Raw genomic sequence first — 115,343 nt, 5'->3', positions numbered from 1 at the left:
CGCCATTGGTCTTGTTTTTAAAATCACTCAACGAAGATTACAGTTAAACCAGGATTTCGCCACAACAATCAGGAGTCAGATTCATGACGAGACAAGACAACATAAGACGCACTCCACGATCCTCATGGAGCCAGACATGCTTTATTGCTTTTTCATCTGTGATTTGCAGTCTAATGGTTCTATCAATTGCTCACGCCACGGCTTTAAGCGAAGCTGACGTTCAGGCTCAATTGACATTGGCGATACCGTCTACCGGAATTGAATTTGGAATCATTGACTCATTCGGAATCACCGACACCATCGAAAATGGTCACGCATCGGCCACCGCCTTCGCTCCCACCCCACAGGACATCAATCATGGAATTCAAGCGGGTGCCAAGGCAACCGCGAATGCATCGCCCTCAGGATCGGCCATGGGAATCGGTGCAGCATTCGGGGTGATCGAGTTGACGAATACGACCACAAATCCCGTCGATATTGACCTCACGGTAATCTACGAATGGTCACTACAAGGCTCTGTCGATCATCCGAATGCTGAAGAGGCCTATGCTGAAATCGCGTTGGAAATTTTCATCAATGATGTTACACAGGCCTCAATATTCGAAGACAACAGTACCTCGCCAAATTTCAGTATGGGCTCAGGAAACACTGTGCCAGGATTTCCCATCACACAGACGTATTCTGGTGTGCCTCTCCCTACCGGAACAACATTTGTCGAAATGGCCGTGGCGGCTCAGGCAGACGCAAGCTCGGCGACAGTCCCCGAACCCTCAACATTGCTTCTGCTTGGCTCGGGACTCATCGGATTAACCCTGTACTATCGAAAAAAGTGACAGGAAAGTCAGCATGACGATTGACCCATAATTTAGTGCAACCCATATGGCCAGAGGACCTGATCCCAGAGCCCAAAGTGTTTCAACACTTTGGGCTCTTTTTTTTCACCCTGAAGAACAACCAAACGATCTGATGACTGAAAAATTTCTATACAGACAACAAAGACAGACAGCTCAGGCTGATCGTGAATTAACGTACGGGAGGATTACCATGACCGTATCTCAGTTAACTGCACCCCAGATAGAGTCGCATAGAAGAGGTGAAAGAGACTTAATCCAAGAACTTCGTGAGTTTACAGAAAACTGGGTTAATCGAATGAAACTCCTGAAACCCGTCAACGAGCCACAAGCCATTGCCCGGGAAGTGATGGATGAACTCTTGATTTACGGGATCAATCCGTCACACACGATGAACCCCCTGCCAAGACAAATTCATGATTTTATCATGTCAAACCTTCGTCATGGCGTCTCACTGAAAGATCTCTCAAAATTTCTGGGGTATTCTGAGAAATATTGCTCCGAACTGTTTCAATCACAAATGGGGGAGTCTTTTTCTGCTTATCTCAGACGTGTGAGAATTGAAAGAGCTCAGCGACTCTTGGAAGATGAAAGTATCGGGCTCACGCATATTGCCGACGAATTGGGGTTCGGGGATCAATTTGCATTCAGTCACTTCTTTAAGAAGACAACAGGACAGTCTCCCAGGCAATTTCGTCACAATGTACAGAGAAATCTCAAAGTCCATGCATGAACAATCAAACCGAACCTCGTACCACATCTGCGGCATAGACCGTGACGAGGATAGAAGCACAGACCAGATGGTCGTGGATCATACTCAACATGTCCGCTTCACATCTTTATGTAAAAAGAACCTCAAAAGAAATCGTCGTTCAGGATGACTAGTTTTCCGAAACACTTAAAGTTCGAATGTACGCAAGCACATCACGAATTTGGTCAGCCGAGAGCGAAGACTTCCAAGCGGGCATACCTTTATCCGTGATTCCATTACTGATAATGGTCAACAGTTCGGAGTCCGGATCAGTGCGGACATCCTCACTGGTCAGATCTGCAGGCGGTGGACTGAGATACGCCCCGGTGGGACCATCCCCTTTTCCGCTTTCCCCGTGGCAGGTCACACAATTCGCTTCAAAAATGGTTCGCCCATTCTTAGGATCTGACTTCGTGTCTTCAGCCGTCACGACCTGCCCCGCGACAGACAAACTCCAGACCAACACCCCAGCGAACATCAGAACATCAATACGTCGCATAGATCTCTTCCCTTTCAAACAATAGAAATAAGTGGATGAATATCGTTACTGGTTACACTATATGTTCTAAAAACACTCATGACAACTATCTTTGCCGACCCATCATCATCCAAGAATCCTGTGATGAATGTTGCCTTTTCCACATAACCCATCATCTCGTCAAACAGGAATTTGAACATGTTTTTCTGGAGTTTGGACATGTAGAACTTACCATGGTTGATGTTAAAGTTGTTATGATTTTGAATTTCGATATCAACAAAAAGCACTACAGAATGCCATTGCAGTAGCTTGTTAATTTCATGAATTCCAACGTCACGTTACACCAGAAAACATCTCGATTCACTGTCGCCTCTTGGATAGGTTCGTTCATATTCCATGGACTCATTATCTTTCTAGCCTTGGAACTTATGGTACATGTCACCCCCCCACCGTCATCAAAGCCTCACCAGTGGAATGTCTCTCTCGTCAAACCCATGCCCTCGCCACAACCGCCACAGCCAAGTCAGACGGTCAAACGAGTCAAGCCAACACAACAAGCTCCGGCCATTCGTCCTCAGCCAAAGAAACAGATCGCTCAACGCCAACTTCGGACACAACAATCGATCACTCACCAAGTCGTCCACCGACCCCTGCGTCGGCCTGTTACCACACCATCAGCGATACCTCAACAATCATTACCAAAACCCATGGAACAAACCGCGGTGCGACAATCACCTTCACGCAAGGTCACGACACCTCATCAAAGCATCACCACTCGGGCTCAACCCGTAAACACTCAACGCCAAGTACGACATGCAACGACAGTGAAGACGACAAATACAAAACATTCAAAGGCCGTGGCCAAAACCGTCACCACTGTCCAAACACAGAGCAGTGCACAGCAGACAACACCAGTCAGAACATCTCCCAAACAAGTGAGTGCAACGTCTCAGGTGACAGTCGCCAAAGCCATCTCTCAACCATCCAGAATCCAAGAGGAAAAAGTACACTCAATGGTCCAGCCCCATTCGGCCGTTGAACGCCCACTGAGTCGTCAACAAGGCGTGGTCGCAAAATCAAATACACAACAACAACGCCTGAAACCAGCCATTTTTTCTGGAAGTCCAGATCGTCAAGTAACGAGACGTCTGTCCTCCAAGGCGAAACCTGTCTCAGCAGCTAAGCCCAAGATTGCTTCGCGACCAAAACCTTCTAAAAATACACGCGTCACATCAAACACCCTCTCACCTGAAGTTCTGGACTTCCTGAAATTACTTCGGAAAAAAATTCAGAGGCATCGTGAGTACCCACGTATTGCCAAACGACTTGGCTATCATGGCGTCACCACCGTCGCGTTTTCCTTATCGCAAGGCGGAGACCTCACATTGCTCAAAGTGTCCGAACCCTCAGGGCATTCAATTTTAGATGAAGCCGCCCTGGACGCCATTAAAAAAGTGATTCCCATGAAGCCACCCTCGATGATGGGAAATGCCGCCATTGAAATCCCCGTGTCGTTTGAATTGCGACGATGACGACAACGCAACCTCTAACAACAACCGAGTCAATTCAATGTTTCCGATACACAAATCACCGAGAACAGATCATCAATCTTTTATGGACGTAATAAAAGGAGAACCGACCATGCTCATACGACTGCTCATGACCCTACTCATCCTCGGATGCCCCATGTTCACTACCATAGCTCTGGCCAATTCATCCGCCTTCACGGCCAAAACCACCGATGCCAGCGGCGTCGAGATGACGCTGGACAATGCACGGCTCTACTGGGAAGACCAAATTGATGACACCACGTTTGTCCCGCATGAAATTACCCATGTCCCTGTCAAACGAGGCACCGCCACCATGAATGTCAAGTTCGAAAATATTAAACATATCGACGTGAAGCCTGGGCAAGCGGATAAAGGCACGGCCTCTCTGAACATTTCGCTTCAAAATGGAAAAAGTGGTGAATTCCCTTTAGCCAAGAGTGTGAGTCTGATTGGAGACTCTGACTTTGGGCAAATTAAAGTTCCGGTGGAGGACTTGCGAACTATTGTTTTCACAAAAAATACCCCAATAGAAAGTGTTCAGTCTCAATCAAAGACCAAATAGCATCATTGGAGAAAGAACGTAAAAAGGAGCCTCTCTCATGAACTCATTACAAGCGCTCGTCGATTACGGAATCATCGGGCTGTTGATTGCCTTAAGCATTTGGGCCCTGGCTGTGGGAACGGAACGATGGATGTTCTATCGACGACTCAACCTTGCTCAGTTTCCAGACCGACAACGTCTCGAAATTTCTTTAACCAAACGGCTCGTCATTATTGGAACCGTCGCGGCCAATGCGCCATACATCGGGCTTCTGGGTACAGTCCTGGGGATTATGATGACCTTTCAAAGCATGGGAACGGCAAAAACCATTACCGTCAGCACCATCATGGTCGGATTAAGCTTAGCCTTAAAAGCGACAGCCGTTGGTCTCCTCGTCGCCATTCCTTGTGTCGTCATGAATAATGCCTTGCGTCGACGAGTCACAGAACTCCTCACAGAACATCAGGTGGTCCATGGATCCTGAAATGAATCAAATCAATGTCATTCCACTCGTCGATGTGATGCTCGTCTTGTTGGTGATTGTTCTCACCACGGCCACCTTCATCACCACGGGTCATATTCCAGTCGATTTAGCCAAGGCATCAGAAGCAGCCGCCCAACCTGATGAACCTATTCGCATCACCTTGACGTCAAAGGGAACGCTGTTTCTCAACGACCAAGAAATGTCCAGAGAAGGCCTTATCGCCCAGCTACAAGAGTTTCCTCGAAAAACTCTCGTCGTCGTACGGGCAGACCGGATTATTAAGCTTGAACAATTTGTCGACGTTGTCGATGAAGTGAAAGGCGAGGGCTTTCAACAAGTCAGTCTGGCTGTCGAGCGAAAATAGCTTCAACTAGAATCGGCAAGCAATGAGGCGAATTCATACATGTTAACTTCTCTTTGAAAGACCTAGCCGAGATGGGCATAAAAAACTATGGCCGTCTCGACTATTCTCCGAATAGTTAGAGTGAACTGGACACCCTTCAGATCTTTCTAGTAATCTTCTCTACCTCTCGCTTGAATTTTTCTCTCCATCATCAAGGAATAATTTCCCCACAAAGATAGACTAAATAACGAATGCCTATAGCCGCTTCGAATAACTTCCTCATGTTTGAAGCAAGTAATCGCGCGGGCTTGGCGATCTCAAGTCGACACCTCAGGAGCAGACCCGCGTTGAACGTCAGTGACCTATTGAGGTTACGCAGGATCACACAACAATCGTCGCCAAGGTTGCAGCTGGAACTTATTTGGATTCGCTATAGCTTCGGGAATACTCGACCTCGCCAAGAGACGCTCTCCTCTTTTCATAACAATGCTTATTTGCCACGCCTCACTCAACCATTCCCTTTAGAGGGTAAACGATAGTTTCTCATCTCAGGCAATCGCCAGCTCTTCTTTGCATTTCATGCTGATTTTCCAGAAATCAATATCTTTTTCTGGAAAATGAACATTCTCCGCATGCTCAAACTTCTCCTATACTGACCAGCCTTTTTGAGTCACGACTTAAAAGACATAACAGACGCACCGACATCTGTGTTTCGTTTATTTCCATTCGGCAACCGGCATCACGATTCATTGACAAAATCTTTTACGGGAGAATTCATGCGTATTCATGATGGTCGATTGGTACTACTCATTGTCAGTTGGCTTGGGTTGACGGGGCTGCCATTACCTAGCGCAGCAGAAGTTTCAATAGTAGAAGAGCACAAGCCAAACACCGAACCTCCCCTTACAGAAACCCTCGATACACAAGATGCAGCCAATGAAGTAAAACCCCAAGCATCGATCAATCAGACAGTATCTCCTCAAAGGATTAAGCTGAAGCCCGTGACCGTAACGGCAACTCGGTTCGAATCACCCTTGTCGTCTATCCCAGGCTCCGTCACAGTCATTCCACCCGAAACCATCAAAGAACAAAGCTTGCTCACACGAAACCCGAGCGATCTTCTGGGAAAACTCGTTCCTGGCCTGGCCCCGGGCAATCAATCACCGACAAACAATCCTATAGGCAGTAATGGCGGACAAACACTTCGAGGTCGAACCGCATTAGTCTTGATCGATGGCGTCCCGCAAACGTCAATCCGGAATGCCGGCCGGGACCTGCGAACTATTGACCCCTCTGCAATTGATCGAATAGAAGTCGTTCGTGGTGCCACATCGATCTATGGCGATGGCGCCACTGGCGGCATCATCAATATCATCACTAAACGACCAAATTCAGAAATTCCGACATGGACAACTGATGTCATGATCAACTCTGCTCCAACGAATCCGTCAGCCAGTTTCGGAGGACGGTTTGCGCAATCACTTTCAGGAAAGAAATCCGGCGTCGATTACCTTGTAAGTGGTTCGTACGAATATGTCGGGGGGATGTTTGATGCCGATGCCAGTCGGGTTCCCCCAGATTTGTTAAGCGCTCAAGGAGGACTATCCGATCTCAGCGTCTACAACATCATGGGAAAATTTGGCTATGATTTCTCTCAACAACGCATCCAACTTACCGTCAATCATTTCCAGTCACAACAAGATACAGATTACGCGTCAGACCCAACGGTGAACACGCTTCCTCTAAAATCCGTGCGTGCTCGATCACGTAAAGGTCTCAAATTAGACGATCAACCGGAATCCCGGAACACCATGGTCAATCTGGACTATACCCATCAGAATATCTTTGGAAGTCGAGTGCATTCCCTGGCCTATTATCGCAATGCGTTAACACGGTTTCAGCCCTTTGACGGTCAGGCCATTGCCAGTCTTGGGAACAACATCACGCAATCACGAGTGGAATCAGAGGAAATCGGATTTCGACTGGAGATCAATACCCCCATTCCGCTTCCACGCGTCACATCACCACGCCTTTTGTGGGGACTCGACTTCTCTCGGGAAGAAGCTTCTCAGCGTGTTGCAATCATGGATCCTACCGCATTCAATAATTCGAACGGGCTTGTATTTCAAAAGGTTGATGATCGTGTGTGGGTTCCCCCGTTGGAACAACGCAATCTTGGATTATTCGGACAACTGGAATGGAGCCTATTGGAGAATTGGATTCTTCAAGGAGGCATTCGCTATGAACGCATTGATCTCAACCTTGAATCGTTTACAACACTGGCTGGAAATACCATTGCAGGAGGAGATCTTGATTTTGACGCAACCGTTTTCAATGCCGGAACAGTCGTTTTTCTCACGGATGCTGTCAATGTCTTTTTTAATTATTCACAAGGCTTTTCTATTCCCGATACTGGATTAATTCTTCGAAGCGCTCCCGCCAGCTTTTCTTTTGCGTCCTCTCAACTTGAACCCATTGAAGTAGATACCTATGAGCTGGGAATTCGCGGAGAATGGCACACCTTCCAAACTTCACTCTCCGGATTCTATAGCGAATCGGATTTTGGCGTCTCTTCCAACGGATTCGCCGCAAATGTCATACGCGCTCCGGAACGCGTATGGGGAATCGAAGGCACATTTGACGTTCAACCGGACGAAGCCTGGGCTTTGGGAGGCACACTCACCTGGCTCGAAGGTGAAAACGATGTAGACCGCGATGACAACTACGATGCGCTAAATGGATTTCGGATACCACCGGTCAAGTTAACCGGATATATTGAACACAATACGGTCCCTGAGTGGAAATGGAAAAACCGCATTCAGATTCTCTATGTTGGAAATCGTAACCCCGGGCTAAACCCTATGTCCTTTGGAGGAAGGCCAGTTGAAAGTTATACCGTGCTGGATCTCATTAGCACAATTCAGGCTGGACCAGGACTCCTTCGCTTTGGCATAGAAAATCTTCTTAACCAAGATTATTTCAATACTACGGCTCAACTTCTGAGGACCGGAAGGAACGACAGTTATACCGCCTCACGAGGGATGGTCGTCACGCTGGGCTACCGCGTACAATATTAATAAACTGCATGTTGTCGAAATCAGCCTTTTCATAGAAAACGGCAAGAGGTCGCTTTCGGTGTCAAGACCAAGGCCAAAGCCCACACATCAGCATCGCCCTTCGTTCAATAGAAGAAGGGGGAAGAATATTTCCCTAAGCTTTCATTTTCCAGTCATCCAACACATTTTTCTGGAAAATGAACATTCTCTTAATGAACAGACCTTGTTTATACTCCTCCCCGCTCCTATCAAAATTTCCTATGAAGTCTTTAAGCACCAACATGTCTAACCTTGACCTGAAGACCCAATCAGGGACTTCAGGAAAACCTGTCAGGACAAGAACCCCATCACATCCGATTTTTGAGAGCCTGGACCTCTTCCAAGGCCATCAGAAAATTACCATCATTCATCAAGGACAAGAATATACGTTACAAGTCACACGTCAGGAAAAATTGCTCCTGACCAAATAGTTCAACGCCAGCGTCCCAGGGTAGCTTCTACCGTCAGTTGGGTTGCCAGCCAACATCGCACATTTCCCCAACTAGTTAGTAGGAGAATCTATGGGCATCCTCACCAATCGTTCGTTGGCATTCATTATCGTCTGCATGAGCTGCCTGCACATGGCCACTCCAAGTATGGCAGAAACAGGGAGAGAGCAGACAGAAGCTTCTCAACAAAAGACACATTCAGATGGGCCGCAGAGCTCTGGTGATGTGTCCACAGAATCCAACACATCCGTTGACGCATCAAGTGAACAGACAGCGGTTCAGAAGATCAAACTCAAACCAGTCACGGTCTCCGCGACACGGGTGGAAAAACCCATTTCCGCCATTCCCAATACCGTCACGATTTTGGAGCGAGAAGCCATTACCCAGCAAACGACGATCCGAGATGATGTGCAAAGTATTCTCGAAAATACCGTCCCCGGATTTGGACCAAGTCTGAGACGATTAAACGGACAAGCCGAGAGTTTCCGTGGAAGAAATCCACTGTACTTAATCGACGGCGTCCCGCAATTCAATGCGCTCCGAAACGCCTCACGCGACGGGAAAACGATTGACCCGTTTTTTCTTGAGCGCATCGAAGTGATACATGGGTCCAACTCAATCCAAGGTGTGGGGGCGACCGGCGGTGTTGTCAGCATGGTCACCCGCTCGCCTCGGACCGATGGGACTTGGACGAATTTGCTTCGAGCCGGCGTGACCTCGCATGACAGCTTCAATCAAGACGGATTCACCTACAAAGTCGCTGGGTTGACCGGGAAAAAATTTGAACGTTTTTTTGACGTCATTGGAGGGGCCACCTTTCATCACCGAGGGCTCTTCTTTGACGGCAATGGTGACCGAGTGGGTCTGTATCAATCGCAAGGCGACGCAATGGATTCAAAATCGTGGGATGTCTTTTTCAAGGCTGGATTTGAACCAGATAACCATCAACGCCTTCAAGTGATGGTCAATCATTTCAATCTTGAATCTGATGGAGACTTTGGACCAGTCATCGGCGACCGTTCAACAGGACGCCTCACGACGACGGAAAAAGGCGGACTTTTTACCAGGGAACTGGATCCTCCTGAAAACGACGTCACGACGTTGTCTGTGGATTACACTCACAGTTCACTGTTTAACGGAAAACTCACCTCTCAGTTTTTCTATCAAGACTTTGCGGCCGTCTTCGCAGGCGGGTTTAATACGTTTTACACGTTGACTCCTGGCGGCGCAGCCGAATTTGATCAATCCACATTAAAATCCAAAAAATACGGGGCAAAGTTTATCTATTCCTGGAACGGTCTGGAGGATTGGGATATGACGCCAAGTCTTGGGTTTGATTTCACCCGAGACAACACATCACAAGTGCTCGTGCAGACAGGTCGCAGCTTTATGCCGGAAACGATCTTCGACAGCTACGCCCCGTTTGCTCAATTTGACTACACGATACTCGATCGGGTTCACCTGACTGCCGGCGTACGCTATATCTTTGCCGAACTCACCGTCGACGATTTCACGACACTTCCGGTAACAAATAATACGTTTGTCTCCGGCGGCAATCCGACATTTGAGGAAGTGCTGCCAAACGGAGGGATTACATTCGATGTCACTCCATGGATGTCTGTCTATGGCTCATACGCAGAAGGCTTCACCATGCCGGATGTCGGCCGAGTGTTACGCGGCATTGATACTCCAGGACAGGATGTGGACTCCTTTCTCAATCTCGACCCCGTGGTCACGGAAAACATTGAGTTCGGCGTCAACATGAACTTCAGTCGAGGGCAACTACATGTCGCCTATTATCGCTCAGATTCAGATCTCGCAGCCAGGCTACAGGCGAATCCCGATGACAGCTTTACCGTCGAACGCGAGAAAACTCGCATCTACGGACTTGATGTCACCGGATCAGTCGATGTCACAGATGAGATTGTCGTCGGGTTGAATTATTCCTGGATTCAAGGAGAAATCGATTCAGATGATAATGGGTCATTCGACACGGAACTCGATGGCGTTAACATCTCACCGAATCGGCTGAACCTCTTTAGCACTATCTCGCTCGACAACGGACTCAGCGGTCGAGTGCAATTGTCACATTTGTTTAAACGAAGTTTCGGGGGAGCATCAAACAATCCAAATGCCAACTTCAACGGCATCACGCTCGTCGATTTGTTGATCGCTCAACAGACCGAGTACGGACAGTTTAGTCTGGGCATTGAAAATCTCCTTGACAATCAGTATGTGACCTACTTTTCCCAGGTCAATCCATCTCAAAACAACCAATCGTTTTTTGCCGGGAGCGGACGCTCTCTTTCATTGTTCTGGCAACATGAATTTTAATTCTACCACCCATATGAGTGAATCGTGACCGTTCTTCGTTTCTTCCATCGATGGCTGGGGCTGCTCCTCAGCTTCATCGTCGTTGCCATTGCCCTCTCCGGCGGCATCCTGATTTTTCATGATGCCGCCCTTCGTTTCTCCTTACCGGAACTCAGCAATCCAATCACGTCTGAACAAGATCATGCCTACTCGACCGTCTTGACAGAACTCGAACATCGCCTCCCCGATGCCTCAATCCGGCAGATTCGATTTCCCATGCAAGGGAAAAATGCCTTTCAAGTTTGGTTAAGCGATGGCTCTGAAGCCTTTGTGCATCCCATCTCCGGTGAGGTGATCACTCGCTGGACCTGGGATGAATCGCTGATGGATATCCTCTTTGAGTTTCATGTTCATTTGTTCGCCGGTGAAGTGGGTGAGCAGATGAATGGCATCGTGGGCATACTTGTTTTAGGCTTTGTCATCTCGGGACTCGTTCTCTGGTGGCCTCGACGCAAAAAATGGCGTATACGCTCTCTCATCCCGCAACATTCAACATCACTTCATTTCATGCGGTCTCATTCCGCACTTGGCGTCATCTTTTCTGCCGCGATTCTTTTAATCGTCGCCACTGGTATCACAATGGTCTTCAATCGTCCCATTGTCACGGCCATCACGTCTCTTCTTGATTCACAGCCTCCCACGATTCCTTCAGCCACGGTCATATACGTCGATCGGCCCATTCAGTCTTGGACCACCATTCTGAAAACCGTCTCAAAGGTATTACCGGACGGCCAATTAATTTCTGTCCGGCTACCAAGTAAAGACAACGCCGCCATGAGCTTTCGGAAACGTATGCCGGAGGAGTGGCACCCCAACGGCCGTTCATTTGTTCTGCTGAATCCGTACACAGGAGACGTGCTCCAAGCTATTAATGCCCAGCAACAAGAATTTGGCATGCGCATTACACAAAAATTCTATCCACTACATGCATCAAAAATTGGCGGAATCCCGTATACACTTCTTGCACTGAGCACGTCTGGCGCCCTGGTGCTCTTAGGGATATTCGGCATCATGAGTTTTGTCTCTCGAACGTGGCCTCAAAGAAAAAAACAGAAGTCAACTCAAAATCCAATACATATTCTCGATCATGACTGGTGAGAAATAAAGAACTTCTCTAGTGGTCATTACTATGATTTCGAATCAATTCCGTGAGGAACAGAGTGGGGTAGCCATCGGCTTAACAGCGACCTTATTCCCAGTATCGCGTCCTTGCTGTTCCTGCGTGCTCTCACTTTCTTCATTTGAGTTTTCGAAGACACGGATGATTCCGGTATGGTTCGGACGATGTAAGGGGCCCGTTCCAGCTAGCAATCTATTCAAGGCATCGTCGAGGGTGAATTTTCCTGAAACGCCTTGCGTTTGTCGTCCCTTCATTAACGTTGCATCATAGGTCAGGTGAACTCCACCCTCTTTAGCAAAGCTCGTTAACGCTGACCCTAGTTCTCCTGGTGAAACTCGAAACTGCTTCAATTTACGGTCAGTGTCTGAGGCCAACGGCGAAGCCTCTTGCTGTGTAACTTGAATAACAGTTGACTCATCTGCTCTGACCTCACCGAATACCAGGCCACTCAACAGGAATCCAACGGTTACACACCAAAAGGTACGTTGAAACCATGGTGTGTTGTGGTCGTTCAAACACACAAGATACATCGTAAATTCTCCTTAGATTGATTCCTCTAAATCGGGACGACACATGAAAGAAATTGAAAATTGGCACTGCAATGACGCTAAGGGGGCGCAAACAAATGGAGCGGTATCCTAGACGAACATCGCCTTGAAAGGAATGTTCAAATTCCTTAGTTAAACATTCCGGCAAGATTCGAACGGGGAATATCGTCAAGAAAATTTAATGGATCATTCTACGTTGCATTGCGAATACTACGCACTGTTGGCACCCCATGTGAGCTCACGAATCATGAAAAGACAGTCGTTAAAAACGAATATGACAATGAAAAGCATAGGCCCTAACAGTTTCGAGAAATTTAATATCCGCTCTTTTGTCGACATCTCATTAGCGATGTCTTTTGACTTTTTCCCCTCAATAGCGTTCTTCATTTGACACGTCCTTTCCATTCACACAATTTTCTGGAAAATGCACATTCCAATTCTGGCGATTGAACATGTTTTTACCTAGTGCTGGTGCCGTATGGTAGTTCAAACTTTTTCAATCTTGACGAAAGGAATATATCGTGAAACTCTTGCGTCCCATACGATCACCCTCTACCGTCCTTTCCGTTCTTCTTTGCGGATTCGGCGTAGTCCTCTCTCTTTTCACTCCCGGACCTGCGCAGTCAGCAGACTCGCTTGTGGTGTACTCCGGAAGAGCCGAGCGGTTGATTAAACCGGTTCTTGACCGTTTTACAGACCAAACGGGAATCAAGGTTCAGCTTCTGACTTCGAAGACAACAGAACTCGTAAACCGGCTCAAGGCCGAAGGCGAGAACACACCAGCCGATGTGCTCATTACCAACGATGCGACAGGACTCGAACGGGCTCGACAACTCGGCTTGTTCCAACCCCTCGTATCGCAAGATGACATTCAAGCGCATTCCTCGGGCAAAGGAGCGGATTCTCATCCTCCATCAGATCTGAAAAATATTTTAGACAATATCCCAGCACCCTATCGTGCTGAGGACAATAGCTGGATTGGATTATCTGGAAGGTTTTATGTCGTGGTCTATAACACCACGATGGTGAAACCTGAGGACATTCAATCCATTCTCAACCTGGCCGACCCGAAATGGAAAGGAAAGTTAGCCATAGAGAACGCCGGAAGCGAATACCTGCAGTCTGGAGTGTCGGTGATTAAGGCCGCACATGGAGACGATGTCACTCGAAAATTTTTGAAAGGCATCAAAGACAACGCCGAAAACCACGTGTATGGAAAGAGTTCACAACTCGTCAAGGCGGTCACACGAGGCGAGGTCTCGATTGGTCTCGTGAATCATTACTATGTCTATCGGCAGTTAGCAGAAGAGCCAAAATCCCCGATTGCGACGCTCATGCCTGATCAACAAGACGGAGGGATGGGGGCCATTCTCAATGTTGCCGGGATAGCCATGACAAAGCCAAGTAACCATGTCAACGAGGCTCATCAGCTCGTGACGTTTCTAGCCTCTTCCGAGGGACAAGAAATGTTTGCGGATATGAATAAAGAATACCCGCTGAACCCAGAAGTTAAAACGAACGACGTTCTGCCAAAACGATCAAGTTTTCGTGCCGCAACCGTTCCGCTTGGCCAACTGAGTGAACTACACGATCCGGCCATGACTCTGATAGAAGAAGTCGGATTGCGGTAATCAAGAAGAAGGTGTCACAACTCTTCAACAAGGTTGTGACACCTTCTTGAGCCATACTCAATGCCTACGAGTTATCCCTGCAAACGAATTTTGTGAAAATCGAACGAGACTATGGGCAACATGCTCTATCCCCACCTGTCATTGTCTTGGAGTTTCGCATGATCATCGAATCATCCATCACCTCTTGAATCTGTCGTACCCCATACTTGCTTCACGATACATTTCCTGGAAATTTGCATAATTCTCCGGAAAATGAACATTCCGCAAGGCCTGAGTCAATGCTATTAATTGAAAATGATAATGCATTTCAAATTCATAAATAAACGTCACGCCCATTCTTCTTCCTGTCATTATTATGCTCAGACCCTCATGAGCCGCCAGGCACCACCGATGTTTCGGCCACAACCATTTGCACCAGAGGGCAGGCCACGTCACCTGCCCTCCTCCGAGCCAGAGCGCCTCTCCTCCGGGGCGCTCTGGCCTTCTTTTTATTAACCAATAATTTCTTCTCAGGTCATGATTGTCAATCTGCAATCGTTTCGTGTCCAAGGATTCGCAGCTAGGCCGAGCACACGTAGCAAACACCAGACCTGGAAATGTCAGGAATGATGGCTTCCCCCCTCCTACGTGCTACACACAAACAAGAGTATCTCACCCATGAAGTCACGGCACATTTTTGTTGAGGGAGAGTCAGCCGCCATCATTAGCCTGGCGTTTTCGCTCACACTCATCGCAATCTACCTCATTGGTATTTGGGTATGTCCTGTCCTACCGTTATGAAAATTATTAACTGGTCGCTCTTCTTGCAATTCATATGAACCAATAAACAGGCACAGATGTGTTGGGCGCCTTTCCTGAAAGACAAGACGTTCCATACATCAACCTCGCCACGCTTCTTGCACAAATTTCACCGTGCTGAATCATGTTATTTTTCGTCACTTCAAAATATACACGTTTTCTATTGATTAATCGTTCCTGGTTTTTGCACATCTATTTCTGGACTTTAAACATTCCCCTTCTCTCTATATTTCAAGTATTCATACGTTCCGTTTCAAATACAACACTACATGTTTCCATGCCTTCGAATTAACGTCGTTTGATTGGCGGCATTTGAGGAAGACACCGTACCTCTTTCCTCAAAGACGTCTATCTTTTTTATTTCATCAAAGGAGACACGAATGATCCAACGGGCAATCAGGTTACAGCGCGCACTGTTATATCTTTCATGTATGGGAATATTTCTTTGTACATTCCCTATACACAACGAGGCTAAAGCCGAAACATCTGAGGCCATGCGCACCACACCTGACACTGAAGAAGAAGGCCTCAAAGTGAAATTAAAAGAAATTAAAGTCAAGGCCAAGACGCAAGAATTGAAAGAACACCCTGGAGCCGCCACAGTGATTACGAAGGAAGCTATCGAAGCCTTTAAACCAATTAGCACCGTTGAAATTCTCCGGAGGGTCCCCGGCATTCATGCACCGGATGAGTATGGCCGCGGACTTCGTCCTAATATCGGGATTCGAGGAATGAATCCAAACCGAAGTGAAAATGTCTTGCTCCTGCTTGACGGAGCACCCATCCAACCGGCCGTGTATGGAGCCGCATCCGCGTACTTTAATGTCCCGATCGAGCAGATTGAACACATTGAAGTCCTCAGAGGAGGTGCATCGGCCTTATATGGACCCAACACGGTTGGCGGTGTCATTAATTACATCACATACCGCCCTCCGCTGACTCAAGAGATCAATATCCGTGAAACGATACGCGCCGGCGAACAGTTCTCTTCAACCGTTTCCTATGGCAACACATTCAATGAAACCGGGGTGCAATTTCAATACACCAACAATACCGGGAGGCTGGTCCGGGAGAATACCGACATCCAACTCAATGACGTGGCGGTGCGCTTTACCTTTCCCGTTGGTCATAGCGGACAAGCCGATCTTCGCTTGAGCGGATATGTCGAAGAGTCGGATACCCCTGGCGGCTTGTCGGCCGCTCAGTTCAAGGATGATCCAAAGCAGAGTCAGCGATCGAATGACGAGTTCTTTGGACGTCGATACTCCGGCTATTTTCGATTGACCCAACCGATATCCAAGAGTCTGAAGTTTGATGCCATGACTTATACCAATTCATTTCAACGTGATTGGTTTATTGCCGACGGCCCAGATGCCACCGCAACAGGGAATTCACAATTTGTCCGTGACTTCTTTGTAGTAGGAATTAGACCCACAGTGGAATGGTCTCCAAATAGTCGAATCAACGTCGTTGGAGGCGGAAAAATCCATTTTGAAGAACAAGAAGACATTGTCCGCCTTGGGACAACGCCTGATGCTCGAAATGGAACCGTCGACCAAGAGGCTGAGTTATCAACTCTGGCAGGAACAGTTTTCACCACCGCCAAGTTAGAACCCATCAAAGGACTGATTATTTCACCCGGCATCCGTTTTGAACGGTTCACACAAGAACGAGAAGTTGGATTGAGGGCAGGCACAGGGGCCGTAGGCGGCAGCTTAACAACCGAAGAAGTTGTTGGTGGAATCGGGCTCTTATATCACCTACCTCTTGGCATTGAAGTCTTTGGAAATTACTCCAGAAACTTTCAACCTCCCACGTTTAGTGAGGCCACTGATCCCACGTCCGGAACAGCCAATGATCTTGGTGTAGAAACCAGCAACAACTATGAACTGGGATTTCGCTCCAACATCAGTGATTTAGTGTTCATCGAAGGAACCGGGTTTTGGATCAATTTCGACAACCAAATCATTGAAGAAGCCGGCGTCCTTACGAATGCGCAAAAAACCAGGCATCGAGGAATCGAAGGGACTATCAATGCAGGACCATGGCATGGATTGAACGCAAATTTTAATGCCACACTTCTCGAAACCGAATTTTTAACCGGGGTCAATAAGGGAAATGAACTTCCCAGCGCACCAGAATTGCTCTTTAACTGGGCTGTCTCCTACGCCGTTGACACCGATCTGGGCCTGGCCAGAATCCAAATGGATGGAACCTTTGTGGCTGAACAGTTTGCCGATGCAGCCAATACCGTTCAAGAAACTGCGGACGGAAGCAACGGTCAACTGCCCTCCTATCATGTCACCAATTTGCGACTGGACTTCGGCATTCCCAATACCTTCGCAGGAGACATGAACCTCTTTGCGGGCGTGACCAACATTACCAATGAAAAGTATCGAATTCGGCGTCAGGCATTCGTCAATGGAATTATTCCGGGGTTAACCAGAGTGTTCTATGGCGGCATTTCGCTCGATTTTTAACTCTCATCTAATCTGAAGGAGACGATCATGTTACACACATATAGAATTTTCACTGGTTTTACGGCATTGCTGCTAGGACTCGTGCTCTCAGCCACCAATACGTCTGCACATTTTGTCTGGATTGAAAGTCCATCAGCTCTTCCACCAAATCAATCGACAATCGTCAAAGCCTACTTTGGGGAATATCAGGAATCACTCAAAGAACAGACTGGAGGACGACTGGATGAACGCGCCGGTTTGACCTCATGGCTGATTGAGCCGAACGGAAACAAGCGTGTCCTCGAGATAACCCAAGAAACCAACTACTTTCGAATACCCGTCAATCTGAACAATCCCGGCATGTACAATCTGATGGCGATTGATCAAGACGAACCCGTAAGAGACGGGACGCCTTATCCCAGTATCGGCATGCACTATAAGCCGATGTTTTATGCTCGCACACAATTTTCAATTGCAGCACCCCCTGCGTCGTCAGAACATCACACACAGACGGCCGAAACCCTGCAGCTAGATATTGTCCCCAGTCAGCCAGCTTCATCCAAGTCATCCGACTCGCTGACCGTGAATGAGAAAATGGAATTTCAAGTCATCTTTAAAGGACAGCCACTTGCCAAAGCGAAACCGGTCGCCTATGCGCCTAATGGATGGAGCAAAGAATTAGAGACCAATGATTCAGGCGTGACACACTTTACTCCGATCTGGCCAGGAACGTATGTCATTGATTATGTAAATCTGGAAAAGACACCAGGGAAATTTCAAGATCAACCATATGAGGCGATTCGGCATCGAGCAACGCTCACCATCCATGTTGTCGAATCGCAAGGGAAATAGCACCATCCGATGTTATGGAGAACTGAACGATGGTCTCGGAAGGCTCACCGAATCATTGGCCTATCATCCGTTGGTTTTCTGTTGTTTATGGTCATCACCGGGCTGCTTTGGGCTAATGCCCGATTCACATACTGGGATGAGGGATACAAAGAACGGGTGGGCCGAATAGCACCGGCTCCCCCGTTAACATCCGCACAGGTTTCCCTGGACGACTTGTTCAAACAATTAAACCATGAACCCATTGCGTCAGACAGAACGATAGAAGAAGTCATTCTCCGTCAGGATTTTGGCCGATTGCTGTATGAGGTTCGACTCTCCGGCCAACAGGCGCCATCAGCGATTCTCATCGATGCGCTCACAAACGAACGCCTCTCCCCTCTTTCCCAGGACCTCGCTGGAATGATCGCCCGACAATATATCAAGACAGACTCTCAAATCACGAACGTCACCATGGAACAGTATGTTCCTCACGGTACCACGATCAACCTGGAAGCCATCCGTATCAATTTTGGAAAACCAGGTCCCGCCACGATCATCCTTGACCGTCACACAGGAAAAATTCTCGAGGATGAAAGTACATGGCGGCAAGTTCATTTTCTCGTCAAGCAATTTCATCAACTCAACTTCTTCGGATTCAACAAGACCCTCCTCAACATTCCAGGTCTAGCTATCTTCATCATGAGCCTGAGCGGTCTGTGGCTGTGGAGACTGCAGGTCGTCAGAGAACAACGAGCCCGACAAAAAGCTTTACATTCGGAATACCAGGACCCTCGAACCACCAGCCAATCATGATCCGACCCTGCCAAGGGTCCAGCCATGGTCCTTGTCCAAAACTCATAAATTCCACCTCATTTTCTACAATTCCTCATATTCCATTTCCATATATTCTGTATGCGATTCTGGAATTTGAACATGTTTTTTCCTTTTAATTGACATGGCCGAGTGCGCCACCTACAAGTATTATGAAATTGATAATGATAACCTATATCATTTAAGGGCAACGCCATGATATCACTATTACGGAAAACACGGCGAAGACGCAGATCAGTGAGAAAAGTCAGCTCTCTCATTGTGCCCCTCTTTTTGCTCTGGAGCCTGACCGCCATTGCCTCTGCCGCTCCACCCATCGAACCTGAAGACGAGTACCTCGTCAATGAGGAAGTTAATAGTATCGCAGGCCTGTACTTTCGCGAATACTCGCTCATGCAAAATGGCGTCATCGACTATAAAACGGCACGCCAAATTATCGTATCTGAGTACAACGAATTCTGGAATACCGTCGTCCACACCAAAGAACACCCTTTATTTTATTGGTACGACGAGAATCAAGATGGTCACATGAACATGTGGGTTGATCAATAGGTCGAAGGCTGTTCATGCGATATCATCCTCTATGAGGCCACATATTCGGAGAATGCGCAATGATAACAGCAGGAGGAGCGCATCGATTCATACAATGGCTCCAAGACGGAACTCAGCAAGAAACAATTTTCACGTTCGAACTTCGTCACAGGGATTCCCTGAAGTTCTCAATGAAGAGTTTCCCCAACGAAAAGGCTCTCTTCAAAGAGACCTGGAAACAGATACAGAGAACACAGGCATCCAAGTCACTGCACCATACACACATTCCAATAAGGAGGAGATTTTCATGAATGCATCAAATCACGCTCGACCAATAAGACGTAGGCTCTCGCTACTCATCAGTCTGGGAATCATGATGCTCACCTCCGGAACTGCGCTCGCAGCTCAAAGTCATGAACAAGTGAAATCCGACATGGCTCAATCAGCACACATTCCCATTGACCAAGCGGTTCAAGCTGCCATCAAGGAGGTGCCTGGCACCGTGATTAAAGCTGAGCTCGAAAAAGAACATGGGCCACTCATGTGGGAAATTGAAGTCGTCGCCGCAGATGGAAAGGTCAAAGACGTCCATATTGACGGCACAAGTGGAAAACGCTTGGCCCTTCACGGAAGCAATGAGACTCCTCAAGCATCTGAGTCAGGCATTCATGCCGGCACAGCTGACAAGGGAAACACAAACATGCCCGGACAGAGTACGGAATCATCGGCGACTGGAGAGACCTCGACCAAGATGAACCCATAAGACATGTTCGCCCTTGAGATCACGAACTCTTGAGGGCGGGCAGACAACGATTTTTGCGTGAATACATACAACACCAGCAACGCTATTGAGTGAACGATCTACCAAGAGAGGGGATCAAGATGATTTCTGAACGCCTAGAAAATAACACTATCACGATTAGTATTCACGGGGCGTTTGATGCTGAAACGGCCCAAGAGTTTTCCTTTACCGCTCGACGTGCGTATCGTATGGGTTTTCGTGATTTTTACGTGAGCCTGAAACCCGTAAGCATGATCGACAAGGCAGGCCTACGGTTACTCTCAGACATCATGCATAAGCTCGAACAACAAGACTGTACTGGATGCATTATTCATTCGCCGTCTTCTCTTCAAACTGAGCTGCATCCTTCTCGGAAAGAAAGGGGTCTTCCTCCAGTACGCAGAAGACGCTCAACACCTCCTATGGCCGATTCAATGAACCTTCAAGACTTTGAAGTGCTTAATGACGCAGCGATAGTTGGATGAGTCACCTGGAAGACATTTGGATTCGCCATAGCGTTCACTCAGTACCCGGTCTCACAATCTTAGGAGCCTCATAACCATGAAACCTCTACTCGAAGGGATTTCTTCTCAATGGCCGCCTCCTCCTCATGACCCTCGTGACCGAACACGCGTTGGACGAATTCATGGATGGGAAGTCAGAATGTTTTCACAACACGACACCCAACGCAAGTATTTCGGACACAAGGCGTTTACGCACTTACAGCTATGGCATCCAAATTGGAAGGTTTCCGTACTCACGCCCTCTCACTTGACAGGAAATTTCTATGAACTCTTTCCCTTTCGAGGGGCGAAACTCCCAATCTGCTGTATCACCACTGTAAATAACATCTTACAACAGCAGCTTGAGGTTCCGGGGATTGATCCGATGATTTTACAATTCATGGAGCAATATTTCTTTTCTGATGAATCACTCCGGACCGTACCCGTTCACTCACCTGTCAAGACTGTCCCTTATGTCAAAAACAGAGGCTAAAACCAAAAGGATAAACGCCGGCTTGTGCTATTAAGGCAGGTAGAACGGTGAACATGTTTTCCTGACATTTTGACCTGTTAATCAGTCCAGGAATACTTACTATTGATCATGACCAGCACGTTCAACAATATGAATACAGACAAGACAAAAGACAGACAAAATGACGGCAATATTCATGAAACATGATACGCCTCCAGAACGATCTCGGAAATTAGACTCAAACGATATAGTAAATCATGAAACCGACCACGATATTCGATGTACATGTGGTCGGTTACTTGCCAGGTTCTCGACTGATGGGACAGCCATTGAAGTCCGGTGCCCACGATGCAAACGAAACTGGACGTTCCCATTGAATCCCGCATCATTTAATCAAACGGAACGATAAGTCCTTCAGATTCAATCACCCACCTGGACAGACGAAAAACCGTTCAGCAGAAAGGGCTAAGACCATGAACACATCGCTAATTTATAAAAGTCCACAAACCAGGCAGCCGTTAACTCCACCCTCATCCAACCTCCATGAAGACCCCATGAGCAGGACTACACCTGAAACAGCCAAGAACCATCTGCTGTTTCGAATGTATCTCCTACAGTCGCCATATCTTTTCCTGCCTTTTGTCCTTCTTGGATTTCTGCTTGGAAGCGCCTTCGGTTGGCAGAATTATCCTCATAGCTGGACCATCGCACTATGGTGGGGACTTGCTGGAAGCATGCTTGGATTGGGCATTATCACGATTGAGTCTATGACACTACGCTTCCCCGCCTCCCGTATCATTCATGTAGCACAAAGTGTTGGGATTGGAATGGTGCTGGCTTCAATGTTCATCTGGATAACGACCCTCCTATTTCCAACATCATCAACTCTTGTGTCGTTCATGGCCCTCGCAAGTCTGCTTGCCTGTCCTTACTTGACCTACTCTATCAGGAGCCGAATACAGGAAGACGCACCGGGACTCATCCGCGAACTTTGGCCTCTCGGGGCACAGACCACCCTTCCCTTAAAAATACTCGATACGAGCACGATTATTGACGGAAGAATTCTCGATCTTTATGAGACTGGATTTCTGGAAGGACCAGTCCTCATCCCGCGCTTCGTCCTTCTTGAATTACATTCTGTCGCTGACTCTTCTCAAGCATGGAAACGCGCACGGGGCAAGCGGGGTCTAGAAATTTTACATCGCCTGCAAACCATTTCCGACATTGAGGTTCAGGTGACAGACCAAGATTTCCCGGATATTCCCGAAGTCGATCATAAACTGATCAAACTCGCTCAACATACCCAAGGAAAAATTGTCACGAATGACTGGAACCTCTCCAAAGTGGCGGCGCTTCAAGGCGTCCAAACCCTCAACGTCAATCGCCTCTCCTACCAGCTCAAACCTCCAGTCTTACCTGGCGACACGATACGAGTCTTTATCAATAAGGAAGGAGACTTAGACGGACAAGGCGTCGCCCATCTTGACGATGGGACGATGGTGGTCGTGGATCAAGCACGGGCGTATGTACAAAAGACTGTCGACATTGTCATTACAAAATTTATGCAGACGTACACCGGACGGATTCTCTTCGCCGCACGCCTTGAGCATGAACAAAAGCATACATTGAACTCACACCATCGTATACCACTCAAGCCAGATTCCGAGGAGTATTCAGATCATTCTCTTGTGGGTTCGGGAGGAACAAGAAAGGAATCGTTTACATGATCATTCAACATTGTCCTCGCTGTGGAAAAGAAAGCCTCGCGCCAACTGGAGCCTACTGGAAATGTACGGTCTGTCGAATGGCTATTACATCTCAGGCGTGGGCTCGAGACACCAGGCATCAAACAGTCTCACGTCCGCTCACTCAAAGCAAATAAAATTCTTTCAATTTATGGTGGATACAAAAAAAAGGGGAAGCGCTTTCGCGCTTCCCCTTTTCCCACTCATGCTGCTGACAAACAGCAGAAACCTATGAAGACTGCATTAGCCTTCTTTATGCATTTGTTCACTCAAGTAGTTTTCAAGCCCAACTTGCTTAATCGTTTCTAGCTGAGTTTCAATCCAATCAACGTGCTCTTCCTCATCTTCAACCATTTCCTCGAGCTTCTGGCGAGTGTTGTAATCACCCACTTTCACACAATGCTCAATTCCCTCTGTCAGCAGTTTAACCATCTCCTTCTCTTTTACAAGGTCAAGCTTGAGCTGCTCAGGGACCGTCTCTCCGATTGTGACTTTTCCCAAACGCTGCACATTTGGCAACCCTTCTAAGAAGAGAATATGCCGGATAATCTCATCGGCATCTTTCATTTCCCCGAAACTGCGTTCTTTAACTTTGTGCTCGAGACGTTCAAATCCCCAATTTTCACACATCCTTGAATGCAAAAAATATTGATTAATAACCGTCAGTTCTTCCGTTAAAATCTTGTTTAATAGGTCAACAACGCCTTTTTTGCCTTTCATGTCCGGCCTCCTTTACTTCGTACACATGAATAATTCCATCGAAACCTTGATAGGTTTTTGTTCAAATTTAATATAATGATTCACCTAAAGTCATTATCGGCGAAATTCGAATAAAAGTCAATATAAAGTCCTAGGTACAAATAACTAAAATTGAAACTCATTATCATCTTCGATGAAACAACTTCTCACAATCATTTCATATATTTAGGTAATATCACCGAAAATTTCATCAAAATTGGGATCCCGCAGACTTCAACCTACTTGACAGGATCATACAATCATACTATGATATTGAAAATCGTTATCATATTCATAATAAAAACAAACCATGCATGACTACCCATTACCACCCAATATCGAACATCTTCCACTGGGGATTGGAAATTTCTTTTTCCTGGCCAGGAGGCGCACCCATGCTCCTACTCTCCTCCTCGCTGCCTCTTGGCCCTCCCCTATCTTTGAGGCTGACAAGATTCCATTGAGCAAACTCAACTTCATGAATTTCCTGCACCATGAATATGCGTGTAGACGTGCAACACAACCCAAAACTTCTGTTTTCCCATTTTCCGACACACTTGCTATTGGAGGATACTCATGAAAATTGGATCACCTATTCCCGCCTGGCGCGTTCCCACTTTCATCAAAGGCACGCTCACCTTTTCCTCTCTCATTCACTGCACCTCTCAACCATTAGTTCTCTTGTGCACACCGTCACTCACTGCGGCACAAGCGTGGCTCCTCGAAGCGCACGTCACGGAATTCCACAACCGTCATGCCTTTCTTGCCACACTTGTTTCACGGTATATGAATTATGACTTACCCTGGGCTCTCCCCTCTTCAAATTTTCGCCTTCCACTGCTCACAGATCCATTACGCCGGTTAAGTCGCTCTCTGGGCCTCTCCCACAATCCTGTCTCTCAACGATGTGAGACCTTATTTTTTGCTCAAGATCATCGATTAGAGTTTCGATTACTTCATGACTTAAACGTCAAAGGTTTATCGAGAGTCCTGGAAGTCACGGAGCATCATTTTTCCCATCTCGTTCAACCGCCTTCGCAAAAACTAAAAAATTCCTTACAATTCATGCAACCGGACATCAAAGACATTGAGGCTCATGCAACCGTACAAACACCAACATAACACCTACAAATCTTGCGATGGTATCGCTGATGATTGCAGAGATTACCGATTGAGATTTTGATCGTCGCATTGCGGAAGCTTCTGTTCCAGTACTCATTGAGTTTTGGCAACTATAGCGAACGCAATTAGTTTTTAGCCGAGTCGTTCACACAACCAGAGCACAATTACATATTCAACCCTCAAGAGAGAATCGAACGGCTATAGGCTGCGGTCATTACCATGCACTCCTGAATGAACTTGAGCTCATTCAAGAGAAACTTGGTAGTTGCATCATTGTGTTGAACATGAACGTGCAAGAGAATCATCTCATTCCTGCGGATCTTGAAATCCCATCCCTTCCAACGCTTGCACTTTTTGCTGAGGGCACATTTCAACCGTTCACATTGAATATAGTGAGTTGCGCTGCATTAGTCGATGTCGTTCAGATGGAGACGGTTTGGTTTCGCTATAATTGGCCGGATTGGAAAAAAGAAGGAACTCTTGGAACAGCTAGAACCTGGGAGACTTATGCGTCAACGAAATCCATGACTATTCGACCACTCAAAAGTCGCTACGCGTTCAAGTACAGAAACGCATAACCAACACGGTTTATCTCTCAAGCTCTTGAGTAAATTCTAAAAATTGTGAAGTAGTAGCTTTTGAGTCTGCTCTGAAGCTGAAAAACCTTAGACAATGCTTCACTAATAGACTTATTCGAACATATTTGCAAAACCCAATAAAACTGAATACACTATCCCCTTATACTTTTTTCTAAATGAAGGATTTTCCCCTGATTCTCTCCTCTACCAACCTTTCGTACATAATGGCCTCTTTGAACAGATAGCATAGGCTCTATCTCAATCAATTTGTCTTTTACCGTCCTCGAATAGTCGAACGATAAATACGTTTCTCAAAAACCTATGCATTGGACTGCCCCTCAGCGTGTTTTTTTTCTCATTGTGATCATGACTTTGGCCTGTCTGGCCTCAGCGAGCGTTGCGATCACGCTGTTGTATCATGCGGCTTTTGAGGAAGAGCGAATCAGGCTTGCAGAAGTAACTCACGCACAAGCACGACTAATGGAAGCCGTGGCGCGGTTTGATCAGCGGTACAGTGAGCAGGTTCACCCAAAAGGTTCGGCCGCGGCAACACTCAGCCAAATCATCGATGCTCACAAGTACAATAAAGGGTTTGGTCAAACTGGTGAAATGACGTTGGCTCGGCAAGTAGGTGACCAGATTGTCTGGCTTTTGACTCATCGGCACTCTGACTTGGATGAACCTAAGCCTCTCCCACTTTCAGGAAAGCTGGCCGAGCCCATGCGCCTCGCCCTCTCCGGGAAATCAGGAACAATCGTGGCCCCAGATTATCGTGGAGAAATGGTGCTGGCTGCTTATGAACCTGTTGCCCTGCTTCAGCTTGGTCTCGTTTCGAAAATTGACCTCCAAGAGATTCGGACACCGTTCCTTCATGCTGGCATTATCACTGGAATTTCTGGCATCAGTATCATCATACTCGGCGGGTTTCTACTCTTCCGGATCAGCCATCCAATTATTAAACGACTGGAAGAGAGTGAAGCCTATACGCGTGCCATAATTACCCATGCTGGAGAAGGAATCATTACGACTGACGAAACAGGCACGATTGAAACATATAATACAACAGCCGAGCACATATTCTTATATCCCTCTCGCCAAATAATCGGGAAGAACCTCAAGGCCTTGCTGCCTAAGCCTAACAATGAACACCATCAAGACCATATCAAGACATATCTCCTTATGGGAGAACGCTCTAGATTAGGCACTCGTCGGGAAGTCACAGCTAAACGCCGGGATGGCACAACATTTCCCTTATCTCTTGCCGTCACGGAAGTCACGTTTTCTCAACGTAGAATTTTCATCTGTCTCGTGCATGACCTTACAGAAGAGAAGATGGCAGAACGACGTCTGAGAGCACAATACGAGGTCGCTCGCATTCTTGCTGATCAAATAACAATAGAGCAGGCTGCACCTAAAATTCTTCGAGCAGTCTGTGAAAGTTTAGGCTGGCAACTCGGCATACTCTGGCAGGTCGATACCCAAAAGAATTTCCTCCGGGGCATCGAACTCTGGTGTCACACACCAGACCAGTTCACTGAATTCTGTGCGACAACAAAGGAGACGAGGTTCCTCAAAGGACAAGGCCTACCTGGAAAAGTCTGGAGTACCGGTAAAGCTGTTTGGATTCCTGATGTAGTCAAGGACTCCAATTTTCCTAGAGCTAAATTTGCTGACAAAGAAAATCTTCATGCGGCCTTTGCCTTTCCCATTCAGCTTGGAACTGAAATTTATGGAGTCATGGAATTTTTCAGTTTTCATATACACCAACCCGACGACGCTCTACTTCAACAAATGCAGAGCGTCGGAAGTCAAATAGGCCAACTCATCGATCGGACACAATCACAGGAAAAAATAAAAATTTTAGCCAGATTTCCTGAAGAAAATCCCAACCCCGTACTCAGGGTTCTGCGAGATGGATCGATCACCTATCATAATAAAGCCGCAACAGACTTTCTCTCTGCTCTCAACCTCGAGAATGGCAATCAGCAACCACAGCCATGGCAAAATCTTATTCAAGATGCGTTTAATCATGGAAGCGCCAAAGGAAAAGAAATGATCTGTCACGGACGCGTCTTTTCTCTCACTTTGGCTGTGATTGACGGAACGAACTATATGAATGTTTATGCACTGGACATCACAGACCGAAGAAGAGCAGAAGAGCATCTGCGGAATCGAGACGAACAACGGCGACAAATGCAGAAGCTAGAAGCCATTGGGACCTTAGCTGGTGGTATCGCCCATGACTTCAACAACATTCTCACGGCACTCATTGGGTTTACGGAACTCGCAATTGCTAAAGCTGGGAAACCCGACCCGAACGATTCCTATCTCCAAGAAGTGCTGCAAGCGGGATATCGTGCCAAGAATCTCGTCCAACAAATCCTCACCTTCAGCCGGCAAGGAGATGTAGGGAAAAAGCCAATCCAACTTCAAGATATCGTTGAGGAGGCGCTGAAACTTCTTCGAGCCTCACTCCCCTCGACCATTGCAGTACATCAGGACTTGGAGGCAACTGCTGGCCCCGTATTTGCCGATCCAACCCAGATTCATCAAGTGGTGATGAATCTGGGCACCAACGCCGAATACGCAATGCGAGAAAAAAGTGGACCGTTACATGTTACACTCAACGAAGTGACGGTCGAGCAGCCAGGGGCAAGTCCTCCTCCTGGGATAGTGCCCGGTCGTTACGTCCGTTTCACGATGACGGATTCGGGCCATGGCATTTCACCTGAAGTTCTTTCTCGCATCTTTGACCCATTTTTCACCACAAAGAATGTAGGAGAAGGAACCGGGATGGGACTATCAGTCACACATGGCATTGTGACTGATCACGGAGGAATGATTTCGGTTCAAAGTAAACCAGGAGTAGGAACAACGTTTGTCATACATTTTCCACGAACCGTCGAAATTCTTGAGAGGCCTTCTCCTAACACCATCATAAAAATGCCCAAGGGCGAAGGTACGGTTCTGTTCATAGATGATGAAGCCTCGATTGTTGAATCAGCGAAATTAATGCTGGAAACACTTGGCTATCATGTGCAAGCCTATACGAACAGCCGAGAGGCGCTTGCAGCCTTTCAAGAAAATCCACACACGATTGACGCAGTGATCACAGATCAGACAATGCCCGAATGCACAGGAACAGAATTGGCAAAGGCCATTTTAAAGATCCGTCCAACGATCCCACTTGTTCTCTGTACCGGATTCAGTCACATTATTAACGAGGAAAAAGCCCTTTCAATCGGGATTCCGGTTTTTCTCAACAAACCTTACCGATTTAATGATCTCGCTCAGGCTGTCCGACATGCCTTCGAAAGAAGCCATAAGCGCAAGACAGAAACACTTTCCAACTAGGCTCTCTATTATTATCTTTTACGAACAACACTATGGCTTTCACGTCTCAGCGCTAGGTGAGGTGCCTATTTCATCAAGAAACGCATCAACAGTTTTTTGGATGGCTTCTTCTATCTGTCCACACACCAATTGATCTTCAATTTTTCCACCTTCAGTCGTTACATAAAAGATATCAGCAGCCTGGTCCAAGCGTTTGCCAATTCGAGCAGAATGAATGGAGAGGTTCAGGCCAACCAATGCCTGAGCGATGATAAAAAGAAGCCCTTGTTTATCATCTGCAAACACCTCTATCACTGTATACTGATCTGAGCTCTCATTGTCGATTTGCACTTCTGTTTCATTGCGACCTGTCGGATAGGGTCGACCAAAGACGACTCGTTTCCCTTTGGCAAAGACTTGCTCAACCGTCTCTTCTCCCTTCAACACCGTGATAGCCGTCTGACAGACTCGCTCGAGCCTTCTGGAAGGGGGACGACCATCGTAGTCTGGGTCTTTCACAGAGAATGAATCGACCACAATACCATCTTTCCTCGTCACAATTTGTGCATCAAGTACTTCTAGGCCCAACGCAGCTAGCACTCCTGTCATGTTCATAAAGATCCCAGGTTTATTCCCACCATAAGCCACCAAAGTATATTCCGTAATATTTAGATCTTCATGAAACTGTGTCTCCACCAACGGAGAATCAAGAGTTAATCGTTTAATAGCGGAAAGATGTAATGCAATACGGTCTGGAGATGTACTCAAACGGTAACGAGACGGAAACTGTGTGAGTTGCTCTTGCACCCATTGTTGATCAAATTCCTCGTTGTGCTTTCCAGCACCATGAGTCTGTCCGTGAAAATGAAGCTGTCGTTCGACTTCTTGCACTTGTTCTCTCTCGTCTTGCTCATCCAGCGTGAAATCCCCCTGACCAGAAAATGTCGCATGCGTGTGTGAGAATAATTCGACTAAAAGCGTCTCTTTCCATTTATTCATGACATCAGGTCCAACTGCTGCAATATCCGCAACCGTCAAAATCAAAAACTGCCGTAACACTTCAGGCGTTTTCACGGCACGAGCGAACTTTTTAATGACTTTCTCATCATGAATATCTCGACGAAACGCGATATGGGCCATTAACAGATGTTTATGGACGAGAAACTCCAAGACTCGACTCTCTTCGTGCGTCAAACCCAGACGTTCAGATGTCTTTTGCGCAATAGTTTTCCCGACCTCACTATGGTCTTCGGTCTTTCCTTTTCCGAGATCATGAAGCAAGACGGCCAGATGAAGAAGATCCTTTTGTTTAATCTCCGCATAGACTGTCCCAAGTGGTCCCTGGTCTTTCTCCAACAACTCGGCCTGCCGAACAGCGAGAAGACTATGTTCGTCAACCGTATATTTATGATACTGATTGAATTGCATGAGTCCACGAACGCGAGCAAATGCCGGAACGAGTTTTTCCAGAAGCTTGGCTCGATGCATCGCCGCCAGCGTATGAGCGACTCGCCCCGTCTCAGAAAGAATTTCCCGAAAAATACGACTCACCGACGGAATATGAAACTCTTCGTTTGGAATATCTTCCAAGTAATCATGCAATTCGTCTATCGTTTGGCTTTCGACAGGCAACCCACGTTCTTGGCTGAGTCGAAACAGCCGAACGAGTAATTCTGGATTCCCTAAAACCTGCATGAGTTTCTCAGATGGAACCGTTAACCGATCTCCAACCTTTAGAAAGTACCCTTCAAGCAACGGTGAAGGTATGGAATGCCATAATCGCTTCCACAAAGGAAACTCTCTGGTCCGATCGATAAACCGCAGACATCGCTCATGGAGACCCATGGTATGACGGTAGTACTGCTGCATGAACTGTTCAACCGCAAGCAGATGAGGTTGATCAGTCATACCAAAATTTTTGGCTAGCTGTTCTTGATCTTCAAACGTCAAAATATCTTGTGCCCGCCCTGCCTCAAAATGCATCAGACACCGAATGCGCCACAAGAACTCTCGAGCTTCTTGTATCGCAATAGCGTCTTTCCGTGCAAGAGCGCCACAATTGGTGAGCTCTTGAATAGTGGCTGCTTGATATTTGGCCATTCCAACCCACTGCAAGAGATGAAGGTCGCGTAATCCGCCTTGACTTTTCTTGATATTGGGTTCGAGCAAAAATACGGTTTCTCCAAATTTTGAATATTCCCGCTGGCGTTCTTCTAGCTTGTGCTGAATAAACTGGGCCACCCGTTTTCCCAAATTTTGACGAACAAACCGGTTTTGAAAATCTTGAAACACCACAGAATTTCCGGCAAGAAAGCGCGACTCCATTAATGCCGTTTTCGCTGGTAAATCTTCACCTGCCAATGACAGCGCTTCAGCTATAGAACGAACGCTGTGTCCAACCTGAAATCCTAAGTCCCACAAATGATGAAAGAGACCTTTTGATAAATCCAAGACTGCTTGAGAATTGCTCAAGGCGTCTGACAAGACCATCACGTCAATATCCGAATGGGGAGCTAATTCTCGACGTCCATAGCCGCCTACCGCTACAAGACAACATTGCGGCACGTCAGTCACCGCGTCCTGACCAGCATGATGGATAAGATTTCGGTATCGGCTGATCAACTGTTCATCAACGAGATCGGTCAGACATTCCACAATCGCCGCTCCAGTGACCCCGGCAACAAGTTGCGCTCGCAAGTCTTCACGCCGTCGTTGAAAAGCAGACTGATCTGGAAATGTTGAGGAATCTGTGAGTTTCGTTTGAGGGGGAGGAGTATCAGCTAAATCACTCATCTTAAATAGTCCCGTATACTCTGACTTTTACTCAACCTGTATGTTGGCACTCATGAGTGTGGATATCGATTCGTAATCGGCATCCGACGATCTTTCCCTAACGCTCGAGGAGTAATCTTTATACCTATCGGAGCTTGGCGACGTTTGTACTCACTTCGATCAACCATGGAAATGACTTTTTTCACCAGTGGGAGTTTGAACCCAAGGGCCGCAATCTCTTCTGAGGAGAGGTCTTCTTCAACATACGCTCTAAGAATCTCATCTAAAACGGAATAAGGAGGCAACGTATCTTGATCCAATTGATTGTCTTTGAGTTCAGCTGTTGGCGGTCGATCTTGAATTCGTTGAGGAATCCTCAGTTGGTCAAATGTGTCGCCCTCGTACTGGCTCCTCCAACGCGACAATTCAAACACCATGGTCTTGGGAACATCTTTGATGACCGCAAACCCTCCAGCCATATCACCATACAATGTGGCATAGCCGACACTCATTTCACTTTTATTTCCTGTCGTCAAGACTAAGTAGCCAAACTTATTCGACAGAGCCATTAGGAGGTTCCCACGAATTCTGGCCTGAAGATTTTCCTCTGTCGTATCCGGTGGTCTGTCCTCAAATACTCCATCAAGCAATCGAAGGTATGAGTGAAACAGACGGCTAATTGGAATATTGAGCAATTCCATTCCAAGCTCTTTGGCCAATGCCCGAGCATCGACTCGACTGGCCTGAGACGTATAGGACGAAGGCATGAAGACCCCAATAACATTTTCTGAGCCAAGCGCATCACGTGCGATAACGGCAGTGAGCGCTGAATCGATTCCTCCACTGATACCAATCAGCACCTTCGTAAACTGGTTCTTTTGTACATAATCGTGCACACCGAGCACCAGTGCTCGATAGACTTCTTCAAGCGGCTCGAGCATCGGAGCTGATCTGGACTCAAGCATTTTTCTTGTAGCAAAATGTGTGGCAGTCGAGACGACGATCCGCTCAACTTGTTTTCCAAATTTTTTGGTCGCTCGTGCTTTAGCCTTGACAGATGAATGAGAGACGTTAGAAATCCCAAGACGAAGATCAGTTACAAGAAAGTCTTCTTCAAATGCCTTGCCTCGAACGATAACCTCACCCTTTTCATTGACGATCATACTATTTCCGTCAAACACTAGTTCATCTTGCCCTCCAACCATATTGGTATAACTCACCGGAATACCGTTTTGGCGAGCACGGGCAGCCAGCATTCTCTCACGATGATGCCCCTTACCGGATTGAAACGGAGAAGCATTAATATTGAGGATCAGTTCAGCGCCGCCGACCAAAGCCTGCACACGCGAGGGACCATCTGGGTACCAGATATCCTCGCATATATTAATACCCACCACGACTCCATTGATGACAAACACGGGGATTTTATGGCCAGCATGAAAATATCGACGTTCATCAAACACCCCATAATTCGGCAGGTACCGCTTGCAGTATGTGCCGTAAATACGACGATCGGCAATCACGGTCGCAGCATTGTAAAGATGACTGAACGCTGTCGGCACAGTCTGTGTCGCCAACGCGTCATTTATATTATTACCCGTCAGACATCCCACCACGACACTCAGTCCATGGCTTTGCCTGACTATGCGCTCCATCATTCGATTCGCGTCAAACAAAAACCTTGATTTGAGCAAAAGATCTTCTGGCGGATATCCCGTGACTGCCAGTTCTGGAAACACGACCACATCTGCCTTTGCTTTACGTGACTCTTTTAACCACCGACAAATTGATTGGGTATTCCCCTCCAAGTCTCCAAGAATGGGATTCATTTGCACCATGGCAATTCGAAATGTTTGCATAAAAAAACGTCCTCGACTCCAACTAGAGTGAGGACGCCCTTGTCCTACGACGATATGTTGTGACCAAGATGAGACGTCATTGTCTCACACGTCTATAGCGAACCCAATTAATTTCCAGTTGATTTAGAAAGGCAGCCCTAGGTGACGGTTGCTGCATGCCTCTTGATCGGGTTGAATGGGCCACCGACGATGACATGAGGTTGTCCCCCTGAATTGATGATAACAGGTCGCCTAGGCGACGATTGTTGCGTACCTCTTGATCGGGTTGAATGGGCCACCGACGATGACATGAGGTTGTCCCCTGAATTGATGATGACAGGTCGCCTAGGCGACGATTGTTGCGTACCTCTTGATCGGGTTGAATGGGCCACCGACGATGACATGAGGTTGTCCCCTGAATTGATAATAACAGGTCGCCTAGGCGACGATTGTTGCGTACCTCTTGATCGGGTTGAATGGGGCACCGACGATGACATGAGGTTGTCCCCTGAATTGATGATAACAGGTCGCCTAGGCGACGATTGTTGCGTACCTCTTGATCGGGTTGAATGGGCCACCGACGATGACATGAGGTTGTCCCCTGAATTGATGATAACAGGTCGCCTAGACAGCGTAATTCTATGTCTCAAACATCGGAAGTTATTTGAAACGGCTATAGCCCTCATCTTCTTAAGAAGTAGCAACCAATCTCTTCAGGTGTCAAGCACAAGAAAGCAATATTCGTATTTACAGGATTCATTCAGAATTCATTTATTAGGCTTTCGTTGCCGCTTGAAGTTCTTCCGAAAGAATAATGGCTTCTGCGATTTCTCGCATGGATTTTCGCAAATTCATACTTTGTCGCTGAATGAGTTGAAACGCCTCAGGTTCTGACAGGCTTCTTGATTGCATAATATAGCCTTTCGCACGTTCTACAAGCTTTCGAACCTCTAAGGCCTCCTGCATTTCAAATGACTTTTCAACCACGTTTGTGTGAGCAATAGCGACCGCGGCTTGATTGGCAATAGCTTGTAAAGATTTGATTTCTTCTATGGAAAACTCATAGACGGACGAGGTATAGCAATTTATCACACCAATGGCTTTATCTTTCATCATCATGGGAACCGAGACCAGCGAACAGAGCCCTTCCTGTTTCGCGAGATCTTTATAGAAGTAATCCTTTTCGGTTTTCACATCAGGAACATAGACCGGTTGCTGCTCTTTAATCGCACGTCCACTCATACTTTGCCCAATCTTTAAGACCGGTTTTCGACGATAGCGTTCACTCAAACTTTGTGTGGCTTCAATCCGAAGTTCTCCGTTACGTTTGTCCAGGAGCATAATAGAGCAAATCTTTGAATTCGTCATATGTGCGGTTGTCGTCACAATGAGTTGAAGAACCTCGTCAATCAATCGGTTTGATGCAACCGTCTCAGATACTTGAGATAGAGTATCAAGTTGTAACGCTCGAGACTGCATTTCTTCATACAATCGAGCATTATCAATGGCTCCCCCTACTTGATGAGCAATGGTAGAGAGAAGCGTTAAGGCTTCGTCGCTATAACGTTTGGCACGATTGTGTTGCACATTGATCACACCGACCACCACACCTTTGCTTTCAATCGGCACAGACACAAAGGCCTGATAGCGATCTTCCGGCAGACGATTAAAGAGTTTAAATCGTGGGTCATCACTAGCATTCTTGGGGATCACGACTCGCATATTTTCTCTCGCAACCCAACCGGTAATCCCTTCGCCTAGCCCAATCGACACACGACCAATCAACTTTGGATGTGGTTTTTTTGATGCCCGTAAGATTAATTCGTCACGTCGATCCGACAACAAATAGAGCAAACAGGCATCAGCCTTCGTCACCTCCACTACGACTTCCACAATATGCCTCAAGACAGACTCGAGATCCAAGGTACTACTAATCGACCTGCTAATCCTGTGTAACACCTCGACTTCCCGTGTTCGTTCACGTAACGTCTGTTTGAGAGAATCCATTGTCTGCAGTCGTTTACCAGCCATTTGTCACTCCCACGCCATCCATGAAACCCTCTCTCGTCAGAGTTATAAATACGGTGATTATAAAGTAACAAGTAGGCAGCATTACCGTCTTTGGGCAAACCATTTTTTTACAGACTTTTGCTCTAACGGAATAACTGAAACTCGACCAATGGCCTTGGGAACGACACAATGAATATTCCCATTAACCACTTTCTTGTCATGTTGCATAGCCGTCCAAAGTTCAGAAAATTTCATCTTGGGAATTTGACATGAGAGACCGGCTCTTTGCACGATTTCTCGCTGCCGCGTGACAACCTTGGAGGAACACAGCCCAAGCGAATACGCAAGATCAGCTTCTTGTACCATTCCAATACCTACAGCTTCCCCATGAATCATCTTACGATAGCCAGACATCGATTCAAGAGCATGGCCAATCGTATGGCCATAGTTTAAAATTCGTCGCAATCCTGACTCCCGCTCATCTTTGGCAACGACGTCAGCTTTAATTTCACAACAGCGCTTAATAAGATATTGAATCGGGTGAGTTTCGAGCTTTAAGATCGATTCAATATGGTCTTCGAGATACTGAAAAAAGTGACGGTCATAAATCATTCCATACTTAATCACTTCAGCTAATCCTGCAACTAACTCTCGCTTCGGTAACGTACGAAGCGTTTGAGTATCCATCAGAACCATTTTGGGCTGATAAAATGCACCAATAAGATTTTTCCCTAAGCGATGATTGACTCCTGTTTTCCCTCCAACACTTGAATCTACCTGGGCAACTAATGTAGTAGCGACCTGAATGAAAGGAATTCCTCGTACATACATTGAAGCCGCAAACCCGGCAATATCTCCAACCACCCCCCCACCTAACGCCAGAAGGATATCCGAGCGTTCGAATCGCTGAGCGACCAACTGATCAATAATCTTGGATGCCCAACCTAACGTTTTGGCACGTTCTCCATCAGGGACTTCAATAAATAAGGGACGAAACTCTCTTCGCTTAAGAGAAGAATTGACAATGCTTCCATAGAGTTGCCGAACGATTGGATTTGTCACGATGACGACGCGACCGGAAAGTCCTGACTGCTGCAGACAATCCCCAATGTCATGGAGTAACCCTGCTTGAATATGAATGGGATAACTCCGTTGCCCCAAGTCCACGGGAACGGTCAGTCTAGATGAATTCTGGCGAGGAGATTGTTTCATTTCATTAAATCGAGAAGAATATAAAAAAATTCATAGATGATAATCATCGATGAGCACGACAACATCCTGCAATGAACGATTTGAAGAAATTAGAGAGAAGTCACATGCACAGATGCTAGAAAGACTTCACATATTCTTGATAGGAATCAAAGTTCCGCTTCATCTCTTCTAGAGTATCGCCACCGAACTTTTCAACCATCACGTTGGCCATTTCGAATGCAATGACGGCCTCACCGACAACCCCAGCTGCTGGGACGGTACAAATGTCAGAACGTTCGACCGTGGCCTCAAACGGTTCTTTGGTTTGGATATCAACACTATGTTTGGGAGAATAGAGCGTGGCAATCGGTTTCATTGCGACTCTCAGGACGATTGACTGGCCATTAGTAATGCCGCCTTCCAGCCCGCCAGCATTATTCGTTTTTCGAAGAAACGTTTGCCCCTCGTCGCCAGGATAAATATCATCATGGACTTCAGATCCAAAGCTTCTCGCAGCCTCAAAACCCATCCCAATTTCTACACCTTTCATCGCTTGAATACTCATAGCCGCCATCGCCAAACGAGCCGTGAGCCTTCGATCCCATTGCGCATAGGTTCCCAATCCTATAGGAGGATTGGTCACCACAACCTCAAACACTCCGCCAAGAGAATCTCCCTTATGTTTCGCCGACCGGATCAGTTCGATCATTTTATCACCAGCAACAGAATCGTGACAGCGCACTTGTGACTGTTCAGCCTGTTCATACGCACTTAAAGGATCAGCAGCAATCGGGGCCTTTACTCGTCCAATTTCGGTGGTATAACTCACCACTCTCATATCAAATTGTGCAAGCAACGCTTTTGCAACTCCACCTATCGCGACTCGAATCGCTGTTTCGCGGGCACTAGCCTTTTCCAATACATTACGAATATCCCGATGTCCGTACTTAATCGCACCGACCAAATCGGCATGTCCTGGACGGGGGCGGGTTACCACTCGTTCTGTAACTGGAGGCCCTGGCTCTGCCGCCATGATGTCCACCCAATTTTTCCAGTCCTTATTCTCGATCGTCAGGCCCAACGGATTGCCAAGAGTTTTCCCCTTTCGTACACCACAGGAAAACTCGATACGATCTTTTTCAATCCTCATTCGACCACCACGTCCATAGCCACCTTGTCGCCGAACGAGGTCCACATCAATATCTTCTGCCGTTAGGGGCAGTCCGGCGGGGACCCCTTCTAAGACCGCCATCAAACATCGCCCGTGAGACTCCCCAGCATTTAAATACCGCAACATAGCGTCCACCTTCTCACATAAAATGTTCTTAACTGTTTATTATCACTTGAATTGTATCGCGAGAACATTTCCACTAACTTTAATGGCATACCGAACCCGTGCTGCCAAGGCAAAGACAAGCCGAAGTTTTTGAGTATATTGTTCTATGCGTATGTCTTTGAGCAAACGATGTCCGACTTGAAGCTTATCAAATTTCAATGACGAAAAGCTGTCAGAAAGATCTAGAGCCAATTGAGACCTGTGAATCGCAACAGGCTGATAGTGAATGGGCCCCTGACCTCGTAGAATCACAGTTACAGAAGCAGGTTGACGTTGGACGGTTACTTCGGTCAATGTCAATCCAGCACGTCCAACATTTACTCGCATGGTGGATTCTATAGGGAAACAAAGAAACTTCCAAGTGGTGATTGGAATGTGAGCAGACGGAATCCATGGGTTTTTCTTAATCTACATGAAGTTGTTGACACAACAATCCATGGACTATTTTTTTCAGAGATGGTCAAATTCCAGCCAACCTTGACCACGAAAATTCATATGACCGAGCATTTAGCAACTATAGCCTATCGACCATTTTTAAACGTCAACTCGAAGAATTGTGGCTGTACCCTGCCTTTTGGAAATTCCGCCGTGTTCTTGTTGCCCAATGTTTCTAGCGTCACCGTCGTATTGGTGAGACGTGCAACCCGAATATGTTCATCAGGGAGAATATCACCAAGAGACACAAGATATCGAATTCCATGAGAATTCTGAAGCATAGCGTGCTGACCCGTCACGCCAGATATGATTCCGAGAAGGTTCCACTGAGCCCCTGGCAAAGAGGGGGTACTTATATCAGATTCAGAGAGCATCGTCGGCCTTGCCGGATCCGCAATCGTCCGAAATGGATCACGCCGACCTTCTGAGACATAGCGATACCCATGCAATCGGCTAACATCTTCAAGAAATAAGTCCTTGGCCTCCACCTGGTCCCAACTAACGCTAAGCATGAGAGCACCCGCCCCCAAGCACAGCCACATAACTCTATGGTCATAATTGGGTCGTCTGCATTCTCCATCAACACAATATCGCCGACAAGAGGAATATTTCTTCATCCACAGATAGCTCAACAAGTAGACTCCTTACAATTGATTGCCTATCACCTGGCTTGAATCCTGTAGTGGTACAGGAGCAAGCCCTTGCAGTTGAAAGTCTGCTGACAGTACTGGCTCCCCCCTCCCCTCTTCTCTCAACACATGCAAGCGTATGTGATTGAGTTCTACGACCCAGGGTAATTGAAGAATTGTCGCAAGGCTCTCAGCAATACGATGGTAGCCTCCTTCAACCCTTCCTCGCATCGCTAAGGGTTGTTCCTCAAAATTTTCAGAACCTCTCTCTTTTCTATCAGGCATCCAAAATGTCAGTGATAACCCAAAACTCTCTGTAATTTCCATCACGTCTTTCCTGGGACGGAGGATCTGTCCATTCGAAGACACAACCTTCCCCAGCATCATCTCTGGACTGACATCGATTGATGTTTTTTTATCCAATTCAGAGACATGACCCTTCCGACGTTCAATTTCCTGCTCCAGATACATGACATTGGCATGTAATGCCTCAATTTCATTTGTGGTCGGCTGCCACACCATGGCATAAAACCCTGCCCAGATGAATCCAATTACCACAAGGCACAACATAAGACGTTGGGCAGGCGGTACTGCGTTGAAGCAATTCGTCATCATAGCTCTGGCCCTTGCGTTGTAAATTGGAGAGAAAATTTCTGCGTAACATGATTTTCATGAAGTGTATGAGGTTGAGTTTCCATTCGGACCAGACGTCCAAACATTGTTGACTCCTCAAGGCTTTGGATAAATTGTCCTACGGCTTTGTGAGACAAGGCGTTCCCTTCTATGGATACATCATTTCCTTCTATCGATAAGGCTAGAAGCCATAGATCTAACGACTCTAGACTTCGACTAATTTCATCTAAAATGAGAATCGGAAGATTCCGTTGCTTATTATTCTTCGCTAAAAATTGAGCATGAGCCATCAATCGGCCTTGGCGATCTTGCGCCTCCAAAAACTTCTCTCCATATTGCGTGTTCGCGATCATGCTTGATAGCATTTGCTCCTTGAAGTTTTTCTTTTGTCGCATCAAATCCCGCCGTTCAAGCAAAGAGCTGCCCCAACCCCAACAAACAGTTCCACTCAACAGCACGGCCAGAATCCCTAAAACCAATGGCCGGTATAAGTCTACGGACTCTCGACGCATTGGCAAAGGACGACGAGGCAATAAATTAATCGTAATCATTGATCTTTGCTGCATCGTAAGGCTAATCCGACCGCCACCGCTGCGACAGAAAAGTGAGAGTCTACTATTTTCTCTCGATCAGCAATGGCAGTCTTGTTGAGATGGTGAAAAGGGTTAATTATATTGACAGGCACGTGTAATTGCGAAGACAGGCGTGCGCCAAGCCCAGGAAGGTGAGCGTATCCTCCACACAACCATATCTGTTGAATCGCCTGACTGTTCTCGTACGAATGACAATCGTCTATAGCTCGTCGAACTTCATAAAGGATATCTCTATAGACCTCTTCCAAAAGTTCATCAATGTCTGTTTTCCCTCCAACCTGTTCATTATTCCTCGTCCCATCAGCTCTCACACGTTGAGAACCTCCTTCATGGAAAAGAAGATAAGGCCATTCTCCTCCAAGAGCCGCATCTCGCATTGAAAAGTGCTCTGGCCCTCCTACCGTGATCATATTCAGACCGCTGGGACTCACGTTTATCAATAGTTCTGGCGTTTGCTCACATACTTGCTCATGTAACGTATACATATTCGCTAAAGCCACACAATCAATATCGACGACGACTGGGCACAAGCCTGCTTGCCTGACCAACGCAACCCGCTGATCAACAATGTTCTTTTTGGCTGCCACAAGATAAACCTGCATTGACGATGCGTAATCCAGTTGAGGCCTCTGAGGGACATAATAGTCCCAATACACATCCTCACGCTCATAGGGTAAATATCGTTCCACCTCCCACTCAAGATGCCCCTCAAGTTCTTCTTTAGACATGCAAGGCATCTCTATCGGCTTCATGATGACCGAAGGCCCTGAGATAGAAATTGCGACATTTTCTCCTTCAATACCCATATCCATAACCAGACGTCTCAACACCCCCACAACACCATATTCCTCATTGTTGTCTATCGAGGTATCCGTTTCAATCGAGACATTTTTTACTCGAACATCAGATAGGTGCCACTCACCTGAGTGATGTTTCAGTTGTACGATTTTGATCAGACGAGATCCGATATCCAACCCTAAGTAGTGCGAAGACGGTCGAATTTTCTTGTATAGCCTTTCCCAAAACGGCTGAATGGGCTTTCGGTACTTCTTTGTAAAAAAACTTGGCATCCTGCGTCCCAGTATAAAATACTTATTGTTCGATGATGTGTCGTGCTCTCAACTGAGAACATATTGGAATCTTCACCCTCAGCACACTCTACGGAAACTAAAGACTCCTACTTTCAAAACAGCCAAGAAAGGACGGCCACAATTACTTCCCAGAGGTGACCTGAGCAACGATTATTTCGTAGCCGTATGCCTCCACAATGGCAACTGACGTTGAATGCCGTTCTGCCACTGAGGGTTCAACTCAAAGTCGCCTTGGCTACGATCATTGTATACCTAACACAGAGCCGAATAGGCATTGAGCTTAGAGCCCGGTTCTCCCCCCTAAGGTGTTGATTAGAGGTAGACAAGACAGCGTGATACTGCGCCAGACATTGGAAGTTATGTGAAACGCCATAAATCAGCAATGAAGACGAATAGCCTGAGCCGAATGCTTGACGCTGCATGAGATTCAGAAATAGCCAGAAAAGAGTTTGAGAGTCAAGGCTGCCTGAGAGGTAGGAAACGCGCAGGATTATAGAATAGGAAAGGTAAACTCAAAAACGAAAAGAAAAAGGTGAAATCTTCACTATTTCTCCAAGAATGCGGAGGAAAGTCTTGAGATGTCATGAATGAGAAGCATCAAACTTTTTCTGTTTCGGTCGAGGTACTCACAATCTCTCGATGGCGCAATAAAGCCTTATAGCCCAATTTCTCCAGCATCTCACATAACTGGATCGCCATCACGACCGACCGATGCCGGCCTCCCGTACAGCCAATGGCAATCGTTAAATAACTCCGTTGTTCACGTTCAAAGAGCGGGAGTAAAAAGGAGAATAACCCTTGCATGTGTTGCAGAAACGACTGCGCTTCTACGGTCTCTAACACATACTTTTGGACCTCTTTTTCCTCTCCGGTGAGAGCTTGAAGACTTGGAACAAAGTACGGATTCCGTAAAAATCGAACATCAAAAACCATATCCACATTATAAGGAACGCCATGTTTGTAGCCGAAGGTTTGCAGCGTCACCTTCATTTTTTCTGTTTGGCTTCGTTCTTGATATTGACGTCCAACCCATTGCTTCAGATCGTGGATTGAAAATTCTGATGTATCGACGATTCGATCGGCTTGCTCGCGTAATGTTTGAAGACGTTCCCGTTCAAGAAGAATGCCTTCAATGACTGGCTGCTGAGGAAGTAGGGGATGCGGTCTTCGAGACTCGGAAAAACGACGGACAAGAATCTCGTCTTGGGCTTCAAGGAACAACAGCTCAATTTGATAACCATGATTTCTCAAACGCTCTAGATTACTTGAAAAGTCTGAAAAAAATCCTCGTTCTCGGATATCAATCCCTAACCCGATATTTTTTACTTCTCCCCCTCGCTCGGCACACAGTTCAATGAACTTTTGAAACAAGGCAGGCGGAAGATTATCCACACAAAAAAACCCAATGTCCTCAAGGCATTTCAACGCTTGGGTTTTTCCAGAACCAGACGACCCCGTCACGATCACGAGTCGAAGGGCCGCTAACACTTCAGAATAACCACCAGGTTTATCGTCGTTCGACATAAAGTAGTTCGCTATGCGTCGAGTGAATGGGCTCTCTTTTTCATTCGTTGATGCAGGGGAATCATGGGTATATGGCTTTGCAGAAATTCAAGATTTCTTCTCGTCTCACGCACTTCACCGCGTATCACAATGAATGTAAGTGGTGTCTCGCAGAAGGTTTATGACGGGATCCGTTTACGTTGACTTGCCGAAGCAATATGTAGCTCGGCTCGATATTTTGCCACAGTACGTCGAGCAATAATTATATCTTTTGTTCGCAAACGCGAGACAATCTCTTGATCTTTCAATGGACGTGTGGCATCTTCTTGAGCCACCATCTCCCGAATCATTTCCCGTACCGTCACAGAAGACATTTCTTCGCCATGCATATCAGTCCGCTGAATGCCGGCATTAAAAAAGTACTTTAATTCGAGAATGCCTTGAGGACAATGCATGTACTTATTCGTGGTCACGCGGCTAATTGTCGATTCATGCATTCCCACATCCTCAGCAACCTGCTTGAGTACAAGAGGGCGTAGATGTTGAATACCTTTTTCCAAAAAGGCTTCTTGAAACTTCACGAGACTCGTCACAACTTTCACAATAGTTTTATTTCGTTGATCAATACTTCGAATGATCCATTGAGCTCCCCGAAGTTTTTCTTCCAGGTAGGTCTTGGTTGACTCTTGGCCTTCCGATTGATTGGTCATCAATCGCCGATAATACGGACTGACCCGTAGTCGAGGAAGCCCATCTTCATTCAACAACACCACCCATTCTCCCTCATGTTTCATGACATACACATCTGGAATAATGGTGGAATTACTATCAGTCGAAAAGGGACGTCCAGGCTTCGGTTCTAAACATTCGATCACTCGAACGGCTTCATAAATGTCTTCAACAGGAACCCCTAAGGCTTTTGAGATATTGGAGTAGCGTTTCTTTTGTAAGTCTGGTAAATGCTCAGAAACTACTGCGGCCACGAGATCAGTTTTACTATGAGAGTGAAGATAACTACCGATACCAATGGGATCACAAGCCAAGTAGCCCAACTGAATCAGCAAGCACTCTCGCAAGTCACGAGCCGCGACTCCTGGTGGATCGAAAGTTTGAACTTGACGGAGAACGGATTCCACCTCATCGACAGTGGCATGACTATCTTCAGCGATTTCTTCAATCGGAACGCTGAGATACCCATTTTCCTCAAGATTGCCGACAATCGTTCGACCAATGATTCGATCTTTGCCTTCAAGTGAAGACAGCCGTAATTGCCATTCCAAATGTTCTTCAAGAGAAGTTGGCTTGGCCAGTGTCTGCTCATATGATGGAAAGTCATCATCTGAAGCAGCCGTCTGTTCCATTGGCCCAGATCGCCAATCGCCATCCAAGACACTATCCCACTCTTCCGATGTCAGAGGCTCAACATCCTTCTCTGGCTCAGGCTCACTTCCCTCAGCGACACTCTCTCCTTCCTGGCCAGAGTCCTTGACTTCAAGCGTTCCCTCTTCACTCTGAGCAATTTCTTCATCTTGCACCTCATTCGTCAAGTCTTCTAGTAACGGATTCTCAACCAAATGTTGGGACAGGGTTTGTTGTAGCTCCAAGCGAGACAGCTGCAAAAGCTTAATGGCCTGCTGAAGCTGGGGAGTCATCACCAACTTCTGACTAAGTCGAAGATCTAATCGAAGATCCATAAAGATTCGCCTTTACTCAAAAAAGCCAAACCAAATCGTCAATACGGGAAGTCTTCGGAATCGACACATTCTTGTCATATTCAGAGTAACTCATAGGGGTCATTCAGAATATGCAAACGTTTCTCACTGTCAATGTAACAGCTATTCAAACCATTCGGTAACACAGCATAGTAGCAACTGGCAAACATAAAGTCTCCAGAACAATAAGTCCATCAGAGCCTAAACCGCTCGCCAAGATACACGGCTCTCGCCTTTTCGCTCGACACGATGGTGGCAGGTGTACCTGCCTCCAATATCGTTCCCTCATTAATAATGTATGCCCGATCCGTTATTGATAATGTCTCTTGAACATTGTGATCGGTGATTAATATTCCTATATGTTTGTTCTTGAGTGAAGTAATAATATCCTGAATATCCCCGACCGCAATCGGATCGATTCCTGCAAAGGGCTCATCCAGCAGTAAGAATCGAGGCTCCATGGCCAACGCTCGAGTGATCTCCAATCGCCGCCGTTCTCCACCTGAAAGCGCATACGCACTACTTTTTCTCAAAGGCATAAGCGAGAGCTCGTTGAGCAATTCATCTAATCGTTGATATCGCTCCTGCTTGCTAAATCTCAATGTTTCTAAGACTGCCAGAATATTCTCTTCAACAGATAATCGACGAAAAATTGAGGCCTCCTGTGGTAAATAGCCAATACCACGTCGGGCTCGCTGATACATCGGCAATTGAGTGATGGCCTTACGGTTAAGCATTATGGTCCCGTGATCCGGCTGACATAAACCAACCACCATATCAAAGATGGTTGTCTTGCCGGCACCATTGGGGCCTAACAACCCAACAATTTCTCCGGCTTCTAAGTCAAGGCTGACACCCTGAACCACCTCCCGCCCTTTAAAACTTTTCCGAAGTCCCTCTGCCAGTATTCGGTGCCGAGGTTTTTTCTGCGTATCAACCGTCATCACAAACTAACTGCTCTCGTGCACACTTAAGCACCTTCCTCATCTTTCATGATTACACGCGTTCCCCCTTCGACTTCGCTCCGATCTTCCTTCAGATACATCGTCATTTTTGAGCCACTGACTCGTGTCCCATCTTGCCAGGCAATAGGGGAGCCCGTTAACACAAGTTTCTCTTCATCTTTAAAGTAGACAGCCTGACGGCTTGTGGCTCTTCCTGTTGGTTTGATAATAACGACATTCCCTTTGGCCACCATCTTCTCAATTTTATTTTGGCTTTTTAAACCCTCTTGCTCCTCAGTCTGTGGCCCTTCAGAGGTTTCGGGCGAAGGTTTCCACCATATAATCATCAAGTCTGAATGAACCACTAATTCGCCCTGAGTCAACACAACATTTCCTCTGAATATCGCTCGCCGCTCTTTACTCTGAGCAGTCATCGTATCAGACTGAATATGTGTCTCTTCGCTTTCTTGTGCGAAAAGTAGCCTCGGGGTTACGGTGCCTATCCATAGCACAACCAAAAGGCAGCAACAGCAAACCCTCATCGTTGTTATGATGACACCTCTACCTGAACATCTTGCAAGACTTTAAACTCTTCGTTATCAATCGTCCCGACAAGTCCTATTCCAGTGATGGTAAGACCATGCCCACGAATGACCACAGGCGTTTGAGTCGTAATCTTTCGAGACGCTTCAATCCACGTCAGATGAGTTGAGTAAATAGTATATCCACTAGCAAGATGAACGGCCATCATCTCTTTTTCATTATCCAAATCAAAGTTATTTGTGGCAGTGTCAATCGTACCCTTTTCGGCATCCACGGTCATTTCTTGTTTATCTGATTGATTTCCAAGAAGCTCGACGTGGACAGTTTCCAGATTCGCCCGATGCTCAGACTCAAATACTTGCGCACGCTCCGCCGCGACTTTCCACTTGGTCTTTCCAGACTGAGTTTGCCGATACGTAAATCCGTCGATCCATGCATCAGCTGGTGAGGCTTCTGTCGTCTGAACAGAAGCCTGGCTGGCCCGCTCCTCCATATGCGTAACCACTCGATGGACAATAAATATGCCCATCAATATCACAATGCTGGTCAGCATCCATCTGACCCAATAATGTCCCATAGAAGGATTTACGTACTAAAGTCAAAAAAACCCTTAAAAAATGATAGCATACGCCCTATAGCAAGTAAACAAATGCCGGTACCTGGCACGCTAATTTTCCCGAGAATGGTATAAAAGTAATCAGGTCGGATCTGAAAGATGTCTCCACATGAAAAGTGGAGACATCAGTCAGTGATGATGACAACTAAAAGAAGAAAGAGGATCAACTACCTTTGTCGGCAGAAGAAGATGGGGTTGGGTCTGTGACTGCTGTTTCACCCTGTTTTTCAACAAGTTCAATGGCGACGAGTTCGGCAGCATCTCCAGGCCTACGTCGAGTTTTAATAATACGAGTATACCCACCTGGTCGATTACGAAAGCGAAGGGCGACATCATTGAAGAGTTTTTCAACGGTTTCTTTCGTTTGCAACACAGTCAATGCCCGCCGTCGAGCATGGAGAGTGCCAAGCTTTCCAAGTGTGATCATTCTATCTGTCAGGCCACGTAACTCTTTTGCCTTCGCTTCCGTTGTCTCAATTCGTTCATGCTCCAACAACGATGTAACAAGGTTACGATACAATGCCCTGCGATGCTTGGTATTCCGACCTAACTGCCTGCCTTTTTTTCGATGTCGCACGGCTAGTTCCTCTTTTTAGCTTAATAACGTAAGTAATCAAGCGGAAGATGTTAGTTGGACTCGGCCCCAGTTCCAGCTGCGGCCATATCATTCACCTTAATACCGAGTTCCAACCCCATTTCTGCCAAGACTTCTTTGATTTCGTTTAGAGACTTTTTGCCAAAGTTTTTCGTCTTGAGCATCTCATTTTCCGTCTTCTGTACGAGATCGGCTATAGTCTTGATATTGGCATTTTTCAGGCAATTAGCAGCTCTGACCGAAAGCTCAAGTTCATTGACGCTCTTAAACAAATTCACATTGACTTCTTCACTACTCTCATCAGAATCCACCTCTCGCTTTGCATCAACACCCTCTTCATTTGGAATGCAAATATCAAGATGCTCCCGCAAGATTAAAGCCGCATTGGCAACACTATCTTGCGGAGTCACACTGCCGTCTGTCCATATTTCAAGATTCAGTTTATCGTAATCTGTCACACGTCCAACCCGCGCACTTTCCACATGAAAGTTGACTCGTTTAATCGGCGAAAAAATTGAATCCACAGGAATGACCCCAATTGGCAACCCTTCTTCTTTATTGCGTTCGGCCGGAACATATCCTCGACCAGGTTTGACAATCAATTCCATATCAAGCGTACTATCTTTATCCAGGGTAGCAATGTGTAAATCTGGATTAAGGATCATGACATCTGGATCCTCAATGATGTCAGACGCTCTCACCTCACCTGGGCCCGTTTTCTTTAATCGAATGGCTTTGGCTCTTTCTGAAAGTAAATTGACCCGAAGTGCTTTCACATTTAAAATAATGACTGTCACATCTTCCGTGACACCAGGAATGGTTGAGAATTCATGAAATACGCCCTCAATTTTCACAGAAGTCACAGCCGAACCTGGGAGAGACGAGAGTAAAACCCGACGCAGTGAATTCCCAACTGTCGTACCAAATCCACGTTCAAATGGCTCTGCAGTAAACCGACCATATGTGGGAGAGGCGGTCTCTTTTTCCAGTTCAAGCCTCATTGGCAGCTGGAAATCCTTCATCCCTTTAATCATACCTTCCCCTTCCGTTGTTCTCGTTTAATAAGTTGTGAGTAGTGCCAACTCTTAAGATAAGATTTCCGTATGGACTACCGTGAATAGAGTTCAACTACAACTTGTTCATTCACAAGAACGTCAATGTCTTGCTTTGAAGGAAGCGCACGAATACTTCCCTTAAATGCCCCACTTTCTAAATCTAACCAGTTGGGAACGCCTCGACCCTCTACGGTCTCTAATGCTCCTTGAATCGTTGGAATCTTCCGGCTTTTTTCCCGAATTTCAACCACATCATCAATCTTCACCGTGAAAGAGGCTATATCGGTTTTTCGCCCATTGACCGTGATATGCCCATGGTTCACTAGTTGTCTTGCCTGACTTCTTGATGTGGCAAAACCGAGACGATACACCACATTATCAAGCCGTCGCTCAAGCAGACTGAGTAACAGCTCTCCTGTAATTCCCTCTTGACGTTCCGCTGATCGGAACGTTCCAAGAAATTGACGCTCTTGCATACCATAGACTCGCCGGAGCTTTTGCTTTTCTCTTAACTGAACGCCATATTCGGTTACTCTCGCCCGTCGGGACTGGCCATGTTGACCGGGTGCATAGCTTCTCCGCTCAATAGCACACTTCTCCGTCATACAACGCGTACCTTTTAAGAATAACTTCACCCCTTCCCGTCTACATAGGCGGCAAACTGGCCCTGAATATTTTGCCACACGCTACCTCCCTTCGATGATGCAACCGTATTGTTCAATAGTCGTATTTGTTAAAGTAATCTGTATTATACCCGCCTGCGCTTGGGTGGTCGGCATCCATTATGAGGAATAGGCGTAACATCCCGAATTAATGTGACACGTAACCCTGCCGATTGAAGAGCACGTACGGCAGATTCACGACCTGAGCCAGGCCCATTGACATAGACATCCACCTGACGCATGCCATGCTCCATCGCCTTCCGAGCAGCCGCTTCACCTGCACGCGTCGCGGCAAATGGAGTACTTTTTCGCGACCCCTTAAAGCCTTGACTTCCAGAGCTTGCCCAGGACACAGCACCACCGGTCATATCGGTTATCGTGACAATGGTGTTATTAAAAGAAGCTTGAATATGAACAATCCCAGCTTGAACGACCTTCCGCTCCTTCTTTTTTCCTTTTTTTACACTCATGCTCTAGTTCCCTTGTCCCTTCGCCTTCGTTGAGCCAGAAAGGAGTTATTTTCTCCCCTTCCCTCCAATAGCCGCACGTTTGCCTTTACGAGTTCTTGCATTCGTCTTACTTCTTTGCCCTCGAACCGGAAGACTTCTTCGATGGCGAAGACCTCGGTATGCGCCAGCATCCATGAGTCTTTTAATGCTCATGGTGACTTCCTTACGGAGATCACCTTCGACATTATAATCTTGGTCAATCACCTCACGTAGTTTGACAATGTCTTCTTCTTGAAGATCTTTCACGCGAGTCTCTCCAGGCACACCTGTCTTCTTCAGGATATCCCTAGACCTGATAGGCCCGATTCCATATATATATCGTAAGCCAATATCAATGCGTTTCCCTACTGGTAAATCAACTCCTGCGATTCTTGCCATATAAACTCCTTTAGTTAGCTCCTATGCCTGTCTGAGCTAACGTCCTGCACCTTTCTCCTCATAGAACATGTCATGCGATGCCCAATAGACTTCGGGCTTATCCCTGACGTTGTTTATGCCTTGGATTAGAACACAGCACCCGGACGACCCCCTTACGACGGATGACCTGACATTTCACACAGATTGGCTTGACTGATGACTTAACTTTCACAACTCATCTCCCTTACTTAAAACGGTAGGTAATCCTGCCTCTTGTCAGGTCATAGGGAGAAAGCTCCACGGTAACCTTATCCCCTGGCAAAATCCTAATAAAATGCATTCTCATTTTCCCTGAAATGTGTGCAAGGATCACATGGCCATTGTCCAACTTAACACGAAACATGGCATTGGGTAAGGTCTCCATGACTGCCCCTTGAACCTCTATGACATCTTCTTTAGCCACTCGAGCACCTATTATGACACTTCCAACACCAAGACAACTTCAACATAAAATTATCCTCAACCATCACAACATTTCAGGCTATCGTGCTCGAGGGCACCTATACCGATATTCTCGATTAACGTGCCTGAGGCATACCGCTTGCTCCATTTCCAAACCCCAAGCAACTTTAACATAAATTATCCTCAACCATCACAATATTTCAAACAGTCGATCGTGCTCGAGGGCACATACTATGACACTGCCAAAAATCCAGACACTATCAATTAAAACAAGATGTCTGACTGCCATAAATCTTACAAGCATCGTGCTTGATGGCACCTAGAAACATTTTCACCTTAATCATTTTAACGATGTTAAAATCTTAGCAGGCCCATCAGGTTGAATTGATATCGTATGTTCAAAATGAGCGGAAAACGAGCCATCACCGGTAACGGCAGTCCACCCGTCGTCTAAAACCCGAACGGAAGAGCCTCCCATATTCACCATTGGTTCAATGGCCAACACCATTCCAGCCTTAAGACGCGGACCTTGGCCCGGCCTACCATAATTTGGCACCTGCGGCTCCTCATGCAATTGACGGCCTATCCCATGCCCCACGAAGTCTCGTACAACGGAAAATCCTTGCGCCTCGACATATGATTGAACCGCATGAGAAATATCAGACAAGCGATTACCAACTACGGCCTGCGCTATTCCTCGCTTTAAGGACTCTTCCGTTACCATGATGAGTCTTTCTACATCAGGAGAAACTTCTCCGACAGAAACGGTTACAGCACCATCGCCATAAAATCCACCAACAATAGCCCCAAGGTCTAGCCCAATAATATCCCCATCTTTTAATGGCCGCCCTGAAGGAATACCATGAACAACCTCTTCATTCACAGATGCACACAGCGTCTTGGGATAGCCTCGGTAACCCTTAAATGCCGGAATAGCTCCAAATTCTCGTATACATTGCTCTGCTAAACGGTCGAGATCTAAAGTCGTGACACCAGGCTTAACTTCCTGAAGTATCCGTTGATGCGATTTCGCCACCACATTTGATGCACTGGCAATCAGTTCAACTTCCTCGGGAGTCTTGAGAACAATCATTTGTTCAGGAACCAGATAACGCTGCGAGCAACCGTTCCTGAACGTCGGCCACCGTTCCCGAACCATCCAGCTCACACAAAATATTCGTTCCACGGTAATATTCGATCAGCGGAGCAGTCTGTTCCTCGTATACCGAAAGTCTGGCTTGAATTGTCTCTGGTTGATCATCGCTTCGTTGCACTAGTGCGGTGCAACAAAAGTCACAGACATCTGCTTTTTTAGGAGGAATCGACTCGATATGAAAAACTGCCCGGCATTTGGGGCAGCTTCGTCTTCCACTCAGTCGACGAACGATTTCTTCTTTCGGCAGCACAAAATAGACAACCTTATCTAAAGATTGATTCTTTGTTTTAAGGATTTCAGATAAGGTATTGGCCTGAGCCACGGTTCGAGGAAACCCATCTAACAAAAACCCTGATTGACTTTCTGGCGCAGTCAATTTTTCCTCAATAAGTCCGATCACCACCTCATCAGGGACCAACCCCCCGCTGTCCATGTACTGCTTCGCTTTCAAGCCCAGCGAGGTTCCATTCGCAACCCCATCTCTGAGAAGATCGCCGGTAGAAATTTTCGCAATCGCAAATCGAGTTGCAATCACATCGGCTTGCGTTCCTTTTCCGACTCCTGGTGGTCCGAGAAAAATGATACGCATCGTTACGAACTTCTACCTCGTAAAGGACCCTTTGATAAGAAGCCATCATAATTTCGCATCAACATGTGGGATTCAATCTGCTGTGCCGTATCTAAACCCACACCAATCACAATCAGGAGAGACGTTCCACCAAAGTAAAAAGGCATATTTAACTTGTAAATCAACAATTCAGGGATGACACAGACAATGGCCAAATATATGGCTCCGGCAAATGTAATTCTCGTTAAGACCTTATAAATATAATCGGCCGTCCGCTGACCTGGTCGAATTCCTGGAATGAAACCTCCATGCTTTTTCATATTGTCAGCCATATCCACAGGATTAAGAACAACAGCGGTATAAAAGAAGCAGAAAAATAAAATAAGCCCCACGTACAACAAAGTATATAAAAGTGACCCTGGCGCTAACTGAGCACCGATGGATTGCACCCAAGGCACCTGGATAAAGCCGGCAATCGTTGCAGGAAATGCGATAATCGACGAAGCAAAAATTGGTGGGATGACACCTGCCGTGTTGATTTTGAGTGGAATATGCGTACTTTGCCCTCCATACACTTTTCTTCCAACCACACGCTTTGCATACTGTACCGCAACTTTCCTTCTCCCACTCTCTAGAAACACAATAGCCGCAACCACCGCAAGCATGACAACCACGAGCATCAATAACAATGGCAAACTCAGTTGTCCAACCTGGTACAAATCAAAAGTTTGAACGACGGCACTTGGAAGACTAGCTACAATTCCTGCAAAAATTATCAGCGAGATCCCATTTCCTACCCCACGCTCGGTGATTTGTTCACCAAGCCACATGAGAAATGCTGTGCCTGCCGTTAACGTAATCACCGTCATAAAACGAAATGACCACCCAGGCTCTAAGACAAATGCACCTTGATTCATCCCCTCAAGGCCTAATGAAATACCAAAACCTTGAATGAGAGCAATGCCAATGGTGCCATATCTTGTGTACTGAATGATGGCTTTCCGGCCTCGCTCACCTTCCTTTGCCAGTTTTGATAAATGCGGAACAACAACCGTGAGTAGCTGGATGATAATTGAAGCGCTGATATACGGCATAATACCAAGCGCAAAAATTGTAAGTCTCGATAATGCTCCTCCAGAAAAAATGTCGAGGAAGCCCATAAGAGCTCCCCCTCTGTCCTGCAAGAAATTAAAGAGTTCTTCATTATTAATTCCAGGGGTGGGAATATGAGCTCCCATCCTGTAGACCGCTAACATAGCCAGCGTGAACAACACGCGGCTTCGCAGTTCTGGAATTTTGAAGATGTTTTGGAGGCTCGTGATGAGCCGTTCAAGCACGGCTGATCACCTTTACTTGCCCACCGACCTTCTCTATCTTCTGTCGTGCTGATTCGCTAAATTTGTGAGCCTCAACAACTAAAGGATAACCCAACTCGCCATCACCGAGAATCTTTACCTGAGATCCTCGCCCCTTGACTAAACCAGCTTCACGCATGACGTCAAGAGACACGGTTACTCCCTCTTTAAAAGCCGATAAAGCCTTGAGATTAATGATTACATATGGAATACGGAAAATATTCGTAAATCCGCGTTTTGGCAAACGTCTCGCTAAGGGCGTTTGTCCACCCTCAAACCCAGCTTGGTTCTTTAGTCCAGATCTTGCCAGTAGTCCTTTATGACCTTTTCCTGACGTCTTTCCTCGACCTGACCCAGGGCCACGACCGAGCCGTTTTCTTTTCTTTTTTGAGCCTGGAGCCGGCCCTAGTTCATGCAGCCTCATGGATTCGTTACCTCAACTAGATGCTTAACTTTATTGACAAGCCCACGAACTTGATTCGTATCAGGACGTTCAACAATTTGGTGCATTCGACGCAACCCAAGGCCCATCAAATTGCGACGGATCTTTTGAGGGCTACCGATAGGACTTCGCTTGAGCTGAATCACAATTGTTGATGGAGTGCTGTCTTTACGAGAGGAAACCATTTCTTCACCCTACCTTCGGAAGTGATACTTCGTGCTCACCCTCTTGCTGACGTATGTGCCTGACTTCTTGAGGGTCACGAAGTTGAGTTAGTCCCTCCAAAGCTGCTCGAACAGCATTGAAAGGATTTCCTCTCCCTAATGTCTTGGCCACAATATTATGGGTTCCGGCAACTTCAAGAAGAGATCGAACTGCACCGCCAGCAATAATTCCGGTACCTTTTTTGGCAGGCTTGAGCAAGACGTGCTCTGCTCCAAAGTACCCATGCACTTCATGTGGAATTGTTTCATTTTTAAGCGGTATACGAATCATATGTTTTTTGGCATGCTCGACAGCCTTCGCAATTGCTGATGGAACCTCTGTGGCTTTTCCCTTACCAACACCAACCCAACCCTCTCCATCACCAACAACGACCAAAGCAGAAAATGAAAATCTCTTTCCACCCTTGACGACCTTAGCAACCCTATTGATCACAACTGGCTTGTCTCGTAAATTTAGCTCATCAATGTTTACACGCACTCAACAATACTCCTCTCAACAAAAGTCTGTTTTCCAGCAATCTCAATCGTACAAAGTAATTTTAAAATTCTAGCCCACCAGACCTTGCCGCATCAGCTAATGCCTTCACTCGACCATGATACATTCTACCAGCACGATCAAACACAACTTTCTGTATCGGAATCGCTTTTGCTCGTTCAACTAACAACAGACCCACCTTCTCGGCTGCCTGTCTATTTCCACCTGATTGAATATCTTTTCGTAAACCTGGATCACACGTTGAAGCTGACACCAACGTCTTGCCTGACTCATCATCAATAATCTGTGCATAAATATGATTATTGCTACGAAAAACACTCAATCGAGGTCGTGTTGGTGTTCCGGTTACTCGCTGACGAACACGAGCCCTACGCCTTACCAACCCCTGTCGCTTTACGATTGGATTCATGTTTTACCCTATTTTTTCCCTGCCTTACCGGCTTTCTTCCTCAATATTTCCCCTGCATACTTAATCCCTTTTTGCTTATACACATCGGGAGATTTCACTCTTCTAATTTTTGCTGCCACCTGCGTAACGAGACGCTTATCGATTCCCTTGAGCGACACCACTGTTTGCTTATCGACCGTCGCCTTCACGCCTTCAGGTAAGTTAAGCAAAACAGGATGAGAAAACCCGACATTAAACGTCAGGGATTGCCCTTGCACTTGCGCGCGATACCCCACACCGGTAAGTTCAAGCGTTCGCTCATATCCCTGGAGAACTCCCTCAATTTGATTCGATAATTCCGCACGCGTCAAACCGTGTAAAGCACGTAGCTCTGCACCACCGCCAGCACGTAATACATTCAGATGACCATCCTCAACTTGCGCACTCACTCCCGGAGGTAACGACCAGGTCAATCGACCAAGAGGTCCTTTAACCGCAACCTCCTTTTCACTAATTTTGACGTCAACTTGCGATGGAATTACTATGGGTCTTCGACCTATCCTAGACATCTTGCACCCTATTCATTAAATCAACAACACCTTGCCTTGGATCATTACCAGCCACCAAGAAACTTCCTCACCAAATATGACAAAGAACTTCTCCACCCACCCCCTGCTGCCGTGAGCTATGATCACTGAGGACCCCGCTTGGGGTCGTAAGAATGGCAACACCGAGCCCATTCATCACCCTGGGAATATCTTTTTTCCCAACATAGACTCTACGACCAGGCTTACTAATCCTTTTAATACCCGTGATATATGATTTTTTTTGACGTGTCGGGAAGTAACGAAGCTCAACCTCTAATACTTCATGGCCATCACCCGTAATTGACTGATATTGCTTAATAAATCCTTCGGCTTTAAAAATTTTCAGAATTTCTGCCTTCACTCGCGATGCAGGAATTATGACCTTCTCATGGCCTCTCGCACCAGCATTGAGGATTCGAACAAAAAGATCTGAAATTGGATCAGTCATCGACATTGGCTACACCCACCATTCCATCATAATTTGTAGACTCGTTTAACGTATATCTTTCTTCACTTAGCGTGACCACTACGGTAGTCACCAGAAACCAACAACATCACTACCAACTAGATTTTGTAACCCCAGGAATATCACCTCGTAGACTCAAGAGTCGAAAACAAATCCGACACATTCTAAATCGACGGAGAAACCCACGGACTCTCCCACATAAGGGACATCGGTTATAACATCTCACTTCGAATTTTGGTTTTTTTGCAGCTTTATTTCGTAGAGCAAGTCTTGACATGCACGCGACCCCTTATTTCGGCAATCATGAAGTTCTAAATGGCATACCCAAATGGGCTAACAAAGACCTAGCTTCATCATTTCGTTTGGCTGTTGTCACGATCGTAATGTCCATACCATGAATGGAGGTTACCTCGTCATATTTAATTTCAGGAAACGTCAACTGCTCTTTCAATCCCAAGGTGTAATTTCCATTTCCATCAAATGCTTTCGTCGACACACCTCGAAAGTCCCGTATTCTAGGCAGCGCAATATTCATCAAACGATCCAAAAACTCATGCATTCGATTCCCACGCAATGTCACTTTCGCACCAATAGGCATTCCCTCTCGAAGCTTAAACCCCGCAATCGCTTTTTTGGCGCGCGTCATAACAGGCTTCTGACCGGTTATTTGCCTAAGCTCAAGAATAGCCCCCTCTAATAACTTGACATTTTGAACAGCTGCCCCCATACCGACGTTCAAGATCACTCGTTCGAGGCGAGGCACTTGCATCGCATTCCCATAAGAATAATCTTTGAGCATGGCGGGAACAACACGATCATGATAGATAGCTTTCAACCTCGGCGTATACGATCGACCGGATGATGAACTGCTGCTTGCCTTTTTATTTTCAGTATCTTGTTCGCTTTTCATGAGTTTTTATCCAATGGCTCATCCGGAGCCTTTTGATAAACCCGTATTTTTCGACCATCATTCAGTATCTTCATTCTAGTACGAGACGGCTTCTTCTCTGCTTCGCAATACGCCATCACATTAGAAATGGCCATTGACGCTTCTTTTTCTAATATTCCACCCTGTTTATTTTTCTGAGTAGGCTTGGTATGTCGCTTAACAATATTAATTTTTTCTACCATGACCCGACCCGCCTGCATGGATATAGAGAGAACCTTCCCAACTTTTCCTCGATCACGACCAGCAATCACCATGACGGTATCGCCTTTTTTTAACCGACACTTTCCTCGATCCCGAACACTTTGACTCACAACCAAACCTCCACTACGCTAAATTACTTCAGGGGCTAATGAAATGATTTTCATATATTTTTTCATTCGTAATTCTCTGGCAACTGGCCCAAAAATTCTGGTCCCAATTGGGTCGCCTTGCGCATTCACCAATACGCATGCATTTCGATCAAATTTAATATGAGAACCATCAACCCGCCGTCGACCTTTCTTTGTCCTCACAATGACCGCCTTAACTACGTCTCCTTTTTTAACCGAAGCCTTAGGGATAGCTTCCCTGACAGATACAACTATTAAATCTCCCAATGAGCCATACCGACGCTTCGTACCACCAAGGACATGAAAACATCGCACACTTTTCGCCCCTGAATTATCTGCTACATCAAGATATGTATAATTTTGAATCATAATGAGTCTCAATACGAATGAATTCTGATAGACCGTAACCTTAAGCGCTCCCACCCTTAGGAATGATTTCGGCAACTCTCCAATGCTTTTCTTTGCTTAATGGCTTCGAAGGGGATAGCCGAACCCGATCACCAACCTGACAGCGATCACTCTCATCATGCGCCTTAAGCTTGGTTATTCTTCGAACAATTTTCCCATACAGTGGATGAGCCACTTGACGAGTGACTGCCACCACCACGGTCTTAGCCATCTTATTGCTAATGACACTTCCGTAAAAGTACTTTGGCTTTTTTCTTATCGTAGTCATCATATGTTATTTAGCCTACCCTAGGGCTTGCCGTATCAGTACTTCCAACCATTGCACGTTGCCGAATAACTGTCATGACACGGGCAACATCATGCTTGGTCTGTCTAATACGCATGGGGTTTTCAATTCTCCCCATCGCAAGCTGACAACGAAAATGAAATAATTCCTCCTTCAACTGCTTGACCTTCGCATGCAGTTCCGCTTCTTCCATGTCTCGCAATTCACTCACATTCACAGAGATGACCCCTTATCACAAATTGATTTCACCGCGAACGACGAACTTCGTCGCAATCGGCAGCTTGTGGCCAGCCAACCGCAATGCCTCTTCTGCCACTGGACGAGTGACATCATCCATTTCATAGAGAATACGACCGGGCTTGACGACCGCAACCCAAAACTCTGGGTTTCCTTTTCCCTTACCCATCCTGACCTCAGCTGGTTTTTTTGTGACAGGTTTATCAGGGAACACTCTCGTCCAAATTCGACCTCCACGCTTAACATGACGGGTCATGGCAATTCTCGCGGCCTCAAGTTGCCGCGCTGTAATACGACCAGGCTCCAATGCCTTTAATCCAAACTGGCCAAGGGTGATATTGCCACCTTTATAGGCCTTACCTCGCATCCGACCCTTCTGGACTTTGCGGAACTTTATTCGTTTCGGTGCTAACATTCGCTATTTCCTTAAACCACCAATGAAAGTCAACAATACGGAGGCACGCCTAACGCCTTACAGAAACCCTAACGTGGAGTCAGCTTTTTCGACAGAAGGAATCGTCGCTTCTCCTTTAAATATCCAGGCTTTCACACCTATTATCCCCATGGCCGTCTTCGCCTCTGCAAAACCATACTCAACATCTGCTCGAAGGGTGTGAAGAGGAACGCGCCCCTCACGATACCACTCAGTGCGCGCAATCTCATTACCACCCAATCTACCAGCACAGTAGACGCGAACCCCAAGAGCCCCAAGGCGCAAAGCCGACGCGACACTTCTCTTCAAAGCACGACGAAACGACACACGCTTCTCAAGCTGAGTGGCAATATTTTCAGCAACTAACTGAGCATCCAACTCAGGCTTCTTGATTTCTTTCACCGTAACATACACTTCATTTCCGTATTCTCGTTCCAGTGATGCCTTCAGCTTATCAACCTCGGCTCCCTTTCGACCGATAATAATGCCTGGGCGAGCCGTATGAATGATTACCTTCACCTGATTGCCAGAACGCTCAATCTCAACCCTAGAAATCCCAGCGTGATAGAGCCTCTTCTTAACAAGACCTCGAATCGCTAAGTCCTGATGTAACAGCTTGGTGAAATCTTTCTTGGCATACCATCGGGAATTCCACGTTCGCGTATAGCCAAGACGAAAACCGAACGGGTGGGTTTTCTGACCCATCTTTACCTCACAACCTGCTGATTAGACATAAACAATAGACTGATCCTCAAGACACCGGACCCACAACGAGTGTAATATGACTGGTCCGCTTCACAATAGGATTAGCCCTTCCCATGGATCGAGCACGAAATCGCTTCAGCACAGGCCCACCATCCACATAAGCTCGAATAATCCTAAGAGAATCAGGTTCACCCAATTCCTTCTGACCAGCATTCGCGACAGCAGATTGCAGCACTTGCTCGACGACCCGAGCAGCCGATCTTGGCGTATACCGCAAAAGGTTTAAAGCTTCCTGAGCTTGACGACCGCGAACCATATCCACGACTTCCCTAGCTTTCCGAGGAGTAATTCTTACATGACGCAAAAGAGCTCGAGCTTCTGACACAACAATTACCTCAATTCACAACTTGCGTTAAACATGAGCGTTCATTCAGCCAATCGACTACTTTAAGGCAGCACCCTTTTCGGTTCTTGCAGCACCATGGCCTTTAAAGAACCTGGTAGGAGAAAACTCCCCAAGCTTGTGGCCAACCATATTTTCTGTAACATACACTGGGATAAATTTTCTCCCATTATGAACACCGAAAGTATGGCCGATCATTTCTGGCACAATAGTCGACCGACGAGACCAGGTTTTAATCAACTTGGAATCACGTGAGTCATTCATCTTTTCAACTTTTTCTAAAAGATGATCATCAACAAATGGACCTTTTTTAACTGATCTAGGCATTTAAGATCCTCATTTACCTTTTTTAGACTTCCGCCGAGCAATAATGAACTTTGAGGACGGATTCTTCTTACTTCGGGTTTTGTACCCTTTAGTCGGAACACCCCATGGGGATACCGGATGAGGATTACCTTGACCAGCCTTCCCCTCACCCCCACCATGGGGATGATCAACTGGATTCATAACGACTCCACGAACATGAGGACGCCGTCCCTTCCAACGAGAACGACCCGCCTTCCCCACTGTAATATTTCCATGATCGCTATTACCAACCTGCCCGACAGTTGCCATGCACGTGCCCAGGATACGTCGCATTTCACCAGACACCAATCGAACTTGAACGTACGCCCCATCACGACCCATAACCTGAGCAGAAGAGCCCGCGCTCCGAACCAATTGAGCACCTTTTCCAGGTCGAAGTTCAATATTATGAACAACAGAACCCAATGGCATAGACATTAAGGCCAATGCATTACCTGCTCGAATCTCAGCCCCAGGCCCAGCATAGACACGATCACCTACCGCCAGCCCATCGGGAGCTAATATATAGCGCTTTTCCCCATCGCAATAATGCAAAAGAGCAATTCTTGCAGAACGATTTGGATCGTATTCAATACCCGCAACCCTTGCTTCAATACCAACCTTGTCTCGCTTAAAGTCAATCTTTCGATACAACCGCTTATGTCCACCTCCACGAAAACGCGATGTTACCCTTCCCCGATTATTACGCCCGCCAGACTTTGAAAGACTTTCGGTGAGACCCTTGTCCGGTCGTTTTTTCGAAAGTCCAGCACTAGACAGTGAGGACATTCCACGGCGGCCAGGGGAAGTTGGCTTATATTCTTTTATTGACATTTCATCAACTCACACTGGTTTCAAAAAAGAAAACAATTGACATGACGCTAAGCACTCTCATACAGGTCAACCTTCTCACCTTCCTTAAGGGTGATAATCGCTTTCTTCCAATCAGGCCGCCTTCCGACAAAACGACCCTGTCGTTTTGGCTTTCCCTTTACATTCATTACATTGACTGACTCAACCTTCACCTTCAATATATCTTCAACCGCTTGCCCAATGTCGATTCTTGACGCCCTTCGACTCACGACGAAAGACACACAATTTTTGCTGTCACGAAGATTAGTAATTTTCTCCGTTAAAAGAGGACGAATCAAAATATCATAGGGATTCAATATCACGACCAAAACTCCTGAATTTTTTCGACTTCGCTTTGAAGAATCATCAACTTTTCGTATCGTAAAATGTCATAGACATTCAAATCTTCCACTTTACTCAACTTCACATCAGTAAGGTTACGGGATGCCCTTTCCAGAGAGACGTAATCATCACCCGCAACAATCAATATACTTCCAGATAAACCGATATCAGTTAAAACCTTCGCCAGATGACGAGTCTTTTGTTCCGGCAAAGATATACTGGAAAGAATCATGATATCGCCAGCACTAGCCCTTGAAGATAATGCTGAACGAAGGGCCGACCGATACATCTTCCTTGGCATCCGATAACTATAGTCACGAGGCTTTGGACCAAACACGATCCCACCATGACGCCAGATTGGAGAACGAACAGACCCCGACCGCGCTCGACCAGTATGCTTCTGCTTCCAAGGCTTCTTACCTGACCCCGCCACCTCTCCCCGACCCTTTGTCGATGAGGTCCCCTGCCGGAAGGAAGCACGCTGCATATTTACGGCAGCATGAAGAAGCGTGCGATCAACAGGAGTACCAAATACACGCTCACCCATCTCTACAGTTTTAGCTTGACTACCATCAGCATTCGTGACCTTGAAGGTTGGCATTTCTCCCTACTTCCCCTTACCTGTTAGTTTCTTGACAATCACAAGCGAACCAATACTCCCAGGCACAGACCCCGATATAAACAATAGGTTTTCTTCAGGACGAACCTCAACCACCTTCAACCCTTGAACCGTCACCCGCTTATTGCCCATTTGTCCAGGCAATGCCTTATTTTTCCAAACACGAGACGGATAGGAGGCATTACCGATTGACCCTGGGGCGCGATGAAACATTGAACCATGGGTAGCAGGCCCTCCTGCATAATTATGACGCTTCATGACACCCTGGAAGCCCTTACCTTTTGACACACCCTGAATATCTACACCCTCACCCTCAGAGAAGATATCAACCTTAAAAAGGTCACCAACCTTACACTCACCAGTTGGCGAAAACTCTCGAAGATAGCGCCAAAGACGAGACTCCCTGGATCGGAAATGACCAATGTTAGGCTTGGAGAGCTTTTTCTCTTGAATCTCTTCAAATCCGACCTGAATGGCATCATAGCCATCCCGATCCTTTGTCTTCACCTGAGAAACACCACAAGGCCCAGCCTCAACAACCGTAACCGGCAACAGCCGACGCTGCGCATCAAAGACTTGCACCATCCCTAATTTTCTTCCCAATAAACCTGCAATCATACTAGTAACCCTGAATTTCTATATTTCTAATAGACAACAGCCAAATAGCGCCGACAATCAATCTCACGAATACTACAATTTAATTTCAACATCGACACCGGCCGCAAGATTCAATTTCATCAAAGCATCCATCGTCTCTGGCGTCGGCTCCATAATATCTAACAATCTTTTATGGGTCCTAATTTCAAATTGCTCACGAGACTTCTTATCACAATGAGTCGCACGCTGAATGGTAAACTTCTCTATGCGCGTCGGCAACGGTACTGGACCGGCTATTCTGGCACCACTCCGCATAACCGTATCAACAATTTCGCGCACGGACTGATCCAAAATGCGATAGTCGAACCCTTTTAACCGAATCCTAATTCTACGCTCTCCATTCACCGTGTCCAAACCCCTCTTTCCAGCCTCAGGCTAAGATTTCCGTGACCACACCGGCCCCGACCGTCCGACCACCTTCCCGCACCGCGAACCGCAGCCCCTGCTCCATCGCAATCGGGGCGATCAACTCCCCCGTAAACGAGACATTGTCGCCCGGCATCACCATCTCCACCCCGGCCTCTAATTCCACAATCCCCGTCACGTCCGTCGTGCGGAAATAAAACTGTGGTCGATACCCCTTAAAGAACGGCGTATGACGGCCACCTTCTTCCTTCGTCAATACATACACTTCCGCCTTAAATTTCGTATGCGGCGTGATACTCTTGGGCTTCGCTAACACCATCCCGCGCTCCACCTCTTCCTTCTTCGTCCCTCGGAGCAACGCCCCAATGTTATCCCCCGCCTGCCCTTCATCCAACACCTTCCGGAACATTTCCACTCCCGTCACCACGGTCGTCTGCGTGTCCTTGAGCCCGACGATCTCAATCTCATCCCCCACCTTCACTTGCCCACGCTCCACACGACCCGTCACTACCGTCCCGCGCCCACTGATCGTAAACACATCTTCAATCGGCATCAAAAACGGCTTATCAATCGCCCGCTCCGGCGTCGGGATATAACTATCCACCGCCTCCAACAACTTCATGATCGAGGGCACCCCGATCTCACTCTGATCCCCCTCAATCGCTTTAATCGCTGAGCCTGTCACAATCGGCACATCATCGCCCGGGAAACCATACTTACTCAACAACTCCCGCACTTCCAACTCCACTAGCTCCAACAGCTCAGGATCTTCGACTTTATCCGCTTTATTCAAGAAGACAACAATATAAGGCACCCCCACCTGCCGCGCCAAGAGAATATGCTCCCGCGTTTGCGGCATGGGCCCGTCGGCGGCCGAGACCACTAAGATTGCCCCATCCATCTGCGCCGCGCCCGTGATCATGTTCTTGACATAGTCCGCATGCCCCGGACAGTCCACATGCGCATAATGGCGATTCTGAGACTCATATTCCACATGGGAAATCGCAATGGTGAGAATTTTCGTGGGATCCCGACGGCCCTGCGATTCACTCGCCTTCGCCACCTCATCATAGGCGATATACTTGGCCATCCCTTGATCGCCCATCACCTTCGTCAACGCCGAGGTCAGCGTCGTCTTGCCATGGTCCACATGCCCCACGGTCCCCACATTCAAATGCGGCTTCTTCCGCTCAAATTTCGCCTTCCCCATTCCCGCCTCCTTGTCAGTTCTTTTCTATCAAGCCATCACACAAACAAGCTAACTACATATACCAAAAAGGTACCCTACCCTTTTACTCGCCACTCTGCTTTTTGATAATTTGCTGAGCTAACTGCTTTGGCACTGCTTCATATTCCTCAAATTCCATACTATACGTTGCTCGACCCTGAGTCTTTGACCTCAGATCGGTGGCATATCCAAACATTTCGCTTAACGGCACAGCTGCATCAACAGCCTGAGATGAAGCCCGCGCCTTTATACCATGAACCTTACCCCGTCGACTATTGAGATCCCCAATAACATCACCCATAAAATCCTGAGGCACAAGAACTTCCACCTTCATAATCGGTTCCAACAATGTTGGATCAGCCTTTCGACATGCAGCCTCAAAAGCCATAGACGCGGCAATCTTAAAGGCCATCTCATTAGAATCAACATCATGATACGAGCCGTCAAACAAGGTGACTTTTAAATCTCTCATTGGGTAACCAGCCAATACACCAGACTCCAAACGTTCCCGCACACCCTTCTCTACAGCAGGAATATACTCCCTAGGGATCGCACCACCAACGATCTTATTCACAAATTCAAGTCCTACCCCAGGCTCGCCCGGCTCGACCGTCAAAAGAACATGACCATACTGACCACGGCCGCCAGTCTGCTTCACATATTTGCCTTCAGCATTTGCAGCCTTCTTAATGGTCTCCCGATAGGCCACTTCAGGCTTTCCAACGTTAGCCTGAACCTTAAATTCTCGAAGAAGACGGTCAACGATAATCTCCAAATGCAGCTCACCCATACCAGAAATCAAAGTCTGACCCGTCTCTTCATCAGTTTTCACATGAAACGAGGGGTCTTCTTGCGCGAGCTTACCTAGAGAAAACCCGAGCTTCTCCAAATCCTGCTTCGTCTTAGGTTCAACAGCCAAAGAGATGACGGGCTCAGGAAACTTAATAACCTCTAGCAAAATTGGGTGCTTTTCATCGCACAACGTGTCACCCGTCCGTGAGTCCTTCAAGCCAACCGCCGCTGCAATATCACCCGCGAAGACCTCATCAATATCTTCACGTTTATTCGCATGCATTTTTAATAGCCGACCAACACGCTCCTTCTTCCCTTGCGTGACGTTGTAAATGTAAGACCCCGTGGACAGCCTTCCAGAATACACACGAAAGTAAGTTAATTGACCGGCAAAAGGATCACTCATAATCTTAAACGCTAAGGCCGAGAATGGCTCATCCAATTCAGGTCTTCGAGAAAGCTCCCCACCCTGCTTAGGATCCACCCCCACGACAGGCGGAAGATCCAAAGGCGACGGAAGAAAATTGACCACTGCATCCAGCAACGGCTGAACACCCTTATTCTTAAAAGCCGAACCACAAAAGATAGGAGTAATCTTCATGCTAATCGTGCCAGCTCGTATCGCACGCTTAATTTCATCCGCCGTAAGCTCTTCGCCATCCAGATAACGCTCCATCACCGAATCATCATACTCAGCAACGGCATCAATCATCTTTTCTCTATACTCTTGAGCCAAGCCTAAAAATTCTTCCGGAATATCCTCAACGGCATAGGCCGCGCCAAGACTCTCATCGTCATAGACATAAGCCTTCATTTCAACGAGATCAAACAACCCGCGAAGCGCCTCCTCTTTCCCGTATGGCAACTGAATTGGCACAGGATTAGCGCCCAACCGATCTACCATCGTTTGTATTCCTGCAAAATAATCTGCGCCAACACGATCCATCTTATTCATAAAGGCGATTCGAGGCACCTGATACTTATCAGCCTGACGCCACACTGTTTCCGACTGAGGCTCAACACCCTGCACAGAATCAAAGACCGCCACAGCACCATCCAAGACACGTAGCGACCGCTCGACTTCAATAGTAAAATCAACATGACCAGGAGTATCAATGATATTAATTCTATGATCACCCCAAAAACAGGTCGTTGCAGCCGAAGTGATTGTAATCCCTCTCTCACGCTCCTGCTCCATCCAGTCCATCTGAGCGGCACCCTCATGCACCTCACCAATACGATGAGAAACTCCCGTATAAAACAATATACGTTCAGTCGTCGTTGTCTTTCCAGCATCAATATGGGCCATGATGCCTATATTCCTAGTACGACTCAGACTTAATGGTAAATCGACGCTCACAAGATCTCCACAAAAAAATACTGCAGGATCAGTAAAGTCCAACACCCCAAACAGTCAAAACATCCCCAGACCTGCTCGGGACGGACCACCTGCAGCACATAGCAACTAATCTACCAACGATAGTGCGCGAAAGCACGATTGGCCTCAGCCATTCGATGCACTTCGTCCCGTTTTTTCACAGACGCTCCGGCATTGTTCGCCGCATCCAACAATTCACCCGCAAGCTTTTCTTGCATACTGCGACCAGCCCTCGCCTTCGCACTCTGACTAATCCACCGCAAGCCTAAAGCAATTTGACGCACCGAACGAATTTCCACAGGCACTTGATACGAAGCCCCACCAACACGACGAGACTTCACCTCAACAACAGGCTTCACATTCCCAAGCGCCGCATGAAAAACCTTCAATGGGTCATTCCCTGTTTTTTCCTCGACAAGATCAAAGGCCCCGTAACATACGCGCTCTACGGTACTCCTCTTCCCATCCTTCATCAGAATACTCAAAAACTTCCCGACTACCGGATCATTAAAACGAGGATCATAAGAGACTTTTTTACGGAGTACAATTGGCCTTCTAGGCATAACGACAAAAATCCATTTTAAAGAAAATTAAGAATGAAAACGGGTCACACGAACATCACTTAGGCTTCTTGGCACCGTACTTAGATCGACCCTGTTTTCGGTTGGCCACTCCAACAGCATCCAAAGCCCCACGAACCATGTGATACCGAACACCCGGCAAGTCCTTAACACGACCGCCACGAATCAACACAATGGAATGCTCCTGAAGATTGTGACCCATACCAGGAATGTAGGTTGTCACCTCAACACCAGTTGTCAATCGAACTCGCGCAACCTTCCGCAAAGCTGAATTTGGCTTTTTGGGAGTCGTCGTATAAACCCTAAGGCAAACACCACGTCGTTGAGGGCAACGGTTCAATGCGGGACTCTTGCTTTTTGCTTTGGCAGTCTTCCGAGATCCACGAATCAACTGATTAACGGTAGGCATTTATTTTCCCTGATTACTTTCAGAAATTGTTAAATCTTGCGCAAAACCGATGAAGTATATAGAGCATACCTCATTCTGTCAAGAGATGTTTCTACGATTCTCAAATAAATAATGCACGCTTACTTGCCCCCAGAAGGAACAGCCGTCAACGGACTGACAGTCCCCTCTTCACCTTCCAGCAATTCCGCATTTTGAGCAGGCCCTGGAACGTAAGTCTCTCGGTACTCTGAATAGCCGGTTCCAGCCGGAATTAACCGTCCGACAATGACATTCTCCTTCAACCCACGAAGGTCATCAACACGACCATTAATAGCCGCCTCAGTGAGCACCCTCGTCGTCTCCTGGAATGAAGCCCCAGAAATAAAGCTGTCGGTACTCAAAGAGGCTTTGGTAATCCCAAGAAGAACGGGCTTACCAATAGCAGGCGATCCTCCCTCCGCGAGCACTCGCTCATTTTCATCTTCAAAGTCAAATCTATTAACCTGGGTGCCAGGCAAGAATATTGTGTCACCCGCTTCTTCAATTCGAATTTTACGAAGCATTTGACGCGTAATCACCTCAATATGCTTGTCATTAATGACCACTCCCTGCAACCGATACACTTCCTGCACTTCATTCACAAGGAATTTCTGTAGCTCTCTTGGCCCTAATACTGCGAGGATGTCATGCGGATTTGCCGATCCATCCATCAGGGGTTCACCAGCACGAACCCAATCCCCTTCATGAACATTAACGTGCCGTCCACGCGGAATCGAGTATTCCTTAACATCGCCAATCTTATTATCAACCGTCACCTTCCGCATGCCTTTGACAAATCCACCAAACGAGACCTCTCCATCAATTTCACTGACGACCGCCTGCTCTTTTGGCTTTCTTGCCTCGAATAGCTCGGCCACCCTAGGCAACCCTCCAGTGATATCTTTGGTTTTTGTGGTTTCACGAGGAATCTTCGCCAACACGTCGCCAGGATGCACAATACTTCCCTTCTCGACGAAAATGTGCGCGCCAACTGGAAGTAAGTATCGTGCCTGAGCTCCGGACGAAAGCTTAGCGGTCTTTCCACCATCATCCTTGATTGATAGTCTTGGCCTGAGGTTTGTTCCGGCCTGCTCAATCACAACCTTACGAGATAACCCCGTGACCTCATCAACCTCTTCCTTCATTGTCACGCCTTCGGATATATCCCCAAAAGCAATTTTCCCCCCAACTTCAGTCAGAATCGTTAAAGAGTAGGGATCCCATTCTACGACCTTTTGTCCAATTTCAACTTTCCCACCATCCTTGACTTTAATTTTTGCTCCGTAGACAACAGGATATTTTTCCCTCTCACGACCACTATCGTCGTAGATCGCAACCTTCGCATTTCGACTCATGACGACCCAATCACCCTTTTGAGTTTTGACAGCCATAGAAGGATTATGGAAATCCGTATTCTTTTTGGCATCAAAGCTCAAATACTTCATCTCTCCCTCATGCTTCACTTCAAGCACAGTTTGCTCGACAACCTTACTAGCCGTGCCTCCGATATGAAACGTCCGCATAGTTAACTGGGTGCCTGGTTCACCAATAGACTGAGCTGCAATCACTCCAACTGGCTCACCTTTTTCCACAAGCCGCCCCTTGGCTAAATCGCGGCCATAACACATTACGCATACACCCCATCGAGACTGACATGTCAGGACAGATCGAATACGAACTTGATCAATACCAGCCTCCACGACTTCACGAACACGGGTTTCATCGAGCTCGACATTGGCCTTCACGATGATTTCTTGCGTGACAGGATCATGTACATCTTCTGCGGTAAGACGACCTAAAATTCTCTCTTCCAGAGGCTGAATCACCTCACCACCTTCAACAAGTGACGTGACGATAATTCCATCAGTGGTCATGCAATCAATCCCACTGACAATCACATCTTGGGCAATGTCAACAAGACGACGAGTTAAATATCCAGAGTTTGCCGTCTTCAGAGCGGTATCAGCCAACCCTTTTCTGGCCCCATGCGTCGAGATAAAGTACTGGAGGACGGTCAATCCTTCTCTAAAGTTCGCCGTAATCGGCGTCTCAATGATTTCTCCAGATGGCTTAGCCATTAATCCCCGCATACCTCCTAGTTGTCTGATTTGCTGAGAACTTCCTCGAGCACCAGAGTCGGCCATCATGAAAATCGGGTTCAACTCTCTCATCTCACCGTCTTTTCCATCAGCACTAATTTCGCCCATCATCTCATTGGCAACCTGCTCACTGACATGAGCCCAAATATCAATCACCTTATTGTATCGTTCACCATTGGTGATCAGTCCTTCACTGTATTGCTGCTGTACATCATGCACTTCAACTTCAGCCTTCTTAATGAGAGCTTCCTTCTTTGTCGGAATATGCATGTTATCGATACAAATAGAAACACCGGCTTTCGTGGCATACGCAAAGCCAAGGTCCTTCAGCTTGTCCAACATCACCACAACTTCATGAAGGCCAGCTTGACGATACACGGTGTCAATGAGTTTCGTCATTTCTTTTTTTGTCATCAATTGATTGACATGAGAAAATGGAATTTTTGATGGCAAAATCTCATACATCAAAATTCTTCCGACCGTGGTTTCAATCAATTCATGATCAATGCGAGCTTTGACGAAAGCCTGCTCTTCAACTTCTCCGGCATCATAGGCTATCCGCACTTCCTCAGGGGAAGAAAAAATAGCCCCCTCGCCCCTGGCTCCCTTTGACTGTTTTGTAAGCCAATAACAGCCAAGCACCATATCTTGTGATGGAATCGATAGTGGCCGTCCATTTGCTGGAGAGAGAACATTATTAATCGACATCATGAGCACTCGAGCCTCAATCTGCGCCTCGATGGAAAGCGGGACATGAACCGCCATCTGATCGCCATCAAAGTCCGCATTAAAAGCTGCACAGACGAGAGGATGAAGACGTATCGCCTTCCCCTCGACCAACACCGGGTCAAATGCCTGAATTCCCAAGCGATGAAGGGTTGGCGCTCGATTCAACATCACGGGATGCTCTCGAATCACTTCATCTAACACATCCCATACTTCAGGACGCTCTTTCTCAACAAGACGCTTGGCACTTTTTATCGTCGTCGCAGCACCACGCTCTTCCAATTTATGGAAAATAAATGGCTTGAACAGCTCGAGAGCCATTTTCTTCGGAATGCCACATTGATTCAAACGAAGTTCAGGGCCAACAACAATCACCGAACGACCAGAATAATCAACACGTTTCCCTAACAGGTTTTGACGGAATCGCCCCTGCTTTCCTTTGAGCATATCGCTAAGTGACTTTAACGGACGCTTGTTCGCTCCTCGGATGACTCGCCCACGTCGCCCATTGTCAAATAATGCATCAACCGCTTCTTGAAGCATTCTCATTTCGTTTCGAATAATCACCCCGGGGGCCTTCAGCTCTACCAATCGCTTAAGACGATTATTACGATTAATAACGCGCCGATACAGATCGTTTAAGTCAGACGTGGCAAACCGCCCACCATCGAGCGGCACAAGCGGACGAAGCTCTGGCGGCAAGACAGGAATGGCATCCATGATCATCCACTCAGGATTATTCCCGGACTTAAAAAATGCCTCAATGACTTTTAGTCGCTTCGTTAGCTTTTTATTAACAGCCGATGAAACAGATCCCTTCATCTTGGTATCGCGATCATTCCACAACGCCTCAACATCAACCTTCCTCAATAATTCACGAATGGCCTCTGCACCGATACCCACCTTGAACGACTGAATCCCAAATTCCTCGAGACATTCTCGGTACTTCTCTTCCGTCAACAATTCGTTTTCTTTGAGTGCAGTATTGCCAGGGTCAAGCACGACATAGGCTTCAAAGTAGAGGATTTTCTCCAATTGCTTAAGACTCATATCCAGCAAAATGCCGATCCGACTCGGAACACCCTTAAGAAACCAGATATGGGCTACCGGGGCCGCCAACTCAATATGCCCCATCCGTTCCCTACGAACCTTTGACTGGATGACCTCAACGCCACATTTATCGCACACAATTCCCCGATGTTTCATTCTTTTGTACTTACCGCAGTTACATTCCCAGTCTTTCGTTGGACCAAAAATCTTCGCACAAAAAAGCCCATCACGTTCAGGCTTAAATGAACGATAATTTATCGTTTCAGGTTTTTTAACCTCCCCGTATGACCAAGACCGGATTTTTTCCGGTGATGCAATCCGTATTCGCATCGCATCAAATGACACAGCATCACGCGGCTTTTCAAATAGGGAATATATACTTTCCAAAGATTTTCCCTCCAGTTAAATAGACAACTGCATAACCCAGGTGACAGGCCGATCAGTCAGAAGACTTAATCAACTCAACATCCAAGCCCAAACTTTGCAGTTCCTTGACCAAGACATTAAACGATTCAGGAAGTCCAGGCTCCAAGAAATTTTCTCCCTTCACGATCGCTTCATACATTCTGGATCGCCCAGGGACGTCATCAGACTTCACCGTTAAAAATTCTTGCAACGTTGAAGCAGCTCCATAAGCCTGAAGTGCCCAAACTTCCATTTCCCCAAGCCGCTGCCCACCAAACTGCGCTTTTCCTCCAAGCGGCTGTTGAGTGACCAATGAATATGGCCCAATGGAACGTGCATGAATCTTGTCATCAACCAAATGGTGCAACTTCAACATATACACATATCCAACTGTCACGGGACTCTTAAACGGCTCTCCAATTCGGCCGTCATATACAACCGATTGCCCGCTTTCAGGAAGGTCTGCTTGATTAAGGAATTTCTTGATCTCTGTTTCAGTTGCACCATCGAACACTGGGCTTTCTACATGAATTCCCAGAGCCTTCGCAGCCCAACCAAGATGTGTCTCAAGAATTTGCCCGACATTCATTCGAGAAGGCACCCCCAACGGATTGAGCACAATCTCAATTGGAGTCCCATCAGGCAAGTACGGCATATCTTCCTCTGGAAGAATACGAGAGACGACTCCCTTATTCCCATGCCGACCAGCCATTTTATCACCTACAGCAATTTTACGCTTAATCGCGAGGTACACTTTCACTAACTTAATGACCCCAGGCGGCAGCTCATCACCTCGCCTTAATCTGCCGACCCTCTCGTCATACATCGTTTGAAGAATCTCAATTTGATCCTTGACTGCTCGCTCAATCTCTTCGAGCTTCTTTTGCTCCTCGCCATCGCCAAGGATGACACGACGCGCATCATCGTTCGAGAGCTTCCGCAAGACTTCTGCGGTTATTCGCCCCTTTTTCTTGAGAATGACTTCTCCGCTGTCAGGGTCCATCAGATCACGACCGACAAATTGTCCGAGGAGTAGCTTTCTAATCTTTTTGTTCCGTTCTTCTTCAATGATGCGGAGCTCATCCTGATAGTTTCTTTCAATTTTCACTCGATCGTCAGACTCAATTGTCTTGGATCGATCATCTTTATCAACGCCTTTTCTTGAGAAAATTTTGACGTCTACCACAATGCCTTCAATGCCAGGAGGAACTTGGAGAGATGTGTCCTTTACATCACCCGCCTTCTCACCAAAGATAGCACGAAGGAGTTTCTCTTCCGGAGTCAATTGCGTCTCACCCTTTGGCGTCACTTTTCCAACCAATATATCTCCGGCCTTGACCTCTGCCCCGATTCGAACAATCCCACTCTCGTCAAGATTTTTTAGCGCCTCTTCACCAAGATTTGGAATGTCTCGCGTAATTTCTTCCTTACCCAGCTTGGTGTCACGAGCCTCAACTTCAAATTCTTCAATATGAATAGAGGTAAACGTATCATCACGAACAAGCTTTTCACTTAATAAAATCGCATCTTCAAAATTGTATCCACCCCATGGCATGAAGGCGACCAAGACGTTTTTACCAAGGGCCAGCTCTCCACGATCCATTGCTGGTCCGTCAACCAATACTTGCCCTTTCTTAACGGGCTGCCCAACCCGCACAATCGGAGTTTGAGTGATACAGGTATTTTGATTGGTCCGCTGAAACTTAATAAGGTCAAAGGTCTCTAATAATCGACTGCTCCCCTTCTTTCCTTCATCCGTCTTCTGCAATTCAGTTCGTATGACAATTCGCCTGGCATCCACACTCTCAACGACCCCATCGCCTGAAGCACGCTCCAAATATCCTGAGTCACGCGCGACAATGGACTCCATCCCCGTCCCAACCAATGGAGCTTCACATTGTATCAATGGAACAGCTTGTCGCTGCATGTTGGAACCCATCAATGCCCTATTCGCATCATCATGCTCAAGGAAGGGAACAAGTGCCGTCGCAACACTCACCACCTGCTTCGGTGAAACGTCGAGATAATCCACTTCTTCTGGCGTTGTGATGACAAACTCGCCACCTGCCCGTGCAGTGATCGTGTCAGATTCAAAACGTCCATTCGCATCAACTTTAGTATTAGCTTGCGCAATGACAAACTTCTCACCCTCAAGCGGGGAGAGAAATTCCACTTCATCGACGGGACGCCCTTTACGCACCTTACGAAATGGCGCTTCAATAAACCCAAACTGATTAATGCGTGCATACGTTGCCAAGGACGTAATCAGACCAATATTTGGTCCTTCAGGTGTTTCAATTGGACATATGCGACTGTAGTGGGAGGGGTGCACATCCCGCACCTCGAAACCCGCTCGCTCTCGCGTCAATCCGCCAGGGCCAAGTGCCGACAGCCGACGCTTGTGCGTAATCTCTGCCAGGGGGTTCGTTTGATCCATAAATTGAGAAAGCTGACTCCCCGCAAAAAACTCCTTGATCGCAGCAACAATCGGCTTGGCATTGATCAAATCATGCGGAAGCACCGTCTCCATATCCAGAAGATTCATGCGCTCCTTGATGCTTCGCTCCATACGCGCGAGGCCCAATCGAATCTGATTCTCTAACAATTCACCAACAGAACGAACACGTCGATTCCCCAAGTGGTCAATATCATCGACTTCGCCTTTTCCCGACTTCAATTCAACGAGACATCGCACAACCTCAACCAGATCCTGAGAGGTTAATGTTCGCTGATCCAATGGCAAATCAAGATCAAATCGCTTATTCATTTTCAAGCGTCCAACCGGAGACAGGTCGTAACGCTTTGGATTCGAAAACAAATTCTCAAAGAGCAATTTGGCGGAATCAACGGACGGCATTTCGCCGGGCCGAAGTCGCTTGTAAATTTCAACCCACGCCTCTTCCCGAGAAGAGGTTCGCTCAGCATCTAATGTATCAAGAATGACAGGACTCGCCGTCCCACCAAGATAGATGACTTTAAATGGAGGAAGATCGCCTTCAATAATTTGTTCAATAATGGCAGCCGTTAATCGTTGATTCTTTTCGAGAATAACCTCTTTGGATGTCGGATCGATTAATTCCGTTAAGACGGCACGCCCAACAAGTTCATCCGGCTTCACAGGAATTTCTTTAACTCCAGCTGCCTTGATCCTGGCCAGGATAGGCTTCGTAAGCCGCATGCCTTCTTTTACGATAGGATCACCACCGCCTGCCCCTACCACATCAATCGAAGCACGAAGCCCCCCGTGCAATTCAGGATCAAGCTTACGAACCAACGTTCCCCCACTAACCCGAATCTCTTCAACAGGGTAGTACATTTTCAAAAGATCATCCGCAGAATACCCAAACGCCTTAAGTAATATTGTCGCCGGCATTTTTCGACGCCGATCAATGCGGACATACAAGATATCTCGTGCATCAAATTCAAAGTCCAACCACGATCCACGATAGGGGATTATTCTCCCGGAATAGAGAACCTTTCCACTAGCATGAGTCCGACCCTTGTCATGACTGAAAGATGCTCCTGGAGAACGATGCAACTGACTCACAGCCACCCGTTCCGTCCCATTAACAATAAATGTCCCGCGATCGGTCATTAAGGGTAATTCACCAACATACACTTCTTGCTCTCGAACGTCTAAAACTCTATTTTTGACGGCTTTATCCTGACTATCAAACACCACTAAACGCACTCGAAGCTTTAAAGGAGCAGCCAAAGTCATTCCTTGCTCTAAACATTCTCGGACATCATACTTCGGCGTGCCCAATGCATAATTTGAGAATTCCAAAAGAGCCGAATTATTATAATCTCCAATGGGGAATACGCTCTTCAATGCTGCATGAAGTCCTTTTTCTTCTCGCCTCTCAGGAGGCGTTCCAGCTTGAAGAAATTCGTCGTATGACCTTCGCTGAACCTCTACGAGGTCAGGAATTTGAATGGTCAACGGTATTTTGGAAAAACTTGTACGCACAATTGTCCCCTGGTTCACGGATTGGGCCATTCGGTGCTCCTTTAATAAATGAACATGTCTTCGCCAGGAATGGTCTAGACTCTACTTAATTTCTACAGTCGCACCAACCTCTTGGAGTTTCTTTTGAAATCCATCAGCCTCCTCCTTCGAAACGCCTTCCTTAACGGGCTTAGGAGCAGCCTCTACAAGATCCTTGGCTTCCTTTAACCCTAATCCTGTAATCTCCCGCACTACTTTAATGACTTGAATTTTCTTGTCAGCCGGAGCACTACCCAACACCACGTCAAAGGAAGTCTTTTCCTCTTCAGCCGCAGCAGCACCGCCTCCAGCAGCCGGGGCAGCCATCACACCAACTGGCGCCGCAGCCGTGACACCAAACTTCTCCTCGAGTGCCTTCACTAATTCCGATAACTCTAAGACACTCATACTTGACACACCGTTAATAATATCTTCTTTCGATAAGTTCGATTCTGTTGCAGGCATTTCTCCCTCCCCCTTCTGACTTTTGTTTTCTTGTATTGCAGCCACCACGGCAACAAATCCACGGACAATTTGATTCAGCGCAACCACAAAACCTCGTACAGGACCTTGTACGGCCGACAGGAACATCGACAACAATTCATTCCTTGAAGGCAGATCGGCCACAGCATTTAACCGCGCTGGATCGAGAGCCACCCCATCTAACACACCACCCTTGACACTTAACCTATCTTCACACTTTTCATTTCTTATGAAATCTCTAACAACTTTGGCGGGCAAAACAGGATCATCGTACCCAATGACAAGCGCCAACTGCCCGATAAATAGACCCTGAACTGGCAGCAAAGGCGTCCCTTCAACCGCACGACTCGCTAACGTATTTTTCACAACATGCATACGAGCCTGCGCATCACGAAGCTGCCGACGCAACTGAGCAACCTGATTGACAGGCATACCAGAACATTCTGCAACAATCGCGAGCCTCGCCTGGAGAAACCGATCATGCATTTCCGTTACAACTGCTGACTTGTCTGTTTTTTTCATCGATTCATCTCGCTTCCTGCATCCACCCAGGACATTACCCAAATTGACGAATGACACCAACGCTATCAAGTGGGACACCAGGGCCCATCGTACTACAAAGGGTGGCAGTCTTGACGTATTTACCCTTACTTGATGCTGGCTTTGCTTTCATAATAGAGTCAAATACAGCTAAAGCGTTATCTTTAATTTGCTTACTGTCAAAGGAAATTTTCCCGACAGGAACATGCACAATCCCCGCCTTGTCAACTTTGAATTCAACACGACCTTTTCGGATTTCCTCAACAGCCTTTCCCACCTCAAAAGTTACCGTACCCGTTTTGGGGTTGGGCATCAGACCGCGAGGTCCAAGAACCTTACCTAACTTACCAACCGCCCCCATCAAGTCAGGAGTAGCAATAGCCGAGTCGAAGTCAAGCCAACCATCCTTCACTTTCTCCAAAAGATCTTCAGCGCCAACAAAGTCAGCTCCAGCAGCCTTGGCTTCCTGCTCTTTTTCGCCCTTCGCAAACACGACGATTCGAACCTTCTTCCCAGTTCCATAGGGTAACGCCGTCGTTCCCCGCACTAACTGGTCCGCTCGCTTCGGATCAACCCCCAAGCGTATGGCCAACTCGACCGTTTCATCAAACTTGGCGAACGCAATCTGCTTAACTAACTCACTTGCTTCAGGAAGGTCATACAATTTCTCTTCCACTTTGGCCTTTGCCGCTTGAAACTTTTTATTCACCCCACACCATCCTTCCTCCAATTAGTACTAAAGAAGCAACTAAGCCGTCACCCTTCAATCGTAATACCCATACTTCGAGCAGTCCCGGCAATAATTTTAGCCGCACCTGCCACGTCAATGGCATTCAGGTCGACAACCTTTTGCTTAGCAATTTCCTCCAATTGGGTTTGAGAAATCTTTCCCACCTTTTGCTTGTGAGGAACACCAGATCCCTTAATTAAGCCAGCAGCCTTTTTCAGCAAGTCAGATGCTGGCGGGGTCTTGGTGATAAACGAAAAACTTCGATCCTTGTAAACGGAGATGACAACCGGAATAACCGAGCCTTCTTCTTTTTGCGTTTTCGCATTAAACTGTTTACAAAAATCCATAATGTTGACTCCGTGCTGACCCAGTGATGGTCCTACAGGAGGTGCCGGATTCGCCTTGCCGGCTGGAATTTGCAACTTAATTTGAGTCATCACCTCTTTAGCCATGAGATTTTCCTACACCAAGATTAATGAAGATAACAACGACCATCTACACCAAGGAATACACGAAACCCTACCTCATACAGACAGACAACCACTCACCAAATCTATAAAGTATTTCACCTGCAAATACTCACAAGTTCCAACAAAAACTACCCTCGCTCAACCTGAGAAAACGCCAACTCAACCGGCGTGGACCGACCAAATATACTCACAAAAACCTTCACACGGGAGTGATCTTCATCAACTTCATCCACCAGCCCGTTAAAACCAAGGAATGGCCCATCGATAATTCGAACACTATCACCCTTCTCAAAGTCGGCCGACTCTTTTGGCACGGTCATCCCTGATTCCAATTGACCCAATAAAGTCTCAGCTTCTCCAGGATCCAAGGGAATCGGCCGTATCCCCCCGCCAACAAACCCCGTGACCTTTGGAGTCTCTTTAATCATGACCACCGCTTCATCACTCAACAAACCTTCCGACTCTAATAAGACATACCCAGGGAAAAATTTGCGTTTTGATGCTCGCCGCTTTCCATCTTTAAACTCGACAACATCCTCCGTTGGAACCAATACCTGACCCACGACATCACTCATGCCCATTTGGTTCGCTCGCTCAACGATACTCGTCTTGACTCGACCTTCATACCCAGCATACGTATGAATTACATACCAATTTTTCGGCATGACGATTTTGACTCCACTAAAGAATTTTACTGATTACCCAAACAAATAACGAATCAGCAACGGACAAATAGATTGCCATGATGACACAGAAAAGCAGCACAACAGTTGTGGAGCCGACAGTCTCCGCCTTTGTAGGATAGGAGACCTTTTTCAATTCACTCTTCACATCCGAGAGGAATTCTACGATTGACGTCCACAGTTTCTTAAACACTATCCATCCCTTTTAGTCACTACTCTTACAGATGACCCCCAGATGTACCCACACACCATGGCAGGGGCACCAGGATTCGAACCCGGACTTTCGGTTTTGGAGACCGACGTGCTAGCCGTTAACACTATGCCCCTCTATGCTCAGTGAAACGCATGGCGTAAATGAAATGCGCGCTTAGATCTCGACATTCACATCCCACACTTTTACTCTCCGACCCTACAAAAAACCTAATTACTTCACTTCTTTATGGGGAACGTGCTTCCGACAAAACCGACAAAACTTTTTCCTCTCCAGTCGGTCCGGGTCATTTTTCTTATTTTTCATTGTCGAGTAATTTCGCCTCTTACACTCACCGCACGCCAAAGAAATAATCACCCTCATAACTTGCTACCTCAACGTGATAAATAAACTACCAGCCTCAGGCTAAGATTTCCGTGACCACACCGGCCCCGACCGTCCGACCACCTTCCCGCACCGCGAACCGCAGCCCCTGCTCCATCGCAATCGGGGCGATCAACTCCCCCGTAAACGAGACATTGTCGCCCGGCATCACCATCTCCACCCCGGCCTCTAATTCCACAATCCCCGTCACGTCCGTCGTGCGGAAATAAAACTGTGGTCGATACCCCTTAAAGAACGGCGTATGACGGCCACCTTCTTCCTTCGTCAATACATACACTTCCGCCTTAAATTTCGTATGCGGCGTGATACTCTTGGGCTTCGCTAACACCATCCCGCGCTCCACCTCTTCCTTCTTCGTCCCTCGGAGCAACGCCCCAATGTTATCCCCCGCCTGCCCTTCATCCAACACCTTCCGGAACATTTCCACTCCCGTCACCACGGTCGTCTGCGTGTCCTTGAGCCCGACGATCTCAATCTCATCCCCCACCTTCACTTGCCCACGCTCCACACGACCCGTCACTACCGTCCCGCGCCCACTGATCGTAAACACATCTTCAATCGGCATCAAAAACGGCTTATCAATCGCCCGCTCCGGCGTCGGGATATAACTATCCACCGCCTCCAACAACTTCATGATCGAGGGCACCCCGATCTCACTCTGATCCCCCTCAATCGCTTTAATCGCTGAGCCTGTCACAATCGGCACATCATCGCCCGGGAAACCATACTTACTCAACAACTCCCGCACTTCCAACTCCACTAGCTCCAACAGCTCAGGATCTTCGACTTTATCCGCTTTATTCAAGAAGACAACAATATAAGGCACCCCCACCTGCCGCGCCAAGAGAATATGCTCCCGCGTTTGCGGCATGGGCCCGTCGGCGGCCGAGACCACTAAGATTGCCCCATCCATCTGCGCCGCGCCCGTGATCATGTTCTTGACATAGTCCGCATGCCCCGGACAGTCCACATGCGCATAATGGCGATTCTGAGACTCATATTCCACATGGGAAATCGCAATGGTGAGAATTTTCGTGGGATCCCGACGGCCCTGCGATTCACTCGCCTTCGCCACCTCATCATAGGCGATATACTTGGCCATCCCTTGATCGCCCATCACCTTCGTCAACGCCGAGGTCAGCGTCGTCTTGCCATGGTCCACATGCCCCACGGTCCCCACATTCAAATGCGGCTTCTTCCGCTCAAATTTCGCCTTCCCCATTCCCGCCTCCAAAAACCTCTAATCAAAAAACCGTTAATTTTTCAATTCAGACGTTACAAAATTAATAGATAAGCAAAAAAGATCACACTTACGAGAGGGACTTGCACCTAATGGAGCCCACGACGCGGATCGAACGCGTGACCTCGTCCTTACCAAGGACGTGCTCTACCAACTGAGCTACATGGGCCCTCCAATGACCGAGAACCGTCAAATACAAATAGAAGGAATCCATCCTTCATAAACTCATCATGCTCCACGCATCAATTGGAGCGGGCGATGGGATTTGAACCCACGACAGCCAGCTTGGAAGGCTGGAACTCTACCACTGAGCTACGCCCGCTAATAGTATTTTCCAACAACTAACCTGTAAGCCTACCTGCATTCACATCAATAATTTATGGTGGGCAGGCAAGGATTCGAACCTTGGAAGCCGATGGCAGCAGATTTACAGTCTGCCCCCGTTGTCCACTTGGGTACCTGCCCTTTATATGTTCCTACTGGTCGACAACTCGCAACAGGGAAAGACTGAGATGGGGGTGGGATTGCTGGCCACTTGCCCACAGAGAAAGAACCTGCCGTTTTAACACTTTACAAGAAAGCATGAGACTGGAGGTCCCTTGCCTCCGCCAGAACGGGTATCAAAATGCCACAAGGCAAAGCAATAGCCCAATTTGTAAAGAGCATATTATACGGTGACATATTGGGCCAGTCAAGAACAGACTTCTTGGATAGTATGATGGCAAGCGAAGTATAGAAATTGGTAATTAGGCACACGACTATCGCTTTAATTAAACTGCCTCCATAACCTCTCTGGTCTATGGCAACTTATAAATCGAAACGCCAGACGGCAACAGAAATCAGCGCCTGCAGCCTATCCAGATTTCCCCAAGTTTAGGAGTCTGTTGATAAAGTGACCTCGTGAAAGTTATGAACTCGCTACCATCAATGAACACTCAACTTGACAACATTCACGGAATCACCCTAGGATCGCGTCCGAAATTCACGATAAAATTCACTTAGCCTACATTCATGACGATGTCGAACAAATATTTCGTGGTAACAGGGTTACTTTCTTCCCTTTTCGTATTGGCAATTACCATACCATCGCTACGGGGACAAAGCTTAAGCCATCCACCAACCAATAGAGACTGGACGAAAATTGATTTAGTGAAAATCATGACGCCGCAAAAATCTATCATTAAAGCTGAAGTTGCCGATACTCCTGCCGAGCGATCTCAAGGTCTGATGTTCAGAACACAGATGGCGCCCGATCACGGCATGCTGTTTATTTTCAGAGAGTTGGATTATTGGAACTTTTGGATGAAAAACACCAAAATGCCTTTAGACATTATCTGGCTTGATGTGGACTGGAACGTTGTACATATTGAATCACACGTTCCAATATGTACAAAGACCGATGACAGCTGCCCCCGATACCGCACACTGAAAGAAGCGCTCTATGTCCTTGAACTTGGAGCTGGTATGGCCGAACGCTACAAGATTAATTTAGATAGTCAATTGACAGTCAAATGATCAAAGGCAAAGCAGAATATCCTACAATCTACTGTTGACAAAGCGCACGCTCAGCTCCCTACCACCCCCTGACTCGCCTCGCATTCACCACGCCTTCTACTTGCTCGATCCCCTTGATCATACGTTCCAAATGAAGGGTATTCGTAATTTCAATGACAAAATCAAGCACAGCTTTTCGATCTTCACGTGTCGAAATTTCTGCACGAGTAATGTTGGCCTGACAATCTGAAATGGCGGAAGATATGTCAGCCAACACTCCAGTACGATCCAGGGTTAACACTGATACTTTCACGGAATGTGTCCCCGCAATACCTGAATCCCAATCAGCTTCAACCAATCGGTTGTGATCCCAATCTAGAGCCCGAAGATTTGGACAGCCCACCGTATGAATGCTGAGCCCGCGACCGCGTGTAATATATCCCATAATCGGATCGCCCGGAACAGGGTTACAGCATTTTGATAGCTGCATCAGCACATCGTTGCCCCCTTTGACCTTCACCGATTTTTCTGGATGGGCTGGAACCACCTTCTCACGCGCTGCAACAACACCCGAAGACTCCTTTCTCTGAATTACCTGGCTATCAGGCTCAAGTTGATTCGTGACCTGGCTCGCTGAAAGTCTTCCATAACCGACCAATCGAATAAGTTCTTCAACAACGTCAAGGCCTCGGTCTTTCGCGATTTCCAATAGGCGCTCAGATTTTAATGTTTGAGCCGTCGGGAGACTATGACGACGAAACTCTCGTTCCAATAACCGACGACCAATATCTAAGGCCCGCTTTTGTTCTTCAATCTTAAACCAATGACGAATTTTTGCCTTCGCTCGTGAAGTACGAACAAACTTCAACCATCCTTTATGAGGGACCTGAGAAGACGATGTGAGAATTTCCAACATATCTCCACTACTTAACTTGTGCCGAAGCGGAACGAGCTTGCCATTAATTTTTGCGCCGACACAATGATCGCCAATTTCCGTGTGAATGGCATACGCAAAGTCGATTGGCGTCGAACCAACCGGCATTTCTTTCACCTCCCCAAGCGGGGTAAAGACAAAGACGACATCATGAAACAGGTCCAGCTTAACTGAGTCCATGAACTGACGATTATCGGAAAGGTCTTTGTGCCATTCCACAAACTGCCGCAACCAACTAAAGACTTTCTCGTCTTTGCCTGTCACAGCACCTGGCTCTTTATAACGCCAGTGCGAAGCCACACCGTACTCATTAATCCGATGCATCTCCTCCGTTCGTATTTGAAATTCTACGTACTCCCCTTGTGGGCCGACTACCGTGGTGTGAAGAGATTGATAGAGGTTCGCTCGAGGCGTGGCCACATAGTCTTTAAAACGTCCGGGGACCGGTGGCCACAACGAATGGATTAATCCAAGAATGGCATAACAATTCATTTTTGAATCAGTAATAATTCTGACCGCCGAGAGATCATACACCTCCTCGAATGTAATCGATTGCCGCTCCATTTTTTGATAAATGCTGTAGAGATGCTTGGGCCGACCCTGGATATCACCATGCAGACTGGCCTTGGCTAAAGCCTCTCGCGCCATGTCAACAAGCATCTCCAAAAATTCTTGTCGCTCTTCATCTCGTTTGGCCACACGTAATTTGAGCATGGCATAGGAATCAGGCTTCAAATACTGAAGACAGAGATCTTCCAACTTTTGCTTTATCGAGCTGATCCCTAATCGGTTAGCGAGAGGAGCATAAATCTCAAGTGTCTCTTGAGCGATCTGTTTCTGCTTGCTTTCGGATAAATGTTCTAATGTTTCCATGTTGTGGAGTCGATCAGCGAGCTTAATGAAGACCACGCGAATATCGTCTGCCATCGACAACACCATTTTCCGAAAATTCTCTGCCTGCTTCTCTGCATGTGACTTAAAAGGAATTTGTCCAATCTTCGTGACGCCATCGACAAGTCTCGCCACATCTTTACCAAATTGCGCTTCCAATTCGGCATGCGTCGCAAGTGTATCCTCTACGGTGTCATGGAGCAGGCCGGCCACAATGGCCGGCACATCTAATTTTAAAAAAGCCAAAATGCCGGCAACCGCCAATGGATGCTGCAGATAGGGCTCACCGGACTGCCGCATCTGTCCTTCATGCGCATGGGCGGAATAGTCATATGCGCGTCGAAGCATTTCGACATCTGCCTCCGGATGATAGGCTTGAACCTGTTGAATCAGTTCGTCAATTTGCGTGATAGATGTCATCAACATACAGAAACTCCAGGTCTCTCTTTCACTTTCAAGTCACGTATCCGAAGTTGGACACGATCCATGCCGTTCCAGCGGTTTATCTCAGGAACAAACACCATATCAATCATGCGATTTTCGAGTCCCGCAAGATGCTCCATAGCTCCCATCCGAAATCCCATACATTCAAATGGTACTGACCCCTCCTGACGTACAACTAATTTCAAATGATCATCTCCAACAATACGCTTCTCCAACACTTTGACATGCTGACCAAGAAACGTCGGCTCGGGATTTCCCATCCCAAACGGATGCAACTGCTCCAACTCACCAATCAATTGCGGATGAACATGCTGAAGCGCCACAGCCGCATCAATATGCAAGACAGGATTTCGAGCCTCCTCATTGATTGCGGCGAAGGCCAGTTCCGACATCCGCTGTCGGAATGCAGAGAATTGTTCTTGGCGAACCTGAAGTCCCGCTGCCGCGGGATGCCCGCCAAATCCTTCTAACAAATCTGAGCACTGAGCTAAGAGCTTGCAGACATCGACGCCTGGCACACTTCGCACGGAACCACGGCCAAACCCCTCCTCATTAAAGGACACCACAACTGACGGTCGATAATACCGTTCGACAAGTCGAGAAGCCACAATCCCCACAACTCCCACATGCCATGTACGATCACCAACAACAATTGCTCCGGGGAGATCTTTTCCGTCAATCATGTTGACGGCTTCGGAAACCACTGCTTGTTCAATAGTACGACGTTGACGATTGAGGCCATCTAATTGTCGAGCAATGGGGAACGCATCTTCTAACAATTGACTTGTAAACAATTCCACTCCTAACCGGGCATGCGCAAGACGTCCTGCTGCATTAATGGTCGGAGCAAGCTGGAATGCTACTATTCCTTCCGTGCATATTCCCTGAATTCCAGCCGTTTGCTTAAGCGCTTGAATGCCGGGACGAGCACTCCCGGCTATCTGCTTTAAGCCCTCTCGTACAATCCAACGATTCTCATCCTGCAACGGAACCATGTCTGCCACAGTGGCTAATGCCGCTAAATCCGTATACGACTTTACATCGACATCAGCTTGTCCAAATTTCAAAGAATAGGCCGTTGCAACCTTCAAGGCTAAACCACCAGAACAAAGCCCTTTAAATGGATAACGGCAATCCGTTCTCTGAGGGTTCAAAAAAGCAAACGCTTGAGGATGAGAACCGAGAATTTGATGATGATCCGTAATAATGACGTCGAGTCCAAGCGCTTGCGCCAGGTCTATTTCCTGATGTGAACTCGTCCCACAGTCTATTGTGACAAGCACAGTGACCCCAGACCCCGCGAGTCGTCGGATGGCGTTTTCATTGAGACCATAGCCTTCCAACTTACGATCCGGAATGTAAAAATCAACGAGTGCCCCTTGTTGCTGAAGAAACAACACATAGAGACTCGTGGCCGAAATGCCGTCAACATCATAATCGCCATAACAACAAATTTTCTCCTGTTGTACGATGGCTTGCTGGAGCCGATCTACCGCCTTCTCCATATCAGCCATCTGGAACGGATCATGAACCTCTGGCGAATTTATCGAAAGCCATTGACGAGCAGGCTCGACTTCCAAGATCCCACGATTCACCAAGACGGTCGCGGTGATGGAAGAAAGACCAAGTTGGTCCGACAATTGCGCAATGCACTCTGAATTACCCTTGCGCATATTCCATTTTTTAGTCATCACGATGTTTTCTCCTACTGACAATAGCCCTCACTCAACCTCGTACGCATAGAAAACAACGAAGAAGAAAATCTTTGAGCAAAAGCACAGATCACGGTGCTACGCCCCATTGTACAGTAAACGCAAAGTCAGGAGAAATATAGAGTCGAGGAGGAATGGGAAAGGTCAAACGGAAGCGGTAAGAATTTCACAAAAAGCGCAGGGACGTCGACCACGCACGATCTTGCTTTACTCTCCACCTTTTTGCACATAATTCTTGACAAATTCAGCCGCATTTTCTTCCAGCACTTGGTCAATCTCATCAACCAATTCATCCATTTCTTCTTTGAGTTTTTCCCCAGTTTCTACAACCTTGGGGTTAGCCTTAGTCTCATCTGCCTCTTGAGGAGAATCAGTTTTTCGATTATCCTGCTGACGTTCTTTCTTTTCCATAATCATTCCTCCAACAAAATTCAAATCAACAAGTTCTTGCACCTTCATTCATTGAATGATCGCGATAACATCAGACTACTCCTCATAGAATCAACCGTCAAGGTGAGCCATTCAGGACTTCATTGATCCCCTTCTACCGGTGTGCTACTATTTTCTCCCACGGGCGATTAGCTCAGGGGGAGAGCGCTACCTTCACACGGTAGAGGTCACTGGTTCGATACCAGTATCGCCCACCAGCCTACGCCAAGGCTTCGCGTTTACGCGCCAGAGCTACAACGCGCAGGCATGCTGGCATGCCAACGAACATGACATGAATACACGAGCTGTCGCCTCCTAAGCCTCGTTGCCAGCGGAGACATTGTTCGGTGCTTCCAACAATGCATCTACGACACTGATTTCCCCTGACACATTTCCATTAATAGTTTTCTCCAGAACGTCCAATCATGGCATCTACCAAGTATTATAAACGACTCATTGGGCTCCTATTATTTCTGGTAAGTTGCAGCAGCGGACCCTCCGTACCGCCGTCAAACCTTCCACCTTCTGCAAGCGACTTAGATCTTCTTGGCCTGACTCGATTGTGCGACACCTCGGACATGGTTCATAATCGAGAGACAGGCCAGACCTTTCAGCAGTCGCCATGGGGCACAGGCAAAGAATGGTACGCTGAAAATACCGATCCGACACACCGACGACAATGGCTGTTCTTTAATGATGATGAGACACTGGTCGCAGTTGTTTCGGCCTATCCAGATGGACTGAATCTCGACCCCTATCCTGTATTAAGAGATACTCTTTCACAACTCCCTCCGGCCAGAGAATTTTTTGAGAACTCGAGTTCGTTAATACAAGGCACTCAACCCGATACCGTTGTGCTCTATCGAACGGGAGACGAAAAATCAACGACGCAGTACATCATCCGAGAAGATCACGATCATGAGCATCAACTACTCGTCGCAGTCGTGGTTCTTGATCCCTACGAACAACTCCTTGATGGAGCCCAAAGAAAATTCAGGTCACAGCACAATGACAGCAAAGAGGGCTCAGCTCCCGGTCAAACCACACAACAAACCTCGCAGTTTCTGGCGACGCAACAATTTGCTCGAGGCGAAATTGCGTTATTCGAATCGTGCCCCGGGGAAAAACCAGATATTGCCATTGACGCGTACCGCCAAACTATCAAGTTAGGGTTAGAGGATACCAAGCGTTTAGCTGAAGCCCACCATCGTCTTGGCCTTGCACTGAGAAATAAAGGACAGCTCACCGAAGCCAAATCGGCTCTTGAAGAATCATTAAAAATTCAGCAACATTCACCACGAGTCCTCAACAGTCTGGGTACGGTGCTCTTTCAATTAAAAAAACCTGCAGAAGCCATTGCTTTACTCGAAAGAGCGATTACCTTACAACCTAACTATGCCCGTGCACGCTACAATCTGGCCGAAGCCTATGAGTCGGTCAACCGCAGAAGAGCAATCGAGGAGTATGAAACCTATTTAGCGTTGGTTGATAACGTTCCTGAAGAATCGACTCGTGCCGCCCTCGCGAAAGACCGCCTCAAAAAATTACAATGAACGAACAGACACCTGAATAGGGCAAAGAATCAACTCCTTCCAGGCTACAAATCGTGACATTCCTCCGTTCGTCTATTGAATGATGTATTTCTAGACATCTCGTATTAAAGACGTTTCGTTTGTTTGAAAGATGAATCGCTAATGAAACAAAAGTATTATGGTGTACGACGTGGACGTCAAACAGGAGTCTTTGATAGTTGGCCGGAATGTCAACGACAGATAGTCAAATACTCTGGGGCAGAATACAAATCATTTTCCACTCCAGAAGAAGCTCAGGCTTATGCCTTCCCAGAGTCGTCCACGACTTTCGAAGGTACAGATGATGCCAATACCATTGTCGATGTTTGGGTTGATGGCTCGTGCATGCCAAGACCCAATGGGTTACTCCTTCTTGGGTGGGCCTATTTAGCACGCAGAGCTGGCGAGGAAATCCATCGCGATCGAGGCAATGATATTCCTGAGGACGCCCAGCGACATCGCAATGTCGCCGGCGAAATTATGGCTGTGCTCAAGGCTGTGGAATGGTGCAAAACCCAACACATTACCAGCATCAGAGTGTATTACGATTACCAGGGACTCGCGAGTTGGCCGACACATGCCTGGAAGAGAAACACGCCATTTACACAACACTATGCAGAAACGATTCGTGCCTCAGGAATCTCCGTCGAATGGGTCAAGGTCAAAGCGCATAGCGGAGACCCCAACAATGATATCGTCGACGAAGAAGCCAAAAAGGCCGCACTGGAAGCAGCAGGCAGCATGGATGGAATGAATGAACAGCTGAGGAAAAAGGAGTGACAAATACCTGAAGAATATCCACTATGGGCAAGAAAATTTGAACGGTACGAGGAGAAAGTTACAACTTCCCTTCGCCTTTGAGATATTTGCGAAATTGGCCCATGAGTTCTTCGCCTAACACACTGACATCGGGCTTGCGTTACATAGAGTGGTGGAAACGAGACCTTGAAGGCAAATCGAAGAATACTAAAAATGATCGAAGATTTGTCTTCATACCGCCTATCAAAATCGTCACAGGAAACTTATTTTCCCAAACATCCTTAAGACACGGCAGGCAATGCCTCGAGTAGACTCTTCAAGCGATTCATGCGGTGATCGCCTTTTTCCAATTCTTTCGAAATCAACTTTTCTAAGAGACGCACATCAACACGTTCTTCGATTTCTCGAGCAAACCTCAGAAACTCCAGCGTGTCTTCAAGATCAGATTCAGACAGTCTCGGAAGTTTCAATTGGATAAACAGATTCACATTAGGACGATACACACAGAAATCACCTTTCGAAAACATGTGGACCAGGTTGTCCTCAAACCCGGATATCTTTCTCACAAAGAATTCGGCGGCGGTATTCACGGCCTCAATTGGCAAAGACAACGACTCCGCAATCTCCATCAATTTCAGTTGCTGTTCGCCCCCTCGAAGTGACGTTGTCGCCAAATCAATATCGACTGTCGCACGAATGGACCTTCCGACATACGGCAAAACAGAGCCACCCAGTAAAATCCATTCACCAGAGAGTTTTTCTGACGCGAGCTCGAAGAACTGATCGAGGAGTTCTTTTGAAATCACAGTCATAAATATGTCCCAAGTTGCGCGAGAGCCAGACGCTTGAGTTTAATATGCTTCCCCTCAATCATGTCCTGGAATAATTGCTCTACCATAGGACACCTGTGACAAAGCTCTTTGTACAGATCGGCATAATGTAACTTTAGCGCAAGAAGTGTTCCGATAAGAGCTTCTTTTTTTCGAGGGAAATCTGGTAAATGCCGTTCTTGTTCGAATAGGGAACAGGCTCGAAACATGGCAGTGAAAAAGTTTTCTCGTGTTTTTCTCACGTGCCGAATTTCTCGACGTTGCAGAGGCAAACCGAATGCAGCTAATTCATCCCAATCGATAGACCGTTCATGGCAAGACAATTCAAGATCCAGAGCAGAAGCAAGCAACTCAAGTGTCGAAAGTGAAGGGTTGGCTTTTCCTGACTCAATTCTCTGCAGAGTCGGCAAGCTCACTCCAGAACGGACAGATAACGCGACTTGACTAAGCCCTAAGGTTTTTCTTTTGTTAAGTATCGTTAAGAGTACAGGACTCATATCATATATAATACATTATATATGATATATTGAGAATATCCGGCTTCTGCCCTCCTCCAAACTCATGAAGGCCCGACGACGCCTAGGCAACGGGGTCAAACCGCGCACCCGAGAAATCTGCTCTTACCCCATTTATGTCCATCATATAACTATTAGTTGTATGATGGCAGATGCGTGTCTGACTCAGATTACATGCGGTACCCAAGCTAGCATGTTGTATCGTGTCGGTTCCCAAGTGTTCGCCTTTAAGATTTCATGCTAGGCCAACAGAGTGGAGTACGGAACGAGGAAACTGATGTGTCGAGGCGGACATATCGACTTTTTGTGAGCCAACTTTTGTGGAGTAGAGAACACCATGAACCGTTTAAATGGAAAAGTAGCGATCGTGACGGGAAGCAGTAGTGGAATTGGGAAAGCTATGGCCCTGCGTTTCGGGGAAGAGGGCGCGAAGGTCGTTCTTGCTGCTAGGCGTCACCATTTATGCGAATCTACGGTTGCACGTATTCGGGAAAAGGGTGGAGAGGCCCATGCCATTCAAACGGATGTATCCAATGAGCACCAAGTGAACGCACTCATCCAACAAACCCTGAGACTTTATGACCAATTGGATATTCTGGTGAATAATGCGGGGATTTTTGGAGGCAGAGAATTGGTCGATACAGATACAAAGACCTTTGATGACGTAATAGCCACAAATCTACGAGGAACCTTTTTATGTTGTCGTGCAGGGTTTCAACAGATGCAACAACAGAGCGGCGGACTTATCATAAACATGTCGAGTGTAGCTGGAGTGCAAGCTTGGAAGGGGACGGGGATCTACAGTGCCTCTAAACATGGAATAATGGCTCTGACAAAATCGCTGGCTGATGAAGGTCGAGCCTTCAATATTAAAGTCAGTGCCATCTGTCCGGCTGGAGTGGCGGATGAACTGGTCGATGCTTCGCCTGAGAAGATACTTCTGAATGAAAAGATCGATCCCTTCGACATTGCTGAAACAGCCATCTACCTCGCTAGGCTGGGGCCTCAGGCTGTGGTTCAGCAGATAGTCATTGATCGTTTAGCGGCCGAATGGTAAAGACTTAGACGGAACATAGGTTAAGGCCACATTTTGCTTTTCGAGGGATAGGAGTAGGGGACCAATCGACAAACCGTCAATCGAGGTTCACCGTTTGGCCGACAAGTTTGGAAACAACGGACGGTGAAGCGATTGTGTCTTGAGTGCAACGTGAATCCTCGTGGCTTGTCCTGTAAGCGATCATCAAGGCGTATGCGCAAATTTCAAAAAGGAGAATGTCCCTGACGGCTCCCCACAAAATCACCCCGCATGAATCTTCTTGAGTTGCTGTCGAAGTTGAACGCAGGCTTGGAGAACGTGCCGTTTGGAGATGACGTCAGGCCCTCGCCGTAAGACGTATCGCCCAAGTGTCACGAAGGAGAGAACCTCGTGGGTTTTCCTCGTATTCGATTGATAGCGGGGTTGCCACTGCTGCTGAACGGCCACTTTTCCCGCCAGCCATAACACGAAGAGGGCCAGCGCACCGATGAGCAAGAGAATGGCGAGGCGCTCTACGAGACGAGTCTGACTGGCTGAGAATCCCAGCCCCACGCGTTCGCTTTTCAGGTCTCGAAAGGCTTCCTCAATCTGCATGCGGGTACGATAGATGGTGACAATTGGGTGAGCAGTCTGCGTGTGTAAGGTGGAGGATGTCGCGAACAACCATGGTTCGCGGGTACGCACCGCCATTCGACGACTGGGCCAGCCCTGCCGACGCGTGCCGAAGCCCGATTTGTGGACGCGCCCTTGGGGCCCCTGGCGAACTACATGCAAGATACATCGCAGGGGGTTGGACTCGACGAGCTGTAGGGAGCCTACCGTGGTGGGCCGCGTGGTCGCCTTCGCATAGAACGTCTTGCATGGGTGCCACGTGGTGGCCCCTTCCCGTTGCACGCGGGTGCAATTGCGAATGCGCCCGACCCAATCCCAGCCCAGCTCTTCGACCAACCGAACCCACGTGCCTCGAAAGCCAGCATCGGTCACGAGGATCGGGCGGACCGTGGCCGGCAAGACCGTTCACAAGTGGCGTAAGAATGTTCGATGGACTCGGCGGTTGGTCAAAGACTGACGGGGATGGACTTCTTCGTAGATGGTGAGAGCACGACCTCGAACCGGCAGTGACGCCCGCAGGAGTTGCCACGGTTGATCCGCGGTCAGCGGCGACCAGTCAACGATAATACGCGGCGCGGCGATCTTGCTCAGCAGCCACTGCGCGACAACGGCATAGAGGGCCGTTCGTTCTGCATACAACTGGCGATTGCCCAGGAGCCGATCCATCCGTTTGATATGGTGTTTCACGAAGGCCGGACGGCGGAGTGCGCGGCCCAGCCCGGTCAAGGTCAGACAAGGATGACGGAGGGCTTCGACGGCACTCAGCAAAGCCGTTAAGCGCATCGCATGGATTGTGGGACAAGTCGTTTGAAGAGGAGGGCGCAAGAATTGAAGAGCCGGCATGAGCACCTCCTTGGCGAAATATGGGAAATGTCAAGAAGAAAACTATCCAGCCTTTCATACGCGATTCTAGCTACAATGTAAAACCTAAGTTGTTGAACAGAAAACAGTTTTTGTGGGGAGCCGTCAGAAACATTCTCATTTTTGTGCTTGCATAGTTTGGTCTAGCGGTAATAAGTCCATAGGCTTGCCTAGGACCATTTTAAAAGGAGTGGCTTAAAACAATTGAGGTGAGATCATGCAATCATGGTCAATCGAAATAGGGAGCCTATGTAGGACATAAATATGAAATAGGTCTTATTAATAAGAACAAAAGAAAAGATCCCCGCCACAAGCAACGGGGTATTCAGAGGAAGGGCTAGGCTGTTTGAGACACCACGGTTTCTCAAGCTCTTCCCTTTGTTCTGTAACCACGTAGCAAGCTATGGGGAATAGCTAGATTCAATTATTTTTTAGACGATGGGGAGAAAAAGAAAGAAAGAAAGGGAGACGAACAAATAAAAGGGGTAGTTACAGTTTGCCTTCGCCTTTGAGATACTTGCGGAATTTGCCCATGAGCTCTTCACCTAACAATCCAACATCCGGCTTGGTTTTCATGTAATCACGGATTTCTTCGAGGCGATGCTCGGCTTGATCATTGCCCTTCAGACGTTTCACTTTCTCTAACGCATCATCAAAGGCATCAAAGGTGAGTTCTTTGTAGCCAAAAGCTCGAATACGTTTGACTGCTTTCATCATGGCTTCGTTTCGAAACACCGTAAGATGTTCTGAATCTATTTCTTTGAGCCCAAGCTTTCGTGCTCGTCGTTCCGCGGCTTTGCGGATACCACTCCGAACAAAATCAGGAGATGTTTGCAGTCGTTTCCATGCTTCGTCCGACCAGGCGACTGCGGATTGAGGCGCATCCCACAGTTTGATGAGAGATTCCGCGTCGATACGAGACATGCCCTGCTCACGGGCCAAGTCTTCAGCATCATGCTTTAACATGTCAGCAACAAACTCTTTCGCCATTGGCGGAGAGTCTTGAATCTTCTGTTGTAATAACGCCAAAGCATCTTCTGTCCATTCCAGTGGTGGACCCGCTTGCTCTTTGAGATCACCCAAAGCTTCCACCTTTTCGAATAACTCGACATTGACTTCCATGTGCCCGCGCTCTCTGGCAATGTCATCGGCGATTCGTTTAATCATGTCCCGCATAAACTCTGGAACTGACTCGAGGCGTTTTTTGGCTTCGGCTGTCCAGGGAAGATTGCCCTTCGCCATATCGTCAGCCGCCTGACTCATGCCAGATTCTCCGCCCATTTGCCCCATCATTTGCTGCTTAAATTGGTCGAGAATTTCAACGGTTATTTCTGCATATCCAAGCTCTTTGGCTTTTTTCACCGCTAACCGCTTGACCATTCCTCGGAGAAAAAATGGCGCACGCTGTAACCGTTCGAGGGCCTCGTCTGTCCAGACAACATCTTGTTGTTCAATGATTTCTTGGTCAGGGCTACTCATAATGACATCTGTTTCATCCCGTCTTCTTGATTAAGTAATTCCTTAATTTCTTTTCCCGCTTTAAAAAATGGCATTCGCTTCTCTGGGACTTCAACCGTTTCGCCCGTTTTCGGATTGCGTCCTTCTTTGGTCTGCCGAATCCTTAAGCGAAAACTACCAAATCCTCGTATTTCAGTTTTTTCACCATTTTTGAGAGAGTCTCGAATGGAGTCAAAGAGTGTGTTGACGACCAGTTCTGCTTGCCGATGGCTTAACGTTGGGGCTTGTTCACTCAGCTTTTCAATCAGATGAGCTTTTGTCATTCATACCTCCTCAATCAACCTCATCCAGACATCCAGGTCTACTTTCAGGACCCGTTCATTAGCATACCAGACGAACTCCTTAAAAAACCATTAAGTACATGAGCGGAATCCAGGTGGATTGAAGTACCATTGCAGAGGTCTTTCCAAGAAAGGAACTTTCAATGAAGTCTCTAAAAGAAAACTCCCTTGTTGGCTCTACGACCCGCGGATCACCTTGAATGCCTCCTAGTTTTCCAGCCAATGCAATGGCATCGGTCAGATCTCCAATTTCGTCAATGAGCAGGGAGTCCTTGGCTTGCTGTCCTGTAAAGACCCGTCCGTCAGCCAAGACCTCAACATCAGCGACATCCAGCGACCTCCCTTCAGCCACAGCCTCTATAAACTGCCGATGGACGTCATCCATCACTGATTGCAACAGCTGGCGGTCTTCAGCCTCCATGGTCCGAAATGGCGAACCAATGTCTTTATACCGCCCGCTTTTAATGACAAAGTTTTTCACCCCAACCTTTTTCAACAATTCTTCAAAGTTGGCCATCTGCATAATAACGCCAATACTCCCGGTGAGTGTCCCAGGATTCGCCAACACCCGATCACTGGCCACCGCAATATAGTAACCGCCTGAAGCCGCTACCGTCCCCATCGAAGCCACCACGGTTTTGTTGTGCTCCGATTTCACGCGCTTGACGGCATTATAAATTTCCTGAGATGGCGCCACGCCCCCGCCCGGACTATCAATCCGAACAACGATCGCTTTGACCATGGGATTTTCACTAAAGTCCTCTAACTCGCTGACGGTTTGCTTTGAGTCAAGAATTGGGCCTTCAACCCGCACCACCGCCACCTGCTCTTTCCCATAGGACGCCACGTCAGGCAACAGCGCCTTGCCCAACCAAGTGAGCACCACTGCCGCCACTAAGATCCAAAACACTCGTTTCCACCAGGACTGTCGCGGTGCAGGAGGCGATGCGTACGTATCAGACATGGGCGTGAATGAGAAATCCTTTCTTCATTAAGAATCCCCTTGCGCTTCCGCATTTTTTTCTTGGGTCATCCGGCCTAAGCTTTGATCAATTTGCCCTTGAGTCGCATGAAAGGCTTCCAATTGACTTTGGTCAGATTCACGAAGATGTTCCGATAAACTCAAGGCAATCTTTCGTTCATCGCAATCAACCTTAACAATTTTCGCGGTGACCTCTTGCCCGACTTCGAATTTATCCTCAACTCGTTCTTGGGAATCAATATTAATTTCACTAATATGAATCAGACCTTCAACCCCACCGTCGAGCTCAATAAACACCCCGAAGTCTGCAATCTTGGAAACCTGGCCAGAGGCCTTTCCTCCAATTTGAAACCGTGAAGGAATTTCAGATTCCCAGGGATCGGAAACCAGTTGTTTATATCCCAACGATAATCGCTCTTTATCTTTGTCGATACGAAGAATGACGGCTTGCACTGATTGCCCTTTTTTAAACAATTCAGACGGATGCTTGATATGTTTGGTCCACGACATGTCAGAGATATGAATCAGGCCATCAATCCCTTCCTCAAGTCCAATAAAGGCACCAAAGTCCGTGACACTCTTGACCTTTCCTTCAATTTGCGTCCCTTCCGGATACTTAGACTCAATGACATCCCAAGGATTCGGAGCCGTCTGTTTCATCCCCAGTGAGATCTTTCGGCTCTGCTGATCAACATGGAGTACCTGAGATTCAATTTGATCACCGATAGACACGACTCGTGAAGGATGACGCACTTCATGGGTCCAGGACATTTCAGAAACATGGACCAATCCTTCCACCCCAGGCTCCAATTCCACAAAAGCCCCATAATCTGTCAGGCTGACCACTTTTCCTGGAATTCGACTGCCTTCGGGATATTTCGCTTCAACCTGACTCCACGGATCTGCCGTTTTCTGTTTTAAGCCCAAAGAGATTCGTCCGGTTTCACGATCGTACTTGAGAACCAAGACCTCAATCCGATCCCCAATGGAGAACATGTCCGAAGGATGACCTACTCGTCCCCACGAAATATCCGTAATGTGCAGCAAGCCATCAATACCCCCTAGGTCAAGGAAGGCTCCATAATCGGTGATGTTTTTGACGGTTCCAGTAATGAGTTGCCCCTCAGCTAAGGTCGACAACGTCGTCTGCCGTTTCTTATCTCGTGTTTCTTCAAGCAGCGCCCGGCGAGACACGACCACATTGCCTCTCCGATGGTTAACCTTAATAATCTTAAAGTTAAAGACTTTCCCGACTAACCCATCCAAGTCACGAACAGGAGTCAGGTCAATCTGAGAACCGGGAAGAAACGCCTTCACCCCAATATCAACCATCATGCCGCCCTTAATCCTCGACAGCACCTTCCCTTCGATCTCTTTGTCATCGCGGTGAGCCACTTCCAGGTCTTCCCAGACCTTCATCTTGTCCGCTTTTTCTTTCGAGACCAGCAAATTGCCTTCGGCATCTTCACACTGCTCAATATAGACCTGTATCGTATCGTCGACGGCAAGCGTCTGAAGTTCTTCGCTGGAAAATTGGTCAGACGGAATCATGCCTTCAGACTTATATCCGATATCAACAACAACCCGTTCCCGCTGGATGTTCACCACGCGTCCTTCGGTTATGGTGCCTTCCTCAATATTTCGAAAGGTTTCTTCATAGAGTGCTGCCAATGCTTCACGATCCAGCTGTTCAGGTTGTTCAGATACTGTATTCATCCTCTTCCTACGCCTCCACTCTGCTCAATGCACTGCTGATTGATGATTAAAAATAAAACTTCCCGGCAACCCTCAGCGTTGGATCACTTGGGAGATTTGCATAATGAATAGACATTTATGTTGACCGACTCACCGAAGAAGCAGAAACCTGTCCTAATTCGGCAATGCGCGTCATCACCGTATCACTAACGGTGCGATAATAATCTTTTGGTTCCAGGCCTTCTCGATACGGGAATGTCATTGGCTCTCCAAAATGTATCTGTACAGGCTTCATCCGTAACCGAGCCGACCCCATGGGCAGCACATCAAACGTTCCACTAATATAGGCCGGCACAACTGGACATTGCGCCTGAGAGAGGATGACCCCAATTCCAGGTTTTCCCTCCTGCAGTCCCCCATGTGGGGTCCTGGTCCCTTCAGGAAAAATCACAACGGGCTTTCCGGCTTTTAGCCGAGAGACAGTTTCATTCAACGCAAGCCGGTCTAACCGGTTAGTCTTGAGTGGAATCCAGGCAATTTTTCGGAACATCCAGTGAAGAAGAGGATGCGGGAAAAGATTCGCTCGTCCCAGAAACGACACGCGTCTGGGAATACCACACCCCAAAAAAGGGATGTCGACGTAGCTGGCGTGGTTGGCTGCGAATAAGATTCCTCCACTTTTCGGAATATGCTGTGCCCCATGGACACGATAACGAAAACACAATCGCCCCAGTATATTGAACATTGCCCAAATACTGGCATACACAAGCCCACTCACTGGCGTGCTGAAACAACTTCCGTCAGATGGTCCAACACCTGATCAATCGACAAATTGGAGGTATCAATCATCATGGCATCAGTAGCAGGAATCAATGGAGCCACTTCTCGAGAACGATCACGATCGTCTCGGATAGTCATTTCTCGTCGGAGATCATCCCAGTTTTTCTGTTGATCATCCGCATGCAGTTCACGATAACGTCGGCTGATCCGAATATCAGGATCGGCATCAAGAAAAAACTTCACATCGGCTTGAGGAAAAACTTTCGTCCCCATATCACGTCCCTCAACCACAATACCGCCCTCGTTCGCAAAATCCCGCTGAATCGGAAGCAGCCATTGACGAACCTGAGGAAGTGCGGCAACCGTTGAAGCTAACTGACTCACATCTAGACTTCGAAGTTCATGCGTCACATCTTGGGCATCGACAAAGACCGAAAGCGTTTGCTCACGTGCCGTTAGCTCAAGTTTTGTGGTCGAAAGCAGATCTTCGACTTGCTTCGAATCGGCCGGATCAACATGACTGGACCGAACTTTCCAGGCGACCCCACGATACAACGCTCCGGTATCCAAATAGGTATAACCAAGACGCGCAGCCAATTTTTTGGCAACTGTACTTTTGCCGACACCTGCCGGACCATCAATCGTAATAAGCAACCGACCGTCCTTAGATTCCGGACGCTGCACGCTTTCCTGCCATTGGCTTATTATAGTGTTCACTGGGAGTTTGTCAATAAATCCAATAACTTGCCCTTGAATCCAGGGAAAGAAGTTTCAATGCAGTCGGTCTCATCGATGATAATAGCAGAATTGGCAATCAAACCAGCAATAGCCAGCGACATCGCTACTCGATGATCCCCATAGCTTTGACATTGTGCCCCTGTCAGTCGTTTTCCGCCGGTAATACTCAGACCATCAGGATTTTCTTCAATAGGAATGCCAAGTTTAGACAATTCCACTGCCATGGCATGAATCCTATCCGTTTCTTTAACTCGAAGTTCTTGAGCCCCTGTAATATGCGTCTGTCCTTCGGCAGCAGCGGCGGCCACACACAGGACAGGCAATTCATCGATGGTCTTAGGGATATCTTCAGCCTCGATCGTAATTCCATGAAGATCGGCTGATTTCACAAAAAGGTCGGCAACTGGCTCACCTGAAACTTCACGGCTATTCCTGACTTGGATATTGGCGCCCATCTTATTGAGAATATCGACGACTCCGGTTCGCGCGGGGTTTACCCCAATTCCAGATAAACAGAGCTCTGAATCCGGCACAATGGATGCGGCGACCAGGAAAAAGGCTGCAGCTGACATATCTCCAGGAACGGAAAGCGGCTTCCCGGTGAACGGCCTACGACCAGTTACCGAAACCGTACAGCCATCGACTTGGACATCAACGCCCAAATGTTGGAGCATTCGTTCAGTATGATCCCGAGACTTGACCGGTTCGGTCACGCTCGTCAGCCCTTCAGCTAAGAGCCCTGCCAACAAGACTGCGGACTTGACTTGGGCACTGGCCACAGGAGAACGATACTTACAACCTTGTAATCCTTGCCCAGCAATGGCTAATGGGGCATACTCGCCCGCTCTTCGACCAGTAATTGAGGCGCCCATCGTCCGGAGAGGATTGACGACTCGACCCATGGGACGATTGCGAAGTGATCCGTCACCAGTTAATACCGAAAAGAAATCTTGCCCGGCCAGAACTCCGGCAAGAAGACGAAGGCCTGTTCCGGAGTTTCCGCAATCCAAAACGGTTGAAGGCTCCGTGAATCCCCAAAGACCTTTCCCTAACACTCGAAGGCTGGTGGCGTCGATGTCTTCAACCGGAATTCCTAGCGCACGGACAACGCGAAGCGTATTGAGACAGTCCTCGCCAAGACAGTAGCCAGAAATGATGGTTTCCCCTTGCGCGAGCCCACCCAGAATCAGCGCCCGATGGGTGATAGACTTATCTCCAGCAACCTGCACGGTCCCACGTAACGGTTTGGTTGCAGTAGTGGTTGACCACGAACTCATGAGAGGCGCTCCCTTGCTTCCTTCGCCTGTTCCATAATTTTCTCAAGTCCCGTCCCATCACTCTGTTCCACACAGTCTTTGAATTGCTTGAGATGCTCCATATAGACATCAATCATCTTGAGGAGATTGCCTCGATTGGCCAGACAAATATCACGCCACATCTCGGGAGAACTGGCGGCAATTCTCGTCGTATCACGGAGACCACCTCCTGAATATTCTAAAAGCGTTGCGGATTGCCCTAATTGGCTCTGTAGTTGAGTAAGCGCCTGCATCAGAGCAAAGGCCGCGACATGAGGCAGGTGGCTAACCGCCCCTAACACAAAGTCATGGTCAAACGGGTCAAGTGAACAGACCACTGACCCTGCGGACTTCCAGAGCTCGCAAATAGCCTCTAATGCCGCCGGATCGGTTTGAGTTGTAGGGGTTACGAGGCAACGGGCTCCTTTAAACAAATCAGCGGTGGCATACGCAACTCCAGACTTCTCACGACCCGCAATCGGATGCGCCCCGACAAAGCGAACAGGCTTCGGCAGTAGCTGTTCGGCCTCTACGATCAACTGCCCTTTCACACTTCCCACATCACTCACAATGGCTTTCGCTGGGAGACTCTCTCCCCATTCCCGCAAATGCGTCGCATAGGTATCGACGGGCGTGGCTAACACCACCAAATCAGCATCGTTGACCGCGTCTTGAGCATGGGATTCGTAACGATCAATGGCACCAAGTTTCACGGCCAATTGAAGATTTTCAATACGGCGCCCGACGCCAATCACCGTTTCAGCCAAACCTTGCTGCTTGAGGATCAACCCCAGCGAACCACCAATGAGCCCGACCCCAACAATGACAACTTTTTTGAACAGCATACTCATATTAAATCAGCTCATCCCCGAACGTACATCTCATGTCGAAAATTGACAGAAACTCATCAATCGACGAAATAAATCAGGCTCAATATGTCTACTACAAATCCCGTCCAACCGCTTCGGCAATTAATTTCAAACTCGACATGAGATCTTTGAAGCGAGATGGCTTGAGAGATTCTTCTCCATCGCAGAGAGCGCATTCGGGGTTGGAATGAACCTCAATCAGCAGCCCATCGGCACCACAAGCAATCGCGGCTTTCGCCATAGGCGCCACAAGGTTCCATTTTCCGGTCGCATGACTTGGATCAACAATAACAGGGAGATGAGACATTTCTTTCAAGGTAGGCACAGCACTGAGATCGAGTGTATTTCGGTATTGTGTTTCGAACGTCCGGATACCTCGTTCACATAACATCACATTGCGATTACCCCGAGACATAAGGTATTCCGCTGACAGTAAAAATTCCTTGATCGTCGCAGAAAGCCCACGCTTCAACAACACCGGCTTATCGTAATCACCAACCTCTTTGAGTAACTCAAAGTTCTGCATGTTCCTGGCACCAATTTGAATGATGTCAGCCTTTTCCAAAAAATGTCCAAGGTCTCTTGCATCGAGAATTTCACTGACCACGGGAAGACCCGTTAACTTGCGTGCCTCGACTAAATAATCGAGCCCTTCTTGACCGAGGCCTTGAAACGAATAAGGTGAGGTCCGAGGTTTATAAGCCCCACCTCGTAAAATTGAGGCTCCAGCGGCAGAGACTTCCCTAGCAATCCCGACGGTGAGTTCTCGTTTTTCAACTGCACAGGGACCAGCCATAATCGCGATCTTCTTCCCTCCCACTTTAACGCCATTCACATCAATGACACTATCGTGTTTCTGGAATTCGCGGCTCACCAATTTCCACGGCGCTAACACTGGCGTCACACTCTCAACCCCAGGAAATACCGTGAGAGGCTGTCCTTGAAGAATCCGGTCATCCCCGATCACGCCCACCACGGTTCGCTCTTCCCCGATCGAAACCTGAGCCTTTAAGCCTAATTCACGAAGACGCTCAACCAGATGCTCAACATCCTGCTCAGTCGCTTCCGGTTTCATCACAATGATCATGGAGCAGAGTTCCTACCTTCTAGAGTCAACCTAGCACAATTTTCAAGGCTTCAAGAAAGCGACGGTTTTCTTCGGGTATTCCAACCGTCACACGAATCATGGAGCCTTTAATATGGCGCACGATCACGCCTTCGTGAAGTAGGCCATCAAACACCTGTCGTCCATCGCGTTTGGTATCAAAATAGAGGAAATTGGCTTGACTCGGAATGACCACCATACCAAGTGCCGTAAGACCTTCTTCCAAAACGGCCATCTCCGTTTCATTCACAGAGCGACTCATCGCAACATGTTCTTCATCTTCAAGAGCACTCAACGCAGCGAGTTGAGCGAGGCTATTCGCATTGAATGGAGGACGTATCCGATTCACGTAGTCGACAATTTCCGTGGAGGTAATACCATACCCTACACGTAGCCCGGCTAAACCATACACTTTTGAGAATGTTCGTAAGATAACAACGGGATGCAGTTGCTTCACATACTGTAAGCTATCGGGATAGTCAGCTGACCGGACATATTCATAATAGGCTTCATCAAATACGACGATGACGTGATCTGGCAGTTGAGCCAAAAACGCGTCAACCTCAGCCATCGACACCATCGTGCCTGTGGGATTATTCGGATTACATAAAAACACAAGCCGCGTTTTATCTGTCACCGCTGCGGCCATGGCAGATAGATCATGCCGCCAATCCTTCAGAGGAACCTCGACCGGCACGCCATGCGCGCCTTGCACAGAAAGCTTGTACATGACAAAGGTATGATCGGCCATCACCGCTTCTTCCCCTGGCGCAAGAAAGGCTTTGATCAAGAGGCTAATGACTTCATCCGAACCATTCCCCACGATCACCTGATCGGCTGACACCTTCCACCGTTCGGCGAGAGCTCGCCGCAAATAGTGTGCCCCACCATCGGGATACCGATTCAATGTCGCTACGCCTTGCGCCAGAACCGCTTTCGCCTTGGGGGAAGGGCCCAGAGGATTTTCATTCGATGCAAGTTTAATCGCATTCGTAATACCCAACTCACGCTCTAATTCATCCAAAGGCTTTCCCGGAGAATACGGAACGAGAGAAGAAATATTTGGGTGAACTTTTAACGGCATAATTAGGAACCGTATTTCGTGAATCGTCGTTCGAATTTCGTTAAGGTAAAGAAATTTATATTATCCCTGCGAGATACGAGCAACGAGCTACGTTATTTTTCGCGCTTCACGCTTGCGCGCCGGCACGAGCGACGAACAGCAGGGAACCTGTTAACTGCTTGAGGAAGGGTACGACCCCAGAACCTTCAAAAAGAGACACCGTCCCTTCACTTCATCAATCGCTTTCTTTACGCGATCATCATCTTGGTGGCCTTCCAAGTCCATAAAAAAGAGATACTCCCAGACTTTTCGACGGGTAGGACGCGACTCAATTTTGGTCATATTGATGCCATAGGATGAAAATGGCCGGATCATATCATACAACGCCCCGACTCGATCCTTCGCCGATACAATAATAGAAGTTTTATCTTTTCCGGTTCGCTCGGACCCTCGCTGTGACAGAATTAAAAACCTTGTCGAGTTATGGATATTATCTTCAATGCGTGATCGAAGAATCTTTAATCCATAGATTTCCGCAGCGATTTCAGAAGCGATAGCCCCGGCTGCCGCATCATTCACACATCGTTCCGCCGCCCGTGCCGTGCTGGGTTCCTCTGCAATGACGGCCGAGGGCAAATTGGCCTCTAACCACTTACGACATTGGGCAATCGCTTGCGGGTGGGAATAGATCGTCTTGATCTGTTCGAGAGAATCCGCCTTTGATAAGACGTTATGGGCAATCTCGAACATAATCTCGCCATAAATCAATAACGGTGAATCCACCAACAAATCGAGCGTGTGATTCACGACTCCCTCAGTAGAATTTTCGACAGGCACAATGCCAAACCGAATTCGTCCACGCTCCACTTCATCGAACACATCTTTAATGCTACTGACAGGAACATACTCAGCCGATTCCCCAAACTTATTCACCGCGGCCAGATGAGTGAAGGTTGCAGGCGGTCCAAGATACGCTACCGTTTGAGAGCCCTCTAGCGACAGCGAGGCAGACATAATCTCGCGATACACCGGCCTAATCGCTGAACTCGGAAATGGACCAGGATTTTTGGCTGCTAATCGCTCGACAATGGCTGTCTCACGGCCTTGCGTATGCAAATGAGCCGAGGCATCTTTCTGTTTCTTTAAATGCCCGACTTGAATGACGTATTGAGACCGTTCGTTCAGAATGCGAAGGATCTCGTCATCTAATCGGTCAATATTATCTCGGCAGGAAGGAATGTCGTTTGGCAGTTCCACAGATCACTCCAGGATTATTGTAGTTTTCTAAGGCCCTACTTACTGTTATCCCTCCGCACCTTAGGGAAAGGACTGAGATAGGTGCATGAGGGAAATTCACCTCACTATAACGAATCTGAACTGCTCAGCATAGCCGGAAAACAAAGGGTTTTCAAGAAGGCCTGACCTTCTAATCGAGACCAACTATTCCTAAAATCATAAGGGCTATCTCGTTTCAGATTTTGAGAGTAGGAATATCGTGAAGTTGTTGGCAAACCAGAAGGCCAGCTAAAAGTACCGCTTTCGATCCATCTTTTGATGAAGAACCACCATGATGCTAAGACCATCTTGATTTATTTGGTAAAAAATAACGTGGTTTTCGTGTTCGAATCGGAAGTAGCCCTTACGGATATAATCAATAGAGCGACCGAGGTATGAATGCTGAACTGCGTTCAAAGGTTTTGAGAAGGACCTGGTAATACTCTGAGGCTTGTTGCTCACCGATAAGCGATGGCCCTCCACTATCACCTTTTCGCTATGCAAATGCCACTTCTTGATATGGCTCGCCCTTGGCACGAGGACTGATGGTGATAGTGACTTTTTGATCGAGCAATTTCAGAAATTCCAGCAACTTATCAGTTGTAAACCAATGAAAATGCCCATTCATTAAATGTGAAACCTCAGGTTGTTTAATCCCCAAAAGAGTCGAGACTTCCCTTTGCCTCAGTTTTTTGGCTTTGATAATTTTGAAACCATGTATGCCGATCTGTCCACGGGCAAATAACTCGTCGGCATCGTCAAGCCCAAGATCAGTAAAAACATTTCCACTGCTTTCTTCATATTCAATCGGTTTCACGTTTAGCCAACTCCTTTGCTTCTTTATAACGTTGTTGAATCATCTCGATGTCCAATTTCGGTGTCTGGATGCCTCTCTTCGATTTTTTCTGGAAGGCATGCAGCACAAACTAAAATTACATAGGAATTTTCCTCTGTCATCAGGAGTTGAATAAATAGGGTCAGCGATGACATACCTGCGATAAAGACGCGATGGAATTCTTAACAGAAAGGACCACAAGGCTCCTGTTTGTTTCAAACCGCAAGCCTGACATCATCGCAACTCAACTCGGATGTACTTCAATGGCATGCAACGGAATAGGGTATTCGGTTACATTTTGCTAAAAGTCGATGGAAAATCCCTAAAGATAACGACTACGTTCTAAGTTATTCTTCGTCAAAATAGTCCGAATCTACTTTCTTAACTTCATACCGCCCAACGGTCGATACTCCAACATTGTGTTCTACCATTAGAGCTGCCAATCTATCGCCATCAATCAAAATAATTTTTGACTCAATCATCGATCCATACTCAATCGCTTCTTTCGAAAAGTTTGAAGTAGTTATGAATACCCCCTTTTTAGCTCTTTGACCCTGAAGAGCTCCGGCAAACTTTTGTAGCTCAGGCCTTCCTACAGTTCCTTCCCACCGCTTTGCCTGAATGTAAATAACATCTAATCCAAGATGATCTTCATTTATGATACCATCTATGCCACCATCACCACTCTTTCCTAGAGCACGACCTGCATCTTGCCTATTGCCTCCATATCCCATTTTTACGAGAAGATCTACGACAAGCCTCTCAAAGAACGACGGTGTCGAATCTTTCACAACACTAAGAACGTCATCTTCCAGATCCTTGAGGATTGCACGATACGCAGAGGCCAAAACATCCTCTGGCGTTTCGCCAGAAGATAATTCAATGATCGTTGTTCCATCGTTGTTCGATGACGTTTCCTTCTTTCGGTTTCTGAATTCTATGAATTCTGGGTATCGCTCTAAGAGAGAAACGTTAATCCTCTCTGGATTTTCCGCTAATAGGCTGAGCCCTTGATCAGTTATCCTGAAATACCCCCGCCTAGGGGATTCCAACAACCCCGCTTGTTTCAGATAGGAGCGTGCCCATCCAACACGGTTGTGAAAGACCCTCTGACTTCCACTTGGTAAAAGTTCGGCTCGTTCATCATCAGATAGAGCAAATTCTTCTGCAAGAAATTCTACAACTTCTCTGAACTTATGTTCTAATTGATCGGAGGCTAATTGAAGAACAGGAAGCATTACTGTCTGATAGTCGGGGATTGCCATAAACAAGATGCTATCCTTTTTGATATGCATAGAAATAGGTAACCAAAATTGATATGTATCTGGCCAACATGGGCGTGTGAAGATATAACAATTGTTGCAAAGCCTATTATCATCGGTCCCACTCAAAAAATCCAGAAAATCTCTTTTCCTGTTTTGACCAATCTGGTCTTAGACTTTTGATTCACAACTTAATCGGACATGCCCTCAATACCCGCCAGACTATCTTGGGATGCATTAAACTTGTGGGTGGAGCCATGAGATTCATCACCTTCAGAAACTGTGAGTAGACAACTGGATCGTGATGTGTGGCGCGATGGATTTTATAGGAACTACTGAAGTCGGGAGTAGCATGTTCATTCAATAAGAGCGATGATCTTGGCTCGTACTTCTGCAAGTTCATCCTGGGAGACGCTGCCTTTTCGCTTAGCCTTGCGGCTTCGCCAGTCGAGACTTTTCACTTGGTCGGCGAGAACCACACCTGCGGGATCACCAGTGATCAGGACTTCAAACGGGTAATGTTTAATTTGGGTCGTGATGGGACAGCAGATCATCAGGCTGGTTTTTTGGTTGTAGGTCTTGGGACTAAGCACTAGGGCGGGACGATGTCCTGCCTGTTCATGGCCCGTCTGTGGTGTGAAGTTTAGCCAAACAATGTCACCTGCTTGCGGAATATACCCACTAGCCATTACCAAGCTTCTTCGCCTTGCGGCTTTCCAAAATCCACCGCTCGATGTTGATTCTTGGTCGTGATGTCTTTGAGAAGGTTTTTGAGATCGTATTTTTTACCGTGGATTGGTTCAATCACGATACGTCCATTTTCTTCCGTAATTGACACTTCTGATTCCGAATGAAGAGAAGCGGCTTCAAGAAGATGAGAAGGGATGCGGATAGCTGCACTGTTACCCCATTTCTTTACCGTTGATTTCATATCAGTCCCTTAATGATTCTACATTGTATATATACCATATCATGGCTCCATGAATGATGCAACATTGTGTATACATTCTCGAAGCAGGAGAAGTCTGGCCAAAGAAAAGGTTTTCCGATCTCAGGCTAGAAAAAACTAAAAACATCCAATAGATGTAATTGATCTAGTTATGGATGTGGGAAGTGCGACTCAGGACCTGCCCTTGCTCTGGATAACCATCCACGACAACTGCGAGTGCTAGATAATTTCACCACAGTCTTTTACTCAGAACTGCCACGCAGCACCCGCCAGACAATCTTGGGATGCATCAAACTTGTGGGTGGAGCCATGAGGTTCATGACCTGCAAAAACTGTAAATAGACGACTGGATCGTGCTGTGTGGCGCGATGGACTTTGGCGAGGTAGGCATTTGTGAGATCAGTCATCGCTGGCTTCTTGCCTACGGTTTCCGGATATCGGAAATCCTCACAGGCGGCCATTTGCCAAGGAATGTCCACGACCTTGGCGATTCGCTGAAAGAATGGCCGCCACAGACCAGTCAAGGGTGCCTGTTGTCGTAAGAGGCTATCAAGTGCCTGAACCTGCATGGCCGCAGAGGTCATCCCTTGTCCGTAAATTGGATTGAAGCTCGCAATGGCATCGCCTAATACGAGATAACCTTCTGGGAAACGGATTAATTTCTCGTAGCGGCGACGAAGACTCGATGGGAATTTATAGGTAAACACATCTGAAAGCGGCTCAGCACGACTCACGACATCGTAAACATCTGAGACAGGCAAACGACGGATAAATTCAAGATACTCCGACTCATCTGTTGGCGGATGATCTCCAAGCCACCCACCGGCAGAGACGATCCAACGATCGTTTTCGACAGGAAAAAGAAAAGACATGTGCTTTTGCGTTGGTGGCGTTGGGGAAATCATCACCAGTTTTGCTCCAACGAGATCGTTCTCCCGACGCCGATACAGACGAGTCGCATATCCGACTCCAACCTTGACCTCATCTTCGTGCGGTCGCTCATACCCCAAATGCTTCAGCCACTTACCAGCCGACGAACCACGTCCCGCCGCATCGACAACTAGATCTGCGTCTATGGTCGTTTCGTCTGCTCCGTCGTTTCCAGTCACTACATGAACCCCGAGAACTTGAGTCCGTACGTCATTCACAACCAACCCGCGTACGGCACATGATGACTGAATTGTCACATTAGGCAACTGTGAAACAGAGTGACGAATGTTCCACTCTAAAAATATGCGGCTTACCGAGACGGCATGAAGCCCGCTCGTAAATTGCTTCTTGTACCCATCAAAGTGATACCAGCGTATCGCTTCGCCCATATCTGAGATAATGGCTCCACCCTTGACCAGAGCGTCCTCAAGGTTGGGGAAAAGATCTTTGATGATGCAAAACCCTTGGGCAAGAAGTCCGTGGAGATGGCGCGTTTGAGGCTGGCCCCTTCGGGATTCGGGATGATCGCCGACGGGATCGCGCTCGAGAATCGTGACTCGTTCAAAATGATCACTCAAAACCCTCGCAGTAAACAGCCCGGCTAGACTGCAGCCGATGACCACCGCATGTGTGCGCTGCTTGGGTGAATCCAGAGTCATATCAGACTTACGCTCCGAAAACGGCATCTCAGGAAGTGTCGCTTATCAGTCATTATCAGAAAAGGTGAAACGCGACTTCCAGCCAAAGATAATTCTGTGAGTCGAAAGAAACCTATAGCCGATTCAATTAACTTCCAATTGTTTGAAGTAGGTAATCACGCTGGGTTACTTGGATATCTCTGATTGGTGGCATCAAAAGGATAAAGTCACCACGATAGACTCCCAACGGTTACGCTCAGTCTTGCGAACGATCGAATCCAAGGGCTAGCTCGACTGGAACTTGTTTGGATTCGCTATAGCGCCGTAGCCCCTCCAAGTATCCATAAGATACTTGCCAGACCTCAAGCTACTACTCACCGTACGAGTTAATCTCTAATATTGGATTCAGGAGTTAGGAATTGGACAATTCTTGAATAAGTTGTTTAGGAGTGATAGCTCGGTGAATTCGTGTAATCACAGATATTTTTTTCTTAATCGCTTTGACCGACCATCATTGAAGGGGTAATTGATATGCCTCAGCTAGAACTTATTTGGATTCGCTATAGCCTGCCATATAACTGGCCAGATAATCAGGCAGTGATTTAATGATAGCTTTCTGAATCGGAAGGAAATTTGGCGCATTCGACTTCTTCTTTAAATCGACTGAGCGCCTGCAGTGCATCGGCTTTGAGGTGAGCATACGGCTTGACGAATTTAGGCACAAATTCATCGAACAATCCAAGCAGATCGTACAGCACCAGAATTTGCCCGTCGCAATGTGGTCCCGCCCCAATACCGATTGTCGGAATCGAGAGATGTTCCGTAATCGTCTTGGCTAAGGCCACAGGCACAGCTTCGAGCACCAACGAAAAAGCACCGGCATCTTCAAGGGCTTTGGCATCGGCGAGCATGGCTTCGGCTTGGTCTCCTTCCTTACCTTGGACTTTATAGCCGCCATACTGGTTGACGGATTGCGGGGTCATGCCGATATGAGCCATCACAGGAATCCCGAATCGCGTCAGTGCTTCCACGCGATCAATGACCTGATTCCCGCCTTCAATTTTTATAGCCGCAGCTCCGGCCTGCAGAAAGAGCCCGGCATTGCGCACGGCATCTTCAACACTGGCTTGATAAGACATAAACGGCATGTCGCCAATGACGAGCGATTTTTCTGCCGTCTGCGCCACCAACCTCGTATGATAAAGCATATCGTCCATGGTGACCGAGAGGGTATTGGCCTTTCCCTGAACCACGACTCCCAGAGAATCGCCGACCAAGATCGCTTCAATACCCGCTTGTTCGACAATCCGTGTAAACAGCGCATCGTAGGCCGTCACGACCACGAGCTTTTCTCCCTGACTTTTGCGCTGTTTGAATTCTGGAACGTTCATCAATGTTTCACTCTTTTTTATATTTAACTCCGGTCTTAGAGGAATCCAAGAATCGCAACCCCCTCAGGGAAATGAAAACTTATTGTTTAGTAAAGCGTTTGGCTGATTCTACCGTATTTTGCAAGAGCATGGCGATGGTCATAGGACCAACCCCACCCGGCACAGGCGTAATCCAGCCGGCCTTCTCTTTGACCGGTTCAAAATCCACATCTCCAGCCAAGCTTCCATCCTCTCGTCGATTAATACCGACATCAATGACAATAGCCCCTTCTTTAATCATCTCAGAAGTGACAAATTGCGTGCGCCCGATCGCCGCGACCACAATATCAGCTTCTCGACACACAGCTGGTAAGTCTTGGGTGCGCGAATGACATACGGTCACGGTGGCATGTCGATGCATCAACAGTAGTGCGACAGGCTTTCCCACAATATTGCTTCGACCGATGACGACCGCTCGCTTTCCTGTGATTGACTGTCCTGTCGATTCAATCATGTGAATCACGCCTTTTGGCGTGCAGGGTGTAAACACCGGTTCCCCCTCAACTAACCGTCCCACATTATAGGGGTGAAACCCATCGGCATCTTTGTGCTGAGAGACAGCTTCCAAGATGGGCTTACTGTCAATATGTTTGGGAAGCGGGAGCTGCACGAGAATCCCATGAATTTTGGGATCGGCATTGAGTTTGTGAATAAGCGTCAGCAACTCACCTTGAGTCGTTGCTTCAGGCAACTTATATTTTTCAGGATACAGCCCGGCTTTTTCACAGGCAATTTTTTTATTTCGGACATAAATCGCCGAAGCCGGGTCACCACCCACTAGCACTGCCGCCAACCCCGGCCGAATCCCCGTCCGCTCATTAAACTCAGACACGTCTTTCGCAATGTCTATTCGCAACTGCTGCGCTAAGGCTTTTCCGTCGATAATCTGTGCTGCCACATCCCCTCCTCTTGATCGCTGACGTTGATATATCAGAGGGTCACGATATCAAGCTTGAAAAAACTTCGTCAATCTATAGCGAATCTAATTAATTTCTAGTTGAGTGTAGGATAAGGAAACCTAGGCGACGGTTGTTGCGCATCTCTCGCAAGGTTGAAGGGGGTTGCCAATGGTGAGACCTGTTTGCCCCTGGAGTGTTGAATATAGGTCGCCTAGACAGCCTAAAGCTATGCCTCAAACATCGGAAGTTATTTGAATCGGCTATAGATGACAATGTCTACAGCCGATTCAGTTATACCGAATCGACTGAATTTCCGGTTATCGAATCCTGACTATCCCCGCGTTCATTAACTAGCCAAGCGTAGGCAGTTTAAACAAGCGGGGATAACCTCTACTGGTTGACATATGTATTCACACTGGCATGGCTACCTGTAATCCACACGTCGGAAGGTGGGCGCCTTCAGTAAAAATTGCGAATTCGATATTTGCAGGATTAGTAAACGGTCGTAGCCAAGATAACGTGTAGGACCATATTTGGATTCGCTAGATTTCTTGACAGCCCTGGAAATAGTCACTTACCATACCTTGTGAAGCTTCTGACTCTCAATCTTTCCTTGCTCAAATCTCCGCGTTTCTGCGTTTCCCTCTTCACCTTTCACAGACAAGGGTTATACCGATGAATAGTTATGTTTCATTATCGAAAAAAGCCCTTTACTTGATCGTTTGGATTTGTACCGTTTTCGTTCCAACGTCGGCCAGCGCTCAAGCCATTATCAATGACCTTTCCGCCCCTCAAAGCATTATTGCCAATTCTGAGAAAGGCTATCTGGTGGCCAATGCCAATGGAGAGCCTGGCAATCGCGATAACAAAGGTTTTATCTCTCAACTCGATGACGCGGGAAAACTCACGCATACCCACTTTATCCAGGGTGGAAACAATGGAACGGTCCTTAATTCTCCTACTGGAATGGTGATTGTCGACGATATCCTCTATGTCGCTGATATCGACACGATTCGAGGGTTTATGCGAACAACAGGAGAATCCGTCTCCTCGGTGTCAATGACCCGATACCACTGCTCAACGCTTACAGGACTGACAGCCAATAAATCCGGACAGCTCTTCGTGTCAGACACTGATACCAATGCCATTTACCGACTTGACCCCACACAAGAATTTGCTGTTTCCTTAGTGGTTCAAGACGAAGCTCTATCCGGACCACGAGGCTTAGCCATTCATCCCCATACCGGACGTTTAACCGGTGTAAGTTGGGAGGGAGGGAAAGTCTTTGAGGTCAGTGAATCCGGTGAAATTAAAGAACTACTCTCCAACTCATTTTTTTCACGTCGTTTCCACAATTTGGACGGCATCGCCTTTGACCGATACGGCAGCATGTACATTTCTGACATGTCCGCAGGAAAAGTCTGGAGGGTTCTTGCCGATTTAAAGAAACAAGTGATTGCTGAATTTCTGGTCTCTCCAGCCGGCATCGGCGTTGATCGTGAGAAACACTTAATTCTCGTGCCGTATCTTTATGCAAACGGGGCAGAAATTAATGGATTAGAACAACCGTCTAATTCAGGAAAAAAACGGAAACCTCGCGACTTGTCAGATTATGGCCTTGGGTGGACAAAGAAGGATCAACCCAATGAGTAAATGCCAATATTGCGAGCAACGAAAAGGCAAACGTCCCTGTCCGGCCTTGAGCGGATTTATTTGCAGCCAATGCTGCGGAACCTATCGTATGAACAAGATATCCTGCCCGCCAGATTGTGTGTACCTTGATCCCAATCTGGAATACCAGCAAAAACGCGTCGGGGTTCACTTCGAACAGGACCGTCGAACATTTTACCGTGAATTAATGGACTTGGGAGGGGAGCGGGCGGCCGAGGTCTTTTATGTCTTAGAGGCTATCACGTATCGATTTTTTCAATCGCGCCCGGAGGCCCAAGATGGTGAAGTACTCGATGGACTCAAACACCTTCGTCAATCGTTCAGCCCGATTCATATACCCGGAGCAGCACCACCAGCTTTTGGAGAAGAACTCAAGAAAGAATACAAAACCTTAGATGATCGCCAACCGCTTGAGACTCAAATGGTCACACAGGTGTTAGATCATGCCAGTCAATTTATCCAGGAGTTTTCAGGAGAGGGACTTCGATCCAATAGATTTCTCAATGGCCTCATTGGATATATCAAACTTCGGCACCCTGATGTGGCTGATCAACTGGCTCGTCAATCTGGAGCCGGTGGCCGAATTATCATCCCAAGTGGGACCCCGCTCGAAGACTCGCCTCCGATTGCTCAAGAAACCTAACTCAACTTTTCACTCAATTTTATAAAGTGAAAACGTGAATCGTATTTCGTCGCTCGTAAAAATATGAAGAAGAAATGTATATTTGACGAGATGCGTCGGTTTATTCCACGATTTCTACCGTCATCTCAATTCGCTCAAGCGGATTATCTCTCGGATCTCGAGGCTGACTAACAATCTTATCAATGATATCAAGCCCCTTCACAACTTCTCCAAATATGGTGTATTGCCCATCGAGATGCGTGGCTTTGTCAGCCATAAGAAAAAATTGAGAACCGGCACTATTCGGGTCGGCCGTTCTGGCAGCGGATAAGATACCCTTTTCATGAGCAACCTTGCTGAATTCCGCTGGCAATGTATATCCTGGGCCACCAGTGCCATATGACCGTACCTTGCTTGGATCTTTGGTGTTGGGATCTCCGCCTTGAATCATAAACCCCGGTATCACACGATGAAAAATTGTGCCATTAAAAAATCCAGACTTTGCCAATTTCACAAAACTTTCCACATGTTTCGGTGCTAGCTCAGGGAAAAATACGATTTCCATTTCCCCAAACTTGGTTTTGAGTATGGCACGCGGTGCCTTTGAGGACGTGGCTTCCTCATCACCAGTCAACACAACCGTTGAGGAACCTGCCCATCCTACGGCGCACCATGAGAACAGGATTACACTGACACACACGATTGTCTTTTCTATCAATCTTGTCCGACTTACTCTCTCCATAGACCTAGCTCCTCCCCTGATGACGTGAAAATGTATGCCTTAATATATCGCGTCTTCTGCTAGCCCGTTTTCCAATGCTTCACGAGCCGCAATTTGCTCCGCCTCTTTTTTCGTTTTACCGATTCCTCGACCACGAACTCTATCCTTAATAGACACTTCCATTTCAAAAACCTTCTGGTGATCAGGTCCTGATTCCTGAATAAGTCGGTAGTTAGGATTCATATCAAACTTCTTATGCGAAAGCTCTTGAAGGTGGCTTTTATAATCACCCCTGAATCCTCCTGAAGTGATTGTCTTGAGCTGTTCAAATTCAGGGTTCAAGACTCGAAGGATAAAGGCTTGAGCCTGTTCACTTCCACCATCAATATACACTGCCGCAATGACCGCTTCCAAAGCATTCGCGAGCAGCGAACTTTTTTGACGTCCATCGGTGGCTTCTTCCCCTCGTCCAAGCCGTAACCAATTTCCCAGTTGCAAACGTGTCGCAACTTTTGCCAAGGATGAACGGCTGACTAAGAAGGCTTTCGTCTTAGAAAGCTCACCTTCGTCTGCATGCGGAAAAATTGTAACAAGGTATTCACTCACCACCAAGGCTAAGACGGCGTCCCCCAAAAACTCTAACCGCTCATTGTCTTTTCCAGCCTTTTCCTGGCTGCTCTGAGAAAAAGACTTGTGGGTCAGAGCCGTCTCCAATAACTCTGGTTTGCGAAACACATATCCAAGTTTGGTTTGGACGTCTGACAGCACGAGAGTCCCATTATTCATAACTGGCAGACCCCTAGGATCTGCCTCAAATTTTATCACACGATGTTATCGAATTGTACCACATTGGGGGAATGAGGGTTGGCCTTACACAAAAAGCAGAAGCATCGTTATCCATAGATAAAATCTGCCCATTGCAACTGGCTCTTATAGCCGTTTCAGTTATACCGAAACGATAACGCGCCAACGTGTACAATGTTGAAACCCAATACGTGATGTACAACGTCAATCATAGTCAGGACATCCAAGCGGGTATAACCTTCCGATGTTTGAGGCACAGTATAACGCTGTCTTGGCTACCTCTAATCAACACCTCAAGGGGAAAACCGGTATCCACGTTCAATGCCTATTCGGCTCTCTGTCAGGTACATAACGATCGTAGCCAAGGCTACTTCTAATCAACACCTCAAGGGGGAAACGGGCTCCACGTTCAATGCCTAGTTGGCCCTCTGTCAGGTACATAA

Annotated in this window: 121 protein-coding genes, 5 tRNA genes and 1 pseudogene (1 of these 127 cut by a window edge); 31 read left to right on the top strand and 96 right to left on the bottom strand. The window is 47.2% G+C overall.

Annotation, left to right across the window (positions count from 1 at the left end; translation table 11 throughout):
• From ACWQXP_RS19305 to ACWQXP_RS19295, 3 genes are all read left to right on the top strand, one after another.
• Positions 1-47 carry the 3' end of a hypothetical protein gene (locus ACWQXP_RS19305; protein WP_454064472.1) on the top strand. It extends 1,726 nt beyond the left edge of the window, so the window shows 47 of its 1,773 coding nt (coding positions 1,727-1,773); its start codon lies off the left edge, out of view; the stop codon is at positions 45-47.
• 126 nt (positions 48-173) lie between these two features.
• The gene (locus ACWQXP_RS19300; protein WP_454064471.1) at positions 174-833 is read left to right on the top strand and encodes a PEP-CTERM sorting domain-containing protein; all 660 of its coding nucleotides are present in this window, start codon (positions 174-176) and stop codon (positions 831-833) included.
• Positions 834-1,044: 211 nt separating this feature from the next.
• Positions 1,045-1,584, top strand: coding sequence for a helix-turn-helix transcriptional regulator (locus tag ACWQXP_RS19295; protein ID WP_454064470.1), 540 nt, complete (start codon positions 1,045-1,047; stop codon positions 1,582-1,584).
• Between the two features lie 148 nt (positions 1,585-1,732).
• Here the strand turns inward: ACWQXP_RS19295 and ACWQXP_RS19290 are convergent, their stop codons facing one another.
• Complete coding sequence (locus ACWQXP_RS19290) at positions 1,733-2,101, bottom strand: c-type cytochrome (protein ID WP_454064469.1); 369 nt, start codon at positions 2,099-2,101, stop codon at positions 1,733-1,735.
• A 407-nt stretch (positions 2,102-2,508) separates the two neighbouring features.
• Between ACWQXP_RS19290 and ACWQXP_RS19285 the strand changes: the two genes are divergently transcribed.
• From ACWQXP_RS19285 to ACWQXP_RS19250, 8 genes are all read left to right on the top strand, one after another.
• Positions 2,509-3,612 (top strand): energy transducer TonB, encoded by a 1,104-nt coding sequence (locus ACWQXP_RS19285; protein WP_454064468.1) that lies wholly within the window; start codon positions 2,509-2,511, stop codon positions 3,610-3,612.
• A gap of 109 nt (positions 3,613-3,721) precedes the next feature.
• Positions 3,722-4,192 carry a hypothetical protein gene (locus ACWQXP_RS19280; RefSeq protein ID WP_454064467.1) on the top strand — a complete coding sequence of 157 codons (471 nt, stop codon included), beginning with the start codon at positions 3,722-3,724 and terminating at the stop codon, positions 4,190-4,192.
• A 37-nt stretch (positions 4,193-4,229) separates the two neighbouring features.
• Positions 4,230-4,655: a TonB-system energizer ExbB gene (exbB, locus tag ACWQXP_RS19275; RefSeq protein WP_454064466.1), complete on the top strand. Its 426-nt coding sequence runs from the start codon at positions 4,230-4,232 to the stop codon at positions 4,653-4,655.
• 1 nt (position 4,656) lies between these two features.
• Positions 4,657-5,019: an ExbD/TolR family protein gene (locus ACWQXP_RS19270; RefSeq protein ID WP_454064465.1), complete on the top strand. Its 363-nt coding sequence runs from the start codon at positions 4,657-4,659 to the stop codon at positions 5,017-5,019.
• Between the two features lie 755 nt (positions 5,020-5,774).
• A complete protein-coding gene (locus ACWQXP_RS19265) occupies positions 5,775-8,075 on the top strand; it encodes a TonB-dependent receptor (protein ID WP_454064464.1) in 2,301 nt (766 codons plus the stop codon).
• A 176-nt stretch (positions 8,076-8,251) separates the two neighbouring features.
• Positions 8,252-8,524, top strand: a complete 273-nt coding sequence (hemP, locus tag ACWQXP_RS19260) for a hemin uptake protein HemP (protein WP_454064463.1) — start codon at positions 8,252-8,254, stop codon at positions 8,522-8,524.
• A 90-nt stretch (positions 8,525-8,614) separates the two neighbouring features.
• Positions 8,615-10,876 (top strand): TonB-dependent receptor, encoded by a 2,262-nt coding sequence (locus ACWQXP_RS19255; protein ID WP_454064462.1) that lies wholly within the window; start codon positions 8,615-8,617, stop codon positions 10,874-10,876.
• 24 nt (positions 10,877-10,900) lie between these two features.
• Positions 10,901-12,013, top strand: a complete 1,113-nt coding sequence (locus tag ACWQXP_RS19250; RefSeq protein WP_454064461.1) for a PepSY-associated TM helix domain-containing protein — start codon at positions 10,901-10,903, stop codon at positions 12,011-12,013.
• A gap of 42 nt (positions 12,014-12,055) precedes the next feature.
• Here the strand turns inward: ACWQXP_RS19250 and ACWQXP_RS19245 are convergent, their stop codons facing one another.
• Positions 12,056-12,565 carry an STN domain-containing protein gene (locus ACWQXP_RS19245; RefSeq protein ID WP_454064460.1) on the bottom strand — a complete coding sequence of 170 codons (510 nt, stop codon included), beginning with the start codon at positions 12,563-12,565 and terminating at the stop codon, positions 12,056-12,058.
• Between the two features lie 539 nt (positions 12,566-13,104).
• Here ACWQXP_RS19245 and ACWQXP_RS19240 point away from each other — a divergent pair.
• From ACWQXP_RS19240 to ACWQXP_RS19195, 10 genes are all read left to right on the top strand, one after another.
• Entirely contained in the window at positions 13,105-14,214 is a 1,110-nt protein-coding gene (locus ACWQXP_RS19240) for an extracellular solute-binding protein (protein ID WP_454064459.1), read from the top strand.
• A gap of 1,178 nt (positions 14,215-15,392) precedes the next feature.
• Positions 15,393-17,492, top strand: coding sequence for a TonB-dependent receptor family protein (locus tag ACWQXP_RS19235; protein ID WP_454064458.1), 2,100 nt, complete (start codon positions 15,393-15,395; stop codon positions 17,490-17,492).
• A gap of 27 nt (positions 17,493-17,519) precedes the next feature.
• On the top strand, positions 17,520-18,323 hold the full coding sequence (locus ACWQXP_RS19230) for a DUF4198 domain-containing protein (RefSeq protein WP_454064457.1): 804 nt from the start codon (positions 17,520-17,522) through the stop codon (positions 18,321-18,323).
• A gap of 9 nt (positions 18,324-18,332) precedes the next feature.
• Positions 18,333-19,115, top strand: coding sequence for a PepSY-associated TM helix domain-containing protein (locus ACWQXP_RS19225; RefSeq protein ID WP_454064456.1), 783 nt, complete (start codon positions 18,333-18,335; stop codon positions 19,113-19,115).
• Between the two features lie 255 nt (positions 19,116-19,370).
• Positions 19,371-19,685, top strand: coding sequence for a hypothetical protein (locus tag ACWQXP_RS19220; RefSeq protein ID WP_454064455.1), 315 nt, complete (start codon positions 19,371-19,373; stop codon positions 19,683-19,685).
• Between the two features lie 286 nt (positions 19,686-19,971).
• Entirely contained in the window at positions 19,972-20,427 is a 456-nt protein-coding gene (locus ACWQXP_RS19215; protein WP_454064454.1) for a PepSY domain-containing protein, read from the top strand.
• 119 nt (positions 20,428-20,546) lie between these two features.
• Positions 20,547-20,930 (top strand): STAS domain-containing protein, encoded by a 384-nt coding sequence (locus tag ACWQXP_RS19210; RefSeq protein ID WP_454064453.1) that lies wholly within the window; start codon positions 20,547-20,549, stop codon positions 20,928-20,930.
• A 76-nt stretch (positions 20,931-21,006) separates the two neighbouring features.
• Positions 21,007-21,441 carry a hypothetical protein gene (locus ACWQXP_RS19205; RefSeq protein WP_454064452.1) on the top strand — a complete coding sequence of 145 codons (435 nt, stop codon included), beginning with the start codon at positions 21,007-21,009 and terminating at the stop codon, positions 21,439-21,441.
• 533 nt (positions 21,442-21,974) lie between these two features.
• A complete protein-coding gene (locus tag ACWQXP_RS19200) occupies positions 21,975-23,147 on the top strand; it encodes a PIN domain-containing protein (RefSeq protein ID WP_454064451.1) in 1,173 nt (390 codons plus the stop codon).
• Positions 23,144-23,302 (top strand): hypothetical protein, encoded by a 159-nt coding sequence (locus tag ACWQXP_RS19195; protein ID WP_454064450.1) that lies wholly within the window; start codon positions 23,144-23,146, stop codon positions 23,300-23,302. Before ACWQXP_RS19200 ends, ACWQXP_RS19195 begins: the two co-directional genes overlap by 4 nt.
• Before the next feature lie 106 nt (positions 23,303-23,408).
• Here the strand turns inward: ACWQXP_RS19195 and bfr are convergent, their stop codons facing one another.
• On the bottom strand, positions 23,409-23,885 hold the full coding sequence (bfr, locus tag ACWQXP_RS19190; RefSeq protein WP_454064449.1) for a bacterioferritin: 477 nt from the start codon (positions 23,883-23,885) through the stop codon (positions 23,409-23,411).
• Between the two features lie 594 nt (positions 23,886-24,479).
• Here bfr and ACWQXP_RS19185 point away from each other — a divergent pair.
• From ACWQXP_RS19185 to ACWQXP_RS19175, 3 genes are all read left to right on the top strand, one after another.
• Entirely contained in the window at positions 24,480-25,025 is a 546-nt protein-coding gene (locus ACWQXP_RS19185; protein WP_454064448.1) for a hypothetical protein, read from the top strand.
• Between the two features lie 170 nt (positions 25,026-25,195).
• A complete protein-coding gene (locus ACWQXP_RS19180) occupies positions 25,196-25,603 on the top strand; it encodes a thioredoxin domain-containing protein (RefSeq protein ID WP_454064745.1) in 408 nt (135 codons plus the stop codon).
• 366 nt (positions 25,604-25,969) lie between these two features.
• Complete coding sequence (locus ACWQXP_RS19175; protein ID WP_454064447.1) at positions 25,970-28,957, top strand: PAS domain S-box protein; 2,988 nt, start codon at positions 25,970-25,972, stop codon at positions 28,955-28,957.
• 39 nt (positions 28,958-28,996) lie between these two features.
• Here ACWQXP_RS19175 and glnD read toward each other — a convergent pair whose 3' ends face one another.
• The 64 genes and pseudogenes from glnD to ACWQXP_RS18855 form a co-directional block, all read right to left on the bottom strand.
• Positions 28,997-31,729, bottom strand: coding sequence for a [protein-PII] uridylyltransferase (gene glnD, locus ACWQXP_RS19170; RefSeq protein WP_454064446.1), 2,733 nt, complete (start codon positions 31,727-31,729; stop codon positions 28,997-28,999).
• Between the two features lie 50 nt (positions 31,730-31,779).
• On the bottom strand, positions 31,780-33,567 hold the full coding sequence (locus ACWQXP_RS19165; RefSeq protein WP_454064445.1) for an NAD+ synthase: 1,788 nt from the start codon (positions 33,565-33,567) through the stop codon (positions 31,780-31,782).
• Positions 33,568-34,320: 753 nt separating this feature from the next.
• Positions 34,321-35,577 (bottom strand): GAF domain-containing protein, encoded by a 1,257-nt coding sequence (locus tag ACWQXP_RS19160; RefSeq protein ID WP_454064444.1) that lies wholly within the window; start codon positions 35,575-35,577, stop codon positions 34,321-34,323.
• A gap of 81 nt (positions 35,578-35,658) precedes the next feature.
• The gene (gene aroB / locus ACWQXP_RS19155) at positions 35,659-36,768 is read right to left on the bottom strand and encodes a 3-dehydroquinate synthase (protein ID WP_454064443.1); all 1,110 of its coding nucleotides are present in this window, start codon (positions 36,766-36,768) and stop codon (positions 35,659-35,661) included.
• Positions 36,769-36,883: 115 nt separating this feature from the next.
• Complete coding sequence (gene aroC, locus ACWQXP_RS19150; RefSeq protein ID WP_454064442.1) at positions 36,884-38,044, bottom strand: chorismate synthase; 1,161 nt, start codon at positions 38,042-38,044, stop codon at positions 36,884-36,886.
• 42 nt (positions 38,045-38,086) lie between these two features.
• Positions 38,087-38,410 (bottom strand): AMIN domain-containing protein, encoded by a 324-nt coding sequence (locus tag ACWQXP_RS19145; protein WP_454064441.1) that lies wholly within the window; start codon positions 38,408-38,410, stop codon positions 38,087-38,089.
• Between the two features lie 194 nt (positions 38,411-38,604).
• Positions 38,605-39,030 carry a hypothetical protein gene (locus ACWQXP_RS19140; RefSeq protein ID WP_454064440.1) on the bottom strand — a complete coding sequence of 142 codons (426 nt, stop codon included), beginning with the start codon at positions 39,028-39,030 and terminating at the stop codon, positions 38,605-38,607.
• Positions 39,031-39,162: 132 nt separating this feature from the next.
• Entirely contained in the window at positions 39,163-39,762 is a 600-nt protein-coding gene (locus ACWQXP_RS19135) for a hypothetical protein (RefSeq protein ID WP_454064439.1), read from the bottom strand.
• Positions 39,759-40,331, bottom strand: coding sequence for a PilN domain-containing protein (locus tag ACWQXP_RS19130; protein WP_454064438.1), 573 nt, complete (start codon positions 40,329-40,331; stop codon positions 39,759-39,761). Before ACWQXP_RS19130 ends, ACWQXP_RS19135 begins: the two co-directional genes overlap by 4 nt.
• Positions 40,328-41,443, bottom strand: a complete 1,116-nt coding sequence (gene pilM, locus ACWQXP_RS19125) for a type IV pilus biogenesis protein PilM (protein ID WP_454064437.1) — start codon at positions 41,441-41,443, stop codon at positions 40,328-40,330. The genes ACWQXP_RS19130 and pilM overlap by 4 nt, the downstream gene beginning before the upstream one ends.
• Positions 41,444-42,061: 618 nt before the next feature.
• Positions 42,062-42,988 carry an RNase adapter RapZ gene (rapZ, locus tag ACWQXP_RS19120; RefSeq protein ID WP_454064436.1) on the bottom strand — a complete coding sequence of 309 codons (927 nt, stop codon included), beginning with the start codon at positions 42,986-42,988 and terminating at the stop codon, positions 42,062-42,064.
• 158 nt (positions 42,989-43,146) lie between these two features.
• Complete coding sequence (rpoN, locus tag ACWQXP_RS19115; RefSeq protein WP_454064435.1) at positions 43,147-44,661, bottom strand: RNA polymerase factor sigma-54; 1,515 nt, start codon at positions 44,659-44,661, stop codon at positions 43,147-43,149.
• Positions 44,662-44,873: 212 nt separating this feature from the next.
• Positions 44,874-45,623 carry an LPS export ABC transporter ATP-binding protein gene (lptB, locus tag ACWQXP_RS19110; protein ID WP_454064744.1) on the bottom strand — a complete coding sequence of 250 codons (750 nt, stop codon included), beginning with the start codon at positions 45,621-45,623 and terminating at the stop codon, positions 44,874-44,876.
• Between the two features lie 26 nt (positions 45,624-45,649).
• Positions 45,650-46,165, bottom strand: coding sequence for an LptA/OstA family protein (locus ACWQXP_RS19105; protein WP_454064434.1), 516 nt, complete (start codon positions 46,163-46,165; stop codon positions 45,650-45,652).
• Positions 46,166-46,170: 5 nt separating this feature from the next.
• Entirely contained in the window at positions 46,171-46,743 is a 573-nt protein-coding gene (gene lptC, locus ACWQXP_RS19100; protein ID WP_454064433.1) for an LPS export ABC transporter periplasmic protein LptC, read from the bottom strand.
• Between the two features lie 202 nt (positions 46,744-46,945).
• Entirely contained in the window at positions 46,946-47,359 is a 414-nt protein-coding gene (gene rplQ, locus ACWQXP_RS19095; protein ID WP_454064432.1) for a 50S ribosomal protein L17, read from the bottom strand.
• Between the two features lie 50 nt (positions 47,360-47,409).
• On the bottom strand, positions 47,410-48,399 hold the full coding sequence (locus tag ACWQXP_RS19090) for a DNA-directed RNA polymerase subunit alpha (RefSeq protein ID WP_454064743.1): 990 nt from the start codon (positions 48,397-48,399) through the stop codon (positions 47,410-47,412).
• Positions 48,400-48,485: 86 nt separating this feature from the next.
• On the bottom strand, positions 48,486-49,115 hold the full coding sequence (gene rpsD, locus ACWQXP_RS19085; RefSeq protein WP_454064431.1) for a 30S ribosomal protein S4: 630 nt from the start codon (positions 49,113-49,115) through the stop codon (positions 48,486-48,488).
• 65 nt (positions 49,116-49,180) lie between these two features.
• Positions 49,181-49,564: a 30S ribosomal protein S11 gene (gene rpsK, locus ACWQXP_RS19080; protein ID WP_447970563.1), complete on the bottom strand. Its 384-nt coding sequence runs from the start codon at positions 49,562-49,564 to the stop codon at positions 49,181-49,183.
• A gap of 45 nt (positions 49,565-49,609) precedes the next feature.
• The gene (gene rpsM, locus ACWQXP_RS19075) at positions 49,610-49,981 is read right to left on the bottom strand and encodes a 30S ribosomal protein S13 (RefSeq protein WP_454064430.1); all 372 of its coding nucleotides are present in this window, start codon (positions 49,979-49,981) and stop codon (positions 49,610-49,612) included.
• A gap of 97 nt (positions 49,982-50,078) precedes the next feature.
• A complete protein-coding gene (rpmJ, locus tag ACWQXP_RS19070) occupies positions 50,079-50,192 on the bottom strand; it encodes a 50S ribosomal protein L36 (protein WP_454064429.1) in 114 nt (37 codons plus the stop codon).
• A gap of 12 nt (positions 50,193-50,204) precedes the next feature.
• Positions 50,205-50,423, bottom strand: a complete 219-nt coding sequence (gene infA, locus ACWQXP_RS19065) for a translation initiation factor IF-1 (protein WP_454064428.1) — start codon at positions 50,421-50,423, stop codon at positions 50,205-50,207.
• Positions 50,424-50,762: 339 nt separating this feature from the next.
• Positions 50,763-51,515: a type I methionyl aminopeptidase gene (gene map, locus ACWQXP_RS19060; protein ID WP_454064427.1), complete on the bottom strand. Its 753-nt coding sequence runs from the start codon at positions 51,513-51,515 to the stop codon at positions 50,763-50,765.
• Between the two features lie 4 nt (positions 51,516-51,519).
• The gene (locus ACWQXP_RS19055; RefSeq protein ID WP_454064426.1) at positions 51,520-52,167 is read right to left on the bottom strand and encodes an adenylate kinase; all 648 of its coding nucleotides are present in this window, start codon (positions 52,165-52,167) and stop codon (positions 51,520-51,522) included.
• 2 nt (positions 52,168-52,169) lie between these two features.
• Positions 52,170-53,483, bottom strand: a complete 1,314-nt coding sequence (gene secY / locus ACWQXP_RS19050) for a preprotein translocase subunit SecY (protein WP_454064425.1) — start codon at positions 53,481-53,483, stop codon at positions 52,170-52,172.
• Complete coding sequence (gene rplO, locus ACWQXP_RS19045) at positions 53,476-53,925, bottom strand: 50S ribosomal protein L15 (RefSeq protein WP_454064424.1); 450 nt, start codon at positions 53,923-53,925, stop codon at positions 53,476-53,478. Before rplO ends, secY begins: the two co-directional genes overlap by 8 nt.
• Positions 53,922-54,128: a 50S ribosomal protein L30 gene (gene rpmD, locus ACWQXP_RS19040; RefSeq protein ID WP_454064423.1), complete on the bottom strand. Its 207-nt coding sequence runs from the start codon at positions 54,126-54,128 to the stop codon at positions 53,922-53,924. Before rpmD ends, rplO begins: the two co-directional genes overlap by 4 nt.
• A 4-nt stretch (positions 54,129-54,132) precedes the next feature.
• Positions 54,133-54,645, bottom strand: coding sequence for a 30S ribosomal protein S5 (rpsE, locus tag ACWQXP_RS19035; RefSeq protein WP_454064422.1), 513 nt, complete (start codon positions 54,643-54,645; stop codon positions 54,133-54,135).
• A 61-nt stretch (positions 54,646-54,706) separates the two neighbouring features.
• Positions 54,707-55,072, bottom strand: a complete 366-nt coding sequence (rplR, locus tag ACWQXP_RS19030; protein ID WP_454064421.1) for a 50S ribosomal protein L18 — start codon at positions 55,070-55,072, stop codon at positions 54,707-54,709.
• An 8-nt stretch (positions 55,073-55,080) separates the two neighbouring features.
• Positions 55,081-55,620, bottom strand: a complete 540-nt coding sequence (rplF, locus tag ACWQXP_RS19025; protein ID WP_454064420.1) for a 50S ribosomal protein L6 — start codon at positions 55,618-55,620, stop codon at positions 55,081-55,083.
• 67 nt (positions 55,621-55,687) lie between these two features.
• Complete coding sequence (rpsH, locus tag ACWQXP_RS19020; RefSeq protein WP_454064419.1) at positions 55,688-56,092, bottom strand: 30S ribosomal protein S8; 405 nt, start codon at positions 56,090-56,092, stop codon at positions 55,688-55,690.
• 103 nt (positions 56,093-56,195) lie between these two features.
• Positions 56,196-56,381: a type Z 30S ribosomal protein S14 gene (locus ACWQXP_RS19015; RefSeq protein ID WP_454064418.1), complete on the bottom strand. Its 186-nt coding sequence runs from the start codon at positions 56,379-56,381 to the stop codon at positions 56,196-56,198.
• A gap of 24 nt (positions 56,382-56,405) precedes the next feature.
• Positions 56,406-57,014, bottom strand: coding sequence for a 50S ribosomal protein L5 (rplE, locus tag ACWQXP_RS19010; RefSeq protein ID WP_454064417.1), 609 nt, complete (start codon positions 57,012-57,014; stop codon positions 56,406-56,408).
• Complete coding sequence (gene rplX / locus ACWQXP_RS19005) at positions 57,011-57,364, bottom strand: 50S ribosomal protein L24 (protein WP_454064416.1); 354 nt, start codon at positions 57,362-57,364, stop codon at positions 57,011-57,013. Before rplX ends, rplE begins: the two co-directional genes overlap by 4 nt.
• Before the next feature lie 18 nt (positions 57,365-57,382).
• The gene (gene rplN / locus ACWQXP_RS19000; protein ID WP_447970547.1) at positions 57,383-57,751 is read right to left on the bottom strand and encodes a 50S ribosomal protein L14; all 369 of its coding nucleotides are present in this window, start codon (positions 57,749-57,751) and stop codon (positions 57,383-57,385) included.
• 40 nt (positions 57,752-57,791) lie between these two features.
• Entirely contained in the window at positions 57,792-58,058 is a 267-nt protein-coding gene (gene rpsQ, locus ACWQXP_RS18995; RefSeq protein ID WP_454064742.1) for a 30S ribosomal protein S17, read from the bottom strand.
• Between the two features lie 10 nt (positions 58,059-58,068).
• Positions 58,069-58,293 carry a 50S ribosomal protein L29 gene (gene rpmC, locus ACWQXP_RS18990; RefSeq protein ID WP_454064415.1) on the bottom strand — a complete coding sequence of 75 codons (225 nt, stop codon included), beginning with the start codon at positions 58,291-58,293 and terminating at the stop codon, positions 58,069-58,071.
• Positions 58,294-58,308: 15 nt separating this feature from the next.
• Positions 58,309-58,728 carry a 50S ribosomal protein L16 gene (rplP, locus tag ACWQXP_RS18985; RefSeq protein ID WP_454064414.1) on the bottom strand — a complete coding sequence of 140 codons (420 nt, stop codon included), beginning with the start codon at positions 58,726-58,728 and terminating at the stop codon, positions 58,309-58,311.
• A gap of 57 nt (positions 58,729-58,785) precedes the next feature.
• The gene (rpsC, locus tag ACWQXP_RS18980; RefSeq protein ID WP_454064413.1) at positions 58,786-59,451 is read right to left on the bottom strand and encodes a 30S ribosomal protein S3; all 666 of its coding nucleotides are present in this window, start codon (positions 59,449-59,451) and stop codon (positions 58,786-58,788) included.
• Positions 59,452-59,497: 46 nt separating this feature from the next.
• A complete protein-coding gene (gene rplV / locus ACWQXP_RS18975) occupies positions 59,498-59,836 on the bottom strand; it encodes a 50S ribosomal protein L22 (RefSeq protein ID WP_454064412.1) in 339 nt (112 codons plus the stop codon).
• Positions 59,837-59,893: 57 nt separating this feature from the next.
• Positions 59,894-60,181, bottom strand: a complete 288-nt coding sequence (rpsS, locus tag ACWQXP_RS18970) for a 30S ribosomal protein S19 (protein WP_454064411.1) — start codon at positions 60,179-60,181, stop codon at positions 59,894-59,896.
• 9 nt (positions 60,182-60,190) lie between these two features.
• Positions 60,191-61,033 carry a 50S ribosomal protein L2 gene (gene rplB, locus ACWQXP_RS18965; protein WP_454064410.1) on the bottom strand — a complete coding sequence of 281 codons (843 nt, stop codon included), beginning with the start codon at positions 61,031-61,033 and terminating at the stop codon, positions 60,191-60,193.
• Positions 61,034-61,080: 47 nt separating this feature from the next.
• On the bottom strand, positions 61,081-61,368 hold the full coding sequence (locus tag ACWQXP_RS18960; RefSeq protein ID WP_454064741.1) for a 50S ribosomal protein L23: 288 nt from the start codon (positions 61,366-61,368) through the stop codon (positions 61,081-61,083).
• Positions 61,369-61,370: 2 nt separating this feature from the next.
• A complete protein-coding gene (gene rplD / locus ACWQXP_RS18955) occupies positions 61,371-61,994 on the bottom strand; it encodes a 50S ribosomal protein L4 (RefSeq protein WP_454064409.1) in 624 nt (207 codons plus the stop codon).
• A gap of 6 nt (positions 61,995-62,000) precedes the next feature.
• Positions 62,001-62,630, bottom strand: coding sequence for a 50S ribosomal protein L3 (rplC, locus tag ACWQXP_RS18950; protein WP_454064408.1), 630 nt, complete (start codon positions 62,628-62,630; stop codon positions 62,001-62,003).
• Positions 62,631-62,702: 72 nt separating this feature from the next.
• The gene (gene rpsJ, locus ACWQXP_RS18945) at positions 62,703-63,014 is read right to left on the bottom strand and encodes a 30S ribosomal protein S10 (protein WP_454064740.1); all 312 of its coding nucleotides are present in this window, start codon (positions 63,012-63,014) and stop codon (positions 62,703-62,705) included.
• A 25-nt stretch (positions 63,015-63,039) separates the two neighbouring features.
• Positions 63,040-64,245 (bottom strand): elongation factor Tu, encoded by a 1,206-nt coding sequence (gene tuf, locus ACWQXP_RS18940; protein ID WP_454064398.1) that lies wholly within the window; start codon positions 64,243-64,245, stop codon positions 63,040-63,042.
• A gap of 82 nt (positions 64,246-64,327) precedes the next feature.
• Entirely contained in the window at positions 64,328-66,415 is a 2,088-nt protein-coding gene (gene fusA / locus ACWQXP_RS18935) for an elongation factor G (RefSeq protein WP_454064407.1), read from the bottom strand.
• Between the two features lie 110 nt (positions 66,416-66,525).
• Positions 66,526-66,996, bottom strand: coding sequence for a 30S ribosomal protein S7 (rpsG, locus tag ACWQXP_RS18930; protein ID WP_454064406.1), 471 nt, complete (start codon positions 66,994-66,996; stop codon positions 66,526-66,528).
• Positions 66,997-67,051: 55 nt separating this feature from the next.
• The gene (gene rpsL / locus ACWQXP_RS18925) at positions 67,052-67,423 is read right to left on the bottom strand and encodes a 30S ribosomal protein S12 (RefSeq protein WP_454064405.1); all 372 of its coding nucleotides are present in this window, start codon (positions 67,421-67,423) and stop codon (positions 67,052-67,054) included.
• 119 nt (positions 67,424-67,542) lie between these two features.
• Positions 67,543-71,703 carry a DNA-directed RNA polymerase subunit beta' gene (gene rpoC / locus ACWQXP_RS18920; protein ID WP_454064404.1) on the bottom strand — a complete coding sequence of 1,387 codons (4,161 nt, stop codon included), beginning with the start codon at positions 71,701-71,703 and terminating at the stop codon, positions 67,543-67,545.
• Positions 71,704-71,755: 52 nt separating this feature from the next.
• Positions 71,756-75,721: a DNA-directed RNA polymerase subunit beta gene (gene rpoB, locus ACWQXP_RS18915; RefSeq protein ID WP_454064403.1), complete on the bottom strand. Its 3,966-nt coding sequence runs from the start codon at positions 75,719-75,721 to the stop codon at positions 71,756-71,758.
• A 51-nt stretch (positions 75,722-75,772) separates the two neighbouring features.
• Complete coding sequence (rplL, locus tag ACWQXP_RS18910) at positions 75,773-76,174, bottom strand: 50S ribosomal protein L7/L12 (protein ID WP_454064739.1); 402 nt, start codon at positions 76,172-76,174, stop codon at positions 75,773-75,775.
• A 33-nt stretch (positions 76,175-76,207) separates the two neighbouring features.
• Positions 76,208-76,714 (bottom strand): annotated as a pseudogene (rplJ, locus tag ACWQXP_RS18905) (50S ribosomal protein L10); the annotation flags it as partial.
• 34 nt (positions 76,715-76,748) lie between these two features.
• Positions 76,749-77,441, bottom strand: a complete 693-nt coding sequence (rplA, locus tag ACWQXP_RS18900; protein WP_454064402.1) for a 50S ribosomal protein L1 — start codon at positions 77,439-77,441, stop codon at positions 76,749-76,751.
• Between the two features lie 47 nt (positions 77,442-77,488).
• Positions 77,489-77,914 carry a 50S ribosomal protein L11 gene (gene rplK / locus ACWQXP_RS18895; RefSeq protein ID WP_454064401.1) on the bottom strand — a complete coding sequence of 142 codons (426 nt, stop codon included), beginning with the start codon at positions 77,912-77,914 and terminating at the stop codon, positions 77,489-77,491.
• A gap of 146 nt (positions 77,915-78,060) precedes the next feature.
• Complete coding sequence (gene nusG / locus ACWQXP_RS18890; protein ID WP_454064400.1) at positions 78,061-78,597, bottom strand: transcription termination/antitermination protein NusG; 537 nt, start codon at positions 78,595-78,597, stop codon at positions 78,061-78,063.
• A 16-nt stretch (positions 78,598-78,613) separates the two neighbouring features.
• Entirely contained in the window at positions 78,614-78,808 is a 195-nt protein-coding gene (gene secE, locus ACWQXP_RS18885; RefSeq protein WP_454064399.1) for a preprotein translocase subunit SecE, read from the bottom strand.
• Between the two features lie 58 nt (positions 78,809-78,866).
• A tRNA-Trp gene (locus ACWQXP_RS18880) sits at positions 78,867-78,942 on the bottom strand.
• A gap of 97 nt (positions 78,943-79,039) precedes the next feature.
• A complete protein-coding gene (rpmG, locus tag ACWQXP_RS18875; protein WP_447970529.1) occupies positions 79,040-79,189 on the bottom strand; it encodes a 50S ribosomal protein L33 in 150 nt (49 codons plus the stop codon).
• A gap of 37 nt (positions 79,190-79,226) precedes the next feature.
• Complete coding sequence (gene tuf / locus ACWQXP_RS18870) at positions 79,227-80,432, bottom strand: elongation factor Tu (RefSeq protein WP_454064398.1); 1,206 nt, start codon at positions 80,430-80,432, stop codon at positions 79,227-79,229.
• 111 nt (positions 80,433-80,543) lie between these two features.
• Positions 80,544-80,619, bottom strand: a tRNA-Thr gene (locus tag ACWQXP_RS18865).
• 78 nt (positions 80,620-80,697) lie between these two features.
• A tRNA-Gly gene (locus tag ACWQXP_RS18860) sits at positions 80,698-80,772 on the bottom strand.
• Between the two features lie 58 nt (positions 80,773-80,830).
• Positions 80,831-80,915, bottom strand: a tRNA-Tyr gene (locus ACWQXP_RS18855).
• 546 nt (positions 80,916-81,461) lie between these two features.
• On the opposite strand from ACWQXP_RS18855, the gene ACWQXP_RS18850 reads away from it, so the two are divergent.
• Positions 81,462-81,965, top strand: a complete 504-nt coding sequence (locus ACWQXP_RS18850) for a DUF192 domain-containing protein (protein WP_454064397.1) — start codon at positions 81,462-81,464, stop codon at positions 81,963-81,965.
• 58 nt (positions 81,966-82,023) lie between these two features.
• Here the strand turns inward: ACWQXP_RS18850 and ACWQXP_RS18845 are convergent, their stop codons facing one another.
• The 3 genes from ACWQXP_RS18845 to ACWQXP_RS18835 form a co-directional block, all read right to left on the bottom strand.
• Positions 82,024-84,195 carry a RelA/SpoT family protein gene (locus ACWQXP_RS18845; protein WP_454064396.1) on the bottom strand — a complete coding sequence of 724 codons (2,172 nt, stop codon included), beginning with the start codon at positions 84,193-84,195 and terminating at the stop codon, positions 82,024-82,026.
• On the bottom strand, positions 84,189-85,904 hold the full coding sequence (recJ, locus tag ACWQXP_RS18840) for a single-stranded-DNA-specific exonuclease RecJ (protein ID WP_454064738.1): 1,716 nt from the start codon (positions 85,902-85,904) through the stop codon (positions 84,189-84,191). Before recJ ends, ACWQXP_RS18845 begins: the two co-directional genes overlap by 7 nt.
• 228 nt (positions 85,905-86,132) lie before the next feature.
• The gene (locus ACWQXP_RS18835) at positions 86,133-86,378 is read right to left on the bottom strand and encodes a ubiquitin-like protein Pup (RefSeq protein ID WP_454064395.1); all 246 of its coding nucleotides are present in this window, start codon (positions 86,376-86,378) and stop codon (positions 86,133-86,135) included.
• 119 nt (positions 86,379-86,497) lie between these two features.
• Here ACWQXP_RS18835 and ACWQXP_RS18830 point away from each other — a divergent pair.
• The 3 genes from ACWQXP_RS18830 to ACWQXP_RS18820 all read left to right on the top strand — a co-directional run bounded on the left by ACWQXP_RS18830 (position 86,498) and on the right by ACWQXP_RS18820 (position 88,705).
• Positions 86,498-86,572, top strand: a tRNA-Val gene (locus ACWQXP_RS18830).
• A 207-nt stretch (positions 86,573-86,779) separates the two neighbouring features.
• The gene (locus ACWQXP_RS18825; RefSeq protein ID WP_454064394.1) at positions 86,780-87,907 is read left to right on the top strand and encodes a tetratricopeptide repeat protein; all 1,128 of its coding nucleotides are present in this window, start codon (positions 86,780-86,782) and stop codon (positions 87,905-87,907) included.
• A gap of 141 nt (positions 87,908-88,048) precedes the next feature.
• Positions 88,049-88,705 carry a ribonuclease H1 domain-containing protein gene (locus ACWQXP_RS18820; RefSeq protein ID WP_454064393.1) on the top strand — a complete coding sequence of 219 codons (657 nt, stop codon included), beginning with the start codon at positions 88,049-88,051 and terminating at the stop codon, positions 88,703-88,705.
• A gap of 260 nt (positions 88,706-88,965) precedes the next feature.
• On the opposite strand, the gene ACWQXP_RS18815 is transcribed toward ACWQXP_RS18820, so the two are convergent.
• Entirely contained in the window at positions 88,966-89,496 is a 531-nt protein-coding gene (locus tag ACWQXP_RS18815) for a hypothetical protein (RefSeq protein ID WP_454064392.1), read from the bottom strand.
• Positions 89,493-90,011, bottom strand: a complete 519-nt coding sequence (locus ACWQXP_RS18810) for a helix-turn-helix domain-containing protein (protein WP_454064391.1) — start codon at positions 90,009-90,011, stop codon at positions 89,493-89,495. Before ACWQXP_RS18810 ends, ACWQXP_RS18815 begins: the two co-directional genes overlap by 4 nt.
• Positions 90,012-90,366: 355 nt before the next feature.
• Between ACWQXP_RS18810 and ACWQXP_RS18805 the strand changes: the two genes are divergently transcribed.
• On the top strand, positions 90,367-91,086 hold the full coding sequence (locus ACWQXP_RS18805) for an SDR family NAD(P)-dependent oxidoreductase (protein ID WP_454064390.1): 720 nt from the start codon (positions 90,367-90,369) through the stop codon (positions 91,084-91,086).
• Positions 91,087-91,326: 240 nt separating this feature from the next.
• Here the strand turns inward: ACWQXP_RS18805 and ACWQXP_RS18800 are convergent, their stop codons facing one another.
• The 22 genes from ACWQXP_RS18800 to folD all read right to left on the bottom strand — a co-directional run bounded on the left by ACWQXP_RS18800 (position 91,327) and on the right by folD (position 111,081).
• Positions 91,327-92,076: an IS4 family transposase gene (locus ACWQXP_RS18800; RefSeq protein WP_454064389.1), complete on the bottom strand. Its 750-nt coding sequence runs from the start codon at positions 92,074-92,076 to the stop codon at positions 91,327-91,329.
• Between the two features lie 6 nt (positions 92,077-92,082).
• Positions 92,083-92,520: a hypothetical protein gene (locus tag ACWQXP_RS18795; protein ID WP_454064388.1), complete on the bottom strand. Its 438-nt coding sequence runs from the start codon at positions 92,518-92,520 to the stop codon at positions 92,083-92,085.
• A 507-nt stretch (positions 92,521-93,027) separates the two neighbouring features.
• Entirely contained in the window at positions 93,028-94,017 is a 990-nt protein-coding gene (locus ACWQXP_RS18790) for a PCP reductase family protein (RefSeq protein ID WP_454064387.1), read from the bottom strand.
• Positions 94,014-94,319: an integration host factor subunit beta gene (locus ACWQXP_RS18785; protein WP_454064386.1), complete on the bottom strand. Its 306-nt coding sequence runs from the start codon at positions 94,317-94,319 to the stop codon at positions 94,014-94,016. Before ACWQXP_RS18785 ends, ACWQXP_RS18790 begins: the two co-directional genes overlap by 4 nt.
• Before the next feature lie 79 nt (positions 94,320-94,398).
• The gene (sppA, locus tag ACWQXP_RS18780) at positions 94,399-95,301 is read right to left on the bottom strand and encodes a signal peptide peptidase SppA (RefSeq protein WP_454064385.1); all 903 of its coding nucleotides are present in this window, start codon (positions 95,299-95,301) and stop codon (positions 94,399-94,401) included.
• A gap of 27 nt (positions 95,302-95,328) precedes the next feature.
• Positions 95,329-97,035: a 30S ribosomal protein S1 gene (locus ACWQXP_RS18775; protein ID WP_454064384.1), complete on the bottom strand. Its 1,707-nt coding sequence runs from the start codon at positions 97,033-97,035 to the stop codon at positions 95,329-95,331.
• Positions 97,036-97,150: 115 nt separating this feature from the next.
• Positions 97,151-97,780: a lysophospholipid acyltransferase family protein gene (locus ACWQXP_RS18770; RefSeq protein WP_454064383.1), complete on the bottom strand. Its 630-nt coding sequence runs from the start codon at positions 97,778-97,780 to the stop codon at positions 97,151-97,153.
• An 8-nt stretch (positions 97,781-97,788) separates the two neighbouring features.
• The gene (gene cmk, locus ACWQXP_RS18765) at positions 97,789-98,511 is read right to left on the bottom strand and encodes a (d)CMP kinase (protein WP_454064382.1); all 723 of its coding nucleotides are present in this window, start codon (positions 98,509-98,511) and stop codon (positions 97,789-97,791) included.
• Entirely contained in the window at positions 98,508-99,809 is a 1,302-nt protein-coding gene (aroA, locus tag ACWQXP_RS18760; RefSeq protein ID WP_454064381.1) for a 3-phosphoshikimate 1-carboxyvinyltransferase, read from the bottom strand. The genes cmk and aroA overlap by 4 nt, the downstream gene beginning before the upstream one ends.
• The gene (locus ACWQXP_RS18755; RefSeq protein ID WP_454064380.1) at positions 99,806-100,678 is read right to left on the bottom strand and encodes a prephenate dehydrogenase; all 873 of its coding nucleotides are present in this window, start codon (positions 100,676-100,678) and stop codon (positions 99,806-99,808) included. The genes aroA and ACWQXP_RS18755 overlap by 4 nt, the downstream gene beginning before the upstream one ends.
• 91 nt (positions 100,679-100,769) lie before the next feature.
• Complete coding sequence (gene aroF, locus ACWQXP_RS18750) at positions 100,770-101,783, bottom strand: 3-deoxy-7-phosphoheptulonate synthase (protein ID WP_454064379.1); 1,014 nt, start codon at positions 101,781-101,783, stop codon at positions 100,770-100,772.
• Between the two features lie 25 nt (positions 101,784-101,808).
• Positions 101,809-102,885 carry a histidinol-phosphate transaminase gene (hisC, locus tag ACWQXP_RS18745; protein WP_454064378.1) on the bottom strand — a complete coding sequence of 359 codons (1,077 nt, stop codon included), beginning with the start codon at positions 102,883-102,885 and terminating at the stop codon, positions 101,809-101,811.
• 150 nt (positions 102,886-103,035) lie between these two features.
• Entirely contained in the window at positions 103,036-104,121 is a 1,086-nt protein-coding gene (gene pheA / locus ACWQXP_RS18740) for a prephenate dehydratase (RefSeq protein ID WP_454064377.1), read from the bottom strand.
• Between the two features lie 267 nt (positions 104,122-104,388).
• Positions 104,389-104,601: a type II toxin-antitoxin system RelE/ParE family toxin gene (locus ACWQXP_RS18735; RefSeq protein WP_454064737.1), complete on the bottom strand. Its 213-nt coding sequence runs from the start codon at positions 104,599-104,601 to the stop codon at positions 104,389-104,391.
• 34 nt (positions 104,602-104,635) lie between these two features.
• On the bottom strand, positions 104,636-104,956 hold the full coding sequence (locus tag ACWQXP_RS18730; RefSeq protein ID WP_454064376.1) for a helix-turn-helix domain-containing protein: 321 nt from the start codon (positions 104,954-104,956) through the stop codon (positions 104,636-104,638).
• Positions 104,943-105,062, bottom strand: a complete 120-nt coding sequence (locus tag ACWQXP_RS18725; RefSeq protein ID WP_454064375.1) for a hypothetical protein — start codon at positions 105,060-105,062, stop codon at positions 104,943-104,945. The genes ACWQXP_RS18730 and ACWQXP_RS18725 overlap by 14 nt, the downstream gene beginning before the upstream one ends.
• A 259-nt stretch (positions 105,063-105,321) precedes the next feature.
• Positions 105,322-106,239, bottom strand: coding sequence for a restriction endonuclease (locus ACWQXP_RS18720; protein ID WP_454064374.1), 918 nt, complete (start codon positions 106,237-106,239; stop codon positions 105,322-105,324).
• Positions 106,240-106,592: 353 nt separating this feature from the next.
• Complete coding sequence (gene mazF / locus ACWQXP_RS18715) at positions 106,593-106,925, bottom strand: endoribonuclease MazF (protein ID WP_454064373.1); 333 nt, start codon at positions 106,923-106,925, stop codon at positions 106,593-106,595.
• Positions 106,925-107,167, bottom strand: coding sequence for an AbrB/MazE/SpoVT family DNA-binding domain-containing protein (locus tag ACWQXP_RS18710; protein ID WP_454064372.1), 243 nt, complete (start codon positions 107,165-107,167; stop codon positions 106,925-106,927). Before ACWQXP_RS18710 ends, mazF begins: the two co-directional genes overlap by 1 nt.
• A 260-nt stretch (positions 107,168-107,427) precedes the next feature.
• Positions 107,428-108,774 (bottom strand): NAD(P)/FAD-dependent oxidoreductase, encoded by a 1,347-nt coding sequence (locus ACWQXP_RS18705; RefSeq protein WP_454064371.1) that lies wholly within the window; start codon positions 108,772-108,774, stop codon positions 107,428-107,430.
• Positions 108,775-109,355: 581 nt separating this feature from the next.
• Positions 109,356-110,165 (bottom strand): 3-methyl-2-oxobutanoate hydroxymethyltransferase, encoded by an 810-nt coding sequence (panB, locus tag ACWQXP_RS18700; protein ID WP_454064736.1) that lies wholly within the window; start codon positions 110,163-110,165, stop codon positions 109,356-109,358.
• Between the two features lie 58 nt (positions 110,166-110,223).
• Positions 110,224-111,081, bottom strand: a complete 858-nt coding sequence (gene folD, locus ACWQXP_RS18695; protein ID WP_454064370.1) for a bifunctional methylenetetrahydrofolate dehydrogenase/methenyltetrahydrofolate cyclohydrolase FolD — start codon at positions 111,079-111,081, stop codon at positions 110,224-110,226.
• A gap of 676 nt (positions 111,082-111,757) precedes the next feature.
• On the opposite strand from folD, the gene ACWQXP_RS18690 reads away from it, so the two are divergent.
• Positions 111,758-112,735 carry a hypothetical protein gene (locus ACWQXP_RS18690; RefSeq protein WP_454064369.1) on the top strand — a complete coding sequence of 326 codons (978 nt, stop codon included), beginning with the start codon at positions 111,758-111,760 and terminating at the stop codon, positions 112,733-112,735.
• Positions 112,728-113,396, top strand: a complete 669-nt coding sequence (locus tag ACWQXP_RS18685; RefSeq protein ID WP_454064368.1) for a hypothetical protein — start codon at positions 112,728-112,730, stop codon at positions 113,394-113,396. The genes ACWQXP_RS18690 and ACWQXP_RS18685 overlap by 8 nt, the downstream gene beginning before the upstream one ends.
• Before the next feature lie 100 nt (positions 113,397-113,496).
• On the opposite strand, the gene ACWQXP_RS18680 is transcribed toward ACWQXP_RS18685, so the two are convergent.
• Together ACWQXP_RS18680 and rnc are read right to left on the bottom strand one after the other, a co-directional pair.
• Positions 113,497-114,117, bottom strand: a complete 621-nt coding sequence (locus ACWQXP_RS18680) for a peptidylprolyl isomerase (protein ID WP_454064367.1) — start codon at positions 114,115-114,117, stop codon at positions 113,497-113,499.
• A 39-nt stretch (positions 114,118-114,156) separates the two neighbouring features.
• On the bottom strand, positions 114,157-114,882 hold the full coding sequence (rnc, locus tag ACWQXP_RS18675; protein WP_454064366.1) for a ribonuclease III: 726 nt from the start codon (positions 114,880-114,882) through the stop codon (positions 114,157-114,159).
• Between the last annotated feature and the right edge of the window lie 461 nt (positions 114,883-115,343).

The sequence above is a fragment of the Candidatus Nitrospira salsa genome (assembly GCF_965152625.1).
Note: the sequence above shows the minus strand (reverse complement) of the source record. Positions and strands in the feature narration are given on the sequence as shown.

Coding starts and splice junctions, on each gene's coding strand:
- exbB (WP_454064466.1), top strand. CDS start 4,230: ATGAACTCATTACAAGCGCTCGTCGATTACGGAATCATCGGGCTGTTG.
- ACWQXP_RS18685 (WP_454064368.1), top strand. CDS start 112,728: ATGAGTAAATGCCAATATTGCGAGCAACGAAAAGGCAAACGTCCCTGT.
- rpoN (WP_454064435.1), bottom strand. CDS start 44,661: ATGGATCTTCGATTAGATCTTCGACTTAGTCAGAAGTTGGTGATGACT.
- rplN (WP_447970547.1), bottom strand. CDS start 57,751: ATGATTCAAAATTATACATATCTTGATGTAGCAGATAATTCAGGGGCG.
- rpoB (WP_454064403.1), bottom strand. CDS start 75,721: ATGGCCCAATCCGTGAACCAGGGGACAATTGTGCGTACAAGTTTTTCC.
- ACWQXP_RS19165 (WP_454064445.1), bottom strand. CDS start 33,567: ATGCAAACATTTCGAATTGCCATGGTGCAAATGAATCCCATTCTTGGA.
- ACWQXP_RS19160 (WP_454064444.1), bottom strand. CDS start 35,577: ATGGCTGGTAAACGACTGCAGACAATGGATTCTCTCAAACAGACGTTA.
- ACWQXP_RS19295 (WP_454064470.1), top strand. CDS start 1,045: ATGACCGTATCTCAGTTAACTGCACCCCAGATAGAGTCGCATAGAAGA.
- rpmG (WP_447970529.1), bottom strand. CDS start 79,189: ATGAGGGTGATTATTTCTTTGGCGTGCGGTGAGTGTAAGAGGCGAAAT.
- ACWQXP_RS19280 (WP_454064467.1), top strand. CDS start 3,722: ATGCTCATACGACTGCTCATGACCCTACTCATCCTCGGATGCCCCATG.
- ACWQXP_RS18850 (WP_454064397.1), top strand. CDS start 81,462: ATGACGATGTCGAACAAATATTTCGTGGTAACAGGGTTACTTTCTTCC.
- ACWQXP_RS19195 (WP_454064450.1), top strand. CDS start 23,144: ATGATCATTCAACATTGTCCTCGCTGTGGAAAAGAAAGCCTCGCGCCA.
- ACWQXP_RS19300 (WP_454064471.1), top strand. CDS start 174: ATGGTTCTATCAATTGCTCACGCCACGGCTTTAAGCGAAGCTGACGTT.
- rpsQ (WP_454064742.1), bottom strand. CDS start 58,058: ATGACTACGATAAGAAAAAAGCCAAAGTACTTTTACGGAAGTGTCATT.
- ACWQXP_RS19185 (WP_454064448.1), top strand. CDS start 24,480: ATGAAAATTGGATCACCTATTCCCGCCTGGCGCGTTCCCACTTTCATC.
- ACWQXP_RS19265 (WP_454064464.1), top strand. CDS start 5,775: ATGCGTATTCATGATGGTCGATTGGTACTACTCATTGTCAGTTGGCTT.
- ACWQXP_RS19285 (WP_454064468.1), top strand. CDS start 2,509: ATGGTACATGTCACCCCCCCACCGTCATCAAAGCCTCACCAGTGGAAT.
- ACWQXP_RS19135 (WP_454064439.1), bottom strand. CDS start 39,762: ATGATGACGAATTGCTTCAACGCAGTACCGCCTGCCCAACGTCTTATG.
- pilM (WP_454064437.1), bottom strand. CDS start 41,443: ATGCCAAGTTTTTTTACAAAGAAGTACCGAAAGCCCATTCAGCCGTTT.
- ACWQXP_RS19270 (WP_454064465.1), top strand. CDS start 4,657: ATGAATCAAATCAATGTCATTCCACTCGTCGATGTGATGCTCGTCTTG.
- ACWQXP_RS18795 (WP_454064388.1), bottom strand. CDS start 92,520: ATGCCGGCTCTTCAATTCTTGCGCCCTCCTCTTCAAACGACTTGTCCC.
- ACWQXP_RS19130 (WP_454064438.1), bottom strand. CDS start 40,331: ATGATTACGATTAATTTATTGCCTCGTCGTCCTTTGCCAATGCGTCGA.
- rplR (WP_454064421.1), bottom strand. CDS start 55,072: ATGAATCCAATCGTAAAGCGACAGGGGTTGGTAAGGCGTAGGGCTCGT.
- aroC (WP_454064442.1), bottom strand. CDS start 38,044: ATGTTGCGGTATTTAAATGCTGGGGAGTCTCACGGGCGATGTTTGATG.
- rplE (WP_454064417.1), bottom strand. CDS start 57,014: ATGAAAAGCGAACAAGATACTGAAAATAAAAAGGCAAGCAGCAGTTCA.
- rplK (WP_454064401.1), bottom strand. CDS start 77,914: ATGGCTAAAGAGGTGATGACTCAAATTAAGTTGCAAATTCCAGCCGGC.
- ACWQXP_RS18705 (WP_454064371.1), bottom strand. CDS start 108,774: ATGACTCTGGATTCACCCAAGCAGCGCACACATGCGGTGGTCATCGGC.
- ACWQXP_RS19105 (WP_454064434.1), bottom strand. CDS start 46,165: ATGAGGGTTTGCTGTTGCTGCCTTTTGGTTGTGCTATGGATAGGCACC.
- ACWQXP_RS19175 (WP_454064447.1), top strand. CDS start 25,970: ATGACTTTGGCCTGTCTGGCCTCAGCGAGCGTTGCGATCACGCTGTTG.
- rpsS (WP_454064411.1), bottom strand. CDS start 60,181: ATGCCTAGATCAGTTAAAAAAGGTCCATTTGTTGATGATCATCTTTTA.
- aroB (WP_454064443.1), bottom strand. CDS start 36,768: ATGAAACAATCTCCTCGCCAGAATTCATCTAGACTGACCGTTCCCGTG.
- ACWQXP_RS19140 (WP_454064440.1), bottom strand. CDS start 39,030: ATGCTTAGCGTTAGTTGGGACCAGGTGGAGGCCAAGGACTTATTTCTT.
- ACWQXP_RS19290 (WP_454064469.1), bottom strand. CDS start 2,101: ATGCGACGTATTGATGTTCTGATGTTCGCTGGGGTGTTGGTCTGGAGT.
- nusG (WP_454064400.1), bottom strand. CDS start 78,597: ATGCCGAAAAATTGGTATGTAATTCATACGTATGCTGGGTATGAAGGT.
- aroA (WP_454064381.1), bottom strand. CDS start 99,809: ATGAGTTCGTGGTCAACCACTACTGCAACCAAACCGTTACGTGGGACC.
- glnD (WP_454064446.1), bottom strand. CDS start 31,729: ATGAGTGATTTAGCTGATACTCCTCCCCCTCAAACGAAACTCACAGAT.
- ACWQXP_RS18755 (WP_454064380.1), bottom strand. CDS start 100,678: ATGAGTATGCTGTTCAAAAAAGTTGTCATTGTTGGGGTCGGGCTCATT.
- rnc (WP_454064366.1), bottom strand. CDS start 114,882: ATGAATAATGGGACTCTCGTGCTGTCAGACGTCCAAACCAAACTTGGA.
- rplP (WP_454064414.1), bottom strand. CDS start 58,728: ATGTTAGCACCGAAACGAATAAAGTTCCGCAAAGTCCAGAAGGGTCGG.
- tuf (WP_454064398.1), bottom strand. CDS start 80,432: ATGGGGAAGGCGAAATTTGAGCGGAAGAAGCCGCATTTGAATGTGGGG.
- rplB (WP_454064410.1), bottom strand. CDS start 61,033: ATGTCAATAAAAGAATATAAGCCAACTTCCCCTGGCCGCCGTGGAATG.
- sppA (WP_454064385.1), bottom strand. CDS start 95,301: ATGTCTGATACGTACGCATCGCCTCCTGCACCGCGACAGTCCTGGTGG.
- ACWQXP_RS19255 (WP_454064462.1), top strand. CDS start 8,615: ATGGGCATCCTCACCAATCGTTCGTTGGCATTCATTATCGTCTGCATG.
- ACWQXP_RS18805 (WP_454064390.1), top strand. CDS start 90,367: ATGAACCGTTTAAATGGAAAAGTAGCGATCGTGACGGGAAGCAGTAGT.
- hemP (WP_454064463.1), top strand. CDS start 8,252: ATGAACATTCTCTTAATGAACAGACCTTGTTTATACTCCTCCCCGCTC.
- lptC (WP_454064433.1), bottom strand. CDS start 46,743: ATGGGACATTATTGGGTCAGATGGATGCTGACCAGCATTGTGATATTG.
- hisC (WP_454064378.1), bottom strand. CDS start 102,885: ATGCCGTTAAAAGTTCACCCAAATATTTCTTCTCTCGTTCCGTATTCT.
- rpsC (WP_454064413.1), bottom strand. CDS start 59,451: ATGGGTCAGAAAACCCACCCGTTCGGTTTTCGTCTTGGCTATACGCGA.
- lptB (WP_454064744.1), bottom strand. CDS start 45,623: ATGACGGTTGATACGCAGAAAAAACCTCGGCACCGAATACTGGCAGAG.
- rpsL (WP_454064405.1), bottom strand. CDS start 67,423: ATGCCTACCGTTAATCAGTTGATTCGTGGATCTCGGAAGACTGCCAAA.
- ACWQXP_RS18815 (WP_454064392.1), bottom strand. CDS start 89,496: ATGACTGTGATTTCAAAAGAACTCCTCGATCAGTTCTTCGAGCTCGCG.
- ACWQXP_RS19245 (WP_454064460.1), bottom strand. CDS start 12,565: ATGTATCTTGTGTGTTTGAACGACCACAACACACCATGGTTTCAACGT.
- ACWQXP_RS19145 (WP_454064441.1), bottom strand. CDS start 38,410: ATGCGAGTAAATGTTGGACGTGCTGGATTGACATTGACCGAAGTAACC.
- ACWQXP_RS19055 (WP_454064426.1), bottom strand. CDS start 52,167: ATGCGTATCATTTTTCTCGGACCACCAGGAGTCGGAAAAGGAACGCAA.
- tuf (WP_454064398.1), bottom strand. CDS start 64,245: ATGGGGAAGGCGAAATTTGAGCGGAAGAAGCCGCATTTGAATGTGGGG.
- rplL (WP_454064739.1), bottom strand. CDS start 76,174: ATGCCTGCAACAGAATCGAACTTATCGAAAGAAGATATTATTAACGGT.
- ACWQXP_RS18720 (WP_454064374.1), bottom strand. CDS start 106,239: ATGGCAATCCCCGACTATCAGACAGTAATGCTTCCTGTTCTTCAATTA.
- ACWQXP_RS18775 (WP_454064384.1), bottom strand. CDS start 97,035: ATGAATACAGTATCTGAACAACCTGAACAGCTGGATCGTGAAGCATTG.
- map (WP_454064427.1), bottom strand. CDS start 51,515: ATGATTGTTCTCAAGACTCCCGAGGAAGTTGAACTGATTGCCAGTGCA.
- ACWQXP_RS19235 (WP_454064458.1), top strand. CDS start 15,393: ATGATCCAACGGGCAATCAGGTTACAGCGCGCACTGTTATATCTTTCA.
- ACWQXP_RS18820 (WP_454064393.1), top strand. CDS start 88,049: ATGAAACAAAAGTATTATGGTGTACGACGTGGACGTCAAACAGGAGTC.
- mazF (WP_454064373.1), bottom strand. CDS start 106,925: ATGGCTAGTGGGTATATTCCGCAAGCAGGTGACATTGTTTGGCTAAAC.
- ACWQXP_RS19015 (WP_454064418.1), bottom strand. CDS start 56,381: ATGTCAAGACTTGCTCTACGAAATAAAGCTGCAAAAAAACCAAAATTC.
- ACWQXP_RS19090 (WP_454064743.1), bottom strand. CDS start 48,399: ATGAAGGATTTCCAGCTGCCAATGAGGCTTGAACTGGAAAAAGAGACC.
- recJ (WP_454064738.1), bottom strand. CDS start 85,904: ATGACTAAAAAATGGAATATGCGCAAGGGTAATTCAGAGTGCATTGCG.
- ACWQXP_RS19205 (WP_454064452.1), top strand. CDS start 21,007: ATGAAACCTCTACTCGAAGGGATTTCTTCTCAATGGCCGCCTCCTCCT.
- ACWQXP_RS19225 (WP_454064456.1), top strand. CDS start 18,333: ATGTTATGGAGAACTGAACGATGGTCTCGGAAGGCTCACCGAATCATT.
- ACWQXP_RS19210 (WP_454064453.1), top strand. CDS start 20,547: ATGATTTCTGAACGCCTAGAAAATAACACTATCACGATTAGTATTCAC.
- ACWQXP_RS18845 (WP_454064396.1), bottom strand. CDS start 84,195: ATGTTGATGACATCTATCACGCAAATTGACGAACTGATTCAACAGGTT.
- ACWQXP_RS19230 (WP_454064457.1), top strand. CDS start 17,520: ATGTTACACACATATAGAATTTTCACTGGTTTTACGGCATTGCTGCTA.
- bfr (WP_454064449.1), bottom strand. CDS start 23,885: ATGAAAGGCAAAAAAGGCGTTGTTGACCTATTAAACAAGATTTTAACG.
- ACWQXP_RS19200 (WP_454064451.1), top strand. CDS start 21,975: ATGAGCAGGACTACACCTGAAACAGCCAAGAACCATCTGCTGTTTCGA.
- ACWQXP_RS18785 (WP_454064386.1), bottom strand. CDS start 94,319: ATGACAAAAGCTCATCTGATTGAAAAGCTGAGTGAACAAGCCCCAACG.
- ACWQXP_RS19215 (WP_454064454.1), top strand. CDS start 19,972: ATGAATGCATCAAATCACGCTCGACCAATAAGACGTAGGCTCTCGCTA.
- rpmD (WP_454064423.1), bottom strand. CDS start 54,128: ATGGTTTCCTCTCGTAAAGACAGCACTCCATCAACAATTGTGATTCAG.
- ACWQXP_RS18790 (WP_454064387.1), bottom strand. CDS start 94,017: ATGAGTAGCCCTGACCAAGAAATCATTGAACAACAAGATGTTGTCTGG.
- rpsM (WP_454064430.1), bottom strand. CDS start 49,981: ATGGCAAGAATCGCAGGAGTTGATTTACCAGTAGGGAAACGCATTGAT.
- rapZ (WP_454064436.1), bottom strand. CDS start 42,988: ATGTCGAACGACGATAAACCTGGTGGTTATTCTGAAGTGTTAGCGGCC.
- rplC (WP_454064408.1), bottom strand. CDS start 62,630: ATGATTGCAGGTTTATTGGGAAGAAAATTAGGGATGGTGCAAGTCTTT.
- rpsH (WP_454064419.1), bottom strand. CDS start 56,092: ATGTCGATGACTGATCCAATTTCAGATCTTTTTGTTCGAATCCTCAAT.
- rplF (WP_454064420.1), bottom strand. CDS start 55,620: ATGTCTAGGATAGGTCGAAGACCCATAGTAATTCCATCGCAAGTTGAC.
- aroF (WP_454064379.1), bottom strand. CDS start 101,783: ATGATCATTGTGATGAAACCGGAAGCGACTGAGCAGGATGTTGAGCAT.
- ACWQXP_RS18810 (WP_454064391.1), bottom strand. CDS start 90,011: ATGAGTCCTGTACTCTTAACGATACTTAACAAAAGAAAAACCTTAGGG.
- ACWQXP_RS18710 (WP_454064372.1), bottom strand. CDS start 107,167: ATGAAATCAACGGTAAAGAAATGGGGTAACAGTGCAGCTATCCGCATC.
- rplO (WP_454064424.1), bottom strand. CDS start 53,925: ATGAGGCTGCATGAACTAGGGCCGGCTCCAGGCTCAAAAAAGAAAAGA.
- ACWQXP_RS18690 (WP_454064369.1), top strand. CDS start 111,758: ATGAATAGTTATGTTTCATTATCGAAAAAAGCCCTTTACTTGATCGTT.
- rpsK (WP_447970563.1), bottom strand. CDS start 49,564: ATGAGTGTAAAAAAAGGAAAAAAGAAGGAGCGGAAGGTCGTTCAAGCT.
- ACWQXP_RS18825 (WP_454064394.1), top strand. CDS start 86,780: ATGGCATCTACCAAGTATTATAAACGACTCATTGGGCTCCTATTATTT.
- rpsG (WP_454064406.1), bottom strand. CDS start 66,996: ATGCCTAGAAGGCCAATTGTACTCCGTAAAAAAGTCTCTTATGATCCT.
- rplD (WP_454064409.1), bottom strand. CDS start 61,994: ATGCCAACCTTCAAGGTCACGAATGCTGATGGTAGTCAAGCTAAAACT.
- ACWQXP_RS18680 (WP_454064367.1), bottom strand. CDS start 114,117: ATGGAGAGAGTAAGTCGGACAAGATTGATAGAAAAGACAATCGTGTGT.